Below are 114526 nucleotides of genomic sequence, written 5' to 3'. Positions count from 1 at the left end.
AGGTGCGCAGCCTGATCGAAGGCAGCGTATTGCTGCTGGGCTGGTGGCTGGGCGGCAATGTCGGCCTCGGCACCCTCGCCTTCGCCCTGCTGATCGGCCCGCTGTGCGGCGTCACGCTGGGCTGGTTCGGGATCGGCCGCCCCCCGGTCGTACCCGCCGCTGCCCGGCAGCCGCAATCACCCTGAGCTGCCCCGAATGCCGGCCAGCGGCCGGCACTACCGCCCCCGGAGTTCGGGGGCAGCGCCGCAGGCGCGGGGGGGTGGAGGCCGGTAAGTGGGGCCCGCGATTCGCGCAGCGAAACGCGGGAGCGACAGCACGCATGTGCCGAGCGTACCCGGCCAGCGGCCGGCACTACCGCCCCCGGAGTTCGGGGGCAGCGCCGCAGGCGCGGGGGGTGGAGGCCGGTAAGTGGGGCCCGCGATTCGCGCAGCGAAACGCGGGAGCGACAGCACGCATGTGCCGAGCGTACCCGGCCAGCGGCCCTTGCCCCGGCCGCCGTTTCGCGGCACGCTTCGCGCTTCCGTACGCAAGCGTATCGACCATGTCGCCAGCCAACGAAAGCGCCTATCCCCATCTGTTCGCCCCGCTGGACCTGGGCTTCACCCAACTGCGCAACCGCGTATTGATGGGCTCGATGCACACCGGCCTGGAGGATCGCGCCCGCGACTTCCCGCGGCTGGCGGCCTACTTCGCCGAGCGCGCCGAGGGCGGCGTCGGCCTGATCGTCACCGGCGGCTTCGCACCGAATGTGGTCGGCTGGCTGAAGCCGTTCGGCGGCAAGCTGTCCTGGCCCTGGGAAGTGCGGCCGCACCGCCAGCTCACCGCCGCCGCGCACCAGCACGGCGCGAAGATCTGCCTGCAGCTGCTGCATGCAGGCCGTTACGCCTATCACCCGTTGTCGGTGGCACCGTCGAAGCTGAAGGCACCGATCAACCCGTTCACCCCGCGCGCGTTGTCGGCCAGCGGCGTCGACCGGCATATCGCCGATTACGCACGCAGCGCCAAGCTGGCCCGCGAGGCCGGCTACGACGGCGTGGAAGTGATGGGTTCGGAGGGCTACCTCATCAACGAATTCATCGCCCCGCGCACCAACAAGCGCACCGATGCCTGGGGCGGCGACGCGCGCCAACGCATGCGCTTCGCGGTCGAGATCGTACGCCGCATCCGCGAGGCCTGCGGCCCGGACTTCATCATCATCTATCGCCTGTCGCTGGTGGATCTGGTCGACGACGGCAGCAGCTGGGAAGAAATCGTGCAGCAGGCGCAGGCCATCGAGGCGGCCGGCGCAACGATCATCAATTCCGGCATCGGCTGGCACGAAGCGCGCATTCCGACCATCGCCACCTCGGTGCCGCGTGCTGCTTTCGCCGGGGTCACCGCCAAGCTCAAGCCGCATGTGAAGGTGCCGCTGGTGGCGACCAACCGCATCAACATGCCCGACGTCGCCGAGCGCATCCTCGCCGCTGGCGGCGCCGACATGGTGTCGCTGGCACGCCCGCTGCTGGCCGACCCGCAGTGGCCGAACAAGGCCCGTGCCGGCCGCGCGGAGGCGATCAACACCTGCATCGCCTGCAACCAGGCCTGCCTGGACCACGTGTTCGAGAACAAGCTGGCCAGCTGCCTGGTCAATCCGCGCGCCGCGCACGAGACCGAGCTGGTCTATCGCCCCACCGCTGCGCCGAAGAAGGTTGCGGTGGTCGGTGCCGGCCCCGCCGGCCTGGCCTGTGCCACCGTCGCTGCCCAGCGTGGCCACCAGGTCACCCTGTTCGACGCCAATGATGAGATCGGCGGCCAGTTCAACGTGGCCAAGCGCATCCCCGGCAAGGAAGAGTTCCACGAGACCCTGCGCTACTTCCGCCACAAACTGGCCGAAACCGGTGTGCAGCTGCGCCTCGGCACCCGCGCCGATGCCGCCCAGCTGACCGGCTTCGACGAGGTGGTGCTGGCCACCGGCATCACCCCGCGCAAGGTCGATTTCCCCGGTGCCGACCACGCCAGGGTGGTCAGCTACCTGGACGTGCTGCTGGGCCGGGTCGAAGTGGGCGCCAGTGCGGCGATCATCGGCGCCGGCGGCATCGGCTTCGATGTCGGCGAATTCCTCAGCCACGCCGGCGAGTCCCCCTCCCTCGACCCGCAGCGCTGGATGGCCGAATGGGGCGTGGACAGCACCTTCGAGGCCCGCGGCTCACTGGCCAGGCCGGAGGTTGAAACCTCGCCGCGACGGCTGTGGCTGCTGCAGCGCAGCCCGGGCAAGCCCGGCGCGCGCCTGGGCAAGACCACCGGCTGGATCCATCGCGCCACGCTGAAGGCCAAGGGCGTGCGCATGCTCGGTGGCGTCGAGTACCTCGGCGTGGACGACGCGGGCCTGCGCATCCGCGTGGACGGCAGCGAACAGCTGCTGCCGGTCGACCATGTGGTGATCTGCGCCGGGCAGGAACCCAACCGCGCGCTGCAGGCCGAACTGCAGGCGGCCGGCATCAACGCGCAGCTGATCGGCGGTGCCGACGTGGCCGCAGAACTCGACGCCAAGCGCGCCATCGACCAGGGCAGCCGGGTTGCCGCCGGGCTCTGATGAGCGCCTGAATGGGGGGCGGAATGTGATTTCCGTCACCCTCATTGAACCTGAATGTCAAGCCGAGCGGTTCACGATGCGTTCGGCTACGCCCCCCTACCTTGCGCCATCTTTCCGCTCACCAGCCAGTTTCCGGTGAGCCGGCGCAGCCCCACGATCGGTACTGGTCGTTTCTTTTGGGGCTGCCCAACGGGGCGGCCCCGATGGCCGCCTCCCCATGACGCCAAGTCGTACCCCGCCTCCTGTCGCCCTGCGGCCGGAACCGGAGGGTGCGGCCCATACGGAGCAAGGAGTTATATGAAACTGGCCTGGATTCTCTGGCTGTCGCAGTTGTTGCCGCAGCCGGCCGCTGATTCACTGTGTTTGAGCACCACCGTTTACCTGGAAGCCCGCGACCAGACCCTGCGCGGCCAGCAGGCCGTCGCCGAGGTCGCACTGCGCCGTCTCGACAGTGGCCTGTGGGGCGACTCGATGTGCCAGGTGGTCACCGCGCGCAAGCAGTTCGCACCGACCATCGTCTCCCCCGGCACCCAGTTGGGCAACGACGCGGCCTGGAGCGAGGCAATGAACGTGGCCTTCGACGCCGAGCGCAACTGGGCGCTGCCGGCCGGCGAGCGCCGCGAGATCGTGCCCGGTGCCAGCCACTTCGCCGCGCTGTCCATCGCCAGCCCGAACTGGCGCAATGCCTACCAGGTGGCCACCATCGGCGATCACACCTTCTATAAGGTGCAGAACCTCAAGCCGCGGCAGTCGTAACGATCCGTGCCGGCGGCAGCGTTGCCGCCTGCCGGCAGGCTCTGGGATAGTGGGCGTTTCCCGCCCGCATCACCTGGAGTTCCCATGAAGCTGTACAGCAAGCCCGGTGCCTGTTCCACCGCCGACCACATCGCCCTGCAGTGGACCGGCCAGCCGTTCGAGGTTGAACTGCTGAACAAGGACACCCTGAAGGGTCCGGAATTCCTCAAGATCAATCCGGCCGGTGCGGTGCCCGCGCTGGTCGACGGCGACTTCGTGCTGCTGCAGAACGCCGCGATCATGGGCTACATCGCCGACAGCTTCCCGCAGGCCGGCCTCGGCGGTGACGGCAGCCCGCGCCAGCGCGCCGAAGCCACCCGCTGGCTGGCGTTCGTCAATTCCGACGTGCACCCGGCCTTCTCGCCGCTGTTCGCGCCGGGCAAGTTCATTGCCGACGAAGGCCAGTACGACGCGATCCGCGCCGCCGCGCACAAGCGCCTGCGTGGCCTGTTCGAGACCGCCGACAGGCAGCTGGCCGACAAGCCCTGGCTGGCCGGCTTCCGCAGCTTCGCCGACCCGTACTTCTACATCACCCTGCGCTGGGCCGCCGGCACCAAGGTCGACCTGTCGGGCCTGGACAATCTGGCCGCCTACAAGGCACGCATGGATGCCGATGCCGGCGTGCAGGCCGCGCTGAAGGCCGAAGGCCTGGCCTGACCTTGGTCAGGGGTCAGAGCCGTTCGCGTGGCGGACGGATCTGACCCCACCGGCCACCAGACGGGGTCGGATCCGCCTGCGCAGCAGGCGGCTCCGACCCCTCGATATCATTCGCGCGATCAGCCGATCTGGCGGATCACTTCCCCCTTGGCATCGCGCAGGTAGGTCGGCACCACTTCGATGCGCAGCGCCCCCGCCACCGGGTAAACCCCGCGCTCGGCGCGCACCCCTGCCAGGGCCTGCAGGCCCGCCTCGTCCAGTGACCAGCGCGCGCTGTCGGCGGATACGTCCGCCGCTTCACCGCCCCCGTGCGCGATGAACTCCCACTGCCGCTCGCGGCTGGCCAGTTCCAGCGATTTGCCGTGGCGCAGGCGCAGCGGCAACAGTTCGCACACGCTGGCGACCTGACCGGCGCCGAGCACCAGCGTGGTGACGCCCGCCTCCTGCCGCCAGTCCAGGGTCTCGATGAACAGCATGCCGGTGCTGGAACCCTCGCGTTCGCTGCCGGCCTGCACCCGCTGTGCCAGCGCCGGGTCCTCCAGCAGGTTGCCGCGATGCAGATCGCTGATCCACAGCGGCATCGCCGGCAGCAGCGCCTGCAGCACGCCACGCGTCGACCAGCGCTTGACCGCCTCCATCTCCTCATCGGTCAATCCGACCAGCTGCAGGAACTGCAGATGGCCGTTGGCCGTGTCCCGCGCCGGCAACTGCGGGTCCGCAATGAAGGCCAGATGGCACAGCCGCGTGCCGGTCTCCAGCGCGATCGGACCGTTGGCGTTGAGGTGATGGCCATCCTCGAACACGTTGCCACTGCCGAACACGTAGCGCGCCAGGTTCTGCAGCAGGTTCATCGGCCACACCGGCGGGGTGCTGCCGGCGTTCTCACCGGCCTCGGCAGCCAGACGGAAGGTCAGCTCGAAGCCATAACCGCTGGCATCTGCATCACTGCTCTCCTTGGCGTACAGCTCGGAGAAGCCGTAGGTGATGTAATGCCAGTGCGGTACCGGCGCATCCGCCCAGTACACGCTGATGCCATCCAGTGGATCCTGGCCACCGAGCGTGTACGGAAGCGCGGTGCCGAAGTGACGCGGCTCCTGGCCGGCATACAGCGGCGCCAGCGCCGCATTGATCGCGTCCCAGCCTGGGGTGTCGGTGTCGTCGTGGTCGTCCTGCACGCGGGACTCCTTGTAGGGAAGTGAACCGATCACTTTACGCGGTGGCTCAGGCCTGCACGACCTCACTGCCAGCGTTCAGCACCGCCGCCTGGGTTTCCTGCCACCAGCGCTGCGCCAATGCCGGGCTGCGCGCCTTGCCCACCGCCGCCAGCAACTCCGGGCACAAGCGCTCCAGCGCCAGCGCATCGGTGCAGCGTTCGATCTTCAACTGCATGAAGTAGCCCTTCAGGCCCAGGTGGCGGCGCACCGCCTCGCTCATCGCGTCGTACAACTGCTGGTACAGCGCCGGGTCCTGTTCGCGCCCGGTGCTGATGCCGCGCGCCGGCGCCACCTCTGCGCTTCCGCCGATCACTTCGATCAGGCCCTGTGCTGACAATTGCTCCAGCGCGTCCGGTGGTGCCCGCAGGCCTTCGAACAGGCCACGCAGTTCGGTGTCGTTGCGATGGCCATCGACCATCAGCAGGATCGAACGCAGTGCCGCCGGCAGGCGCCGGCTACGGTCTTCGATTTCCTGACGGCCAGCAGCCGTCTTGGCGTGCAGCAATGCCATTGCCTCCCCCTCGCTCGATGCGCAATGCCGGCGCGCCCTCGCGGGCACGCCCCCCTGTGTTGCCATCTCCGGACGGCACGCGCGTTCCCCGGCGCGAGCCGCGTATTGCAGGTCGATGACAGGCCGAGCTTAGCGCAAGTACTGCGGGTAGTGCCGGCCGCTGGCCGGCAACCTCGGGGTGGATGGGGGGGGCCGGCCAGTAGCCGGCACGACCGGATCAACGGCCCAGCGCCCGGCGGATCTCCTCCAGCGCGCCGGGATCGTCCAGCGTCGACAGGTCACCCGGGTCGCGCTGCTCGGCCAGCGCCTGCAACGAGCGCCGCAGCAGCTTGCCCGAACGGGTCTTGGGCAGCGCGTTGACCACGTGCACGTGCGCCGGGCGGGCCACTGCGCCGAGCGAGGTGGTCACCGTGGCCATCATCTCGGCCACCACTTGCGCCGGATCCTCGCCATCCAGGCCCTGCTTGAGGGTGACGAACACCAGCGGCACCTGCCCCTTCAATTCGTCCTTGACCCCGATCACGGCAGCCTCGGCCACGCGCGGGTGGCTCGAAATGGCCTCTTCGATCTCGCGCGTGCCCAGCCGGTGCCCGGCCACGTTGATCACATCATCGGTACGGCCGAGGATGAAGGTGTAGCCATCGTCGTCGCGGATTGCCCAGTCCAGCGAGCTGTACAGCAGTTCCTTGAAGTGGCTGAAGTAGCTCTGCAGGAAACGGTTGTCGTCGTTCCACACCGTGCTCATGCAGCCCGGCGGCAACGGTGGCGACACCACCAGCACCCCCTTCTGCCCCGGTGCGACTTCCTCGCCGGTGTTCTCGTCGATCACCTTCATCCGGTAGCCGAGGTTGGGCAAGCCCGGCGAACCGAAGCGCACCGGCTTCATCTCCAGGCCCGGCAGCAGGGTCAGCGCCGGCCAGCCGGTCTCGGTCTGCCAGTAGTTGTCGATGATCGGCTTGCCGAGCGCTTCGCTGATCCAGTGCGCGGTCGGTTCGTCCAGCGGCTCGCCGGCCAGGAACAGGTATTTCAGCGCGCGCAGGTCGTGGCGATGGATGAAGTCCGCATCGTGCTTCTTCAGCACGCGGATGGCAGTGGGGGACGAGAACATCGTGCGCACGTTGTACTGCTCGCACAGCGCCCACCAGATGCCCGGGTCCGGGTTGGTCGGCAGCCCTTCGTACAGCAGCGAGGTGCAGCCGCCGATCAGCGGGCCGTACACATTGTAGGAATGGCCTACCGCCCAGCCGACATCGGAAGTGGAGAACATCACCTGCCCCGGCCTGCAGTCGAACACGGTTTCCATCGACTGTGCCATCGCCACCGCGTAGCCGCCGACATCGCGCTGCACGCCCTTCGGCTTGCCGGTGGTGCCCGAGGTATACAACAGGTAGCTCGGCTCGCTCGATTCCAGCCACTGCACCGGCACGTCGACCTCACCGATCTGCGCACGCAGCGCGGCGTACTCCACATCGCGGCCCGGCACGCGTGGTTCGGCGGCATCCAGTCCGCGCGACACGATCAGCACGTGCGGCGGTGGCGACGTGGCTTCGGCGCAGGCTGCATCGACCATCGGCTTGTACGGAATCAGCTTGCCACCGCGCATGCCGGCATCGGCGGCGATCAGCAGCTTCGGCTTGGCATCGTCGATGCGCAGCGCCAGGTTGTGCGCGGCGAAGCCACCGAACACCACCGAATGCACCGCACCGATGCGCGCGCAGGCCAGCATCGCGAACACGGCTTCGGCCATGTTCGGCATGTAGATCACCACACGGTCACCGTGACCGACGCCGAGGTGCTTGAGCACGGCAGCGAAGTCGTTCACTTCCCGATACAGCTGGCGATAGGTGATCTCGCGGGTGCTGCTGGTCTCGGTGGAAATGGCAACCAGCGCGAGCTGGTCGGCGCGCTCGGCCAGATGGCGGTCGACGGCGTTGTAGCAGAGATTGGTTTCACCGCCGACAAACCAGCGCCGGAACGGCGGGTTGCTGTAGTCGAGTACCTGCTGCGGCGGTTTGTGCCAATGGATGCGCTTGGCTTCCTCGCCCCAGAAGGCCTCCGGCTCGTCGATCGAGCGACGGTAGGTTTCCTCGTAGTTCATGACGCAGCCCTCCCAGACAAAGTCATGGGTTCGAGGATAGTCCGGCGCTGCCGCGCGGGCCGCCCTACCTTGGTAGGGGGTGGGGTTTTCATGCAGGGCTGCGCCCTGCACCCGCGGTAGTGCCGGCCGCTGGCCGGCAACCTCAGAAGCAACAGCCGAAGCAACAGCGGGTTTCCCGTGGGATGGCGAGGTGGGTCCGGTTGCGGGGGACACCGTGAATCCGTCCATGGAGGCTCGGTCGCCGCATCCATGCGGCTCACGCCCCCGCAACCGGACCCACCCCGCCTTCGACAGACTTCCGCGATCTGTCGGAGCACGGGGTCGGATCCCCAGATTCAATATTCAATTCGATATCTGACAGAAAAATCGTGTCGACCAAGGTCGACACCTACCAACACCAACAGCGACAGCCGTTACCAACCGCCGCAGGAATCTGTCGGGGGTAGGGCGGTGTGGGTTGGCAGGACCGTTGGCGCCATGGATGGCGCCATCGAGCCCCCTTGGGTGAGGGCGCTTTGCTTGCGAAGCACTGCTTTGCAAGCGCCCGAACGCACAGCCGCGAGCGGCTGGGCCGGACCCCGGAGGGGGGTTTACGGCGTGTCCTGCCAACCCCCACCGCCCCGCCCAGCAAGCAGAAGACCAGAGCCGCCTTGGCCTTTGACGTTGCTCCGGTTCGTAGCAGGTGCAGGGCTGCAAGCCCTGCCGAACCCCTAGAACGGAGTGGCGGACTCGAACGCGAGCGCCTCGCCCGTCACCGGGTGGGTGAACCGCAGGCTGCGCGCATGCAGATGCACGCGCTGCGCAGGCGCGGCGTCATACAGCACATCGCCAACGATGGGATGGCCGAGACTGGCCATGTGCAGGCGCAGTTGATGGCTGCGGCCAGTAACCGGCTCCAGCGCCACGCGCGTGCGCTGCGCTTCGGCATCACGCGCCATTACGCGCCAGCGCGTCAGCGCCGGCTTGCCGCGTTCGTGATCGATCATCTGCTTCGGCCGGTTTGGCCAGTCCACGATCAGTGGCAGGTCCACGTCGCCGGCATCGCCTTCAAGCAGCCCCTCCACGATCGCTTCATAACGCTTGCCGACCTGGCGCTGCTCGAACTGCATCGACAACGCCACCTGCATGTCCTTGCCGCGCGCATGCAGCAGCAGGCCGGAGGTCACCTGGTCCAGGCGGTGCACGGTCAACGCATCCGGGTACAGCGCCTGCAGGCGCGCGACCACGCAATCCTGGTTCTCGGCGCCGCGGCCGGGCACGGACAGCAGGCCGGCCGGCTTCTCGGCCACCAGCAGCGCGTCGTCGATGTAATGCAGGTGGATCATGCGGCTCCGTATCCGTCCAAACAGAAACGGGGAAGCCGAAGCTTCCCCGTTCTGCGTACCGACCAACGGTCGGTACCTACCTTGATGGAAATGTACCGACCAACGGTCGGTACCTACCTCGATGGGAATGTACCGACCAGCGGTCGACACCTACCTTGATGAAAGAGGTACCGGCTCGAGCCGGTACCGCCTGCATCAGCCCAGCAGGTGGGCAACGCCGGCGCGCTCTTCTTCCAGCTCGGCCAGGGTCTTGTCGATGTACTTCTGGCTGAAGTCGTCGATCGGCAGATCCTTCACCAGGGTGTACTTGCCGTTCTCGGTGGTCACTGCGAAGCCGAAGATCACGCCTTCCGGAATGCCGTAGGAACCGTCGGACGGCACGCCCATGGTGACCCACTTGCCGTTGCTGCCCAGCACCCAGTCACGCACGTGGTCGATGGCAGCGTTGGCGGCCGAAGCGGCCGAGGACGAGCCACGGGCTTCGATGATCGCCGCGCCGCGCTTGCCCACGGTCGGGATGAAGGTGTTGGCGTTCCATTCCTGGTCGTTGATCGCATCGGCGATCGACGCGCCATCGGCGGTGGCGAAACGGTAGTCCGGGTACATGGTCGGGCTGTGGTTGCCCCACACGACCAGCTTCTCCATGCCACCGACCGGCTTGCCGAGCTTGGTCGACAGCTGGCTCAGCGCGCGGTTGTGGTCCAGGCGCAGCATGGCGGTGAAGTTTTCCGGCTTCAGGTCCGGGGCCGACTTCATGGCGATGTAGGCATTGGTGTTGGCCGGGTTGCCGACCACCAGCACCTTCACGTCACGGCTGGCGACCTTGTTCAGCGCCGCGCCCTGGGCGGTGAAGATCTTGGCGTTTTCCAGCAGCAGGTCCTTGCGCTCCATGCCCGGGCCACGCGGACGTGCGCCAACCAGCAGGGCGATGTCGGCGTCCTTGAACGCGACTTCGGCATCATCGGTGCCGACCATGCCGGCCAGCAGCGGGAAGGCGCAGTCTTCCAGCTCCATCATCACGCCCTTCAGGGCGGCCTGGGCCTTGTCGACCGGCAGTTCCAGCAGCTGCAGGATGACCGGCTGGTCCTTGCCCAGCATTTCGCCGGAGGCGATGCGGAACAGCAGGGCATAACCGATCTGGCCGGCGGCGCCGGTCACGGCAACACGAACGGGTGCTTTCATGGGGGTTTCCTCTTGCTTGCAAGCGTTTGATGGGACGCCGCGGGCAGAGCCACGCAGGCCTGGCGGGCGGCGGGGAACAGGGAAACGGCCACCCGTGGGTGGCCGTTTCGAAGGGGGATCAGGCGGCGAGGTGCTTGTTCCACTCCGCGACGCGGTCGGCCTGGGCGGCCAGCACGGCGTCGACGTCGCCTTCCAGGGTAATCGAATGGATCACGTCGCCCTGCTTGACCGAATCGACGATCGCCTGGCCTTCCAGGACCTTGCCGAAGACGGTGTGGCGGCCGTCCAGCCAATCGGTCTTGATGTGGGTGATGAAGAACTGGCTGCCGTTGGTGTTCGGGCCGGCGTTGGCCATCGACAGCGAGCCGACCTCGTGCTTCACGCCATTCTTCTCGTCTTCGAACTTGTAGCCCGGGCCGCCGGTGCCACGACCCTGCGGGCAGCCGCCCTGGATCATGAAGTCGGCGATAACGCGGTGGAAGATCAGGCCGTCATAGAAGCCGTGCTTGACCAGGTTCACGAAGTTGGCCACGGTCAGCGGTGCCTTGTCGGCGAACAGCTCGACCTTGATCGGGCCCTGGGTGGTGTCGAAAGTGGCGATGAGGGACATGAAGATCCTTGATGCAAAGGGGAATGCGTCTAGCCACCTAGTTTACACCCGCCTCGTGTCGGCGGCGGCTTCGACCATTGGTGAAGCGCCCCGCTTCAGCCCCCGGACGGGGAGCCGCGCAGCCGGGTCCTGGCGGCCCCGCCCGGGGCGGCGGATGCCCAGCTGAATGGGTCCCGTGACAGGCGTGAAATCCACCTTTTCGCGAATCGTCAAGTTCGACGTATAATGTTGGACTTCTTTTTCCAAATCCGGCGCCGACTGGCCCCCTTTCGTATGTCCATCGAAAATCTTCGCAACATCGCCATCGTCGCCCACGTCGACCATGGCAAGACCACCCTGGTCGACCAGCTGCTGAAGCAGTCCGGCACCCTGTCCGAGCGTACCGTCCTCGCCGAGCGCGTGATGGACAGCAACGACCAGGAAAAGGAACGCGGCATTACCATCCTGGCCAAGAACACCGCCATCACCTGGGAAGACAAGAAGACCGGCATCAAGAACCGGATCAACATCGTCGACACCCCCGGCCACGCCGACTTCGGTGGTGAGGTCGAGCGCGTGCTGTCGATGGTCGACACCGTGCTGATCCTGGTCGATGCGATGGACGGCCCGATGCCGCAGACCCGCTTCGTCACCCAGAAGGCCTTCGCGATGGGCTTCAAGCCGATCGTCGTGGTCAACAAGATCGACCGTCCGGGCGCGCGTCCGGAATGGGTGATCGACCAGGTCTTCGACCTGTTCGACAAGCTCGGCGCCACCAATGAGCAGCTGGACTTCCCGATCGTCTACGCCTCGGCCCTGAACGGCTATGCCGGCCTGGAAGACACCGTGCGCGACGGCGACATGACCCCGCTGTACGAAGCAATCATGCAGCACGCCCCGCGTCCGGAAGTGGACCCGGAAGGCCCGTTCCAGATGCGCATCAGCCAGCTGGACTACAACAACTTCGTGGGCGTGATCGGCATCGGTCGTATCCAGCGCGGCACCCTGAAGAAGAACATGCAGGTCGCCGTCATCGACCGTGAAGGCAAGAAGCGCAACGGCAAGGTCGCCCAGGTGCTGGGCTTCCTGGGCCTGGAGCGCATCGAGCAGGAGACGGCCGAGGCCGGTGACATCGTGGCCATCTCCGGCATTCCGGAGCTGACCATCTCCGACACCCTGTGCCACCCGGATACCCCCGAAGCCCTGCCGGCGCTGACCGTCGACGAGCCGACCATCTCGATGACCTTCCAGGTCAACAACTCGCCGTTCGCCGGCAACAAGGACCTGTCCGGTGGCAAGTTCCTGACCAGCCGCCAGATCAAGGACCGCCTGGACCGCGAGCAGGTCCACAACGTGGCACTGAAGGTCGAACAGCTGGAAGACGCCGACAAGTTCCTGGTCTCCGGCCGCGGCGAACTGCACCTGTCGGTGCTGATCGAGAACATGCGCCGTGAAGGCTACGAGCTGGCGGTGTCGCGCCCGGAAGTGATCATCAAGGAAATCGACGGCCAGATGATGGAGCCGATCGAGCAGCTGGTGGTGGACATCGAAGAAATCCACCAGGGCGGCGTGATGGAAAAGCTGGGTACCCGCAAGGGCCAGCTGAAGAACATGGAACCGGACGGCAAGGGCCGTGTGCGCCTGGAATACCAGATCCCGGCCCGTGGCCTGATCGGTTTCCAGAACGAGTTCAAGACCCTGACCCAGGGTTCGGGCCTGCTGTTCCACGTGTTCGACCATTACGGTCCGAAGGAACAGGGCGCGATCGCCAAGCGCATCAACGGCGTGATGATCGCCAATGCGCCGGGCGTCACTCCCGCCTACTCGCTGGGTCCGCTGCAGGAGCGCGGCAAGCTCTTCGCTGCCGAAGGCGACAACGTGTATGAAGGCCAGCTGGTCGGCATCCACTCCAAGGACAACGACCTGACCGTCAACGCGATCAAGACCAAGCCGCTGACCAACATGCGCGCTTCGGGCAAGGACGACGCGATCCAGCTGACCCCGGCGATCAAGTACTCGCTGGAACAGGCCCTGGACTTCATCGAAGACGACGAGCTGGTCGAGATCACCCCCAAGGAGATCCGTCTGCGCAAGAAGTTCCTGACCGAAAGCGACCGCAAGAAGGCTTCGCGCGGCGGCTGAGCCAGCACCCCGTGGACCAGAGCGGCTACAACCCGGATCCGCACCGGCATCCGGGCCTCCACGTCATCGCCCTGCTCGAAGCGAGCAAGGCGATGCTGGCGCTGTTGGCCGCCACCGGGCTGGAAGTGCTCGGACCGCAGCCGCTGCGGCACGGCATCATGGTCCTGATCCGGCGTTTCAGCCTGGATCCGGACCATGGCACCCTGCCCTCGCTGCTGCACATGATCAGCCCCGACGCGGTGCACCTGGCCGCGGCGGGGATGATCGGCTACGGCCTGCTGCACCTGGTCGAAGCCTGGGGCCTGTGGCGGGCCAAGGCCTGGGCCTCCTGGCTGGGCTGCCTGACCGCCTCCCTGTACCTGCCTTTCGACATCTTCGCGATCATCCGCCATCCCGGCTGGCCATCGTGGACGATCCTGGCGATCAACCTGATCGTGGTCTACGTCCTCGCCCGCGACCTGCGCAAGCGCCACCGCTGAGCACCGGCTACACTGGGGATTGGAGCCGACCAAGCCGCCCCATGCGCCCGTCCTTGCCGCCTCTGCTGACCTGCCTGCTTGCCGCGCTGCCTGCGCTGCTTTCGGCTGGCTGCAGCCCGGCCGCGTCCAGCGCGCATGCGGCCGAACCCGCGAGCCGCAACGTGCCGTTCCCGTACGCCGAAACCGATGTCACCGACCTGCAGGCGCGGATGAGCGCCGGTGAGCTGGACAGCACCACCCTGACCCAGGCCTACCTGCAGCGCATCGCCACCCTGGACCGCACCGGGCCGCGCCTGCGCGCGGTGATCGAGCTCAACCCGGATGCACTGAAGGAAGCCGCTGCGCGCGACCGCGAGCGCCGTGATGGACGCCTGCGCGGCCCGCTGCACGGCATTCCGGTACTGCTGAAGGACAACATCAACGCCGCCCCGATGGCCACCAGCGCCGGCTCGCTGGCCCTGCAGGGGTTCCGCCCGGACGACGCCTACCTGGTGCGCCGGCTGCGCGACGCCGGCGCGGTGGTGCTGGGCAAGACCAATCTCAGCGAGTGGGCCAATTTCCGCGGCAACGATTCGGTGTCCGGCTGGAGCGCACGCGGCGGCCAGACCCGCAATCCCTATCGCCTCAGCCACTCGCCCTGCGGCTCCAGCAGCGGCAGCGCGGTGGCGGTCGCCGCCAACCTGGCCAGCGTGGCGATCGGCACCGAAACCGACGGCAGCATCGTCTGCCCTGCGGCGGTCAATGGCATCGTCGGCCTCAAGCCGACCGTCGGCCTGGTCAGCCGCGAGGGCATCATCCCGATTTCCTTCAGCCAGGACACCGCAGGGCCGATGACCCGCAGCGTCGCCGACGCTGCAGCCGTGCTGACCGCTATCGCCGGCCGCGACGATGCCGACCCGGCCACGGCGACCATGCCTGGCCGCGCGGTGTACGACTACACCGCGCGCCTGGACCCGCAGGGCCTGCGTGGCAAGCGCATCGGCCTGCTGCAGACACCGCTGCTGAAATACCGCGGCATGCCGCCGCTGATCGAACAGGCGGCCACCGAGCTGCGTCGGGCGGGTGCCTTCGTGGTGCCGGTGGAGCTGCCCAACCAGGGCGCCTGGGCCGAGGCGGAACGCACGGTGCTGCTGTACGAATTCAAGGCCGGGCTGGAGCGCTACTTCAGCACCCATCGCGCGCCACTACGCAGCCTGGCCGACCTGATCGCCTTCAACCAGGCGCACAGCAAGCAGGAGCTGGGCCTGTTCGGCCAGGAACTGCTGGTGGCGGCCGACGCTACCGCCGGCCTGGCCGACCCCGCCTATATCCGTGCACGCAGCGATGCGCGCCGGCTGGCCGGCGCGGAAGGCATCGACGCCGCCCTCGCCGCCCACCAGCTCGATGCCCTGGTGGCGCCGACCACCGGTGTGGCGTGGCCGATCCGCAGCGAAGGCGACGACTTCCCTGGCGAGAGCTACAGCGCCGCCGCCGTCGCCGGCTATCCCAGCCTCAGCGTGCCGATGGGCCAGATCAATGGCCTGCCGGTCGGCCTGCTGTTCATGGGCACCGCCTGGAGCGAACCGAAGCTGATCGAAATGGCCTACGCCTACGAACAGCGCACCCGCGCGCGACGCCCGCCGCACTTCGACACCGACACCCTGATCGACGCCGGCGAGCCGTGAGCTCCGGTAACGCCGCGAAATCCTGCTTGCGGTAGTGCCGGCCGCTGGCCGGCAGAACCGAGCTCGCCGGCCAGCGGCCGGCGCTACCGCTCGGGCTCCAGCTCTACCGGCACGATCGCCGCTTCACCGTCTTCAGCCCCCGGCGAACGCACATCCGCAGTGCGCGCACGTGGACCGCGCGGCATGTCCAGTTCGTCTGCATGCTGCAGCCGCGCACGCACCTGCGGCAGCGACTGCGGATGCTCGCGCGCGAGGAAATCGAGCATGCGTTCGCGCACCAGGCAGCGCAGATCGAAGGCATCACCGGAGCTGCGCGCACTGACCAGCAGGCGCACTTGGATCGCGCGCTCGCTGGTCTCGGTCACCTGGGTCACGCAGACCCTGCCATCCCACAGCGCTTCACCGCGGCAGATGCGTTCCAGCTCGGCACGGATCGCTGCCACCGGGGCACGATAGTCCAGCCACAGGAACGCGGTGCCGAGCAGGTCGGCGCTGCGCCGCGTCCAGTTCTGGAAGGGGTTCTCGATGAACCAGGTCAGCGGCACCACCATTCGCCGCTCATCCCAGATGCGCACCACCACATAGCTGCTGCCGATCTCCTCGATGCGCCCCCACTCGCCTTCGACGATCACCACATCATCCAGCCGGATCGGCTGCGTCACTGCGATCTGCAGGCCGGCGATCAGATTGCCGAACACGGGCTTTGCGGCGATACCGGCCACCAGGCCGATCAGGCCCGCCGAGGCCAGCAGCGCGGTGCCGATCTTCTGCACCATCGGGAAGGTCAGCAGCACCAGCGATGCGCCCAGCACGATGATGCCGCCCATCAGCACACGGCTGAGCACCCGCGTCTGGGTCTGGATGCGGCGCGCTTCCAGGTTGTCGGAGACATCGATGGGATGGCTGCGCAGGATGGCACGTTCGCCCGCCGCCACCGCCCGCACCAGCAGCCAGATGAAGCACGCGGTCAGCGCGATATGCAGCACCCGTTGCAGGTTGCCCAGAACGGGATCCTGCAGCGGCGTGGCCTGCAATGCAGGGATCAACAGCAGCAGCGGCCATGCGGTGGCCATCGGCAGCCCGAGCACACGCCCGATACGCGCGCGCCGACGATCGCGCCCCTTCAGCCGATGGTAGATCCACAGGATCAGCCACGCGCCGATGCCGCCCACCAGTACGGCCAATCCCAACGGCCATGCGTATGCCTGTGCGCTTTGCCAGTGCACCGTTGCCACCTCCACTCGAACAGCCAAGTGGACAGACTCGCGCATGGCGCATGAGCGCCACGTCAGTCGTTCGTAAGCGGGGCGTGGGTCGGCAGGGCTTGCAGCCCTGCACCTGCGGTAGTGCCGGCCGCTGGCCGGCAACCTCAACAGCAACAGCAACAGCGTGCATTCCGAGGGATGGCGGGGTCGGTCCGGTTGCGGGAGACGCCGTGAATCCCGCTCCGCGGTCCGGCCCAGCCGCTGGCTGCTGTGCGTTCGGGCGCTTGCGAAGCAGTGCTTCGCGAGCAAAGCGCCCTCGCCCATGGAGGCTCGGTCGCCGCTTGCTCGTGTGCGCTTTCCTGCGCACACGGCAAGACCGGGGTTGGGCGTCCTGCCCAACCCGCCCGAGGCATGCCTCGGGCCCATGCGGCTCACGCCCCGTAACCGGATCTGTCGGAACCTGCTGCTGATGGTGGGTGCCGACCGTTGGTCGGCACGGAGTCGGAGCCCATTTTGAATACTGCTATCTGACAGAAAAATCGTGTCGACCAACGGTCGACACCTACCACCAGCCGCGCATGCCAATCGCCGCAGTTGCCAGTAGATCCACGCCATGCGTGGATGACTCATTCGACATCTGACAGATGTGCCGACCAAGGTCGACACCTACCAACAGCTGCCGGAATCTGTCAAAGGTGGGGCGATGTGGGCAGGCAGGACCGTTGGCGCCATGGATGGCGCCATCGAGCCCCCATGGGTGAGGGCGCTTTGCTTGCGAAGCACTGCTTCGCATGCGCCCGAACGCCCAGCCGCCAGCGGCTGGGCCGGACCCCGGAGGGGGGTTCACGGCGTGTCCTGCCTGCCCACATCGCCCCGCCATCCCACGGAATGCCCGCTTCTGCCGTTGCTGTTGCTTCGGCTTCTGGCAGGTGCAGGGCTGCAAGCCCTGCCGAAAAAACCCTTACCGCACCTGCTCCTGCTTGCGCACGATCGCCATCGCGATCTCCAGCGACTGCTCGTAGTTCAACCGCGGGTCCACCGTCGAACGATACGCGCGTTCCAGGTCGCGCTCGGTCAGTTCGCGCGCGCCACCGGTGCATTCGGTCACGTCTTCGCCGGTCAGTTCCAGGTGCACACCGCCCAGTCGCGTGCCTGCGGCCGCATGCAGATCGAACGACATCTCCACTTCGCCACGCACGTTGTCGAAGCGGCGCGTCTTGAAGCCATTGGCGGTGCTTTCGGTGTTGCCATGCATCGCATCGCACACCCACAGCACGCGACGGCCATCGCGCTTGACCGCGTCCAGCAGCGGCGGCAGCTTATCGGCAATCTGCGCTGCCCCCATGCGGTGGATGAAGCTCAGTCGCCCTGGCTCGTCATGCGGGTTGAGCACATCGATCAGGCGCAGCAGCTGGTCCGGCGTCACCGACGGGCCGACCTTGATCGCAATCGGATTGCGCACGCCACGCAGGTATTCCACGTGCGCGCCGTCAAGCGCGGCGGTGCGCATGCCGATCCACGGGTAATGCGTGCTCAGGTTCAACCAGCCCTGCTGGCGCGGCACCTGCCGGGTCAGCGCCTGCTCGTAGGGCAGCAGCAGCGCTTCATGCGAGGTGTAGAAGTCGATGCGGTTGAGGTTGTGCACGCGGGCCCCGGCCAGGGTTTCCATGAAGTGCACCGCATCACCGATCGACGCCACCATCTTCTGGTACTCGGCGGCCAGCGGCGAATGCCGCACCCACTCCAGGTTCCAGTACTCCGGATGATGCAGGTCGGCGAAGCCGCCATCGATGAGCGCACGCACGAAGTTCATGGTCATCGCCGAATGCGCATGCGCCTGCAGCATCCGCTTCGGATCCGGCAGGCGCGCCGCCTCGGTGAACGCCGGCGCATTGATCACATCGCCGCGGTAGCTGGGCAAGGTCACGCCGTCGCGGGTCTCGGTATCGGCCGAACGCGGCTTGGCGTACTGGCCGGCAAAGCGCCCGACGCGGATCACCGGCTGGCGAAGGCCATGCACCAGCACCAGGCTCATCTGCAGCAGCACTTTCAACCGGTTGGAAATCGTGCCCGATTCGCAGTCGCTGAAGTTCTCGGCGCAGTCGCCGCCCTGCAGCAGGAAACGCTTGCCTTCCTGGGCCTCGGCCAACTGCTGCTTCAGCGCCAGGATCTCCCACGAGGTGACCAGCGGCGGTAGCCGCTTCAGTTCGTGCAGGGCGGCGTCCAGCGCCACCGGGTCAGGGTAGGTCGGCATCTGCAGCGCGGTCTTGCCGCGCCAGCTCTCCGGCGACCAGGCAGCGCCAGCGGCGGTCGCGGCAGGATCGAGGACGGGCGGAACGGCGGACAGGCTCATTGCAGACTTCCGGGGAGGGGGGCGGTCATGGTCGCAGAGCCAGCCGCTGGCGCAAAGGGTTGGGCACGCCCTGCACATGACTGAACGCCGGGGAAAGGGCATCGCGATCGGCCAGAAACCGCATGGCCACGGCCGCCCGGACAGGCGCATGATTCGCCACGCACTGTTACGAAGTAACACTTCGTCCCCGTCGGCCCCTTCCACAGCCTATCTGCCATGAAGCCCTCCCTGCTCGCTACCGGCATTACCTTCGCCCTGACCCTGGCCAGTCTGCCCACCCTCGCTATGGCCGCCGATGCCGCCGCTCCCGTGAAGGACCTCGACACGGTCACTGTCAGCGCCCAGCTCGACCAGGCCCGCAATGCGCTGTCGCCGGACATCGGCAGCAGCCAGTACCAGATCACCGCCGAGGACATCCAGAAGCAACCGCTGGGTGCCTCCGCGCCGCTCAGCCAGGTGCTGCTGCAGGCTCCGGGCGTGGTCCAGGATTCGTACGGTGGCGTGCACGTGCGCGGCGACCACGCGAACCTGCAGTACCGCATCAACGGCGTACTGCTGCCCGAATCGATCTCCGGCTTCGGCCAGACCCTGGATGCCCGCACCATCAAGAGCATCCGCCTGATGGACGGGGCGCTGCCGGCGCAGTTCGGCGAGCGCACCGCTGCGGTGGTCGACATCACCACCCGCAGCGGCGCCGAGCTCGGCAATGGCGGCAGCGCCGGTCTGACCGCAGGCTCGTTCGGCAAGATCAATCCGAATGCCTCCTGGTGGGGCAATCAAGGACGCTGGAGCTGGTTCCTGACCGGCAACTACGACCAGAACGAGGTCGGCCTGGAGAACCCGACCCGCTCGCGCAAGCCGCTGCACGACGACACGCACCAGGGCAAAGCCTTCGCCGACCTGACCTACCTGGTCAACGAGAACACCCGTCTGAGCGTGTTCGCCGGTTTCGCCAACAATCGCTTCCAGATCCCGGTCAATCCCGGGCAGACCCCGCAGTTCGGTTACCTGGACACGAGCACCTTCGACTCCAGCCAGCTGGATGAAACCCAGCGCGAGACCACCCGCTTCGGCATGCTGGTGCTGCAGGGCACGCTGGGCGGCACCGCCTACCAGCTGTCCGCCGGGCAGCGCTACAGCGACGTGGCGTTCAACCCGGATGTCATCGGCGATCTGGTATTCAGTGGCGTCGCCTCGCAGGTCCAGCGCAGCAACCGCGCCAACACGCTGCAGGCCGACTTCTCCACCCCGCTGGGCAACGACCACACGCTGCGCTACGGCCTGTACGGCAACTACGAGAATGCGCGCGCCAGCAACAACAGCTGGGTGTTCCCGGTCGATGGCGCCGGCCAGCAATCCAGCACCACGCCACTGCTGATTCCAGACCGCAGCGCCTTCCACGCCAGCACGCTGGCGGTGTACGTGCAGGATGAGTGGAAGATCGGCGACGACTGGACAGTGAACTACGGCCTGCGCGGTGATCGCTACAAGGCCTTCGGCCGTACCGAGGGCCAGCTCAGCCCCCGCGTGGGCGCGGTCTGGAATGCCAGCGACAGCACCACCGTGCATGCCGGCTATTCGCGTTACTTCACGCCACCGGCCAGTGAGCTGATCGCCAGCAGCGATATCGCCCTGTACGACGGCACCACCAACCAGCAGCCGGGCGGCGGCAACAACATTCCGCTGGCCGAACGCAGCGACTACTACGACATCGGCGTCTCGCAGCAGCTGGGTGAACACCTGACCCTGGGCCTGGACGCGTACGACCGCCGCGTCGCGCGCCTGCAGGATGAAGGCCAGTTCGGCGCCGCCTACATCTACTCGACGTTCAACTACCGCCGCGGCCATATCCGTGGGCTGGAGTTCAGTGCCGACTACAGCAACGGTCCGTTCAGCGCCTACTTCAACGCGGCGTACAACAAGGCCATCGGCACCCAGGTCATCACCAGCCAGTACAACCTCGATCCGGACGCGCTGGCCTATGTGGCCGACCACTGGATCCACCTGGACCACGACCAGAAGCTGACGTCGTCGGGGGGCTTCAGCTACGCCTTCGCCGGGCACAACCGGGTCGGTGCCAACTACGTGTTCGGCAGCGGCCTGCGTTCGGATATCGAGGGCGTGCCCAACGGCGGCGAGCTGCCGTCCTACCTGCAGGTGAACCTCAGCGCCGGGCATGATTTCAATGCCGACAGCGGCCATCCGCTGCACGTGCAGCTGGCCGTGATCAACGCATTGGATCGCAGCTACCAGCTGCGCGATGGCGGCGGTGTCGGCGTGTTCGCCCCGCAATGGGGACCGCGCCGCGGCGCCTACCTGAGCCTGCAGCAGGACTTCTGAGGAGACAGGGGTCGGATCCCTTTCCGCAGGAAAGGGCTCTGACCCCGCACCGGGAATGGGGTCAGAGCCCTTTGCGATGCAAAGGGCTCCGACCCCATCCTGCTTCAGCGCTTGACCTTGCGCAGCGACACCACCAGTGCCCACAGCGCCAGCAGCACGAACCACACGCCCGACCACATCGGCATGGTCAGGCCCAGGAACGTCCAGTCGATGTTGCCGCAGTTGCCGGTACCGGTCAGCACCGTGCGGAACACTTCCAGCGGCCCCATGGTCTCGCGCAGGAAGCTCAGCGGCGGGCCACAGGTCGCGCCCATCTCCGGCGGCAGCATCTGCACGTAGACGTGGCGCGCAGCGATGCCCACGCCGACGGCCGCCGCGATGAAGGCGAGCACGCCGTAGGTGGCGCGGCCGGGACGGTTGGACGGCCCGTGCAGCGCACCGATCAGGAACAACAGACCCAGCGCGGCAAAAGCCAGGCGCTGGAAGATGCACAGCGGGCACGGCTCCAGGCCCATCTTCAGCTGCAGGAAGATCGCGTAGCCGAGCAGGCCCGCGCAGATCAGGAAGCCCAGGAAGAACTGGGCGCGGAAGGGCCAGCGCAGTGGATTCATCGTCAACGCTCGAATGGATCAAGGCGCCAAGCGTAACCGAGAGCGCGCCCCATTCGAACCGCCACAGGTGACGCCTGTCGGAACGGTGCGGGTCGGATCCCTTTGCGAATGCAAAGGGATCTGACCTGCGGTGCTGCCTGCTTGGGGTCAGAGCCCTTTCCTGCGGAAAGGAATCCGCCCCCTGGAAACGCAAAAGCCCGGCAGGCGCCGGGCTTTCGCTGTGTCGCGTTGGAGCGGTCCGATTACTCGGCCACTTCCTCGGCCACGACCGGACGGTCAACCAGCTCGACGTAGGCCATCGGTGCGTTGTCGCCGGCGCGGAAACCGCACTTCAGCAGGCGCAGGTAGCCGCCCGGACGGTTCGCGTAGCGCGGGCCCAGGATGGTGAACAGGTTGCCCACGGCTTCGTTGTCGCGCAGGCGGGCGAAGGCCAGACGGCGGTTGGCGACCGAGTCGACCTTGGCCAGGGTGATCAGCGGCTCGGCAACGCGGCGCAGTTCCTTGGCCTTCGGCAGGGTGGTCTTGATCAGCTCGTGCTTGAACAGCGAGGCGGCCATGTTCTTGAACATCGCTTCGCGGTGCGCGCTGGTGCGGCTGAACTTACGGCCAGACTTCTGGTGACGCATGGTGATATTCCTTGGTTAATGATGCGGCTGTGTGGATCGTTGTCGCCATCCTGGCGTTACTGCGCGGACTGCGGTTGGTCCTGGCCGCCCGTCCTGGACGACCTGCCCGCGAACCTGTGGTTCGTCGTGGCATGGTGTGTTGCGTTGAAGGCTCCACCGCAAGCGGTGGAGCCTCCAGGCATTACCGATATCAGCCCAGCATGCCGTGGCTGGCGACGCCGGCCGGCGGCCAGTTCTCCAGCTTCATGCCGAGGGACAGGCCGCGCTGAGCCAGCACTTCCTTGATCTCGGTGAGCGACTTCTTGCCCAGGTTCGGGGTCTTCAGCAGCTCCACTTCGGTCTTCTGGATCAGATCGCCGATGTAGTAGATGCTTTCAGCCTTCAGGCAGTTGGCCGAACGCACGGTCAGCTCCAGATCGTCGATCGGGCGCAGCAGCACCGGATCCACGCCGTTGTTGGCCGGCTTGGCCGCACCGCGGTCGCGGTGGGTGAAGTCACCGAACACCGACAGCTGGTCGCTGAGGATGTCGGCGGCGGTGCGCACGGCTTCCTCGGCATCGATGGTGCCGTTGGTCTCGATATCGATGACCAGCTTGTCCAGGTCGGTACGCTGTTCGACACGCGCCGCTTCCACGGCGTAGGCGACACGGCGGACCGGCGAGAACGAGGCATCCAGGACCAGGCGGCCGATGGCACGGGTTTCTTCGTCCGGACGACGACGCGCGGCAGCCGGCTGGTAGCCGAAACCACGTTCGATCTTCAGACGCATGTTGATCGCCGTATCCTTGGTCAGGTGGCAGATCACATGGTCGCCGTTCAGGATCTCCACATTGTGGTCGACCTTGATGTCGGCAGCGGTGACAACGCCCGGGCCCTGCTTGGACAGGGACAGGGTGGCGCTGTCGCCGGAGTGCATACGGATGGCCACGTCCTTCAGGTTCAGCAGGACTTCGAGCACGTCCTCCTGCAGACCTTCGACCGTGGTGTACTCATGCAACACGCCGTCGATTTCGACTTCCGTGATGGCGAAGCCCGGGATGGACGACAGCAGCACGCGACGCAGGGCATTACCCAGCGTATGCCCGTAACCCCGCTCCAAAGGTTCGATAACGACCTTTGCACGGGTGTCGGTAAGGCGTTCGATCTGCGGACCGCGAGGACGCAGAACCTGGTTGGCGGTAACCGTCATGTTGCGGGTTCTCCTAGTGAACCCCCGGCCGTCGCCGGGGGCTCTCCAATGTGAATTACTTCGAATACAGCTCGACGATCAGCGCTTCGTTGATGTCCGCAGGCAGATCCGAACGATCCGGAACAGCCTTGAAGATGCCGGTGAACTTCCCGGAATCCACTTCAACCCACGACGGGCTCAGGTCATGCTGGGCGGCGACGGTCAGGGCTTCCTGGACGCGCAGCTGCTTGGCAGCCTTTTCAGACAGGGCGATGGCGTCGCCAGCCTTGACCTGGTACGAAGCCAGGTTGACCGACTTGCCATTCACGGTGACGCCGCGGTGCGACACCAGCTGACGGGCAGCCGGACGGGTCACGGCGAAGCCCATGCGGTAGACGACGTTGTCCAGGCGGGTTTCCAGCAGCTGCAGCAGGTTCTCGCCGGTGTTGCCCTTCTTGGTCGAGGCCTTCTTGTAGTAGTTGCGGAACTGACGCTCCAGCAGGCCGTAGATACGCTTGACCTTCTGCTTTTCACGCAGCTGGGTGGCGTAGTCGGACAGCTTGCCCTTGCGGGCAGTGGCGCCGTGCTGGCCGGGCTTCTGCTCCAGCTTGCACTTCGAGTCCAGCGCACGCGCCGGGCTCTTCAGGGACAGGTCGGCGCCTTCGCGGCGGGCGAGCTTACAGGTAGGACCGATATAACGAGCCATTTCTTATCGCTCCCTTTAGACGCGACGCTTCTTCGGCGGACGGCACCCGTTGTGCGGGATAGGCGTCACGTCGATGATGTTGGTGATCTTGTAGCCGACGTTGTTCAACGAACGCACGGCCGACTCACGGCCCGGACCCGGGCCCTTGATGCGGACTTCCAGCGACTTCACGCCGTAGTCCAGCGCAGCACGACCGGCCTTTTCAGCAGCCACCTGGGCAGCGAACGGGGTCGACTTGCGCGAACCGCGGAAGCCAGCGCCACCGGAGGTCGCCCACGACAGAGCATTGCCCTGGCGGTCGGTGATGGTGACGATGGTGTTGTTGAACGAAGCGTGGACGTGGGCAACGCCGTCGGTGACGACGCGCTTGATCTTCTTCTTGGTCTTAGCAGCGGGCTTAGCCATTTCTCAGTCCCTTACTTCTTGATCGCCTTGCGCGGACCCTTGCGGGTGCGGGCGTTGGTACGGGTGCGCTGGCCACGCAGCGGGAGGCCACGACGGTGACGCAGGCCGCGGTAGCAGCCCAGGTCCATCAGGCGCTTGATCGCGATACCGATTTCACGGCGCAGATCGCCTTCCACGATGTACTTGCCGACTTCGGCGCGCAGGCGCTCGATTTCCGGCTCCGACAGATCGCGGATCTTGGTGGTCGAAGCAACGCCTGCGACTTCGCAGACCTTCTTCGAACGGGTACGGCCGATGCCGTAAATGCTTTGCAACCCGACCCAGACATGCTTCTGGGCTGGCAGGTTGACGCCTGCAATACGCGCCATGACGCGGTTCTCCAGCTGAGTGATGGCCGACAGCGCGCCTCGGGCACGCCAATCCGGCAGGATGGATCAAAAAAGTAAACTAGCGATACTAACAAGGTTCCGGTTTACATGGAAGCCCGTGAAACCATTGGTTTCATGAACCCGGCCTGGGGAGTGTGCCCAGGCTCCGGCGCCGGATGGGGTTGGACCTGGGGTTTCCCCCGGGGCCGCCCGCGCTACTCCAGCGCGGGACCACCTCATCACACCCCCACCCGGAACCGCTGCGGGGGCCGCCCTTCGTTTGTGTGGCCGGAGTCCGCGAAGCGGAGGGACCATCACGTCAGGAAGACGAAAGTATAACAGGCCTATCAGCCGCGGGCAAAACCGCCGCGGTTGCCACCCTTCAGGTTGGCCTTCTTCAGCAGGCTCTCGTACTGGTGGGACATCAGGTGCGCCTGCACCTGGGCGATGAAGTCCATCACCACCACCACCACGATCAGCAGCGAAGTACCACCGAAGTAGAACGAGGCGTTCAGCTGCGTGCGCATCAGTTCCGGCAGCAGGCAGACGATCACCAGGTACGCCGAGCCGGCCGCGGTCAGGCGGGTCAGCACGCCGTCGATGTAGTCGGCGGTCGCCTTGCCCGGACGGATGCCCGGAATCAGCGCACCGGACTTCTTCAGGTTGTCGGCGGTTTCCTGCGAGTTGAACACCAGCGCGGTATAGAAGAACGCGAAACCGGTGATCAGCGCAGCGAACACGATCATGTGCAGCGGCTCGCCCGGGCCCAGGGCGTTGGCGACCTTCTGCAGGACCTGGCCGAAGCTGCTCTGGTTGGCGGCCTGGCCGGACCACATGGCCAGGGTGGCCGGGAAGGCCAGCAGGCTCGAGGCGAAGATCGCCGGGATGACGCCGGCCATGTTGAGCTTCAGCGGCAGGAACGAGGTCTGGTTCATGTACGCGTTGCGACCACCCTGGCGGCGCGCGTAATTGACCGTGATCCGGCGCTGGCCACGCTCGACGAACACCACGAAGAAGGTGAAGGCGAGCACGACGATGGCGATCAGCAGCAGCTGGATGAACTGGATGTTGCCGTCGCGGTAGGCGTCGAAGGTGTGGATGACCGCACCCGGCAGGCCCGCCACGATACCGGCGAAGATGATAAGCGACACGCCGTTGCCGATGCCGCGCTCGGTGACCTGCTCACCGACCCACATCAGGAACATGGTGCCGGCGGTCAGTGCGACCACGGCAGTGAGCACGAAGCCCATGCCCGGCGCATACACGACCGGAGCGCCCGACGGCGAGACCTGGCCCTGCAGGGCCAGCGCGATCGAGCCGCCCTGCACCACTGCCAGCAGCACGGCGCCGATGCGCGAATACTGGGTGATCTTGCGGCGGCCGGACTCACCTTCCTTCTGCATCGCCTTCAGGGCGGGGAAGATGTGCACGGCCAGCTGCATCACGATCGATGCCGAGATGTACGGCATCACGTTCAGCGCGAAGATGCTGAAACGGTGCAGGGCGCCGCCCGAGAACATGTTGAACATGTCCACGATGCCGCCGCCCTGCTGTTGCATCATGGCAAGCATGGCATCGGGATTGACGCCCGGCACCGGCACGTAGCAGCCGATGCGATAGACGATCAAAGCCCCGACGACGAACAGCAAACGTTGGCGAAGTTCAGTGAACTTGCCCATTCCGCCCGCGAGGTTACCGATGCCAGCTTGCGCCATGATTTTCTTACTCCGTTACGCTGCCGCCGGCAGCTTCGATTGCAGCCTTGGCACCCGCCGTGGCAGCAATACCCTTCAGGGTGAACGCCTTGGTCACTTCGCCCTTGACGACGACCTTGGCCTTCTTTGCGGTGCTCGGGACCAGCTTGGCAGCACGCAGGGCGGCGAAATCGATCTCACCGGCCGGCAGCTTGTCCAGCGCGTACAGCAGCACTTCAGCGGTGTCCTTGGCGATCGGCGAACGGAAGCCGATCTTCGGCAGACGGCGCTGCATGGGGGTCTGGCCGCCTTCGAAGCCAGCCTTGATCTTGCCGCCACCCTTACGGGCGAACGAACCCTTGTGGCCGCGGCCGGCAGTCTTGCCCAGGCCCGAGCCGATACCGCGGCCGACGCGGGTGCGCTCGGTGCGGGCGCCCGGTGCCGGGCTCAGTTCATTGAGACGCAGAGTCATGGTCGATTACTCCTCAACCTGGACGAGGTACTGAACCTTGTTGATCAGGCCGCGTACCTGCGGGCTGTCCTTCAGTTCACGCACATCGTTGAGCTTGTTCAGGCCCAGGGCACGCACCGACAGGCGGTGACGCGACTGGGTACCACGCAGGCCACGCACCAGGCGGACCTTCACAGTCTTGTTGGACTCATTAGCCATGGTTGAGTTCCTCCACCTTCTTGCCGCGCTTGGCCGCGATGCGAGCCGGCGACTGCGCAGCAGACAGGCCCTTCACGGTGGCACGCACCAGGTTGATCGGGTTGCGCGAACCGGTGGCCTTGGCCAGCACGTTCTTCACGCCAACGGCTTCCAGCACGGCGCGCATGGCACCGCCGGCGATCACGCCGGTACCTTCCGAAGCCGGCTGCATGAACACGCGGGCTGCGCCGTGACCATCCTTGATGGTGTGCCACAGGGTGCCGTTGTTCAGGTCAACGCTGACCAGGTTCTTGCGGGCCTGTTCCATCGACTTCTGGATGGCGACCGGCACTTCGCGGGCCTTGCCATAACCGAAACCGACCTTGCCTTCGCCGTCGCCGACAACGGTCAGGGCGGTGAAGGTGAACTGGCGGCCACCCTTGACGGTCTTGCTGACGCGGTTGACCGCGACCAGCTTTTCGATCATGCCGTCGTCGATCTTCTCTTCGCGGTTACGGTCGCGATCGCGACCCCGCTGCTGACGCTCTTCTGCCATGTTGATTCCTTGGTTGTTTGGGTATGTACGGCTCGAGGCCGCTTATGGTTGTGGAGTGACGCGTTGTTCCGGTGGGCCACTGCAGAAGAGCGGCGCCGTCCAGCCTCGCTCAGGCTGGCGAGCAGGCAGGCAGGAGGCCATCGGCCCCCTGCCCTTGTCCCTTAGAACTGCAGGCCGGCTTCGCGGGCCGCTTCTGCCAGGGCCTTGATGCGGCCGTGGTAGCGGTAGCCCGAACGATCGAAGGCAACCTTCTCGACGCCGGCGGCCTTGGCGCGCTCGGCGACGATGCGGCCAACCTTGGCAGCGGCATCGGCGTTCTTGCCGTTCTTCAGGCCTTCCTTGACGTCGGTCTGGGTGGTGTTGGCGGCAGCCAGCACCTTCGAACCGTCAGCGGTGAAGACCTGGGCGTACAGGTGCTGGCCGGTGCGCAGCACCGACAGGCGGGCGACGCCGAGCTCACGGATGTGGGCGCGGGTCGACTTGGCGCGACGCAGGCGGGCGATGTTCTTGTTCATTTTGATTATTCCTTGAAAGCTGAAGGATGGGCTTCTCCCTGAGGAGTCCGCACATGGATGTGCGGGCTCTTGCGAGGGACTCGCACTTACGCCTTCTTGGCTTCCTTACGGATGATGACTTCGTCGGAGTACTTCACGCCCTTGCCCTTGTACGGCTCCGGCTTGCGGAACGCACGGATCTTGGCGGCGACTTCACCGACGACCTGCTTGTCAGCGCCCTGGACCAGGATCTCGGTCTGGGTCGGGGTGGTGATGGTGATGCCTTCCGGCGCCACGAACACGACCGGGTGCGAGAAGCCCAGCGACAGGCTCAGGTCCTTGCCCTGCATGGCAGCGCGGTAACCCACGCCAACCAGCTCCAGCTTGCGCTCGAAGCCTTCGGACACGCCCTTGACCATGTTGGACAGGATCGCACGCACGGTGCCGGTCAGTGCGACCAGCTCGGCGTTCTCGGTGCTCAGGGTGGCAACGCCATTGTCGACGTTGATGGCAATGCCGGCCGGCTTGGCCAGCGACAGGGTGCCCTTCGGGCCCTTGGCGGTGACGCTGTCCGACTGGACGTTCAGTTCAACCTTACCCAGGGTGATCGGCTTCTTGGCTACGCGGGACATAGTTCTACTCCTTTCGCCTTAGGCCACGAAGCACAGGACTTCGCCGCCGACGCCCAGCTGGCGCGCCTGCGCATCAGTCATGATGCCCTTGGAGGTGGAAATGATGGAGATACCCAGGCCGTTCATGACCTTCGGCAGCTCGCTCTTGCCGCGGTACTGGCGCAGGCCCGAACGCGAGAAGCGCTTCAGGGTCGCGATGACCGGCTTGCCTTCGAAATACTTCAGCACGATTTCCAGCTCGGACTTGTTGTTTTCCAGCTGGGTCACGCGCAGGTCGGTGATGTAACCCTCGTCCTTCAGGACCTGGGCGATCGCAACCTTGATCTTGGACGACGGGGCTTTCACCGTCTGCTTGCCAACTGCGGCCGCATTCTTGATGCGGACCAGCAGGTCGGCGATGGGATCAGTCATGCTCATATGAGTACCTTTGAGTGCACCGATATCCGCTTTCGCGAAAATCTGTTGTCTCCTGGAAACGGGCCAGGTCCCTTGATGCAGCGGGCCAGGCCCACTCCTACAACCCCGTCTGCACAGGGCAAGACGCGGGAGTATACGCCAAAAGAGCCCGACTTGCGTCGGGCTCTTCGGGTTTTTTCGCAGAAAGGAAGCTGAACGCCTCCCCTCCCCGGTTCAGCGGCCCCTGCAGGGGCTGCTGATCGCAGGGCCGGCTGGGATTACCAGCTGGCCTTGCGCAGGCCCGGGACGTCGCCACGCATGGTGGCTTCGCGCAGCTTGTTGCGGCCGAGGCCGAACTTGCTGTACACGCCACGCGGACGACCCGACAGCTCGCAACGGTTGCGCTGACGGCTCGGCGACGAATCGCGCGGCAGCTTGGCCAGCTTGGTTGCGGCGTCGATCTTCTCTTCGTAGGTCGCGTCCACGGAGGACACGATCTTCTTCAGAGCCGCACGCTTCTCAGCGTACTTCTTGGCCAGCTTTTCCCGCTTGATGTCGCGGTTGACCATGGAGGTCTTTGCCATTTCGGTTTCCTCGACAGATCAGTTACGGAACGGGAACTTGAACGCTGCCAGCAGCGCCTTCGCTTCCGCGTCGGTCTTCGCAGTGGTGGTGATGGCGATATCCATACCGCGGATCGCGTCGACGGCGTCGAAGTCGATTTCCGGGAAGATGATCTGTTCCTTCACACCCATGTTGAAGTTGCCGCGGCCGTCGAAGGAACGACCGGAAACACCACGGAAGTCGCGCACGCGCGGCAGCGAGATGTTGATCAGGCGGTCCAGGAACTCGTACATCTTGTGGCGACGCAGCGTGGTCTTGCAGCCGATCGGCCAACCATCACGGATCTTGAACGACGCAACCGAGATACGCGACTTGGTGACAACCGGCTTCTGGCCGGAAATCTTGGTCATGTCCGCGACGGCGTTTTCCAGGATCTTCTTGTTGGTGGCAGCCTCGCCGACACCCATGTTCAGGGTGACCTTGACGAGCTTCGGTACTTCCATCGGATTGGTGTAGCCGAACTGCTTCATCAGCGCCGGCACCACTTCTTCCTTGTAGATCTTTTCGAGACGGGAAGTCATCTTCACATTCCTCAGGCGTCGAGCGCCTCACCGCTGGAGCGGAACACACGCAGTTTGCGTCCATCCTCCAGCACCTTGAAGCCAACGCGTTCGCCCTTGCCCGAAGCCGGGTTCAGCACGTTCACGTTGGAGATATGGATCGAAGCTTCGCGCTCGACCACGCCGCCGGCAACACCTGCCTGCGGGTTCGGCTTGGTGTGGCGCTTGACGATGTTCACGTTGGCGACGACCACACGGTCGCCGTCGACGCGGACGACTTCGCCCTGCTTGCCCTTGTCCTTGCCAGCGTTGACGACAACCTGGTCGCCCTTCTTGATACGGTTAGCCATGATTATCTCCTGTCGCTCACAGCACTTCGGGAGCGAGCGAGACGATCTTCATGAACTTCTCCGAACGAAGTTCACGGGTCACCGGCCCGAAGATACGGGTACCGATCGGCTCCTGCTTGTTGTTCAGCAGGACGGCAGCGTTGCCGTCGAAGCGGATCAGCGAACCGTCGGCGCGACGCACACCCTTGCGGGTACGCACCACGACGGCGTCATACACTTCACCCTTCTTGACCTTGCCGCGCGGAATCGCATCCTTCACGGTGACCTTGATGATGTCGCCGATGCCGGCGTAACGGCGCTTGGAACCACCCAGCACCTTGAAGCACATCACCTGCTTGGCACCCGAATTGTCCGCGACGTCAAGGTAGCTCTGCATCTGGATCATGATTCAGACTCCTTATTCAGCCGCACGCGTGATGACTTCCACCACGCGCCAGTTCTTGGTCTTGGACATCGGAGCAATCTCGGTCACGCGGACGACATCGCCTTCCTTGCAGGCGTTGTCGGCATCGTGGGCGTGCAGCTTGGTCGAGCGCTTGATGTACTTGCCGTACAGCGCGTGCTTGACCTGACGCTCAACCAGGACGGTAACCGTCTTGTCCATCTTGTTGCTGACGACACGGCCTTCGACCGTGCGCAGCGTCTTCTTTTCAGTATTGTCGCTCATAGCGGCCATCCTTACTTCGTGCTGCCGAGCAGGGTCTTGACGCGAGCAATCTCGCGACGGACCCGGCGAATGTCGTGGGTCTTCGGCAGCTGGCCGGTGACCTGCTGCATACGGACAGAGAACTGTTCCTTACGCAGGTCGATCAGGTGGGCCTTGAGTTCGTCAGCCGACTTTTCACGGAGAGTTTTGATATCCATCAGCGCACCGTACGGGTCACGAAAGTGGTGGTGACCGAGAGCTTGGCGGCGGCCAGGCGGAACGCCTCGCGAGCCACTTCCTCGGAAACACCCTCGATTTCATAGATCATGCGGCCGGGCTGGATCTGGGCCACCCAGTATTCCACGTTACCCTTACCCGAACCCATTCGAACTTCGATGGGCTTCTTGGTGATGGGCTTGTCGGGGAACACGCGGATCCACATCTTGCCGCCGCGCTTGACGTAGCGGCTGATCGAGCGGCGGGCCGCTTCGATCTGACGCGCGGTCAGCTGACCGTGTGCGGTTGCCTTCAGGCCGTATTCGCCGAAGCTGACAGCGTTGGCGCTCCAGCTCAGGCCATCGTTACGGCCCTTGTGTACCTTGCGGTACTTGGTTCGCTTGGGTTGCAACATTGTCGTTACCTCGCTTCACGGGCCGGGCGCTGACGGTCACCACGGTCGCCGCGATCGTGACGATCGTTGCGCGACGGGGTGTCGTCCTGCTTTTCCTGGCCAACCTGGGAGAAATCGAAGACCTCGCCCTTGTAGATCCAGACCTTGATGCCGATGATGCCGTAGGTCGTCTTGGCTTCAGCGAAGCCATAGTCGATGTCGGCACGCAGGGTGTGCAGCGGCACGCGGCCTTCGCGGTACCACTCCGAACGGGCGATTTCAGCACCGTTGAGGCGGCCACCAACGTTGACCTTGATGCCCAGGGCACCCAGGCGCATCGCGTTGCCGACCGAGCGCTTCATTGCACGGCGGAACATGATGCGACGCTCCAGCTGCTGGGCGATCGACTCGGCAACGAGCTGCGCGTCCAGTTCCGGCTTGCGCACTTCGGTGACGTTGATGTGCGCCGGGACGCCCATCATCTCGCTCACTTCCTTGCGCAGCTTCTCGATGTCCTCACCGCGCTTGCCGATCACCACGCCCGGACGGGCGGTGTGGATCGTCACGCGAGCGGTCTTGGCCGGACGCTCGATCAGGATCTTGCTGATGCCGGCCTGGGCCAGCTTCTTGCGCAGCATTTCGCGCACTTTCAGGTCGGCTGCCAGGTAACCGGCGAACTCGGCCTTGTTGGCGTACCACTTGGAGTTCCAGTCCTTGGAAATGCCGAGGCGGATACCAATCGGATGAACTTTATGACCCATGGTCTTTTCCTTATCCGCTTACTTGGCGGCGCCCACAACCACAGTGATGTGGCTGGTGCGCTTGAGGATGCGGGTACCGCGGCCTTTCGCCCGCGCCATGAAACGCTTCAGGGTCGGACCTTCATCAACCATGATGGTCTGAACCTTCAGCTCGTCGACGTCGGCGCCCTGGTTGTTCTCGGCGTTGGCAATTGCCGACTCCACCACCTTCTTGATCAGGTGGGCAGCCTTCTTGTCCGAGAACTTCAGCAGGTTGACCGCACGTTCGGCCGGCAGACCGCGCACCTGGTCAGCGACCAGACGAGCCTTCTGCGGGGAGATGCGCGCAGTGCGCAGGATGGCTTTCGCTTCCATTGTCATCTCTCCTTACTTGCCCGACTTCTTGTCACCACCGTGACCCTTGAAGGTCCGGGTGATGGCAAATTCGCCGAGCTTGTGGCCGACCATGTTCTCGTTGACGAGAACCGGGATGTGGTTCTTGCCGTTATGCACGGCAATGGTGATGCCTACCATGTCAGGCAGGATCATCGAACGGCGCGACCAGGTCTTGATCGGCTTCTTGCTGCCCGCAGCGGCCTCCACCTTCTTGACGAGGTGGTGATCGACGAACGGGCCCTTCTTGAGTGAACGTGCCATGGTCGATTAGCCCCTACGATCGCGGACGATGAACTGCTGAGTGCGCTTGTTATGGCGCGTCTTGTAACCCTTGGTCGGAACACCCCACGGGGTGACCGGATGCGGGTTACCCTGGCCGGCCTTGGCCTCACCACCACCGTGCGGGTGGTCAACCGGGTTCATGGCAGCACCACGAACGGTCGGGCGGACGCCGCGCCAACGCTTGGCACCGGCCTTGCCCAGCTTTTCCAGGCTGTGCTCGTCGTTGCCGACTTCGCCGATGGTGGCGCAGCACTCGACCGGAACCTTGCGCATTTCACCCGAGCGCAGGCGCAGGGTGGCGTAGATGCCTTCGCGAGCCACCAGCTGCACGGCCGCACCAGCGGCGCGAGCGATCTGAGCGCCCTTGCCCGGCTTCAGCTCGATGCAGTGGATGGTGGTGCCGACCGGGATGTTGCGCAGCGGCAGGGTGTTGCCGGCCTTGATCGGGGCATCCGAACCAGCGATCACCTGATCACCGGCCTTCAGGCCCTTCGGGGCGATGATGTAGCGACGCTCACCATCGACGTAGCACAGCAGGGCGATGTGGGCGGTGCGGTTCGGATCGTATTCGATGCGTTCCACGCGCGCCGGGATGCCCAGCTTGTTGCGCTTGAAGTCGATGATGCGGTAGTGCTGCTTGGCACCACCACCGACGTGACGCACGGTGATGCGGCCGTGGTGGTTGCGGCCACCCGAGCGGCTCTGCGACTCGACCAGCGCGGCGTGCGGAGCACCCTTGTGCAGGTCGGGCGTAACCACGCGCACGGCCGAACGGCGGCCGGGGGAAGTGGGCTTGAATTTCATCAATGGCATGGGATGTACCTCAGGCCTTGGCCGTTACATCGATCGACTGGCCGTCGGCCAGGCGAACGTACGCCTTGCGCCAATCGCCGCGGCGGCCAGCACGGTTACGGAAGGACTTGTTCTTGCCCTTGACGTTGACCACGTTGACGGCTTCGACCTTGACGTCGAACAGCTGCTCAACCGCGGCCTTTACATCGGCCTTGGTGGCTTCGTTCGAAACTTCGAAGACATACTGGTTGGAGAGTTCCTGCAGGCGCGCGGTCTTTTCGGAGACACGCGGGGCACGCAGCACGCTGAAGATTTTTTCGTTGCTGTTCATGCCAGCCACTCCTCGACCTTCTTGACCGCGTCAGCGGTGATGACGACCGTGTCGGCACCCACCAGCGAGACCGGATCCAGACCCTGGACGTCACGCACCTGCACGTACGGCAGATTGCGGGCGGACAGGTACAGGTGCTCGGACGCTTCTTCGGTGACGATCAGCGGGCGCTTGCCCACTTCCAGGCCGGCCAGCTTGGCGATCAGACCCTTCGTGTTGGTCACTTCGACATCGAAGGACTCCACGATGGTCAGACGGCCCTGACGGTTCAGCTCGGACAGGATCGCGCACATGGCGGCACGGTACTGCTTACGATTGACCTTCTGCTCGAAGCTGCGCGGCTTGGCCGCGAAGGTGACACCGCCGCCGACGAAGATCGGAGCCGTCAGTGCGCCATGACGCGCGCCGCCGCCCTTCTGCTTCTTCGACTTCTTGGTGGTACCAGCCACTTCGGAGCGAGTCTTCTGTGCCTTGGTGCCGGCGCGACCGGCGTTGCGGTAGGCAACGACGACCTGGTGGACCAGATCTTCGCTGAAATCGCGACCGAACACGGCGTCGGAGACCGAGACCTTGTTGTTGCTACCCGTGATAACGAGTTCCATCGTCATCTCTCCTTATGCCTTGCTCGCCGGACGGACGATCACATCGCCACCCGCCGCGCCCGGAACGGCGCCGCGAACGGCGATCAGACCGCGCTCGACGTCGACCTTGACCACTTCCAGGTTCTGGGTGCTCTGCTGCACCGCGCCCATGTGGCCCGACATCTTCTTGCCCGGGAAAACGCGACCCGGGGTCTGGCGCTGACCCAGCGAACCCGGCGCGCGATGCGACAGCGAGTTACCGTGGGTTGCATCGCCCATACGGAAGTTGTGGCGCTTGATGGTGCCCTGGAAGCCCTTACCCTTGGTGACACCCTGGACGTCGACGATCTGGCCGACTTCGAAGATGTCCGCCTTGACTTCGCCGCCCACGGCGAAATCGCCGAGCTGCGCGTCTTCAACGCGGAATTCCCACAGGCCACGACCCGCTTCCACCTTCGCCTTGGCGAAGTGGCCGGCTTCCGGCTTGTTGACCAGGGCAGCGCGACGCGCGCCGACGGTCACCTGCACGGCGCTGTAGCCGTCGGTTTCGACGGTCTTGATCTGCGCGATGCGGTTCGGGGTTGCTTCGATCAGGGTCACCGGGATGGAACGGCCATCTTCGGTGAACACGCGGCTCATGCCGGCCTTGCGGCCCACGAAGCCCAACGAATACTTCTTCGTCATGGTCGTAGTCCTCAGGTCAGCTTGATCTGAACGTCGACGCCGGCAGCCAGTTCGAGCTTCATCAGCGCGTCCACGGTCTTGTCATTCGGGTCAACGATATCGAGCACGCGCTTGTGCGTGCGGGTCTCGTACTGGTCACGCGCGTCCTTGTCGACGTGCGGGGAGACGAGAACGGTGTAACGCTCGATCTTGGTCGGCAGCGGGATCGGGCCACGCACTTGCGCGCCGGTCCGCTTTGCCGTTTCAACGATCTCGCTGGCCGAACGGTCGATCAGACGATGATCGAACGCTTTCAGCCGGATCCGGATCTTTTGGTCCGCCATGGCGGTAGGTTCCTTCGTTAAAAGAGCGACAGACAAAGCCTCTGGGTTGCTTTGCCCCATGAAATTCCTGAATACGGACGGCCCGCAGTCCTGCAGGCCGACAAGGTCACTCCATGGACCTCAAAAACGTAGGCAGACCAGTTTCCCGGCCTGCCCAGACGTAGAAGCATAATGGCACGCAAGGCAGCTGTCAACAGTCGCCTGTTGACGCCGCCTGAATGGCATTGACCCTTCCTGGTCCGGGGAACACAAGGCACATCCTGTGCCTGCTTTCCCATTTGATACGCCCCGATGCCCTACCCAGGCAACATCGGGGCGCAGATACTACCAGATTACTCGATGATCTTCGAGACCACGCCGGCGCCGACGGTACGGCCGCCTTCGCGGATGGCGAAGCGCAGGCCTTCGTCCATTGCCACCGGGTTGATCAGGGTGACGACCATCTTGACGTTGTCACCCGGCATCACCATTTCGACGCCTTCCGGCAGCGCAGCTGCGCCGGTGATGTCGGTGGTGCGGAAGTAGAACTGCGGACGGTAGCCGTTGAAGAACGGGGTGTGGCGGCCGCCTTCGTCCTTCGACAGGACGTACACTTCGCCTTCGAACTTGGTGTGCGGCTTGATCGTGCCCGGCTTGGCCAGCACCTGGCCACGCTCGACGTCGTCACGCTTGGTGCCGCGCAGCAGCAGGCCAGCGTTGTCGCCTGCCTGACCCTGGTCCAGCAGCTTGCGGAACATTTCAACGCCGGTCACGGTGGTCTTCTGCACCGGACGGATGCCGACGATTTCGATTTCGTCGCCAACCTTGATCACGCCGCGCTCGATACGACCGGTCACCACGGTGCCGCGGCCCGAGATCGAGAACACGTCTTCCACCGGCATCAGGAACGGCTTGTCGATCGCACGCTCCGGCTCCGGAATCCAGCTGTCCAGCGCGTCGACCAGCTTCAGGATGGCCGGCACACCGATGTCGCTCTGGTCGCCTTCCAGCGCCAGGCGGGCCGAACCGGCGATGATCGGGGTGTCGTCGCCCGGGAACTCGTACTTGCTCAGCAGTTCGCGCACTTCCATCTCGACCAGCTCGAGCAGCTCGGCGTCGTCGACCATGTCGGCCTTGTTCAGGAACACGACGATGTACGGCACGCCGACCTGGCGCGACAGCAGGATGTGCTCACGGGTCTGCGGCATCGGGCCGTCAGCGGCCGAGCACACCAGGATCGCGCCGTCCATCTGGGCGGCACCGGTGATCATGTTCTTGACGTAGTCAGCGTGGCCCGGGCAGTCAACGTGGGCGTAGTGACGGATCGGGGATTCGTATTCGACGTGCGCGGTCGAGATCGTGATACCACGAGCCTTTTCTTCCGGCGCGGCGTCGATCGAGGAGTAGTCCTTGAACTCGCCACCGAAGCGCTCGGCACCGATCTTGGTCAGTGCGGCGGTCAGCGTGGTCTTGCCGTGATCGACGTGACCGATGGTGCCGACGTTGACGTGCGGCTTGGTGCGCTCGAACTTACCCTTTGCCATTGTTCTATACCTTGATTGTTCGTAAGTGGTTTCAAGAGAGGCTGAGCGAGGCTCAGCCCTTCTTCATGACGGCTTCGGCGATGTTGGTCGGAGCCGGCTCGTAGTGATCGAATTCCATGGTGAAGGTGGCGCGGCCCTGGGTCTGCGAACGCAGCGCAGTGGCGTAGCCGAACATTTCACCCAGCGGGATCATCGCGTTGATGATGCTGGCCGAACCGTCACCGGTGGTGTCGGAACCCTGCAGCACGCCGCGACGACGGCTGACGTCGCCCATCACGTCACCCTGGTAATCCTCCGGGGTCACGATCTCGACCTTCATGATCGGCTCCAGCAGCACCGGCTTGGCCTTGGCGAAGCCCTGCTTGAAGGCCATCGACGAAGCCAGCTTGAACGCCATTTCCGAGGAGTCGACGTCGTGGTACGAACCGAACACCAGCTTCACCTTGACGTCCACGACCGGGAAGCCAGCCAGCGGACCGCTGGTGATGGTTTCGCGCAGGCCCTTTTCAACCGACGGAATGAATTCCTTCGGGATCACGCCGCCGGTGATGTCGTTGATGAACAGGAAGTCGTCCTTGATGGCCGGAGCCAGCTTCGGATCGGCACGGTCTTCAGCGGTGATCGGCGACAGCTCGATCACGACGTGACCGTACTGACCCTTACCACCGGACTGCTTGGCGTGCTTGTAGTCCGACTTGACGTCGGCCAGGGTGATGGTTTCGCGGTAGGCCACCTGCGGCGCGCCGACGTTAGCTTCAACGTTGAACTCGCGCTTCAGGCGGTCGACGATGATGTCCAGGTGCAGCTCGCCCATGCCCGAGATGATGGTCTGGCCGGATTCTTCGTCGGTCTTGACGCGGAACGACGGATCTTCCTGCGCCAGACGGCCCAGGGCCAGACCCATCTTTTCCTGGTCCGACTTGGTCTTCGGCTCGACGGCCATCGAGATCACCGGCTCCGGGAACGTCATGCGCTCCAGGATGATCGGCGCGTCCACGGCGCACAGGGTGTCACCGGTGGTGGTGTCCTTCAGGCCCACGGCAGCAGCGATGTCACCAGCCAGAACTTCCTTGATTTCCTCGCGGTTGTTCGAGTGCATCTGCAGGATGCGACCGATGCGCTCCTTCTTGCCCTTCACCGAGTTCAGCACGGTGTCGCCACCGTTCAGGGTGCCCGAGTAGACGCGGAAGAAGGTCAGCGCGCCGACGAACGGGTCGGTGATGATCTTGAAGGCCAGCGACGAGAACGGCGCCTTGTCGTCCGACTTGCGGGTCATCTCGACGGTGTCGTCGTCAACGTCCACGCCCTTCACGTCCGGCACGTCGACCGGCGACGGCAGCAGCTGGATCACGCCGTCCAGCATGGCCTGCACGCCCTTGTTCTTGAAGGCCGAGCCGCAGTACATCGGCACGATCTCGGTGGCCAGGGTGCGGGTACGCAGCGCGTTGATGATTTCAGCCTCGGCCAGCTCTTCGCCGCCCAGGTACTTTTCCATCAGCTCTTCGCTGGCTTCGGCAGCGGTCTCGACCATGAACTGGCGAGCCTCTTCGGCAGCCGCCTGCAGATCGGCCGGGATGTCGCTGTATTCGAACTTCATGCCCTGCGAAGCCTCATCCCAATGGATGGCCTTCATCTTCAGCAGGTCGACAACGCCCTTGAAGTTGTCTTCAGCGCCGATCGGCAGCTGCATCGGCACGGCGACCGCGCCCAGCTTGGCCTTCAGCTGGCCGACGACCTTCTGGAAGTTGGCACCGGTGCGGTCCATCTTGTTGACGAACGCGATGCGCGGCACGTGGTACTTGTTGGCCTGGCGCCACACGGTTTCCGACTGCGGCTGCACGCCACCGACGGCACACAGGACGAAGACGGCACCGTCGAGCACGCGCAGCGAGCGCTCCACTTCGATGGTGAAGTCGACGTGCCCGGGGGTGTCGATGATGTTGAAGCGGTGCTCCGGCAGGGACTTGTCCATGCCCTTCCAGAACGCGGTGGTGGCAGCGGACTGGATCGTGATGCCACGCTCCTGCTCCTGCTCCATCCAGTCCATGGTGGCGGCGCCGTCGTGCACTTCACCGATCTTGTGGCTCTTGCCGGTGTAGAACAGGATGCGCTCGGACGTGGTGGTCTTGCCGGCATCGATGTGAGCCATGATGCCGAAGTTACGGTAACGCTCGATGGGAGTGGAACGGGCCACGGGAGCCTCTCAGATTTCTTGGATTTCGGATGGCCGAACGCCGCCTTTCGGCGGCCTTCGGATTGGCGCAGCCCTTCTGGGACCGCGAGGCAGCACGCACCGAAGTGGTGCTGCCCTGCCTGTTTTACAAGGCCGTCAAACTCACCAGCGGTAGTGGGCGAATGCCTTGTTGGCTTCGGCCATGCGGTGGGTTTCTTCGCGCTTCTTGATGGCGCCGCCACGGTTTTCCGAGGCGTCGATCAGTTCAGCAGCCAGCTTCTTCGGCATGGTGTTCTCACCACGCTTGCGCGCGGAGTCGATCAGCCAGCGCATGGCCAGGGCCATCTTGCGCGACGAACGCACTTCGACCGGCACCTGGTAGGTGGCACCACCGACGCGACGCGACTTGACTTCGACCGCCGGAGCGACGTTGTCCAGAGCCTTCTGCACCAGTTCAATGGCGTTGGCGCTGCTGTTCTTCTCGGTGATCACGTCCATGGCGCCGTACACGATCTTTTCGGCGACGGACTTCTTGCCGCTCTGCATGACCATGTTGATGAAGCGGGCGATGGTTTCGCTTCCGTGCTTCGGATCGGGCAGGACGGAACGCTGCGGAGTATTACCCTTACGCGACATAGTGCTCTCTCCTTATGCCTTCGGACGCTTGGCGCCGTACTTGGAACGGGCCTGGCGACGCTTGGCAACGCCGGCGGCGTCGAGCGAGCCACGAACGGTGTGGTAACGCACACCCGGCAGGTCCTTGACGCGACCGCCGCGGATCAGGACCACGGAGTGCTCCTGCAGGTTGTGGCCTTCACCACCGATGTAGGAAATCACTTCTTCCTGGTTGGTCAGGCGGACCTTGGCAACCTTGCGCAGAGCCGAGTTCGGCTTCTTCGGAGTGGTGGTGTAGACACGGGTGCAGACGCCACGGCGCTGCGGGCACTTGTCGAGCGCCGGCGAGGCACTCTTGTAGGTGGTCGCTTGCCGCGGCTTGCGGACCAGCTGGTTGATCGTCGCCATCAGTAGGTTCTTCTGATTGGTGGCCGGAAAATCCGACCAGAGATGCGGAAATGTTAAAGCAGGCCGAAATTCTGGCCTGCTGAGACAGACGATTGTAGCAACCTGCCAGGAAAGCAGTCAAACGCCTCCTGTCAAGCCCGTCCCTGATCCCGGGACGTTACTGGGGGGCCTCCATGTACCCCGTTCAGGTTGACAGGGTCGATCGCGGACGATCTCCCCTGCCCTTTCCCAATCCCATCGATGGACCGATGGGGTGGTCCGGCCTTGCGGCCGGACCGGCTACCTCATTCTTCGCCCGACGCCTGTTCAGCTTCGGCTTCAACCACCGGCGCCTCGACCGCGGCCGGGGTACCGGCCAGGGTCTGCATTTCCGACTCGGTGAGACCGGAAGCGCCGCGACGGCGGTTGCTGTGGTACGCCAGGCCGGTACCGGCCGGAATCAGGCGACCCACGATGACGTTTTCCTTCAGGCCACGCAGGTTGTCCGAGGTGCCGCGGACGGCCGCTTCGGTCAGCACGCGGGTGGTTTCCTGGAACGAAGCGGCCGAGATGAACGATTCGGTCGCCAGCGACGCCTTGGTGATACCCAGCAGGACCGGATCGAAGTGCGCCGGCAGCTCGTTGCGGGCCGACAGGCGCGCATTTTCCTCGATAACGCGCTGACGCTCCACCTGTTCGCCGTTCAGGAACTTGCTGCTGCCCTGATCGGTGATCTCGACCTTGCGCAGCATCTGGCGGGTGATCACCTCGATGTGCTTGTCGTTGATCTTCACGCCCTGCAGGCGGTACACGTCCTGGATTTCCTTCACCAGGTAGGCCGCCAGCGGCTCGACGCCCAGCAGGCGCAGGATGTCCTGCGGGCTCGGCTCGCCGTCCACGATGGTTTCACCCTTGGTGACATGCTCGCCTTCGAACACGATGACCTGGCGGTACTTCGGGATCAGCTCTTCGTGCTCCGAACCATCGGTGTCCTTGATGATCAGGCGCTGCTTGCCCTTGGTGTCCTTGCCGAAGCTGATGATGCCCGAACGCTCGGCCAGCACCGCCGGATCCTTCGGCTTGCGCGCTTCGAACAGGTCGGCCACGCGCGGCAGACCACCGGTGATGTCGCGGGTCTTCGACGCTTCCTGCGGGATCTTGGCGACGACGTCGCCCACGCCCACCGGGGCGCCGTCCTGCAGGTTGACGATCGAACGCGGCGGCAGCAGGTACTGCGCCGGCAGGTCGGTGCCCGGAATCGACAGGTCGTTGCCCTTGGCGTCGACGATGCGCACGATCGGGCGCAGGTCCTTGGCCTGGGTACCACGACGCTTCGGATCGGTGATTTCGCGCGAAGCCAGGCCGGTCAGCTCGTCGGTCTTCTCGATGACGGTGATGCCATCAACGAAGTCGATGAAGCGGATGAAGCCGGCCACTTCCGACACGATCGGGTGGTTATGCGGATCCCAGTTGGCCACGGTCTGGCCAGCCTTGATCGCATCACCGTCCTTGGACGTGATGGTCGCACCGTACGGCAGCTTGTAACGCTCACGCTCACGGCCGTGGGCATCGAGCACCGAGATTTCGCCCGAGCGCGACACTGCGACCAGCGAGCCGTTGGCATGCTCGACCGACTTGAGGTTGCTGAACTTGACCGAGCCGGTGGTCTTGACGGTGATGTTGTCGACCGCTGCAGCTCGCGACGCCGCACCACCGATGTGGAACGTACGCATGGTCAGCTGGGTACCCGGCTCACCGATGGACTGCGCGGCGATGACGCCGACCGCTTCACCGATGTTGACCAGGTGGCCACGGGCCAGGTCGCGGCCGTAGCAGCGCGAGCAGACACCGAACGCCGATTCGCAGGAGATGGTCGAGCGGACCTTGATGGTCTGCACGCCGGCATCTTCCAGCTTGGCGACCCAGGCTTCGTCGAGCAGGGTGTTGCGGGTGACGATCGGATCCTCGTCGTTGCCCGGCAGGAACACGTCCTCGGCAACCACGCGACCCAGCACGCGGTCCTTCAGCGGCTCGACCACGTCGCCGCCTTCCACGATCGGGGTCATGATCAGGCCTTCGGTGGTACCGCAATCCACCTCGGTGATCACCACGTCCTGCGCGACGTCGACCAGACGACGGGTCAGGTAACCCGAGTTCGCGGTCTTCAGCGCGGTATCGGCCAGACCCTTACGGGCACCGTGGGTGGAGTTGAAGTACTCCTGCACGTTCAGGCCTTCGCGGAAGTTCGCCTTGATGGGCGTCTCGATGATCGAGCCGTCCGGGCGGGCCATCAGGCCGCGCATGCCGGCCAGCTGACGGATCTGCGCCTGCGAACCACGCGCACCGGAGTCGGCCATGATGTACAGCGAGTTCATCGACTTCTGGTCGATGGTCTCGCCCTTGGCATTGACCACCTTCTCGGTACCGATGGTGTCCATCATCGCCTTGGCGATGCGCTCGTTGGTGCGCGACCAGATGTCGACCACCTTGTTGTAGCGCTCGCCGGCGGTGACCAGGCCCGACTGGTACTGCTCCTGGATTTCCAGCACTTCGGCTTCGGCCTCGGTGAGGATGCCCTTCTTCTCGTCCGGGATCAGCATGTCGTCGATGCCGATCGAGACGCCGGCGCGGGTCGCGTAGGCGAAGCCGGTGTACATCAGCTTGTCGGCGAACACGACCGTGTCCTTCAGGCCCAGCTGGCGGTAGCTGGAGTTGATCAGGCGGCTGATGTTCTTCTTGGTCAGCTCGGTGTTGGCCAGCGCGAACGGCAGGCCTTCCGGCAGGATTTCAGCCAGCAGGGCGCGACCGATCGTGGTGTCCACGATCGAGGTCTTGTTCTGCTTGTTGCCGTCTTCGTCGGTCACCACCTCGGTGATGCGGACCTTGACCTTGGCGTGCAGTTCCACCACGCGGTTGTCGTAGGCACGCTTCACTTCGGCGATGTTGGCGAAGGCCATGCCCTCGCCCTTCTTGTTTTCCAGCGAGCGGGTCATGTAGTACAGACCCAGCACGACGTCCTGCGACGGCACGATGATCGGCTCGCCGTTGGCCGGCGACAGGATGTTGTTGGTCGACATCATCAGCGCACGCGCTTCCAGCTGGGCTTCCAGCGAGAGCGGCACGTGGACGGCCATCTGGTCACCGTCGAAGTCGGCGTTGAACGCGGTGCAGACCAGCGGGTGCAGCTGGATGGCCTTGCCTTCGATCAGCACCGGCTCGAACGCCTGGATGCCCAGACGGTGCAGGGTCGGCGCACGGTTCAGCATCACCGGATGCTCGCGGATGACCTCTTCCAGGATGTCCCAGACTTCGGCTTCTTCGCGCTCGACCAGCTTCTTGGCGGCCTTGATGGTGGTGGCCAGGCCACGACGCTGCAGCTTGGCGAAGACGAACGGCTTGAACAGCTCCAGCGCCATCTTCTTCGGCAGGCCGCACTGATGCAGGCGCAGGTACGGACCGACCACGATGACCGAACGGCCCGAGTAGTCGACGCGCTTGCCGAGCAGGTTCTGGCGGAAGCGACCCTGCTTGCCCTTGATCATGTCGGCCAGCGACTTCAGCGGGCGCTTGTTGGTGCCGGTGATGGCACGGCCGCGACGGCCGTTGTCCAGCAGCGCATCGACCGATTCCTGCAGCATGCGCTTTTCATTGCGCACGATGATGTCCGGCGCGCTCAGCTCGAGCAGGCGGCGCAGGCGGTTGTTGCGGTTGATGACGCGGCGGTACAGGTCGTTCAGGTCGGAGGTCGCGAAGCGGCCGCCATCCAGCGGGACCAGCGGGCGCAGGTCCGGCGGCAGCACCGGCAGCACGGTCATGACCATCCATTCCGGACGGTTGCCCGATTCCAGGAAGGCCTCGATCAGCTTGATGCGCTTGGTGAGACGCTTGAGCTTGGTTTCCGAGCCGGTAGCGGCGATTTCCTCGCGCAGGCGGGTCATTTCCGACTGCAGGTCGATCGTGCGCAGCAGTTCGTACACGGCCTCGGCGCCCATGGCGGCGTCGAAGTCGTCACCGTGCTCCTGGCGGGCCTGCAGGTACTGTTCTTCGGTCAGCAGCTGGCGGCGCTCCAGGGCGGTCAGGCCCGGCTCGGTCACCACGTACGCTTCGAAGTACAGCACGCGCTCGATATCGCGCAGGGTCATGTCCAGCATCAGGCCGATGCGCGACGGCAGCGACTTCAGGAACCAGATGTGCGCGACCGGCGACGCCAGGTCGATGTGGCCCATGCGCTCACGGCGCACCTTGGCCAGGGTCACTTCGGTGCCGCACTTTTCGCAGACCACGCCGCGGTGCTTCATGCGCTTGTACTTGCCGCACAGGCACTCGTAGTCCTTCACCGGGCCGAAGATGGCGGCGCAGAACAGGCCGTCGCGTTCCGGCTTGAAGGTACGGTAGTTGATGGTTTCCGGCTTCTTCACTTCGCCGAAGGACCACGAACGGATCAGGTCCGGCGAGGCCAGCGCGATCTTGATCGCGTCGAAGTCCAGCGTCTGGCGCTGCTGGTTGAAGAGGTTGAGCAGGTCTTTCATGGTGTTCTCCAGAAGGAGGAATGCTGTGTCGATGGGCTTTCAGTTGACTGCCAGCGGCGCGGCGGCGGAGGCCGCCGCGCCGGCATGGATCAGTTGTCTTCCAGTTCCATGTTGATGGCCAGCGAGCGGATTTCCTTCACGAGCACGTTGAAGGATTCCGGCATGCCCGCGACCATCTCGTGCTCACCGTCGACAATGTTCTTGTACATCTGGTTGCGGCCCTGCACGTCATCGGACTTCACCGTCAGCATTTCCTGCAGGGTGTAGGCCGCGCCGTAGGCTTCCAGCGCCCAGACTTCCATTTCACCGAAGCGCTGGCCGCCGAACTGCGCCTTGCCGCCCAGCGGCTGCTGGGTGACGAGCGAGTACGGACCGGTCGAACGGGCGTGCATCTTGTCGTCGACCAGGTGGTTCAGCTTCAGGTAGTGCATGTAGCCAACGGTGGTGTGGCGATCGAAGGCTTCACCGGTGCGGCCGTCGTACAGCTGGGTCTGGCCGCTGCTCGGCAGGTCGGCCAGTTCCAGCATGCGCTTGATTTCCGCTTCGGTGGCGCCGTCGAACACCGGGGTAGCCATCGGCACGCCGTCGGTCAGGTTGCGGGCCAGGCGCAGCAGTTCCTCGTCGCTGAACTGCGACAGGTCGACACGGTTGGCCACGTTGGTGTCGTCGTGGTTGTAGATGTCGTCCAGGAACTTGCGCAGGTCGGCGACCGCCGCCTGGGCTTCCATCATCGCCTGGATCTTGCGACCCAGACCCTTGGCGGCCCAGCCCAGGTGCACTTCCAGGATCTGGCCGATGTTCATGCGCGACGGCACGCCCAGCGGGTTCAGCACGATGTCCACGGTTTCGCCCGAGGCCATGTACGGCATGTCCTCGACCGGCACCACGTTGGAGACCACACCCTTGTTGCCGTGGCGGCCAGCCATCTTGTCGCCCGGCTGGATGCGGCGCTTCACGGCCAGGAACACCTTGACCATCTTCAGAACGCCCGGAGCGAGGTCGTCACCGGCGGTGATCTTGCCGCGCTTGTCGGCGAAGCGACGCTCGAACTCCTTCTCGTGCGCCTGGATCTGCTTCTGCGCGCGCTCGATGGCTTCCGAAGCGTCCTCGTCCTTCATGCGCAGGGCGAACCAGTCAGCCTTCTTCAGGCCGTCCAGGAAGGCGTCGGTGATCACGTCACCCTTCTTCAGGCCAGCGCCACCGTTGACCACCTTGCCCACGATCTGCGAACGCAGACGCATGTAGATGGCGGCTTCCAGGATGCGGAACTGGTCGTCGAAGTCCTTCTTGACGCGCTTGATTTCAGACTCTTCGATCTGGCGGGCGCGCTTGTCCTTCTCGATGCCGTCGCGGGTGAAGACCTGCACGTCGATGACGGTGCCGTCCATGCCCGGCGGAACGCGCAGCGAGCTGTCCTTCACGTCCGAAGCCTTCTCGCCGAAGATCGCGCGCAGCAGCTTCTCTTCCGGGGTCAGCTGGCTTTCGCCCTTCGGGGTGACCTTGCCGACCAGGATGTCGCCGGCACGGACTTCCGCGCCGATGTACACCACGCCGCTCTCGTCCAGGCGGTTCAGCGCCTGCTCGGAGACGTTCGGGATGTCGGCGGAGATTTCCTCCGGCCCCAGCTTGGTGTCACGCGCGACGCAGGTCAGCTCTTCGATGTGGATCGTGGTGTAACGATCCTCTTCCACCACGCGCTCGGAGAGCAGGATGGAGTCTTCGAAGTTGTAGCCGTTCCACGGCATGAACGCGATCAGCATGTTCTGGCCCAGGGCCAGTTCGCCGATGTCGGTGGACGGACCGTCGGCCAGCACGTCGCCGCGGGCGATGACGTCACCGACCTGGACCAGCGGGCGCTGGTTGATGCAGGTGTTCTGGTTCGAACGGGTGTACTTGACCAGGTTGTAGATGTCCACGCCTGCGTCGGTGGCGCCAACGATCTCTTCCTCGTTGACCTTGACCACGATGCGGGCCGCGTCGATCTGCACGATCTCGCCACCACGACGGGCGTTCACGGTCACACCGGAGTCACGCGCCACGGCGCGCTCGATGCCGGTACCGACCAGCGGCTTCTGCGCACGCAGGGTCGGCACGGCCTGACGCTGCATGTTGGCGCCCATCAGTGCGCGGTTGGCGTCATCGTGCTCCAGGAACGGAACCAGCGCGGCCGCGATCGACACGGTCTGCATCGGCGAGACGTCCATGAAGTGGACTTCCGCCGGCGGCTTCAGCAGCGATTCGCCCTGGAAGCGGCACGGAACGAACTGCTCGGTCAGCACGCTGTCGGCATTGGTCAGGGCGTTGGCCTGCGCAATGACGTACTCGTTTTCTTCGATCGCCGACAGGAACTCGACTTCGTCATAGACCTTGCCGTCCACGACCTTGCGGTACGGGGTCTCGAGGAAACCGTACTGGTTGGTGCGGGCATACACGGCGAGCGAGTTGATCAGGCCGATGTTCGGGCCTTCCGGGGTTTCGATGGTGCAGACGCGGCCGTAATGGGTCGGGTGCACGTCGCGCACTTCGAAGCCGGCGCGCTCACGGGTCAGACCGCCCGGGCCCAGGGCCGAGACGCGACGCTTGTGAGTCACTTCCGACAGCGGGTTGTTCTGGTCCATGAACTGCGACAGCTGCGAGGAGCCGAAGAACTCCTTGATGGCAGCGGCGACCGGCTTGGCGTTGATCAGTTCCTGCGGGGTCAGGCCTTCCGACTCGGCCATCGACAGGCGCTCCTTGACCGCGCGCTCGACGCGGACCAGGCCGACGCGGAACACGTTCTCGGCCATTTCACCGACCGAACGCACGCGACGGTTGCCCAGGTGATCGATGTCATCGACCACGCCGCGACCGTTGCGGATCTCGGTCAGGACCTTGATCACGTCCAGGATGTCGGAGCTGTCGCCGTGGGCAGCGACCAGGCGCTTGGACTCTTCGTCGTTGCGCTCACCGAAGTACTTGCTGTCGTACAGCACGGCTTCGCCGGTGGTTTCCTTGCGGCCCACGCGACGGTTGAACTTCATGCGGCCGACCGCGGACAGGTCGTAGCGCTCGAAGGTGAAGAACAGGTTGTGGAACAGGTTCTGCGCGGCATCCTTGGTCGGCGGCTCGCCCGGACGCATCATGCGGTAGATCTCGACCAGGGCTTCCAGCTGGGTCTTGGTCGGATCGATGCGCAGGGTGTTGGACAGGTACGGGCCACGATCCAGGTCGTTCACCCACAGGGTGCCGACCGCATCGACGCCGGCCTTGCGGAAGGCCTGCAGCTGCTCGTCGGTGATCTCGTCGTTGGCCTGGGCCAGCAGTTCGCCGGTCGAGGCATCGACCACGTCGTGCGACAGGATGCGGCCGACGATGTAGTCGTCCGGCACGGCCAGGGCGGCGATGCCCGAGGCTTCCAGCTGCTTGATGTGGCGCGCGGTGATGCGCTTGCCGGCTTCCACGATGACCTTGTCGCCGTCGGCGAGGTCGAAGCCCAGGGTTTCGCCACGCAGGCGCTCCGGCACCAGCTCCAGCTGGACGCCTTCATCCGGGTTGATGTGGAAGGTGTTGATCTCGAAGAACTCGGCCAGCATCTCTTCGTTGCTGTAGCCGAGCGCGCGCAGCAGGATCGACACCGGCAGCTTGCGGCGACGGTCGATACGGGTGAACAGCGCGTCCTTCGGGTCGAACTCGAAGTCCAGCCAGGAGCCGCGGTAAGGAATGATGCGGGCGCTGTACAGCAGCTTGCCCGAGCTGTGGGTCTTGCCACGGTCGTGGTCGAAGAACACGCCCGGCGAGCGGTGCAGCTGCGAGACGATGACGCGCTCGGTGCCGTTGACGATGAAGGTGCCGTTCTCGGTCATCAGCGGGATTTCGCCCAGATAGACCTCCTGCTCCTTCACGTACTTGATGGCCTTGGTCGACGACTCACGGTCGTAGATCACCAGGCGCACGGTCACGCGCAGCGGGGCGCCGTAGCTCATGCCGCGCTGGCGGCACTCACGCTCGTCGAAGACCGGTTCGCCCAGCTTGTAGCCGACGTATTCCAGGGCAGCATTGCCGCTGTAGCTGGCGATCGGGAAGACCGACTTCAGCGCAGCGTGCAGGCCGTGGTCCGTGCGCTTGGCCGGATCGACGTTTTCCTGCAGGAATTCACGATAGGAATCCACCTGGATGGCGAGCAGGAACGGCACTTCGAGAATCGAGCGCTGCTTGCCGAAATCCTTGCGGATACGCTTTTTTTCGGTGAACGAATAGGACGTCATGAGGTCTTCCACCTTGTTGTGCGGATCGTGCGCCCACGATCCGAAGGGAACTTGAAATTGTCAGTTGGAAGTCGCTGGTATTGCCGGCACCAGCACGCCTTCTCCCGCTACTTCCAACTGCCAACTCGTCTGCTACCACTCCCCCGCTGCCGCGCCGTGCGCTGGCCTGCCGGGGTTTGACTGCAGCCCGTGTTGGGCTTTTTCCTGCTTTTGAAACAGTCGACTAACAGTCGACCCTACCGGTACCGCAACAACGACCAAAGGCCGGGGGCTTACGCCCCCAGCCTTGGCTGCATCGCCGTGAATCGGTGACGATGCAAGGTAACTGCTTACTTGACTTCGACAGTCGCGCCAGCAGCTTCCAGGTCCTTCTTCATCTTCTCGGCGTCTTCCTTCGAAGCGCCTTCCTTCAGGACGCCACCGGCTTCGGCCAGGTCCTTCGCTTCCTTCAGGCCCAGGCCGGTGATGGCGCGGACGGCCTTGATGACCTCGACCTTCTTCTCGCCGGCGGTCTTCAGGGTGACGGTGAACTCGGTCTGCTCTTCAACAGCAGCGGCCGGGCCAGCGGCAGCAGCCACGGCAACCGGAGCAGCGGCGGAGACGCCGAACTTCTCTTCGATGGCCTTGACCAGCTCCATCACTTCCATCAGGGACTTCTCGGCGATGGCGTCGACGATCTGTTCGTTGGTAAGGGACATGATTAATACCTTTGGATGATTTTCTGGGTTGAGGTTCCGTCAGGAACCACGGTAAGTCGAAACTCAGGCGGTCTCGGCGGCCGGCTCGGCAGCGTCGGCGGCGACATCGCCACCCCCCTGCTTCTCGCCAACGGCCTTGATGGCGCGGGCAAACATCGTGACCGGCTCGGTCAGGACGCGGGCCAGCATGGCCAGGGCCTGGTCGCGGGTCGGCAGCGAGGCCAGCACTTCGACGTGGCTTGCCGGGAACACTTCGCCACCGATGGCGACGACCTTAGCCTTCAGCTTGTCGTTGCCCTTGGCGGCTTCCTTGATCAGGCGACCGGCAGCGCCGGGCTCCTCGAGCGAGAACGCGTACAGCAGCGGACCAACCATCTGGTCCTGGGCGACTGCGAACTCGGTGCCTTCAACGGCGCGCGAAGCCAGGGTGTTCTTGACAACCTTCAAGAAAACACCGGTTTCACGAGCCTGCTTGCGCATCGCGGTCATCTGGGCGACCGTGGTGCCAGCGTATTCGGCTGCGATCAAGGAGTGGGCCTTGGCGGCGACGTCTGCCAGCTCGGCGACTACTTCTTGCTTCTGGGACAGATTGAGAGCCATTGCACTCCTCCTATTGAACTCCGCTTACGGCTCCTGCCGTGTGCGGTCCTGTGCGGCATCCGTCCTGGACGCCGGGAACATCGGGATGATGTTCCGGGGGTGGGCCGTTCTAGACCTGGAGTGGGCCAACCTGGGAAACCCAGACGTGCGTGAACCAGAAAAACTCCAGAAGGGCACCATCTACGCAGGGTGATTCCGGGGAATCGATTAAGCGCTCATGACTGCTCCGGCGGCGACTCCTTGCCAGATCGAGCTTCCGTGCCCGTCGCCGGTATTGCCACGACCGCGCCTGCGGTCTTTGACGGCTACCGCAGGCGATGCACTGCCAGCGATGCCTTCAAATGTCACGGTCACGGCACCGAAGGTACCGTGACCGCTTGAAACAATTACTTCAGGGTCAGCGACGACTGGTCGACGGTGACGCCCGGGCCCATCGTCGAGCTGACCGAAACCTTCTGCAGGTAGGTGCCCTTCGAGGTGGCCGGCTTGGCCTTGATCAGGTCCAGCAGCAGCGCGGTCAGGTTCGACTTCAGCGCGTCTTCGGCGAAGTCGGCCTTGCCGATGGTGCAGTGGATGATGCCGGCCTTGTCGGTGCGGTAACGGACCTGACCCGACTTGGCGTTCTTCACGGCTTCACCCGGGTTCGGGGAAACAGTGCCGACCTTCGGGTTCGGCATCAGGCCGCGCGGGCCCAGCACGGTGCCCAGCTTACCGACGACGCGCATGGCGTCCGGGGTCGCGATGACGACGTCATAGTTCAGATCACCGGCCTGCATCTTCTCGGCCAGATCGTCCATACCGACGGCTTCGGCGCCAGCGGCCAGGGCTTCATCAGCCTTGGCACCGGCCGGAGCGAACACGGCGACGCGGACCGACTTGCCGGTACCGGCCGGCAGCACGGTGGAGCCACGGACCTGCTGGTCGGACTTCTTCGCATCGACGCCCAGGCGCACGGCAACGTCGATCGACTCGACGAACTTGGCCTTGGTGGCGGTCTTCAGGATGTTGATCGCGTCCTCGAAGGCGTACGCCTTGCCCGGAACGACGGCGGCCTTGATGGCCTTCTCACGCTTGGTCTGTGCCATCTTATTAACCCTCCACCACGAGGCCCATGGAACGGGCAGAGCCAGCGATGGTACGCACGGCGGCGTCCAGGTCGGCGGCAGTCAGATCCGGTTCCTTCGCCTTGGCGATCTCTTCCAGCTGCTTACGGGTGACCTTGCCGACCTTCTCGGTGTTCGGGCGCTTGGAGCCCGACGAGATGCCAGCGGCCTTCTTCAGCAGGGTGGTAGCCGGGGTGCTCTTGGTGATGAAGGTGAACGTACGGTCCGAGTAGGCCGTAATGATCACCGGAACCGGCAGACCCGGCTCGAGCTTCTGCGTGGCAGCGTTGAACGCCTTGCAGAATTCCATGATGTTCAGACCACGCTGACCCAGCGCAGGACCGACCGGCGGCGAGGGGTTGGCCTGACCGGCCTTCACCTGCAGCTTGATGTAACCGACAACTTTCTTTGCCATGTGAGTGCTCTCCGGGTGCTAGCGCCTTTCGACAACAGGCTCCCCATCGGACCGGGAATCACGCGTCCCGGCATCGCGTTTTGAAATCATGCTGAAGGCCACCTAGCGGCGGCCTCGTTCTGCTGGCTTTCCCAGCAGGGAGCCGCGCACTATAACAGGTTTTTTCTTCACATGCCTGAAGCGGCAGGTAAACGAACGAAACCGGGCCAGGCCCGGTTTCTGGTCCGACGCCGAGCCATGCTCGACGCTACAGACAGGTCAGACGGCCTTTTCGACCTGGCCGAACTCGAGCTCGACCGGGGTCGCACGACCGAAGATCAGCACCGAGACGCGCAGACGGCTCTTCTCGTAGTTGACTTCTTCGACGACGCCATTGAAATCATTGAACGGACCGTCGGTGACGCGGACCATCTGGCCCGGCTCGAACAGCACCTTCGGACGCGGCTTCTCGACACCTTCCTGAACGCGGTTCAGGATGGCCTCGGCCTCGGAATCGGCGATCGGCAATGGACGATCGGCAGTACCGCCAATGAAGCCCATCACACGCGGGGTTTCCTTGACCAGGTGCCAGCTTTCGTTGTCGATGCGCGGAATACCGGCTTCTTCGTGGGTCTCGATCTGGACCAGCACGTAACCCGGGAAGAACTTGCGCTCGGAGCGGCGCTTCTGGCCAGCGCGCATCTCGACCACTTCTTCGGTCGGGACCAGGACGTCGCCGAAGCGCTCTTCCATGCCGTCACGGACGATGCGATCGCGCAGGGCCTGCGCCACCGACTTCTCGAAGCCCGAATAGGCGTGAACGACGTACCAACGCTTCATGCAATTCTCCTTAGCGGCTCAGGAACCACTGAGTCAGTTTCTGGATCAGGAAGTCGAAGCCACCCAGCAGCAGGCTGAGGATGAGCACCACGACGATCACGACCCAGGTCATGCGGATGGCTTCCTGGCGCGTCGGCCAGACCACCTTGCGCAGTTCGAAGCGCGACTCGGAGAGGAATTCGCGGGTGTCGCGCCCCTTGCCGGTCAGCATGAACACGCCGATACCGCCAACCAGACCGACCACGACCGCCAACGCACGCACCTGACCCGCCCACGCACCCAGCTGGGCGGCGCGACCGGAGTCGGCGGAGAACCAGAACCAGACGAACAGACCGGCCAGCACCAGCAACGATGCGGCGACATACTTGACGATATCTCCACCATTGGCGGAGTTGTCCTTGGAGTGTTCGATCTTGCTATTCATCCGGCTGTGTCTGCTTTAGCGGCGCAGGCCGCTGGGTAAGGTGGGCAGATGGCACGCCAGGAGGGACTCGAACCCCCAACCTGCGGTTTTGGAGACCGCTGCTCTGCCAATTGAGCTACTGGCGTACGTCGAAAACTTGCCTTCCCTTAGACGGCGAAGGCGGACCGAGGTTCCCGGCCCGCCATTCGCGTAACCGGCGGCGCTATGCAACCACCGGTACTGCAGGCTTACTCGATGATCTTCGAGACCACGCCGGCGCCGACGGTACGGCCGCCTTCGCGGATGGCGAAGCGCAGGCCTTCGTCCATTGCCACCGGGTTGATCAGGGTGACGACCATCTTGACGTTGTCACCCGGCATCACCATTTCGACGCCTTCCGGCAGAGCAGCTGCGCCGGTGATGTCGGTGGTGCGGAAGTAGAACTGCGGACGGTAGCCGTTGAAGAACGGGGTGTGGCGGCCGCCTTCGTCCTTCGACAGGACGTACACTTCGCCTTCGAACTTGGTGTGCGGCTTGATCGTGCCCGGCTTGGCCAGCACCTGGCCACGCTCGACGTCGTCACGCTTGGTGCCGCGCAGCAGCAGGCCAGCGTTGTCGCCTGCCTGACCCTGGTCCAGCAGCTTGCGGAACATTTCAACGCCGGTCACGGTGGTCTTCTGCACCGGACGGATGCCGACGATTTCGATTTCGTCGCCAACCTTGATCACGCCGCGCTCGATACGACCGGTCACCACGGTGCCGCGGCCCGAGATCGAGAACACGTCTTCCACCGGCATCAGGAACGGCTTGTCGATCGCACGCTCCGGCTCCGGAATCCAGCTGTCCAGCGCGTCGACCAGCTTCAGGATGGCCGGCACACCGATGTCGCTCTGGTCGCCTTCCAGCGCCAGGCGGGCCGAACCGGCGATGATCGGGGTGTCGTCGCCCGGGAACTCGTACTTGCTCAGCAGTTCGCGCACTTCCATCTCGACCAACTCGAGCAGCTCGGCGTCGTCGACCATGTCGGCCTTGTTCAGGAACACGACGATGTACGGCACGCCGACCTGGCGCGACAGCAGGATGTGCTCACGGGTCTGCGGCATCGGGCCGTCAGCGGCCGAGCACACCAGGATCGCGCCGTCCATCTGGGCGGCACCGGTGATCATGTTCTTGACGTAGTCAGCGTGGCCCGGGCAGTCAACGTGGGCGTAGTGACGGATCGGGGATTCGTATTCGACGTGCGCGGTCGAGATCGTGATACCACGAGCCTTTTCTTCCGGCGCGGCGTCGATCGAGGAGTAGTCCTTGAACTCGCCACCGAAGCGCTCGGCACCGATCTTGGTCAGTGCGGCGGTCAGCGTGGTCTTGCCGTGGTCGACGTGACCGATGGTGCCGACATTGACGTGCGGCTTGGTGCGCTCGAACTTACCCTTGGCCATGGCTGCTTATCTCGAATTCGTCTGAGAGGTGATGCTTAAGATGGTGCTCACGAAAGGAATCGAACCTTCGACCTCTTCCTTACCAAGGAAGTGCTCTACCGACTGAGCTACGTGAGCCGAGTTTTGCATTATGACATGAACTCGATAAGATTCAAAGTTCATTCAATGGAGCGGGAGACGGGAATCGAACCCGCACCATCAGCTTGGAAGGCTGAGGTTCTACCATTGAACTACTCCCGCGCTGGGAATGTCACAACGTGAAACTGGTGGAGGGAGGTGGATTCGAACCACCGAAGGCGTAAGCCAGCAGATTTACAGTCTGCCCCCGTTGGCCGCTTGGGTATCCCTCCTTACCACCCCATTCCGTTGCCGCCGAAGCGTTGCGGTGTGTGGTGGTGAGCCGCTTATTCTGCTGATGGGACGGGGGGCTGTCAACGCTTTTTTCCATCTTTTTCACACGTTGTCGCAAACCCATTGATACGCAAGGTTATTGACCGGGGACCGGCAGGGTCTCGCTGGCGAAAATTGCGACATGGGGGACTCCGTCGGCGCCGATCCAGCCCCGATACATGCCCTGGGTGTTGAACGGCGTGGCCATTCTGCCGTCCGCGGCAAGCACGATCGCTCCACCGTCGCCGCCCATCTGCGGAATCGTCTCGTTGATCACGCCCTTGCCGGCCTGCTCCGGGCTCTGCCCCTGGTAGCGCATGCGCGCACAGATCTCGTGCGCGGCCGCGGTGCGGATGTAGTACTCGCCCCAGCCGGTGCCCGACACCGCACAGCGCGCATCGGCCCAGGTGCCGGCGCCGATGATCGGCGAGTCACCCACCCGGCCATAGCGCTTGTTGGTCATGCCGCCCGTGGAGGTGCCGGCGGCCAGCTGCCCCTGCGCATCCAGCGCGACCGCACCGACGGTACCGAAGTGCTTTGCGGTCTCCAGGTCGGCATGGGCCTGGCCATTGACCTCTTCCTTAAGCGCGCGCTGCAGCTGCTGCCAACGCTTCTCCGTGCGGAAGTAGGAGGGATCAACCAGAGCAATGCCCTGCTCCACCGCGAAGGCTTCGGCACCCTGCCCTACCATCATCACGTGCCTGGACTTCTGCATCACGGTCTGCGCCAGCAGGATCGGGTTACGCACCCGCTGCACGCCGGCCACCGCACCTGCTGCCTGGGTGGCACCGTCCATCACCGCCGCATCCAGCTCGTTGTGGCCGTCATGGGTGAACACTGCGCCCTTGCCAGCGTTGAAGGTCGGATCGTCCTCCAGCACGGTGATTGCCGCAGTGACCGCTGCAAGCGCCGGACGACCGGCCGCCAGTTCGGCATGGCCTTTCAGCAGTGCGGCGCGCAACGCATCGCGCGCAGCCTTCTCTTCGGCCGGCGACAGGTCCTTGCGTTCGACGCCGGCGCCGCCATGGATGACCAGCAATGGCGACGCAGCCGGGGCGGCCTGGGCGATCAATGGAAAGGACAGCAGCGCGGACAGCGCCAAGCGCAGTTTCATCAGGTACGTCTCCAGCAGGACAAGGGAATGGATTGCAGGGTAGCGCCGGCCGCTGGCCGCAAGGGGCGCATCAGCTCAGGGAAAGTGAGTTGCCGGCCAGCGGCCGGCGCTACCGAAGCGTGAACTCGATCTCGCCGTCGCTGATGTCGGCCACGGCCTGGTAGTCGGCCTCGGCCTGGAAATCGTCCAGGCGCATGCGGCTGCCACTGGCGACCACGGTCACCGGAACGGCATGGAAGCGCAATGGTTCGCCCTCGACCAGGCGATCGGCATCACGACCGGGGCTGACCACCCAGACCTTGCCCTCGCCATCAGCGCTGTAGACCTGGGCCTGGCCATCGGGCTCCACGCACAGGGCGGTGTCCTCATCAACGCCGATGCCGACGATGTCAGGGTCGCCGCTGTCCTGCGCGGCGCGTGCCACGAACACGATGAGGCGGCCAAGGCGGTCACGCTTGTCGAAATGGGTGTCGGTGACCACGCGCTGCAGGTAGGGCATCTGCAGGAAGCCACTGTCCATGGTGACTGCGCTGCCCATCGGATCGGCCAGCGCACCGGCCGAGCTGATGCTGCCGCCATCCATGGCGCCATAGGCATAGCCGCCGAGGATGGCCAGGCCAGCGCTGGTACCGGCAATCGGCTTGCCGGCGCGTACATGGGCGTTGAGCGCGCGGTTGAGTGCGGTGCCCTTCCAGAAGCGGATGTAGCGCGACTGGTCGCCGCCGGCAATGAAGATGGCATCGGCCGCAGCGACCACGCGCAGCACGGCTGGATCATCGGCACCGCGGCGGCTGTCGAAGACCAGCGTCTGTACCGCGGTGGTGCCGCCGATCTGGCGGTACAGGCGGTCCTGCAGTTCATTGCCACCGGAGGCACGCAGGATCAGTACACGGCCATTGCCTGCCTGCTTCAACCACCACTGGAAGGCATCCGGCACCCACTCGCCACCGCCCATCAGCATCATCGCGGATGCACGCGGCCCGGGACGTGGGGCCTCAAGGTCGCCGACCTCGTAATAGGAAAAGCCCGGGCCCTGCAGATCCTGCGCGGGCGCGGCCGACGGCCAGGCCAGCATGAGCAGCGCCAGCCAGGCAACAGGGGTACGCAGGGTCCGGTGAACGCGTCGCATCTTGATCTCCCTGAACAAAATCGACTTGCAAGCGTTTTCACTCTTTGCCAGATAGGGACCCAGTAGTCAAGGACATAAAAAAGGCGTTAAATGCGCGCGCCCATTCCGGAAATCTGAATGGGGGACAGGCCCCTCCTCTGCGGGCCGGCTTCATTTCCGAGAATTCCTCATGCGTAGAAAGGCGATGGCGTGGTCGATCCAGCTAGCGTTGATGGGTGTGGCTGCTTCCGCGGCCGCCCAGGCTCCGACGTCCTCTCCGGTACAACAACTGGACGCGGTGCAGGTCACCGGTTCGCGCATTCCGCGCGCCCAGGTGGAAGGCCCCGCCCCGATCACGGTGATCAACGCCGAACAGATCCGCTCCAGTGGCTTCACCAGCGTGCCGGACGTGCTGCGTGCGATGACCCAGAACGGCGGTGAGACGCAGAGCCAGCAGTCTTCCAGCGGCGCCGACTTCTCGCCGGGTGCCCAGCAGGTGGACCTGCGCGGCCTGGGCCCTAACCACACGCTGGTGCTGGTCAATGGCCGCCGTATCGCCGACTTCCCGATGCCGTTCAAGGGCCGCAGCAACTTCACCGATGTCTCCAACATTCCGCTGGGGATGATCGAGCGCATTGAAGTACTGACCGGCAGCGCCTCGGCCATCTATGGATCGGACGCGATCGCCGGCGTGGTCAACTTCATCCTGAAGAAGAAGGCCGACGGCACCACGATCGACATGCGCATGGGCACCACCACTGAAGGCGGTGGCGAGTCGTTCGACATGAGCATCGCCAGCGGTTTCAGCCGTGGCAACTTCAACGCGGTGTACAGCGTGGAACTGCAGGCGCAGACGCCGCTGTGGGCCTATGAGCGCGACATCCAGGACTCGACCCAGGACGGCCCCACCGAGGGTTCGCGCATCGCGCGCCGTGCGTACCTGCGCACCGACTACAACGATGACTATCTGGACCCCGGCGCCGCCACCTGCGAAGCGCTGTCCGGCCAGAACCAGGGCAGCACCTACCGCGCCTACCGCCCGAAGTACGGCTACTACTGTGGCAGCGACAGCTCGATCGGCTACGGCACCATCCTCAGCAAGCGCCGCGGTGCCAACGGCTACGCGTCGTTGAGCCATGACTTCGACAATGGCCAGCAGTGGTTCGCCGACGTGCAGCTGGGCTACCACACGATGTCGCTGATGCGCGACGTCACCAAGTGGGGCCGCATGGACGCCAACGGCGATGAGTCGGGCTACTTCAACAACGAAGCCACCGGCGAGATCGAGTTCTGGCAGCGCCAGTTCTCGCCCGAGGAAATGGGTGGCCTGCGCAATGCCATGGTGCGCAGCACGCAGAAGACCTTCAGCGTGACCACCGGCTTCAAGGGCAACCTGGCCGGCAACTGGGACTACGAAGCGGCATTGAGCCATTCGCAGTACCAGTCGCGGATCAGCTGGGCGCAGATCATCGCCGCCAAGGCCAATGACCTGTTCCTCGGCCCGCAGCTGGGCGTGGATGACGACGGTTTCCCGATCTACAACGCCGACCCGTCACGCCTGTACCGGCCGCTGACCCGCGCCGAGTACGATTCGATCGCCGCGCGTACCACCTACACGCCGAAGTCGCGCACGGAGACGGCGGCATTCACTCTGACCAATTCCGCGCTGTTCGGCCTGCCCGGCGGTGACGCCGGTTTCGCCGCGACCGTGGAAGTGGGCCAGCAGGCGTACTCGCTCAATCCTGATCCGCTGGCGACCCAGTACTACTATTACAGCTGGAAGGATTCGGACGGCCAAGGTTCGCGCAACCGCTGGGCTACGGCGGCCGAGCTGCGCATGCCGCTGCACGAAACGGTCAACCTGAGCGTGGCCGGCCGCTACGACCAGTACCGCTATTCCGGCCACACCATCGGCAAGGCGACCTGGAGCGGTGGCCTGGAATGGCGCCCGATCGACACGCTGCTGGTGCGCGGTTCGTATGGCACCGCGTTCCGTGCGCCGGACCTGCACTATGTATTCGCCGGCCCGGGCAACGATGAGACCACCGCCGAAGACCTGTACAGCTGCCGCGCCGACGGCGCCACCGACTGCGCCGACTACGAGCGCAACCTGATCCGCAGCCGCACCGGCAACCGCCAGCTCGACCCGGAAACCAGCACCTCGTGGAGTGCCGGCTTCGTCTGGTCGCCGGCCGTCGGCCTGGACCTGTCGGTGGACTGGTTCGACATCGACATGCGCGACCAGGTGCAGGACATGGACGTGCGCACGATCCTGGCCAACGAAGCGAACTGCCGCCTGGGCAGCGCCGACATCACCGCGCCGACCTGCGTGGATGCACTCGCCCGCATCACCCGCAGCAACGACGGGCGCCTGTATGGCGTGCGCGTGGCGCCGATCAACGTCGCCCGCGAATCCACCTCCGGCATCGACGTCGGCCTGCGCTACCGCCTGCAGACGGGCATCGGCGACTTCATCTTCAACGGCACCCACACCTGGGTGAAGAAGCATGACTTCCAGCGCTACCCGGGCGACCGCACCGAAGACCAGTTCGCAGTGAACAGCGGCTTCGACATCCCACGCACCAAGACCAGCCTGAGCGTGACCTGGGAAAAGGATGCGTGGTCGGCAACGGTGTACGGTTCGCGCCTGGGCAAGCTGCCGACCTCGGACAGCTACGACCAGGTGTTCGACTGGGACAGCGGCGACAGCCCGTACGTGAAGGCGACCTATCGCTACAACGCCTCGCTGCAGTACCGCTTCGACGACCACTCGCGCCTGTCGCTGTCGGTGGTCAATGTGTTCAACAAGATGCCGCCGAAGGACCGTACCTACACTGCATACCCGTACTACGACGTGTCCTGGTTCGACAGCGTGGGGCGCACGATCAACCTGCAGTACACCCACAAGTTCGGTGGCAGCGCGCTGTAAGCGCCCGGCCAGCGCAGATACAGGAGACCCCCGCTTCGGCGGGGGTTCTTTTTTTCCGCCGCCTGAACGGTACCCGCGCGCAGGCTCCGGCCCGACCGGCCAGCCGGGGATTTTAGGAAACAGCTGATTCCGCGCCGCGCGCGCCGCTCCCTAGCATCGTTGCATGTTCCGCTTCCCCCGCCCTTCGCTGCAGCAGGCCGTGCCATCGACCACCGCGTCGGTGCTGCTGCGCTGCCTGACCGTGTGCGTCTTCGTCTGCCTGGCCGCCGCGGCCGGCTTCTACCTGCTCACGGCATTCACCGAGAACATCTCGACCCATCGCCGCGAGATGAATGCAGCGGCCTACAGGGCCCAGATCTATTTCGACCAGCGCGAAGCCCTGCTGCGCTATCTGGGCGATTCGGTAGTGAGGGGCAACCCGGATGCACCTGCGGCGGACAGCGAAGGCATGCGCCAGGTGCCGCTGGATGGTGCTGGCGGCCAACCGGGCCAGCGGCTGCTGTTGTCAGCGCGCGCCGAACACACGCTGCAGGCACTGCAGACGCATCTGCTGCTGGTCGATGCGCACGGCACGCACTGGCTGGCCGGCGGCGAGGTCGACGTGGACCTGGCGCACCTGCCATCGCTGCGTGCGCTGCAGGCACGCAGCGGCAGCCTGGAGGCGGCCGACCCGGTGCACTGGCTGCGCCCGGGTGACAGTGGCGTTGCATTGGCGCAGCCGGTACAGGCCGGCCCGCATCCGACGCAGTGGCTGGTGCTGCTGCTCGATGGCGCGGCGGCGGCGAGCATGATCGACGGCCAGGGCATCGGCGGCTATGCGCTGCTCGACCGTGCGGGGCAGCCGGCATTGTCCAGCCAGACCCCGCGTCTGGATGGTGCGGGCTGGAAGACCCTGCGGGAACGCCAGGACGACAGCTTCGGCACGCTGTGGAGTGGCGGGCTTCCGCGCGGTGTAGCGCTGGTGAAAAGTGTCGGCAACGACGGCTGGCGGTTGGTCTACCACCTGCCGTCGCAACTCCTGCTGGGTGACCTGGCGGTGCCGCTGCTGGTCTGCGCGCTGTTGCTGCTGCTGGCCGGCGTCGCGCTGCGCCTGCTGCGGCATCGCGTGGACCTCCAGCTGATCCAGCCGGCCCTGCAGCAACAGCGCAGGCTGCTGGAGAACCTGGATTTCAGTTCGACGGTGATCGACATGGCGCCGGTCGGCATCTGCGTCCTGCGCCGCAGCGACCGCGCGCTGCTGCTCTCCAACCAGCTGCTACGCGACTGGCTTGGCGAAGAAGGCGAACACAGCGACTGGCAGGCGCCATGGCGCGGACATGCCGGCGAGCGCGGGCGTGGACTGGAATTCACCACCCGCGACGGTCGTCAGCTGCAGGTGCTGCACGCGGCCTGCCGCTACCAGGGCGACGACGTGCTGCTGTGCGTGTTCCATGACATTTCCCGGCACCGCCAGGCACAGGCCGCGCTGTCGTCGGCACGCCAGGCCGCCGATGCGGCCAACCAGGCCAAGAGCGCGTTCCTGGCCACCATGAGCCATGAAATCCGTACTCCGCTCTACGGCGTGCTGGGCACGCTGGAGCTGCTCGGGCACACCTCGCTGGACGCCCGGCAGTCGCAGTACCTGCGCACCATCGAGAGTTCCTCATCGGTCCTGCTGCAGTTGATCAGCGATGTGCTGGATGTTTCCAAGATCGAATCCGGGCAGCTCAGCCTGGAGCCGGCGCCGTTCTCGCCGCGCGAGCTGACCGAGAGCGTGCTGCGCAGCTTCGCCGCATCGGCCACCTGCAAGGGCCTGCAGATCCTGGTCTGCACCGACCCGCGCCTGCCCACGCGCGTGCTGGGTGATGCCGACCGCATCCGCCAGGTGCTGGGCAACCTGCTCAGCAACGCGATCAAGTTCACCGAGCATGGCCGGGTGGTACTGCGCGTGCGCCAGGTACAGCGCGAAGGTGAATCGAGCGTGCTGGCCTGGCAGGTCACCGATACCGGCGTGGGCATCGCCGCGGAGGAACAGGCGCGGTTGTTCGAACCGTTCCGCCAGGTCCGCGGCGCGGCCAGTGCACAGGGCACCGGGCTGGGCCTGTCCATCAGCGACCGCCTGGTGCGCCTGATGAGCGGCGAGCTGCAGGTGGTGAGCGAGCCCGGCCTGGGCAGCAGCTTCAGCGTGCGCCTGCCCTTGCCGGTGCTGGCCGCCGCCGAGGATGGCCCGACCCTGCTGCCGGAGCCGCCGATCCTGGTGCGCGGCCGTGATCGCGAACTGGTCGACAGTGCCTGCGGCTGGCTGCGTCGCTGGGGTGCCAACGCACAGCCCCTGCAGGGCGACCCTGCACTGCTGGACCATGACGGCGCGATCCTGATGGACGGCGAGGCCGGGATGCCGCTGGCCTGGGCAGGCCCTCGCGTGGTGGCATCGATCGACGGCGGCGACCAGCCCACCGTTGCCGCCGATGGCAGCCTGGTGGTGACCCTGCATGGGATGACCGCGATCGGCAATGCACTGGCCAACGTGCAGCAGCAACGTGCGGCGCTGCCGGAAACATCGCGCGCGGCAACGCCGATGCCGCTGGGCCTGCACGTGCTGGCCGTCGAAGACAACCCGATCAACCGGGTGATCCTGGCCGAGCAGCTGCGCACCCTCGGCTGCGACGTGGAGCTGGCACAGGACGGCGTGGAAGCCCTGCAGCGATGCCGAGAGCAGTCTTTCGATCTGGTGGTGACCGACATCAACATGCCGCGCATGGACGGCCACGCGTTGGCCCGGCAGCTGCGCGAGGACGGCAACCCGGTGCCGGTGATCGGCGCCACCGCCAATGCCACTGCCGAGGAGCGCGAGCGCTGCCTGGCCAGTGGCATGCAGGGCTACCTGAGCAAACCCATCGACATCGCACGCCTGCGCAAGGCGCTCACCTCACTGCGCCAAGGAGACCCCGCATGACCCAGCGTGTCCTGATCCTGGAAGACCAGCCCTTCCAGCGTGGTTTCCTGGCCAACCTGTTCGGCAGCCACGCAGGCGTGCAGGTCGACGCCTGCGAAGACGTGGATGCGGCCATCGCGCTGTGTGCGTGCCAGCCCTACGACCTGGTGGTCAGCGACCTGCTGATGCCCGGGCAGGACGGCATCCAGTTCATCCAGGCGCTGGCGGCACAGCCGCGCCCGCCACGCCTCGCGGTGGTCAGCGCGGCCCCGCGGCGGATGATGACCTCGGCACGGCTGATGGCCGAATCGCTGGGGCTGGATGTGGTCGGCCTGCTGCCCAAGCCGGTGGCGGCCGCCGATGTGGACGCCCTGTTCGAGGCCTTGGCGCAGGCGCGTCCGGCCGCCGGCGAGGCCCCTACGCGCGCGGCGGCTGCGCCCGAACCGGATGCATCGCAGCTGCGCCAGGCCATGGCCGATGGCAGCCTGACGGCCTGGTTCCAACCGAAGAAGTCACTGCAGTCAGGACGCGTGGTGGCGGCCGAAGCACTGGTGCGCTGGCGACATCCGCAGCTGGGCACGCTGGCCGCTGGCAGCTTCCTGCCGGCAATCTGCCGCTACGGGCTGGAGGGCGATCTGCTGCGGATGATGCTCAAGGCCAGCATCAGCGCGCAGGCACGCTGGCGCAAGCAAGGGTTCCGGGTACCGGTATCGATCAACCTGCCCCCTCACCTGCTGGAGCAGTCGGACCTGCCCGACGAACTGCTGGCACTGACCCTGGCCAACGGCGGTACGCCCGGTGAATTGTGCTTCGAACTGATGGAAAACAGCACCACGCGGCACGTCAGCGACTTCTATGCCGGCGCCTGCCGCCTGCGCATGAAGGGCTTCGGCCTGGCCCAGGACGATTTCGGGCAGGGCCTGAGCTCGGTCCACAACCTGGTCAATACCCCTTTCACCGAGGTCAAGATCGACCGCGCGCTGGTCAGCGGATGCGCGCGCGACCCGGCCTTGCACCTGACCCTGTCGACGGTGATCGCGCTGGCCAACCAGCTGGGCCTGACCATCGTGGCAGAGGGCGTGGAAAGCGATGCCGACCTGGCTGCCCTGCGCCAGCTGGGGTGCAGCCAAGTGCAGGGCTTCCTGATCTCGCAGGCGCTGCCGTCGGACGAGTTCACCCGCCTGCTGGACGAAGAAGCGCCGCAGTTGGACGAGTCGCCGCGAGCCGCCCTGCGCTGACACGGATTCCACGTCCGCTTCACGAAATCATCAAGTGGCATTGACGATCCTGTCTGTGCAGCGGTGGCGGATGTCCCTCCGTTGCTGCCCATGGTGCCGCTGACCGCTCCCTGCCCTGAGACCTGCCATGCCGGCCGAGGCCGCTCCTGTACGCCGACTCGCTCGCCGCTCACTGCGCGTCCACGCCCTGCTGATCGGCGTTGTGGTGCTGGCCACGCTGCAGGCCGGACTGCTGCTGTCGGCCGGCTCGCAGCTGTTCAACGAAGAGCGCAGCAAGATCGAGTACCACTTCCGCCGCCTGGACGGCACGCTGCGCGAGCAGGAGCGCTTCCTGCGCCAGTGGCGGCTGCATGATGTCGGCACGCATGGGCAGCCGGTGGCCGATGCCAGCGTGGAGCTGCAACGCGGGCCCTTGTTCGCCAACTTTGCGGTGATCGGAAGCGAGGGGGCCAGTCTTTCGCCACCGACTGAACTGGGCGACCGTTTCCTGCGCTTCTACGGCACGTTCTGGTCGGCCTCGCGCTATCCACCGCCGCAATGCCTGCTGGTCGATGGCCAAGGCACGCGCGGGCTGCTGGCACCGGTACAGATCGCCGGTACCGACGCGAGCCAGAACAGCCCGCATCACCTGCGCCCGGCGATCGCCGACATCCACCGGGTGCTGGGTACGCGACCGGCGGTGCAACGTGGTGGCATCGTCTGGGTGGGCGTGCCATGGCGCGACCGGCAGACCTGGCTGCTGGCCATCGCCCACGCCCCGCAGGATGCGCGCCTGTGGGGTGAGGACGACAAGGACTCGCAGGCCGCACTGGCCTGCCTGCTCGATCCTGGCCGTGTCGATGACTATCGCCAGGTGCTGGGTGTCCCGGTGTTCCAGCGGCTGTCGCTGTTCGATGCCAACGGCCAGCGCCTGCTGGGCGATGCAGCCGATGCCAGCGAGGCTGGCACCTCCTGGCAGGCCGGCCTCGCTGGCCTGCAGTTCCGCATGCGCAGCGAGCGCGGCTGGCTGGCGGTCTACCACGTCGGCTGGCGGCAGGTGTTCCAGCACCCGCAGGGGCCATTGCTGGGCGCGACCGTGGTCGCCCTGCTGCTGGCACTGGGCGGCACGCTGGTGCTGCGCGCGTACCGGCGTTCGGTCATCGAGCCGCTGCGCAGCAACCACGCGCGCCTGCTGGAAAGCGAAGCCTTCAGTCGCACGATCCTGGACAACGCGCCGATCGGGCTGTGCCTGCTGCGTCGTACCGATGGCAATGTGCTGCTGGACAACGCCCTCGCCCGCCGCTGGCTGGGCGAGGACTATCATGCCGGCGGCTGGCATGGCCCGTGGCGGCGCAGCGTACTGGCTGCCGGCGGCACCACGCTGGGCGATGGCCTGGCCTACGCCACGCCCGAAGGCCGCCACCTGCTGGTAACGGCGACACCGGCGCGCTATCGCGGTGAGCCGGCGGTGCTGTGCCTGTTCATTGACCTGAGCAGCCAGCATGAAGCCGAACAGGTGCTGCAGCAGGCGCGCCGCGCCGCCGACCAGGCCAACCGCGCGAAGAGCCAGTTCCTGGCCACGATGAGCCATGAGATCCGCACGCCGCTGTACGGTGTGCTCGGCACGCTTGAACTGCTGGGGCTGACGCCACTGGATGCACGGCAACAGGACTACCTTGCAACGATCCAGCGTTCGTCCTCGACCCTGATGCAGCTGATCAGCGACATCCTGGATGTCAGCAAGGCCGAGGCCGGGCAACTGAGCCTGGAGCCAAGCCCATTCGATCCAGTGCGGCTGACCGAGGACGCGCTCGACTCGTATGCTGCCGCGGCCGCCAACAAGGGGCTGCAGTTCTACGCCTGCATCGATGCCGACGTACCGCCCGGGGTGTGCGGTGATGCCGCGCGGATCCGACAGGTGCTCAACAACCTGATCAGCAACGCACTGAAGTTCACCGACAGCGGGCGCGTGGTGGTCCGTGTTTCGGCACGCTGGCAGGAGCAACGCTGCTGGCTGCAATGGCAGGTGGCCGATACCGGTATCGGCATTGCCAGCGAACACCAGGCGCATCTGTTCGAGCCATTTTTCCAGGCCAACCCGGGCACCGATGCGATGCGCGGCACCGGCCTGGGGCTGGCCATCTGCGCGCATCTTGTGGCGTTGATGGAAGGCCAGCTGCGCGTGGTCAGCGAGAGCGGCCTGGGCAGCAGCTTCAGCGTCGAACTGCCGCTGCCCTCGGCTCCACCGGATCCACAGCAGGCCCCGCCGCCGCAACTACCCGCCGGCCTGCAGGTACAGGTGCGGGGCAGCGTGCGCGAACTGGTGCAATCGCTGTGCGAGCGCCTGCAGCAGCGCGGTGCACAGGCCAGCGTGTACCGGGAGGACAGCGCAGCAGGCCTGCCATCGTCCGCCGTGCTGCTCGAGCTGGTCCTGGACGACCCTCTGCCCGCATGGGCGGGTGGACCGCGCGTGATCGCCTGCCGCGAAGGCGGGGTGCGGCCACGGCAGGTCGATGGCGCCTGGCAGGTCGGCCTGCATCGATTCGACGCGATCGTGCTGGCCCTGGCCGCGGCCAGCGGCCAACCGCTGGCGGCCAGCGCCGGAGGGCGCCTGCCGGCGACGCGCCATTTCGGCCTGCAGGTGCTGGTCGCCGAGGACAACCCGATCAACCAGGCGATCCTGCGCGACCAGCTGGAACAGCTCGGCTGCCGCGCCGTGGTCGCCAGCGATGGCAATGAAGCGCTGGGCTACTGGCAACAAGGGGCGTTCGCGCTGGTGCTGACCGACCTGAACATGCCCGGGCTGGATGGCTACGGCCTGGCCCGTGCCTTGCGGGCACGGGGTGTCAGCGTGCCCATCCACGGCGCCACGGCCAATGCCGACCCGGCCGAACGCCAACGCTGCCAGGAATCGGGCATGCAGGGCGTGCTGGTCAAGCCGATCACGCTGGAAGCCCTGCAGCGCCTGCTGACCCGGATCACCGACGGTGATGCACCGGCCGTCGCGATGCAGGAGCGCCCTGCGTCCACTGCGTCGCACGACAAGGATCCCCCGCTGCAGGTTCCCGCGAAGATGCAGTCGCTGTTCGTACAGACCATGCAGGCCGACCTGGACAGCCTGCGCCAGGCGATCGCCGCTGCCGATCCCGCCAGGGTGGCGCAGGTTCTGCACCGCATCCGCGGCGCGCTGGTGATCGTCGGTGCACCTGCGCTGGTCGACAGCGGCCTGCAGATCGAACAGTGCCTTGCCGGCGGCGATGACCTGGCCACCCAGGCGGCCGCTCTTGCCGGGTTCCAGCGACGCCTCGAGCAGCTGCTGCATCCGTTGCGCGACGCTGCATCCCCCTCCCTTCCCGACGACCCGACCCTGCCATGACCACACGGATCCTCATCGCCGACGACCACCCGATCGTGCTTGCCGGCATCCGCGACGTACTGGCCGGGGAACTGGACCTGGACATCGTGGGCGAAGCGGCCGATCCGGCGACGCTGATCGAGCTGATGACCCGGACCCGGCCACAGGCGGTGATCACCGACTACAGCATGCCGGGAGGCGATCGCTTCGGGGACGGCATCAAGCTGATCTCGTTCCTGCGCCGCAGCTTCCCGGAGACGCGCCTGCTGGTGCTGACGATGGTGTCCAATCCGTCGTTGGTCGCGGCGATGTATGCCGCCGGCGCCGGTGGCGTGGTGCTCAAGAGCCATGGATTGGGCAGCCTGGTACAGGCCCTGCGCGTGGTGCTGGCCGATCGCGTCTACCGCCCCCCGGGACTGCTGCCGGTAGCCGCGAGCGAACCGGCCGATGCGGATGCGGTCCGTGCGCGGCTGTCGCCGCGCGAGCTGGAGGTGATCCGCCTGTTCACCAGTGGCATGAGCGTGGGCGACATCGCACGCCAGCTGCAGCGCAGCGCCAAGACGGTCAGCACGCAGAAGATCAGCGCGATGCGCAAGCTCGGTGTGGACAGCGACCAGGCGCTGATCGAGTACTGCTTGCAGGCCTCGCTGTTCGGCTGAGGCCACTCCCGGCTGAATCCCGCCGGCCCTGCGACGGGGCCTGCAACCGCTTTAGGAAACGCCTGATTCCATCGGACAGTGCCGATTTCTAGGCTGGAGACATCCCGCCAAGGTGCGCCTGCCGGCTGTTGCCGCATCGCCGTGGGGGACGGAAGTCCGATGGCGCCTGCAATTGCCGTGGCGTGGGACTTCCGCAGCGACGCGGCCCTGCCGCGTCAGTCCGCGCAGCCTCGCTGCGCCCTGCCACAGGAAGTCCATCAGCATGAACGCCTCCCCCACACGGCACGGCCGTGCGTACGGGCGCGCGCACGGAAAGCGCGTACCCCTCATTCCCAGCCTGTTGGCCACTGCGCTGTGGGCAGCCCTGCCGGCGCATGCCGCAGACCTCACCGGCCCGCTGCTGGTCAACGACGGTGACACCCTGCAGCTGGGTGCCGACGACGTCCTCACCCACAGTGCGGGCAGCTTCGCACTTGCGGTCACCGGTACCGGCAGCAATGCGCTGATCGACGGCAGCCGCATCCACGTGACCGGCAATGGCAGCGGCGTGTCCGCTGCCAATGGTGGCCAGGTGCAGCTGCGCGACGCAACGCTGTCGATCGCACCGGCGACCGGCACGGGCTTCTATGCGCTGTATGCCAATGGTGCCGGCAGCGTGATCGATGCGCGCGATGTCGACATCGATGCCACGCGCAACGGCAGCGGATTCGGCAGCGTGCAGGCCTACAACGGTGGCGTGATCCACTATGCCGGGGGCAGTCTTTCAATGACCGGGACCGGTGGCACGCTGGCCGGTGCATCCGGCAAGGGCAGCGAGCTGCACCTGGCCGATCTGCGGATGAGCGCCGACGGCGGTGCCCGCCTGCGCGCCGACAGTGCCGGCCTGCTGACGATCCGCAACAGCCGCATCACCCTCGCCCCCGGTGGCATCCTTGCCGGCGTGGCGGCCAACGGCGTGGGCAGCCGCGCCGAGCTGTACGACACCTACCTGCAGGGCGGTTGGTTCGATATCGACAGCGGCGGCAGCCTGCTGCTGGAGAACGTGGAAGCCCATTCGGTGGGCGGCAGCATGCGCCTGCTCGGCAGCCGCATCAGCAAGACCTATTCCAGTGCAGTGATCAACGGCGGCAGCTTCTACACCGTCGGTGGCTATGGCGTGAACATCAACAGCTGGGGACAGTTGACCGCAAGCGATGCCGCGTTCGATGTTCGTGATGGCTACTCCGGATTCTGGCTGGCCAGCGATGAGTCGCGCCTGCAGCTGACCGACAGCAGCATCGACACCTGGACCGACACCTACGGTTATGGCGTTGAGATCGCCGGCGGAGTTGCCACCGTGCAGGGCGGCCGGATCACCACGCACGGTGATGCGACCTACGGCGTGCGCGTGACCGGCTCCACCGGCAGCACCGCCAGCCGCGTCGAAGCCAACGGCAGCGTGATCGACGTGCGCGGCAACGGCGGCGGTGGCGTGTTCATCGGCGGCTCCACCGCCACCGCGCTGCTCGATACCGTTGCGATCCGCAGCGATGGCGAGAACGTGTTCGGCATCGTGCACATGAACACCGCGCGGTTGACCCAGGCCGATCGCCTGGATATCCGCATGACCGGCAGCAACAGCGGCGGCTACCGCTCCTACCTGACCGCGTTCGGCCCGTACTGGAACCGTGCCACCTTCAATGACAGCCACATAGAGACCGCCAGCGGCGCAGCGTTCTGGCTGCAGGGCAGCAACCATGCCTTGAACGTCAATGGCAGCGATGTGACTGCGGGCGACGGCAGCGGCCGCCTGCTGCGGGTCAGCGACACGGTATTCACCGATGGCAGCAGCGTGGCGACCAGTCGCATCGACTTCAGCGCCGACGCCAGCATGCTGCGCGGTGACGTGGTGGTCGACAGCGCAACGGCTGAGGTGCACATGGTGCTGGGCAACGGCACCACGTTCAGCGGCGCCCTGCGCAACGACTCCGGCTACCAGGTCGCACAACTGGCGCTGGATGGCAGCAGCCAGTGGAACGTACGCGCCAGTTCCAGCGTCGGCACGCTCGAACACGCCGGCACCATCGCTTTCGATGCGCCGGCGGCCGGCGATTTCAAGACCGTTACCGTCAGCGGCGACTACGTGGGCAACGGTGGCCAGTGGATCTTCAACCGCGCGCTGGGCGACGACACTTCGCTGGGCGACCAGCTGGTGATCAACGGCAACAGCAGCGGCACCGCCAGCGTGAGTGTGCGCAATGCCGGCGGCGCCGGTGCGCTGACCCAGGAGGGCATCCGCCTGATCACCGTGGCCGGCCAGTCGGATGCACAATTCAGCCTGCAGGGGCGCGCGGTTGCCGGTGCCTACGACTACTTCCTGTTCAAGGGCGGTGTGTCGACCCCGGACGATGGCAACTGGTACCTGCGCTCGGAATACGTGCCGCCGGTCGATCCGCCGCAGCCGCCGGATCCCCCGATCGACCCGCCGCAGCCGCCGGATCCGCCGGTCGACCCGCCGCAGCCGCCGGAACCGCCGGTCGACCCACCGTCACCGCCGGAGCCGCCGATCGATCCGCCGTTGCCGCCGGAGCCGCCGATCGATCCACCATTGCCGCCGGAGCCGCCGATCGATCCGCCGCGCCCGCAGGTGGAACGCCCGGAACCGGCGGCCTACCTGGCCAACCGCAGCGCCGCGCTGGGCATGTTCCGGCACAGCCTGCACGACCGCGCCGGTGATCCCGCCGCCGTGGCCAGTGCCAGCGGCGATGCCGTGGCCTGGATGCACCTTCGCAGCGCGCAGCCCGACAGCCACGACCGCAACCGCCAGGTCCAGGTCGATGGGCAGATCAGCAGCGTGCTGGTCGGCGTCGGCCGCCGCTTCGAAGTGGGTGGCACGGGCGAGCTGCAGGCCGGTGCGATGCTCGGCCACGGCCGCGCGCGCAATGACAGCCGCTCGCAGGTGACCGGCTACACCGCGCGTGGCGTGGTCACCGGCACCAGCGTGGGTGCCTATGCTACCTGGCTGCAGGATGCGCACATGCAAGGCGGCACCTATGTGGATGGTTGGCTGCAATACGGCCGCTTCCGCAACAGCGTGCAGGGCGAAGGCCTGCAGAAGGAGCGCTATGACGCCCGCAACTGGAGTGCGTCGGCCGAGGCCGGCTATGTGCTGCCCCTGCGGCGCACCGCGCAGCGCGGCATTTACCTGGAACCGCAGGTGCAGGTGGTGCACAGCCGCTATGACAGCGACCGCGTGGTCGAGGCCAACGGCACGGTAGTCGAGGACCGCGGTGGTGGCGAGACCAGCACCCGCCTCGGCCTGCGCCTGTACAGCCGTGGGTTGAGCCCGGCGCAGGGCCAGGTGCACCCGTACGTGGCGGTGAACTGGTGGTCCGGCGGCAATGGTGCGGGCCTGACAATGGACGGCGAGCGCCTGCAGCGGCAGTTGCCGCGTGACATCTACGAAGCCAAGGCCGGCGTGCAGGTGGATCTGTCCGGCGGCTGGCGCGGCTGGGGTGAACTGAGCCGGCAGAGCGGTGGCATGGGCTTCCACGACGTCGGTGCCCAGCTGGGCGTGTCGTACACCTGGTGACGCGGGACGTGCCCGGCAAGGGAATGCCGGGCACTTTTTCCACATGCGGCGTGGAAAGCGATGGGGGTTTGGTGTGGACAAGTGGGTTCGAGCGTTGCGGGGCAGGCGCTTCCGGGCGTGGTGAGTTTTTGTCCACGTCTGCAGTTCTTTTCCACAACGCGCGTGGAAAGCGATGGGAACTAGGTGTGGACAAGTAGTTGTGAGCATTGCAGCGCAGGCGTTTCGAAGCGTGGTGAAAATTTGTCCACACCGCACCGCCAAGCCTCGTAGAGCCGAGCCCATGCTTGGCTGATGCCAACCTGAGCCGAGCGCAGGCTCGGCTCTACAGAGGCGCGCGGGGTTTTCCACACCCGACGTGGAAAGCGATGGGAGTTTTCTGTGGACAAGTACCGGCGAACGTCACACCGCAAGCGTTTCGCAGCCTGGTGTTTTTTTGTCCATCACCGGAAACGCGAACGCCCCGCACAGGGCGGGGCGTCCGGGGTCGATCCGATGCCGCAGGATCAGACGTTGAAGCGGAAGTGCAGGATGTCGCCTTCCTGCACGCGGTACTCCTTGCCTTCCAGGCGCAGGCGGCCGGCTTCCTTCGCGCCGGCTTCGCCCTTGTACTTGATGAAGTCGTCATACGCGATGGTTTCAGCGCGGATGAAGCCCTTCTCGAAGTCGGTGTGGATGACCGCCGCGGCCTGCGGGGCGGTGGCGCCCTTGCGCACGGTCCACGCACGGACTTCCTTCACGCCGGCGGTGAAGTAGGTCTGCAGGCCGAGCAGGCTGTAGGCCGCGTTGATCACGCGGTTCAGGCCCGGCTCGCTCAGGCCCAGGTCTGCCAGGAAGGTATCGCGGTCTTCGTCGTCGAGCTGGGACAGCTCTTCTTCGATCGCGGCCGACACCGGCACCACCTGCGCGCCTTCGGCGGCAGCATGCGCACGCACGGCTTCCAGGTGCGGGTTGTTGTCGAAACCGTCTTCCAGCACGTTGGCGATGTACATCACCGGCTTCAGGGTCAGCAGGAACAGGTCGCGCACCAGCGCCTTCTCTTCCTCGTCCAGCCCGGCCGAGCGCCCAGCCTTGCCCTCCGACAGTGCAGCCTGCAACTTGGCCAGCACCGGCTTGCGCGCCGCCGCATCCTTGTCGCCGCCCTTGGCCGCACGCTCGGCACGGTTCAGCGCCTTCTCGACACTGTCCAGGTCGGCCAGCGCCAGTTCGGTGTCGATGGTTTCGATGTCCGAGATCGGGTCGACCTTGCCGGCCACGTGCACGATGTCACCGTGCTCGAAGCAGCGCACCACGTGGGTGATCGCATCGACTTCGCGGATGTGCGCCAGGAACTTGTTGCCCAGGCCCTCACCGCTGGCGGCACCGGCGACCAGGCCGGCGATGTCGACGAACTCGACCGCGGTCGGGATGACCTTCTGCGGGTTGATGATGCCCGCCAGCTCGTTCAGGCGCGGATCCGGCACCGGCACGATGCCGACGTTCGGTTCGATGGTGCAGAACGGGAAGTTCGCCGCGGCGATGCCCGCCTTGGTCAGCGCATTGAACAGGGTCGACTTGCCGACGTTGGGCAGGCCGACGATGCCGCATTTGATACCCATGGGTGACAGCTCTCTGGGGTGAAAGTGATTGGGGAAACAGCGGCCTGGGCGCTGCTTTTCCAATCATTCTCCATATCGACCAGCGGTCGATACCTACCGCTCTGGTTGGCTCCGTATCGACCAACGGTCGATACCTACCGCTCTGGTTGGCTCCGTATCGACCAGCGGTCGATACCTACCGGTCTGGTTGGTTCCGTATCGACCAGCGGTCGATACCTACCGCTCTGGTTGGTTCCGTACCGACCAACGGTCGGTACCTACCGGCTATTTCGGGGTGTGCAGCCGCTTCATCGCTTCGTTGAAATCGCCCTGCACCGCCAGCGGCAGCACGTCGATCGCATCGTCGATGGCGCGTGCGATCAGCACGTCATCCTCCTTGGACGGGCGCCCCAGCACCCAACCCACCACGCGGTCCTTGTGGCCGGGGTGGCCGATGCCCACACGCAGGCGATGGAACTTGCCGTGGCCGAGCAGGCGGATGGTATCGCGCAGGCCGTTCTGGCCGCCGTGGCCACCGTCGAACTTCAGTCGCGCCGCACCGGGCGGCAGGTCCAGCTCGTCGTGCGCCAGCAGGGTTTCCTCCGGCTCGATCTTCCAGAACCGCTGCGCGGCGGTGACCGACTTGCCGCTGAGGTTCATGAAGGTGGCGGGCTTGAGCAGCCACACCGTCTGCCCGGCGATCTCGACCTTGGCGGTCTCGCCGAACAGCTTGCTGTCCACATTCCATCGCGCACCGGCTTTTTCCGCCAGGGCCTCAACGAAATGAAACCCGGCATTGTGCCGGGTCCGGGCGTGTTCCGATCCGGGATTGCCCAGACCGACGATCAGTCGCAGTCCTGCCATGGTTCCTTCCAGTACGGTGCCTGCCCGGAGGCAGGCACCGTAACGGTATTACTCGGCGGCAGCCGCTTCTTCGTCAGCCTCGTCGGCCTTGCCGGCCTTGGCGGTGACGATGGCGTCGTCGTGGTCCTTGCCCAGCGCCAGCGCCGGGATTTCCACGCCCTTCGGCAGCTTGATGTTGGACAGGTACACGACGTCACCGGCCTTCAGCTCGCCCAGGTCGACTTCGATCGACTCCGGCAGGTCCTTCGGCAGGCAGGTGATGGTCACTTCCTTCAGTTCGTGGGTGACCACGACGTCGGCAGCCTTGCCGGCCGGCGAGGTGTCTTCGTTGACGAAGTGCAGCGGGACCGAAGCGGTCAGGGCTTCGTTCTCGTTCACGCGCTGGAAGTCCAGGTGCATGATCAGCTGCTTGTACGGGTGGCGCTGCATGTCACGCAGCAGGACCTTCTGCACCTGGCCATCCAGGTTCAGGTCCAGGATCGAGGCATAGAACCACTCGTTCTGCTGGGCCAGCCAGATTTCGTTGTGGTCCAGGCTGATGGCGACCGGCTCGGCGTTGCCGCCGTACACGATGGCCGGGATCACACCAGCGTGACGCAGGCGGCGGCTCGCACCCTTACGCTGCAGTTCACGCTTGGTGACCTTGATTTCATGGGTCTTCGACATTTTCGACTACTCAGGTTGTTGCCGCGCCCTGCGGCGTGGCGGTTGAAGATGCTTCCGCGACCAGAAGCATCCGGGTATGTCCCCGCCGTTGCCGGCAGGGACGAAAACTCAGTCGACGTACAGCGAGCTGACCGACTCGCCGAAGGCGATGCGGCGCATCGTTTCGGCCAGCATTTCCGCCACGCTCAGCTGGCGGATCTTGCTGCACACCCGCGCTGCGTCCTTCAGCGGGATGGTGTCGGTCACCACCAGCTCGTCGAGCTGGGAATTGGTGATGTTGTCCACCGCCGGGCCCGACAGCACCGCGTGGGTGCAGTAGGCGGCGACCTTGAGCGCACCGCGCGCCTTCAGGGCAGCGGCAGCGGCGCACAGGGTGCCGGCGGTATCGACGATGTCATCGACCATCACGCAGGTCTTGCCTTCGACGTCACCGATGATGTTCATCACGGTGGAGACGTTGGCGCGCGGGCGGCGCTTGTCGATGATCGCCAGGTCGGCGTCATCCAGGCGCTTGGCCACCGCACGGGCGCGGACCACGCCGCCCACGTCCGGCGAGACAACAATCAGGTTCTCGGTGCCGTAGGCGCGCCAGATGTCGGCCAGCAGCAGCGGGGACGCATACACGTTGTCCACCGGAATATCGAAGAAGCCCTGGATCTGGTCGGCGTGCAGGTCGACGGTCAGCACGCGATCAGCGCCAGCGGTGCTGAACATCTTGGCCGCCAGCTTGGCGGTGATCGGCACGCGCGAGGAACGCATGCGGCGGTCCTGGCGCGAGTAGCCGAAGTACGGCACCACGGCGGTCACGCTGGCCACCGATGCGCGCTTGAGCGCGTCGATCAGCACCAGCAGTTCCATCAGGTTTTCCGCGCTCGGCGCGCAGGTCGGCTGGATCACGAACACGTCCTGCTTGCGGACGTTCTCTTCGATTTCCACCTGCACTTCACCATCGGAGAAGTGCGACACCAACGCCTTGCCCGGGCGGACCCCCAGTTCCTTGCAGATGTTCTGCGCCAGACGTTTGTTGGCGTTGCCGGAAAAGACCAGCAGGTTCGGGGACTCTTGCATCATGATTGTCTCGGGCGGGGACGAGTGGCGGGGATCCGGAGTCGGCAAGGACCCCGATGGACCCTTGCTGCTGACAACACCGCGGTTGTTTCCACGTCCCGCGCGGGCGATGCGCTGGAAGGCGCGGACACAGCCGCTATTGGCAGGGGCGGTAGGATTCGAACCTACGAATGCCAGGATCAAAACCTGGTGCCTTGGGCCTCTTGGCGACGCCCCTGCATTGATAAATCAGTGTTGCTCGAGTGCATCCAGCAGTGGCGAACGCGCAACGCCCGCTGCCACCCTTGCCCGCAACTCCTTCGGCAACTTCGACCGCCCCTGCTCTGCAGCAGCCTGCGATGCGAACTCGACGAAACAACCACTTCCCGAACCGGTCAGCCGCGCCGCGCCGATGTCGCTCAACGCGGCAAGCGCTGCATCGACGGCAGGCTCACGGCGGCGCAGCACCGGTTCGAACGCGTTCCCGACCAGGGTCCCGGAAGCGAAGTCCTCTATTTTCGCCACTGGGCTGTCGCGCGTCAAATCCGGGTCTGCAAACAGGACCGGCGTAGGAACATGAACACCCGGTTCAACCACCACATACCAGGCCGGCGCCAGCGTGATCGGCTGCAGGCGCTCGCCCACCCCTTCGGCCCAGGCGTTGTGGCCACGCACGAACACCGGCACGTCGGCGCCCAGGCGCAGGGCCAGCGCGGCCAGGGCATCCTCGTCCAGGCCGGCGCGCCAGAGCCGATTCAGCACCACCAGCACGGTGGCCGCGTCGGACGAACCGCCGCCGAAGCCACCACCGGCAGGAACGTGCTTTTCGACGATGATGTCAGCACCTTGCGCGCCCTTCGCCTCATTCTGGAGCAGGCGCGCGGCCCGCACCGCCAGGTCATCGGCCTCGGCCACGCCGGCCAGGCCCTCGCCCTGCCGACGCACCTGACCGTCTTCACGCAGGCGCAGGCCGATGCGGTCCCCCCAGTCCAGCAGGCGGAATACGGTCTGCAGCTCGTGGTAGCCGTCGGCCCGGCGGCCAGTGATGTGCAGGAACAGGTTCAGCTTGGCCGGGGCCGGCCACCAGGACCAGCCCGCGTCGTCGCGCCCGGCGCTCATGGCGTGCCCTGCCCCCACTGGTCCACCAGCAGGCGCACCTTGGCGTCGCCATTGCTGGCCTCGATCCGTCGCGGCAGCGCCGGTCGTCCGGCGTCGGCCGGGTACCAGTCCAGGTACTGCACCTGCCAGCCCATCTGCTGCATGCGGCGCGGCCGGCCTTCACCGTCGCGCTCGACCTTTTCCGGACCGGCAGCATCCCCGGCCACCAGGCCGCGGATCCACTCCGGCAGCTGATTGACCGGGATGTCCCAGCCAGTCGCTTCCAGCAGCAGCTGCTGGGCGTCCTCGCCATCGCGCGGACCGCCGGACAGCCCTTCCAGGCGACCGGCTTCGGAATGGGTGTCGCCGGTCAGCTTCCAGCTCTGCCGGGTCACCGGCGCGCTCAGTTCGACCACGTAGCGGCGGCCGTCCTGCTTCCAGTCGATGCGACCGCTGCCGCCGTCCTTGCCCTTGCTGACCGCCACCCGCCCCTGGAAGGCCCAGTCCGGCTGTGCCTGCAGCGCGGCCACGCGCGCTGCCTCGGCCTGCGCCGCTTCAGCCGAAACAATCTCGACCACCGCTGGCGCCGGGGTCTTCTGCGTGCCGACACTGGTACAGGCGCTCACCGCCAGGGTCACGACCGCCAACAACAGCGGCCGGATCAGGGAACCACTCATGGATTGAATTTCTCACGGGCGCGCAGCAGCGCGCGGTTTTCAGGGTCGAGCTTGGCCGCTTCGTCGAAGAAGTGGCGGGCCTCGTCATGCTTGCCCAGCACCCACAGCACTTCGCCGACGTGGGAAGCGATCTCCGGGTCCTTGGCCAGGGTCCAGGCCCGGCGCAGCTGTACCAGTGCCTCTTCCTTGCGGCCCAGGCGATACAGCACCCAGCCATAGCTGTCGACGATGGCGGCGTTGTCCGGCTCGGCCACGCGGGCGCGGTCGATCAGCTCCAGCGCTTCCTGCAGGCGGCCGGTGCGATCGGCCAGGGTGTAGCCCAGCGCGTTCAGCGCCGGCACGTTTTCCGGGTCGGTCACCAGGATCTTGCGCAGGTCGGCCTCGGCGCGCGGGATGTCGTCGCGGCGCTCCCAGGTGAGCGCACGTGCGTACAGCAGGCCGTTGTCGTCCGGGTAGGCGGCCAGGCCGCGGGCCAGCGCATCCAGTTCACCGGCGCTGTCGTCACCACGCTGGCGCAGTTCGGCTTCCAGCAGGTAGGCGTCACGGCGCACATCGTCGTCGACCACCGCGTCGGACTGGATCGCGTGCACTTCCTCCAGCGCCAGCGGCAGGCGCCCGGCCAGGGCCTGGGCATTGGCCGCGCGCAGGCGCGCTTCGCTCAGCTCATCGCCACCGGGCACGCTGTGGTACCACTGCACCGCCTCGGGGTAACGCTTAAGGTATTCGGCGATCTTGCCCAGCAACAGGCGCTGCGCCGGATCCGGCTTGGCCGCCTGCCGCGACAGCTCGTTGTAGAGGTTGGACAGCGCTGCCTTGTCGCCCTGCTTGGCCAGCAGCGAGGCGCGCATGCCCCAGGTCTGTACGTCCTGCGGGCCGAACGCCAACACGCGCTCGGCCGCAGCCGGCTGGCCCAGGCTGTCGTAGGCGATGGCCACCGCATTGCGCAGCTCGGGGTCCTGGCGGGTCTTCGGCTCGACGTCGTGCAGCAGCGACAATGCCTTGTCGGTCTCGCCCGCCTGCTGCAGCTGGCTGGCACGCAGCAACGCTACGCGCGGTTCTTCCGGGAAGCGCTTGACCACTTCATCGATCATGCGCCGCGCCAGCTCGGGCTTGTCCATGCGCAGGGCCAGGCGACCGAACTCCTGCCAGGCCTCGATCTTCGGCGGAATCGCATTGGCATCGACCAGCTCGCCGAGCACCTGCGCCGGCACCGCCGGGTCGCGGCCACCGCCGATCAGCGCGGCCAGGGCGAACTTCCAGCCGCGCTCGTCGGGGTCGGCCAGCAGCGCCTGCAGCTCGGTGCGGGCAGCCTTCACATCGCCCTGGCGCATGGCCAGCGCACCGGCGGCGCTGCGCATGGTCAACGAGCGCGGGGCGCGCTGCTGCCACAGGGCCAGGCCCTTGGCGGCGCTGGCATCATCGTTGGCCAGCATGGAGATACGGGTCGCGCGCTCGGCCAGGCCGGCGTCGCCGTCGGTCTGCTGCGCGGCCTGCAGGTACCAGCGCGCGGCCTCGGCCAGCTTGCCGGCCTGCAGGGCGAACTCACCGGCCATCACCGGTTCCAGCGCCAGTTCCTCAGTGGCCGCGGCCCGCACGGGGGCCTTGGCCGGCACCGCCGCCAGGGCCTGGGCGCAGGCCAGGGACAGCAGCAGAACACTGGGGATGCGAATCAATGCGGGCATCGTCGGCATCGGGGCCTTAAAATGTCGTCCAATGGCCAGCAGCTTATCGCAAGCAACTGAACAATGACCCTGTGGGTGCTCGGACTGAATCACCAGACCGCACCGGTGGAGCTGCGCGAGCGCGCGGCCTTCGCCGGTGAGGCGTTGCCGCGTGCGCTGGGCTCGCTGCGCGATACCCCGCAGATCGCCGAGGCAGTGCTGCTGTCCACCTGCAACCGCACCGAACTGTATGCCGTGGCCGAGTCGGCACAGGCGCTGGACCAGTGGCTGCACAGCCAGGCAGGCGACCTGCAGGGCTACCTGTACCAGCATGCCGATGCCGAGGCCGTGCGCCACCTGTTCCGGGTCGCCACCGGGCTGGACTCGATGGTGCTGGGCGAACCGCAGATCCTCGGCCAGGTAAAGGATGCCTGGTCGACCGCGCGTGACCACGGCCTGCTCGGCCAGCGCCTGGACCGCCTGTTCCAGCAGACCTTCTCGGTAGCCAAGCGTGCGCGCACCGATACCCAGGTCGGCGCCAACCCGGTGTCGGTGGCCTCGGCGGCGGTGCGCCTGGCGCAGAACGCCTTCGCGCGCCTGGATGACTCCACCGTGCTGCTGGTCGGTGCCGGCGAGACCATCGAGCTGGCTGCACGCCACCTGAGTGAGGGCAAGGTGCGGCGGCTGCTGATCGCCAACCGCACCCTCGCCCACGCGCAGGAACTGGCCAGCCGCCATGGCGGCGTGGCCCTGCCGCTGACCGAACTGGACCGCCATCTCGGCGAGGCCGACATCGTGTTCTCGGCCACCGCCGCGCGCGAACCTGTGATCCATCGCGAGATGGTGGCCAAGGCACTGCGCGCGCGCCGGCACAAGCCGATGCTGCTGTTCGACCTGGCCGTGCCGCGCGACATCGAAGCCGAGGTCGGCACGCTCAACGACGCCTTCCTCTACACCGTCGATGACCTGGAACGCGCGGTGGAAGACAACCGTCGTGGCCGCCGCGAGGCCGCCGCCGAGGCCGAGGCGATCATCGACCTGCAGGTGTCGCGTTTCATCGAGACCCAGCAGGCCAGCGCCCACCAGGCACCGCTGCGGCAGCTGCGTGCGTTCGGCGAAGCGACCCGCGCCGAACTGCTGGAGCGCGCACGGCAGCAGCTGGCCAACGGCAAGCCCGCCGACGAAGTGCTGGAACTGCTGGCCCATGGCCTGACCAACCGCCTGCTGCATCCGCCGACCGCCGCTCTGCGCGCGGCCGCGCTGAGTGGCGATGCCGACCTGACCCGCGCCGCCGAGCGCCTGTTCCCGGCCACGCCGGGTTACCGCCACCCACCCGTGAGACCCGATGACGCCGACCCTGCGCCGTAAGCTGGAAGCGCTGGCCGAGCGCCGCGAAGAACTGGAACGCCTGCTCGCCGAACCCGATGTGGTCGCCGACAACACCCGTTTCCGCGACCTTTCGCGCGAATTCGCCCAACTTGAACCGGTCGCTGCCGCGCTCGCCGAGGAAGCCCGTGCCAAGGCCGACCTGGCCGCCGCCGAAGGCATGCGCGCCGACCCCGACCTGCGTGAACTGGCAGACGAGGAAATCGCCGCGGCGCAGGCGCGCCTGCAGGAACTGGAACAAGAACTGGCCCTGCTGCTGGTACCACGCGATCCGCGCGACGAAGGCAACCTGTTCCTGGAAGTACGCGCCGGCACTGGCGGCGATGAAGCCGCGATCTTCGCCGGCGATCTGTTCCGCATGTACGCCCGCTATGCCGAGCGCCAGGGCTGGAAGGTCGAGATCGAATCGGACAACCCCGGTGAGCATGGCGGCTACAAGGAAGTAGTAGCGCGCGTGGTCGGCCGTGGTGCGTTCTCGCGCCTGAAGTTCGAATCGGGCACGCATCGCGTGCAGCGCGTGCCGGCCACCGAATCGCAGGGCCGCATCCACACTTCGGCGGCCACCGTGGCGATCATTCCCGAGGCCGACGAGGTCGATGACATCGTCATCAACCCGGCCGACCTGAAGGTGGATACGTTCCGCTCGTCCGGTGCCGGCGGCCAGCACGTCAACAAGACCGAATCGGCCATCCGCATCACCCACGTGCCGACCGGCGTGGTGGTGGAGTGCCAGACCGAGCGCAGCCAGCACGCCAACCGCGACAAGGCGATGAAGCGCCTGAAGGCGCAGCTGCTCGATGCCGAGCGCCAGCGCCAGGACGCCGCGCAGGCCGAATCGCGGCGCCTGCAGGTCGGCAGCGGCGACCGCAGCCAGCGCATCCGCACCTACAACTTCCCGCAGGGCCGGATCACCGACCACCGCGTGGAAGGCCTGACCCTGTACGACCTGCCCAACATCCTCGCCGGCGACCTCGACCCGCTGCTGCAGCGGCTCAGCCACGAACACCAGGTCGACGCCCTGGCCCAGCTTTCGGCGGGCTGAGCACGATGTCGGCCTGGCAGCAGCGACAGCAACTGCAGCAAGCGATCGCTCGCCAGCCCGACGACTTCGTCGCCTGGGTGATGCTGGCCGACGTGGAACTGGAAGCCGGCGACATCGCTGCCGGCGAACAGGCCGCGCGACGTGCGCTGCAGCTGCGCCCGAATCACCCCGAAGCGCTGGCACGGCTGGGCCGCGTGGCGTGGATGGCCGGTGCACATGGCGATGCGGCCAAGCTGCTTGGCCAGGCCTCGGCATTGGCCCCGCAGCACCCGGGCATCGCGCTGTGGCTGGGCCATGCGCTGGAAGACGCCGACGATGCCGAAGGCGCAGCAGCAGCCTATCGCCGCGCGCATGCGCTGATGCCGGATGAACCCTACATCGCCGCGCAGCGCCTGGCGTGGCAGCGCCGCCTGTGCGACTGGCAGGACGTGGACACGCTGGCTGCGCAGGTACGCGCCGCGCTCGCCGCCGGCCACGGTGCGGTGGAACCCTTCGCCTTCCTCAGCGAAGACGCCAGCGCGGGCGAGCAGTTGGCCTGTGCACGTGCGCGCGCCGCACTGATCGCCGCCTCGGTCCGGCCCTTGCCGGCAGTGACGGTACGCGCGCGCGGCCCGTTGCGCGTCGGCTTCCTTTCCAATGGCTTCGGCGCCCATCCCACCGGGCTGCTGACCGTGGCCCTGCTCGAACACCTGCGTCATGACCCGGCGTTGCAGCTGCACCTGTTCGCGCTGAACCGCGCCGATGGCAGCGGCATCCGCGAACGCCTGCAGTCCGCGACCCGGCTGCATGAGGTGGCCGCACTGCGGCATGCCGACATCGCGGCCCGCATCCGCGCACAGGGCATCGACCTGCTGTTCGACCTGCGCGGCTGGGGCGGCGGCGGCGCGCCCGAAGTGCTGGCGATGCGCCCAGCCCCGCTGCAGCTGAACTGGCTGGCCTACCCCGGCACCTCGGGCGCGCGATGGCTGGACGCCGTGGTCGCCGACGAATTCGTACTGCCGGCAGCGCTGGAACCGCACTTCAGCGAACGCGTCCTGCGCCTTCCGCGGGCCTTCCAGCCCTCGGACAACACCCGCACGCTGGAGCCGTCGCCGTCCCGCGCCGAGTGCGGGCTGCCCGAGCACGGCGTGGTGTTCTGCTGCTTCAACAACAGCTACAAGCTCAACCCGCGCAGCATGGGCCGCGCCTTCGCAGTGTTGCAGGCCGTGCCCGGCAGCGTGCTGTGGCTGCTGTCCGGCCCCGGCCAGGCCGACGCCCGCCTGCGCACCGCCGCGCAGGCTGCCGGCCTGGACCCGGCGCGGCTGGTGTTCATGGCCAAGCTGCCGCATCCGCAGTACCTGGCCCGCTACCCACTGGCCGACCTGTTCCTCGACACGCATCCGTACAACGCGCACACCACCGCCTCCGATGCACTGTGGGCCGGCTGCCCGGTGCTGACCTGCCCGGGCGACACCTTCGCCGCGCGCGTGGCCGGCAGCCTCAACCACCACCTGGGGTTGGCCCGGATGAATGTCGCCGATGATGCGGCGTTCATCGCCACCGCCAGCGCACTGGGCAATGACCCCGCAGCACTGGCCTCGCTTCGCGCCGAGCTGGTGCAGGCGCGCGAATGCAGTGGCCTGTTCGACATGGCCGGGTTTGCCCGCGACCTGTCGGCCCTGCTGCAGCGGCTTGCCGGTGAACACGGCTGGCAAGGTGTCGACAACACCTGAGCGACCCCTGCGTTACGCTCGGGCTTCCTCCCCGCGTGGTGTGACGATGGCCAAGCTCAAGCGCAAGGACTACGACGAACTGCTGCTGCCGCTGCAGCTGGAACTGACCGCGATGGCGCGCTGGGTGCAGCTCAGCGGGCAACGCCTGCTGGTGCTGTTCGAGGGACGGGATACGGCAGGCAAGGGCGGCGCGATCCAGGCCATCAGCCAGCATCTCAATCCACGCCAATGCCGGGTGGTAGCACTGCCCAAGCCTACCGACCGCGAAGCCACGCAGTGGTATTTCCAGCGCTATGCCTCGCATCTTCCCGCCGCCGGCGAGATCGTGCTGATGGACCGCAGCTGGTACAACCGCGCAGGCGTCGAGCGGGTGATGGGCTATTGCAGCGAAACCGAGTACCAGCAGTTCCTGCGCCAGGCACCGGTGTTCGAGCAGCTGCTGGTGGATGACGGCATCCTGCTGTTCAAGTACTGGCTGTGCGTGGACCAGGAGCAGCAGGAGAAGCGCTTCGCCGAACGCCACCTCGATCCGCTGAAGGGCTGGAAGCTGTCCCCGGTCGACCTGAAATCGCGCAGCAAGTACAGCGCCTATACCGAAGCCCGCGAGGCGATGCTGCGCGCGACGCATCGCGAGGCTGCGCCGTGGACGCTGGTGGATTTCAACGACCAGCGGCTGGGGCGACTGACCCTGGTGCGCAACCTGCTGGACCGGTTGCCGGACACACGGGTGGATGCGCCGTTGCCGGAGCTGCCGAAGCTGAAGGGCAAGCTGCATCGCGAGCACTACGATGTGCTGAAGCCGATCGAGGACTTCCCGGTCGAAGAATAGGGTGGGTCGGCAGGGTTGCACCCTGCACCTGCTCAACGCAACGGCAACGGCAACAGCAACAGCGGGCATCCGCGGGATGGCGGCGCGGTGGGTGGGCACGACCGTTGGTGCCATGGATGGCGACATCGAGCCCCCATGGACGGGTCTACGGCGTGTCCTACCCACCCAACCGCCCCGCCTCTGACAGATCCCTGCGGCTGTTGGTAGGTGTCGACCTTGGTCGACACATCTGTCAGATATCGAAATGGAACCGGGGTCAGATCCGTTTTCCTGCGGAAAGCGGATCTGACCCCATCGGCAATCCCATTGGCCTGGCGGGCGTCGGATCGTGTCTGGGGCAGAGCCCCCTGAGTCAGGGGGCGGCCGCGAAGCGGCGGGGGTTTGGGTGTTGGTAAGTGGGGCCCGCGGTTCGCGCAGCGAAGCGTGGGAGCGGCAGCGCGCATGCGATGGCGCGTACCGAGGTGCAGGGCCGCAGGCCCTGCCGACCACCCCACTATTTGCCAGCAGCGATCTGCTTTTCGATGTCGGCGGCGGTCACCGGGCCAAGGAAGGTGTGGGCCAGCTTGCCCTGCGGATCCAGCAGATGCGTCAACGGCAGGCCTCGCGGCGTGGCGAAGTCGGCCGGCGGATCGAACGGGTCCACGATCACGATCGGATAGGTCACCGGATGCTTGGTCAGGAACGACTGCATTTCCGGCACTTCGATGTCCTCATAGGCCAGGCCGACCACCTCGATGTTGCTGCGCATCGCATGCAGCGCCGACAGCTCGGGCATCTCCTTGCGGCACGGGGCGCACCAGGTCGCCCAGAAGTTCACCACCACCCACTTGCCACGATGCGCGGCCAGATCGTAGTCGCTGCCATCCACCGCCTTCATCTTCAAGGTCGGGAATTCGGCAGTGGTGCGCTCGGCCGGGGTTTCATCGACCGGTGCCGGAGTGGTCGGCGTCGGCGCCTGTGCCGGCGGCTGGCTGCTGGCCGGTGTCGGCTCCTGGGCCGGCTTGCAGGCCGCCAGGGCCAGCAGCAGGGTCAACGGGAGCAGCAGCGGCAACGGCGTCTTGCGGGTCATGGCATGTCTCCAGAGTCGGTATAGATATCACTGACCTTGCGCTTCAGGCGTTCGCGCAGGGGCAGCCGCAGATCGTCCAGCGCCGCCAGTGCGGCACGGCCCAGGCTGTCATCACGGTACGGCAGGTGCTGCTCGGCCACCGGGATGCGCAGCTGGGTGCATTCGTACAGATCGGCCAGGCTGACCTGGTCCAGGTCACGCGACAGCAGCCACTCGCCCCGCTCGTCGCGGCGCAGCAGGTCGATCTCCTGCAGGTTGCAGATCAGGTCCTGCAGCAGTGAATCGGTCAGCATCGGCTCCAGCCGCAGGATCTCGTCATCGGCCAGGCCCTTGCCCTTGGCCCGTGCATGCTGGAAGCGGCCAAGCAGGCGCAGCAGTCCATAGAACTCATACCCCTGCGGCAGGCGCAGTTCCACCGGCTGGTAGCGGAAGGCGGCCATCGAAGAAGCCAGCGACGCCCCCAGCAGCACCGCCACCCAGCACAGGTAGATCCACAGCAGCAGGATCGGCACGAACGCCACCGTGCCATACAGTTTCTGGTAGGACTGGAAGCTGCCCAGATAGGCACCGATGCCCCACTTCACCAGTTCCAGGATGACCGCCGCCAGGATCGCGCCGGGCACGGCATGCCGCCATTTCACCGTGTGGTGCGGCACCACCCGGAACATCAGCGTGATGCAGACGAACTCGATCAGGATCGGCGCCAGCCGCAGCGCCAGCTCGGCCAACCAACGGCCCTCCTGGGTACCGAACAACGGCATCGCGAACACCCGCGCCGATACCGCAAGCGATGCGGCGGCGAGCATCGCGCCCAAGGTCAGCACGGTCCAGTAGACCAGGAAGCGGGTCAGCTTGGGCCGGGTCGAGCCGACCCGCCAGATCTGGTTGAAGGTCTCTTCCACACTGTTGAGCGTGATCAGCAGTGAGGCCACCAGTGCGATGAAGCCGGCCGCCGTCAGCTGGCCGGCACTGGCCGAGAACTGCCGCAGGTAGCCCTCGGCCGCACGCGCCGCGGAGGGCACGAAGTTGGAGAATACGTAGTCGCTGAGCTGATCGCTCCAGCGGTCGAAGACGGGGAAGGCCGACAGCACACCGAATACCACGATCGCCAGCGGTACCAGCGCGAACACCGTGGTGTAGGCCAGCGCCGCCGCTGCCTGGAACAGGCGGTCGTCGAGGAAGCGATGCCACAGGAAGCGGCCGAAACTGATGGCCCGTGCGCGATCCCGCGCGCGCTCCATCCACAGGTTGAGCGTATCCAAAGGTTCCATCGGTGGAAGGGTACCCGATGCGGAATGCTGGCAGGATAGCCATACTGGTAGCCACACGACGAGGAGAAGCGGGCACGATGGGCGAGATTCTGGTGCTGTACTACAGCCGGGGCGGTTCGGTGGCACGGCTGGCGCGCCAGATCGCGCGGGGCATCGGCGAAGTGCCGGGCATGACCGCGCGCCTGCGCACGGTGCCGCCGGTGGCCGCCGTGACCCAGACCGCGCAGCCACCGGTACCCGACGATGGCGCCCCCTACGTGAGCGTGCAGGACCTGGTCGACTGCCAGGGCCTGCTGCTCGGCAGCCCCACCCGCTTCGGCAACATGGCCGCGCCGGTCAAGCACTTCCTGGATGGGCTGGGCGCCGAATGGGTCAATGGCACCCTGTCCGGCAAGCCGGCCGGCGTGTTCACGTCCACCGCCTCGATGCACGGCGGCCAGGAATCGACCCTGCTGTCGATGCAGGTGCCACTGCTGCACCACGGCTGCGTGATCGTCGGCATCCCGTTCACCGAACCGGCGCTGAGCCACACCACCAGTGGCGGCACGCCCTATGGCGCCAGCCACGTGGCCGGTGCCGCCGACGATCCGCAGCCGACCGACGACGAAGCGGTGCTGGCGCGCGCGCTGGGGCGCCGGGTGGCCGACATCGCGCAGCGGTTGGCCCGATGAACCGCGCGCCGCGCACGGTCCTGCTGTTGGCCCTGATGGGGCTGGCCGCGCTGTTCGCAGGCTGGTTCATCAATGACAGGCACTGGCTGGCCACCCAGCTGGTGTTCACCGCGCCACCGCTGGCGCTGGCCATCGCCGTGCGCCTGGGCTGGCGCAAGGCCGGCTTCTGGGCCTCGGTGCTGGCGCTGGGGTGGTTCAGCCACGGCGTGATGAGCGCCTGGAGCCACCCGGAGACGCGCTGGCTGGCGCTGATCGAGATCGCGCTGGCGCTGCTGGTGATCTTCAGCGCCAGCCTGCCCGGCCTGCGCGCCCGCTTCGGCAAGCGGCGCTGACGCTGCGCGCCCAGGGCCTTATCATCTGCATTCCTGGCCCCGCGCCGCAGTCCCTGTCCTGGTTTCGCGCATGCACATGATGGAAGAGCTCCTGGTCGTCACCACCGGTGGCACGATCGACAAGATCTACTTCGACGACAAGTCGGACTACCAGATCGGCGATCCGCAGATCGGCATGATCCTGCGCGAGCTGGGCGTGACGTTCCGCTTCAACGTGATTCCGATCCTGCGCAAGGATTCGCTGCACATCAACGACGAGGACCGCGAGCTGATCCGCGCCACCATCGCCGCGCAGCCCACCCGGCACGTGCTGGTGACCCACGGCACCGATTCGATGGTGCAGACCGGCAAGGTGCTGGCGACGATCCCGGACAAGACCATCGTGATGACCGGTGCGCTGAGCCCGGCACGCTTCCGCGGCTCGGATGCGGAGTTCAACATCGGTTGTGCGATCGGTGCGGTGCAGTCGCTGCCGAGCGGCGTGTACATCGCGATGAACGGGCGGATCTTCGACCCGCAGCACGTGCGCAAGAACGTGGCGGCGAACCGTTTCGAGTCGGTCTGAGGAACAGCGTGCCGGCCGAGGTCGGCACCCACCCGGACAAAAACGCCCCGGCCGAAGCCAGGGCGTGCCCTTGGAGAGGGACTTGGGCTCAGTACTGGGCGTTGAGGGTCAGGCCCGAGAAGGTGCTGTACGCCTTCACCCGCACATACCAGGTGCCGGCGGCAGGGCTGTTGATGGTGCAGGTCTCGCTGTTGCCGCTCAGGTACGGACGGCAGGTGTAGGTGGTATCGGTCGGGGCACTGCCCTGGCGAACGTACAGGTCGGCATCACCGCTGCCGCCACTGATTGCCACGCGCAGCTGGGTGCTGCCGGCCGGAACGGCGACGGTGTAGTTCAGCTCGGCACCGGTCGCGGCGCCCAGGCCGGTCACCGGCACGTTGTTCTGCAGCACGTTGCCGCCCGGGTTCGGGCCACCGCCATTGATCGCCGCATCCACGGCCGCGTTGGCGTCGACGATGCCGGCGCCGCAGCCCCCCGAGCAGGCGCCCGGCAGCGGGCGTGCGGTGCTCTTGATGATGCTCTCGACCTGTGCCGGGCTCAGCGGGCTCGGCGCCACCGACTGCATCAGGGCCACCACACCGGCCACATGCGGCGCCGCCATCGAGGTGCCGTTGTAGGACGCATAGGTGGCGCTGCCCGGCGTGGTGGTGCCGGTGTTGAGGGTGGACAGGATGCTCTGGCCCGGGCCGGAAATGTCGATGCCGGCACCATAGTTGGAGAAGCTGGCACGCGCACCGGCCGAGGTCGTGGCCGCCACCGCGATCACGTTCGCGCAGTTGGCCGGCACCGACGAGGACACGTTGGTGTTGCTGTTGCCGGCGGCGACCACCACGGTGGTGCCGCGGCTGACCGCGCCGTTGATCGCGTTCTGGTAGGTGGCCGAGCAGGTGCCGCCGCCGCCCAGCGACATGTTGATGACTTCCGCCGGATTGGCATTGGCCGGCACGCCACTGACGGTGCCGCCGGAGGCCCACACGATCGCATCGGCGATGTCGGAGGTATAGCCGCCGCACTTGCCGAGCACGCGCACCGGGACGACCTTGGCGTTGAACGCCGTGCCGGCCACGCCGGTGCTGTTGTTGGTCACCGCCGCCACGGTGCCGGCGACGTGGGTGCCGTGCCAGCTGGAGTTGGACGCCGGGATGCCCGAGCCGCACTCGTTGGCGCCATACCAGTCGCCCTCGTCGTTCGGGTTGCTGTCGCGGCCACCGCCATCGCGCGCCATCGCGGCATCGCTGATGAAGTCATAGCCGGGCAGGATGTTGGCGTTGAGATCGGGATGGTTGGTGATGCCGGTATCGATCACGGCCACCACCACGCCGGTGCCGGTGGCCTTGTCCCAGGCCGGCCGCACGTTGATCGACGCGTTGGAGGTACCAAAGCCCCACTGTTCGCTGAAGCGGGTGTCATTCGGGGTCAGCGTCGCACGCATGATCTGGTCGACTTCGACGTATTCCACGTTCGGGTCGGCGGCCAGCTTGCGCATCAGCAGCTCGGATTCAGCCTGGTCAAGCGGGCGGTCGGTCCTGACCAGGGTCGGGCCGACGGCCAGCTTGCGGACCTGCTGCAGGCCCAGCGCACGGCCCTGGCTGCTGGCCAGGCCGGCGGCGGCACTCTTCAGCGAAGAGGCCAGTGCGGTGGTGTTGGCCACCGGCGCACTGCCGTCGCGGTACTTCACGATGAAGCGCTGGTGCGTCGGCGCGGACTGCAGGCCGCTGAGCTGGACGTCACCGGCCAGCGCAGGCGTGGCCAGCAGCAGCGATGACAGAACGGACGCACCAAGGACCACCCACACTCGACGCACACGCGGTTGCGTTACCTGGGACATCGTATTTCCCTTTCTAGTGGTGTGAATGCCGGAATCGGCAGAAGCACCGGCCCGAACCATGGGCTGGCTTGCGTTGGCGAGGTTCGAAGTCCGGCGAGTCAGCGGATCCCCCTATCGATCCGCCGTGCAGATGACGCTAATGACCAAAACCGGACACCACAAGATTTTCAGCGTCTTTTCAGCAAGATGAAATGTTCGTTCTGAGACTTCCCGGGTCGAGGGTTTGTGAAGGTGAAGGAACTTTCTCATCTCCTGCACACACCTGACTGGGTCATCACCTGTCCTGCGATGACTTTGCCGACATCGGCATCCGCCGATTCGGGGTCGGAGTGGGTGGGGTCAGATCCCTTTTCCCACGGAAAAGGGATCTGACCCCACCCACCTGTCCAAAACGCAGAAAGCCCGTCACAGGGACGGGCTTTCCAGAAACGCAGTCGGGCGTGGGCTCGGCTCTACAGTTCAGCGTGAGCGATCAGCCCAGCTTGACCAGCCAGTTGTGCCGGTCCGGCAGGCGGCCGTACTGGATGTCGGTCAGTTCCTTGCGCAGCGACATGGTCACTTCGCCGGCCGGCGCGTTGATGTCGCCCACCGAGAAACCCTCGCCCTTCAGCTGGCCGATCGGGGTGACCACCGCCGCAGTGCCACAGGCAAACACTTCGCTGATCGCACCGGAGGCCACGCCGTCCTTCCACTCGTCGATGCTGACCTTGCGCTCTTCGACCTTCATGCCACGGTCGCGCGCCAGCTGCAGGATGCTCTCGCGGGTGATGCCCTCGAGGATGCTGCCGGACAGTTCCGGGGTGACCAGCGTGCCGTCCTTGTAGACCAGGAACACGTTCATGCCGCCCAGTTCTTCCAGGTACCTGCCTTCGACCGGGTCCAGGAACAGCACCTGCGAGCAGCCCTGCGCCTGCGCCTTCTGCTGCGGCAGCAGCGAGGCGGCGTAGTTGCCACCGCACTTGGCGGCGCCGGTGCCGCCCTTGGCCGCGCGCGCGTATTCGGTGGACAGCCAGATCGACACCGGGGCCACGCCCTTGGCAAAGTACGGGCCGGCCGGGCTGGCGATGACGTAGTAGCCGGCCTTGTGCGCGCCGCGCACGCCGAGGAAGGCTTCGTCGCCGATCATGAACGGGCGGAAGTACAGGCTCGACTCGTCGGCCGACGGCACCCACTCGCTGTCGACGGCGATCAGCTGCTTCAGCGATTCGACGAAGATCTCCACCGGCAGTTCCGGCAGCGCCAGGCGCTGCGCCGAACGCTGCAGGCGACGGCCGTTGGCATCCGGGCGGAAGGTCCAGATCGAGCCGTCAGCATGGCGGTAGGCCTTGATGCCTTCGAAGATCTCCTGGCCGTAGTGCAGCACGGCCGCGGCCGGGTCCAGCTGCAGCGGGCCGTAGGCACGCACACTGGCGTTGTGCCAGCCGGCATCCTTGTCCCAGCGCACTTCCACCATGTGATCGGTGAAGTGCAGGCCGAAGCCCGGCTTCTCCAGGATCTTGGCGCGCTCTTCAGCGCTGCGCGGGTGGTCCGAACGGGTGACGGCGAAGCTGGGAATGGACTGGGACACCGGAGGATTCCTGTTCTGGTTGCGGGTAGTGCCGGGCCCGCGTCACTGCGGGCCCTGGGTCAAAGCATGCCGGTCTCGAGCCGCGCCGCCTCGGACATCATGTGCTGGTTCCACGGCGGGTCGAACACCAGGTCGACGTCGGCCTCGGCCACCGTCGGGATCATTTCAAGCTTGCTGCGCACGTCGTCGACCAGGATCTCGCCCATGCCACAGCCCGGTGCGGTCAGGGTCATCTTCACGTCGATCTCGCGCTTGCCTTCGTCCAGATGCTTGATCTCGACTTCATAGACCAGGCCCAGTTCAACGATGTTGACCGGAATCTCCGGGTCGAAGCAGGTGCGCAGCTGCTGCCACACCAGTTGTTCCACCTGCTCATCGGTGGCGTCGGCCGGCAGCTCGAGCGGTGCCGGCGCCTCCTTGCCGATGGCGTCGCCGTCCTTGCCGGCGATGCGGAACAGGTTGCCCTCGACGAACACCGAATAGCTGCCGCCCAGCGCCTGGGTGATGTACCCATAGCTGCCGGCGGGCAGGGTCACGGTATCGCCCTGCGGGACCATCACGGCCTCGCAGTCGCGTTCGAAGTGGACAGGTTCGCTGCTACGGGAATACATGGGGACCGATATGGGGCCGTGGCCGGGGCCACGCAAGACGGCATTCTAGCCCAGCCGCCCCGGCACCGCCGGTGCACTGCGGCAAACCACAGTATCCTGTGGGTGATCTTCAGGGAGCTTCGATGTCCTCCATTGCCGCGCGTGCCAGGACCGTCACCTGGCTCTGGTCCCTCATGCTGTTGCTGGGTCTGCTTGTTGCTCCCCTCGCCTGGATGGTCCTGGCGCTGATGACCGGCCGACAGGTCGGCTGGATGGCGGTAGTGTCCGCCCTGGAACTGGTGTTCATGCTGCGCCTGGGCACACTGGGCCCGGGCCGGTTGCGCATCGCCCTGGTCGTGCTCGGCACCCTGCTGGTGGCCGCGGTGGCCAACTGGGCCATCGCCAGCGCCTGGATGGGCGGCTCGATCGGTCTGGACCTGTGGGACGCCACCACGCGGATGGGCCCGCACCTGGCCTGGACCCTGATCACCCTGGCCAATGGCGCGATGGAATGGCTGTGGCTGGCCGTGGCCGTGGTCGTCGGCGCCTGGCTGGCGCGCTGAGCGCGTAGATCCACGCCACGCGCGGATGGGGTTAATGCCGGACGCTGGCCGGCAAAAGCGTGCGGACCAGGGTCCGCACCTACCAGAGGCAGCCGCCACGCGCGGATCCGGTAGTGCCGGCCGCTGGCCGGCAAAAGCGCGCGGACCAAGGTCCGCACCTACCAGAGGCAACCATCACGCGCGGATGGGGGGTAGTGCCGGCCGCTGGCCGGCAAAAGCGTGCGGACCAAGGTCCGCACCTACCAGATGCAACCACCACGCGCGGATCCGGCAGTGCCGGCCGCTGGCCGGCAAAAGCGTGCGGACCAAGGTCCGCACCTACCAGAGGCAGCCGCCACGCGCGGATCCGGTAGTGCCGGCCGCTGGCCGGCAAAAGCGCGCGGACCAAGGTCCGCACCTACCAGGTGCAACCACCACGCGCGGATCCGGTAGTGCCGGCCGCTGGCCGGCAAAAGCGCGCGGACCAAGGTCCGCACCTACCAGATGCAGCCGCCACGCGCCGATGGAGGGTAGTGCCGGCCGCTGGCCGGCAAAAGCGTGCGGACCAAGGTCCGCACCTACCAGATGCAACCACCACGCGCGGATCCGGTAGTGCCGGCCGCTGGCCGGCAAAAGCGTGGGGCCCCAGGTCCGCACCTACCAGATGCAGCCGCCACGCGCGGATCCGGTAGTGCCGGCCGCTGGCCGGCAAAGGGGTCAGAGCCCTGTCCTGCGGAAAGGGATCCGACCCCGGTCTTCAATGCCCGCCGTCTAGCGCCTTCAGCTCGCTCACCAGCGAGGCGGCCGCTTCGGCGCCGTCGCCATAGAGCATGCGGGTATTGTCAGCGTAGAACAGCGCATTCTCGATACCGGCGAAGCCGGTGCCCTTGCCGCGCTTGATCACCACCACGTTGCGCGCGTTGACCACGTCCAGCACCGGCATGCCGTAGATCGGGCTGGCCGGATCAGTGCGCGCGACCGGATTGACCACGTCGTTGGCACCGATCACCAGCACCACGTCCGTGTTGGTGAACTCCGGGTTGATGTCGTCCATGTCGGCGATCAGGTCGTAGGGCACGCCGGCTTCGGCCAGCAGTACGTTCATGTGCCCGGGCATGCGCCCGGCGACCGGGTGGATGGCGAACTTCACCTTCACCCCGCGCTGGCCCAGCCGCTGCGCCAGTTCCCAGATCTTGTGCTGGGCCTGGGCCACGGCCATGCCGTATCCAGGCACGATCACCACGCGTTCGGCGTAGGCCATCATCGCCGCGACATCCGGGGCTTCGATCGGCTTCTGCGCGCCGCTGATCGCCTGCGCTTCGCCACCAGCACCGCCGCCGAAGTTGGAGAACAGCACGTTGCGGATCGGCCGGTTCATCGCCTTGGCCATCAGCCGGGTCAGCAGGATGCCGGCCGCGCCGACCATCATGCCGGCGATGATCAGCGCCTCGTTGCCCAGCACATAACCTTCGAACGACACTGCCAGGCCGGTGAACGCGTTGTACAGCGAGATCACCACCGGCATGTCGGCACCGCCGATCGGCAGCGTCATCAGCACGCCCAGCGCCAGTGCCAGCACGAAGAAGGCGACGATCGCCCAGGCACTGAGCGTACTGGCCGCGATGATCGCCAGCACCACCACCGCCAGCGCCACCAGCAGGTTCATCACCTGCTGGCCGGGCCAGGTCACGCGCTTGTCCAGGCGTCCATCCAGCTTGGCCCACGCGATCACCGAGCCGGACAGCGACACCGCGCCGATCGCCGCGCCGACCACCGCCAGCAGCAGCATCGTGCCGGACGGCTGGCGCGCGGCCAGGTCGGCCAGCGCCTGCGCGCTCCAGTGGCTGGTATCGCGGTGGGCCAGGAAGGCATAGCGCAGCAGTTCCACCGCACCGATCGCCGCCGCCGAGCCACCACCCATGCCGTTGTACAGCGCCACCATCTGCGGCATGTCGGTGATGGCAACCTTGCCGGCCGACCACCAGGCCAGGCCCGCACCCAGCAGCAGTGCCACCAGGATCAACGGCACGTTGTGCAGTTCGGGCAGGAAGAAGGTGGCCGCGGTGGCCAGCAGCATGCCCAGCCCGGCCCAGCGGATGCCGCTGCGCGCGGTCAGCGGCGAGGCCATGCGCTGCAGGCCGAGCAGGAACAGCGTGGCGGCGACCAGGTAGCTGGCCTTGACCAGCCAGTCGAGCAGTTCGACGGTGCTGATGTTCAAGCCTGCGGCTCCTTCGGTGCGTCCTTGCCGCCCCTGGGCGCGCTCGGCTTGAACATTTCCAGCATGCGCGCGGTGACCACGTAGCCACCGGCGGCATTGCCGGCACCGAGCACCACGGCCAGGAAGCCCAGTGCCTTCTCCAGCGGCGTCTGCGCATGCCCCAGTACCACCATCGCGCCGATCAGCACGATGCCGTGGATGAAGTTGGAACCCGACATCAGCGGGGTATGCAGGATCACCGGCACCCGCGAAATGATCACGTGGCCGGCGATGGCTGCCAGCATGAAGATGTACAGCGCTACGAACCCGTCACTCACCGGCAACGCTCCTGCTCTGTCTTCGTCGGCCCATCATAACCATGGGCTGAACCCGGCGCGCACCCGGCGTCAACCGGAGCGCCGCTCACGCGTTGTCGATGGTGACCCCGAGCGAGGAACCGTACCCTGTGCTGGTGAGCAGCCCCGCCCCCCCGAGCGCCGAGACCGATGCCCTGCCGGCATCGCTGGAGGCATTCCTGGCCAGCGTCGGCCCGCGTGCGTTCCGCTTCGCCGAGGCCGGCCTGCGCCAGCGCGAAGACGCCATGGATGCGGTGCAGGACGCGCTGCTGCGCATGCTGGATTACACCGACAAGCCGGCCGCCGAATGGGCGCCGCTGTTCTGGAGCATCCTGCGCCGCCGGGTGATCGACCTGCAGCGCCGGCGCCGCTTCCGCCTGCCGTTCTGGCGCGACAACCAGGACGCGGAAGGCGGCGAGATCGACTGGGCCGATCCCGGCCCGGACCCGGCACAGGCACATGAGCAGCGCCAGCAGTACCAGCAGCTGGTGGACGCATTGCGCACCCTGCCCGCCCGCCAGCGCGAGGCCTTCACCCTGCGCGTGCTGCAGGACCTGGACGGGGCCACCACCGCCCGCGCCATGGGCTGCAGCGAAGGCGCGGTAAAAACCCATCTGGCACGCGCCCGGCAGGCGCTGCAGGACTACCTGGAGACCCACCCGTGAACCGCTCCCTGCCTTCCGATGACACCCTGCGCCGCCTGCACGCGCAGTCGCTGCAGGCGCTGTCGCCGGCAACGCTGGCCCGGCTGCGCCAAGCTCGCCACGGCGCCACGGCCACCACCCATCGCGGGCGCAGGCGCTGGTGGCTGGCCAGCGCCTGCTCACTGGTGGTTGCACTGGGCATCGGCCTGCAGTTCACCGGCCATGGCACGCTTGCGGGTCCGCCGCCGGACCCCGTGCTTGCGTCAGTGGAAGACAACGGCGCGCTCTACGACGAAAATCCCGATCTGTACCTGTGGCTGGGCGATACCGACCTGGCGATGGAGTAAATCATGTCCCGACTGCTTGCCCTGCCACTGCTGTTGACCCTGGCGCTGCTGCCGGCCGTTCCGGTGCTGGCGCAGAACGCCACGCCCGCCCCTGCCGCACCGGTCGCGCCATTGCCTGCGTGGGAGCAATTGAGCGAATCCCAGCGAGAGTCCCTGCTGGCGCCGCTGCGCGACCGTTGGAACAGCGCTGATGCCGGCCAGCGCCAGCGCATGCTCTCGCACGGCCAGCGCTGGCAATCGATGAGCCAGGAGGAGCGCGACAAGGCCCGCCGCGGCCTGCGCCGCTTCGAGCACATGAGCCCGGAACAGCGTGAACAGGCACGCGCCCTGTTCGGGCAGATGCGCAACATGCCGCCGGCACAGCGCGACGCGCTGCGCGAGCGCTGGTCGCAGATGACGCCGGAGCAGCGCCGGGACTGGGTGCGCGACAACCCGCCGCCGGCGAAGCCGCGGTAAGGCCCCGGGGAACGGGGTCAGAGCCCTTTGCTGACGCAAAGGGATCCGACCCCTGGCAGATTGCGGGAGATCGGGGTCAGATCCCTTTGCCAGAGGCAAAGGGATCTGACCCCGCGTCATTCATGCCTGCCAGCGCGTCTTTGCCAGCAGCTCGTCGTCCCAGTCGAAACCGAGCCGCCCCTCGCGCACGAACAGCGCAACGAAGTTGAGCAGGTTGCGCGCATACATCTCACTGGCCTGGGTCGCGCCGCGACTGGCCAGGCCCAGCGGACCATCGATGGTCACGCCCTGGTGTTCGATGCAGTGCCCCGGCTGGGTCAGTGCACAGTTGCCGCCGCTCTCGGCCGCCAGATCGACAATGACGCTGCCGGTGGCCATGCCCTCCACCATCGCGGCGGTCACGATGGTCGGCGCCGGCCGACCGGGTACGGCAGCCGTGCAGATCACCACGTCCACGCTGCGCAGGTGGTCGGCCAGCCGACGCTGCTGCTCGGCGCGCTCCTCGTCGGTCAACGCACGCGCGTAGCCGCCTTCACCGGTCGCGCTCACGCCAAGATCGAGGAAGCGCGCACCCAGTGACTGGATCTGCTCGCGGGTTTCCGGGCGCACATCGAAACCTTCCACCTGTGCACCGAGGCGCCGCGCGGTGGCGATGGCCTGCAGGCCCGCCACGCCGGCACCGATCACCAGCACCTTGGCCGGCCGCACGGTGCCAGCGGCGGTGGTCAGCATCGGGAAGAAGCGCGGCGCGCGTTCGGCGGCAATCAGCGCTGCCTTGTAGCCGGCCATGCCGGCCTGCGAACTGAGTACATCCATCGCCTGCGCGCGGGTGGTGCGCGGCAGCTGCTGCAGCGAGAACAGCTGCAGGCGATCATCGGCCGCCAGCGCGGCCAGCGTCGGATCGTTGGCCGGGGCCAGCAGGCCAACCACGCTGGCACCGGGCCTGAGCTGCTCCAGCACCGTCGCAGGAGGTGCCTGCACGCACAGCAGGATATCGATCTCGGCCCAGCGGCCCGCGTCGAAGACACGTGCGCCGGCGTCGTCATAGGCGGCATCGGTGAAGCCGGCGGCCAGCCCGGCGCCGGCCTCGTACCAGACCGTAATGCCGAGGGCACCGAGCTTGCGCGCGGTTTCCGGTGTCAACGCCACGCGCCGTTCACCCGGCGCGGTCTCCTTGATCCCCAGCAACGCCACGGCCATGCAGGTCCCCGCTGATCGGTGAGTTTTCCCGATCCTAGCAGGCAGCCAGCACTCAGTGCAGGGTGGTGCTGCCCGGGTCGAGGCGGTCGATCACGCCCTGCATGGCGCTGTCGAAGGCGCCATCGTCAACGTGGGCACGCAGGCGGCCGAGCCGCACCATCACCGCCAGCTCTTCTGGCGAGGCCACGCAGAAGCGCACGCCGCGACGGTTGACGAACAGCAGGCGCGAGGAAATCGGGCTGACCCAGGACAGCTTGCCCGCCTGGACCTTGCCGTCCTTGTCGACGAAGTCCAACCAGTTGCCGATTTCCATGCGTCGGAAGCGGTCGGCATCGGCGTTGTCGAAATCGTCGGCATCGATCTGCCCGCTGAGTTCCACCGCTGGCGATTCGGCCACCGGCGGTGCCGGCAGCGCGACCTGCGGCAGCTCGGGCAGCGCGCGCTGCAGTTCCGGCCGCGACTCGGCGATGCCCTGCAACGTGTCGTGCAGGGCGTCGATCGCGCCGGTAGCCGCATCGCCGTGCACACCGACGCTGGCAAACACCTTGGCCAGCACCGGCTGCCAGGCCTGCAGCCATGGCTTGCCGACAATCTGCCGGCGTGCCTCGGCCACTTCCTCCAGCAGGCCGTCGCCGAGGCTCAGTGCCTCGGCCACCGACGCGCCTTCTTCGCCCTCGCGCAGCAGCGCCAGGGTCAGGTGGTGCTGCCAGGGCTGGCGCAGGAACTCGGCAATGGCCGGCGGAAGGGTGGCATCACCGATGCGACGATCCAGTTCCGCACCGGCCCGGGTGCGGGCCATTTCCAGCTTTTCCTGGCCGCGCTGCGTTTCTGCGGCGCGACGCTCGGCGATTTCCACGCGGCGGCGATGCTGCACCAGGAACTCGCGGAATTCTTCTTCCAGGGTCAGGAAGATCGCCAGGTTCTCGTTGAACTCGGCCACCAGGCGCTCGATGATCTCCTCGACCTTGGCCATCAGCATGCGCTCGGCCTGGCTTTCGCCGGTGTTGCCCTCGCAGGCCTCGGCCAGCGAATTGAGCAGCTTGCGCGCCGGATGGGTCTTCTGCACGAACATGCGGCGGTCGAGCATGGCGACCTTGACGAAAGGCACGACCAGGCGGCCGATCAGTTCGCGCGAGCGGCCTTCCAGTTCACGTTCGTCCAGCATCACATCGAACAGCATGCCGACCAGATCGATGGCGTCCTCGTCCTGCGGGTCCAGCCGGGTCTGGCCCGGATCGACGCCGAGCTGGGTGGCGCTGGACAGCACTTCGCTCTTCAGCCGCTGCGCCAGCGATTCGCCGTCCTCGCCGATGGCCGCGCGCAGGGTCGCGCTCGGCGTGGCCTGCAGCAGCGACAGCACCGACATCATTTCGCGCTGGCTGAGCGGGCGCTGCTGGCCGACCGCCACCTGTGCCGCAGACGTGGCGTCCTCACGCACATGGCGGGTCTGCTGCAACAGTTCGTGCAACGCTTCCAGCAGCATGCCCTGCTGGCCGGCGTAGGCCTCGCCGGCGGCGCCATCATCGCCGCCCAGGTGCTGCTGCATATGCCCGCGGCGCTCGGACCCGCGGGCGGCAAAGCGCTGCGCCCAGGCCGGTGCGGCCTGCTCGTCATCGCTGAACCCCGGATCGACGCCCGCGCCGTGGCGATGCTCGACCAGGTCATCCAGCATCCCGGTCATGCGCGGATCCGGTGCCGGCGGTTGTGGGCGCTGCGGAGCCCCCATCTGCGACATCACGCCGGCTGCGGCCAGCTGCTCGTCCAGCTTCTCGTAGATGCGGCCGACCGGTGCACGCAGGTCGCGCTCGCACAGCTTGATCAGCACCAGATGCACTTCCGGGGCCAGTTCGCAGCCGGCAAAGGCCTCGTGGATGGCCACGCCCAGATGTTCGGGGCTGATGGGATTGTGGTCGGCGTCCAGTTCCACGCCGCCGATCAACCGGCCCAGGCGGCGGTCCAGCCGCGCCAGCACCGGCTTGAAGTCACGCAGCAATACAGTGGCGAAATTGCGCACCGCCAACCGCGATTCCAGTACGTGTTCGGCCAGCAGGCTCAGGCCATCCTCGGCCGGCCCCGACAGGGTCGCCTCGGCCGACAGCGGCTCACCGGCCGCCAATGCGGCCCACGCCTGCTGCAGGTGGCCGGCGAAGGCGGCAGCGATCTCTTCACGGCGGCGGCGCAGTTCGCGCATCGCGTCCAGGAACAGCAACTGCGACGAGCCGGCATTGCCGGCGCGGTCGAACAGGGCATCGTCGAATCGCGCCAGTGCGGCCCCGAAGGCCTGGCACAGCGCGGGCAGGACCATGTCCCGGGCAAGCTGGAGCTGGGCCGGGTCACGGCCCGGCGATCCCATCGGTGTGGGCACGCTCATCATTCGGGAAGGCTCCCCACCTTCTCTGGTACGACAGACAGCATGGACATCGCGACGACCGGCACACCCCATGTACCGGAACGTCGATGGTAGGCCGGCCAGCCCGTCACGGACAGTGAAACAGTCCTCACTTCAAACCTCATGACCGGCGGCCCGGCAAGAGGGGTATCGTAAGCCGTGCAAGGCCCACGAGGCGAGGGGAAGCGGCTGTCCGTTTCCCGCCAGTGGCATGATGTTCATCACAGTTTGGTATTCAGGGGCCGGACGCGACACAGACGGCGTCATTGACCACCCCGACTATAATCAAACACCCGTGATGACCGGTTCAGACTCCATGCCCGACCCCGCTGCCCTGCTCGCCCTGGATGCCCGCCGCTCAGTGCCTTCGCGGCAACTGGGCGAGCCCGGCCCGGACCCGGCCACCCTGCAGCGGATGCTGGCGTCGGCCGTGCGCGTGCCCGACCACGGCAAGCGCGTGCCGTTCCGCTTCCTGAAGATCGCCGGCGATGCACGTCACACTCTGGGCGACTTCCTGGCCAAGCGCAGCCGCCAGCGCGACCCGCATGCCGGCGAGGCCGTGTTCGAGAAGGACCGCCAGCGTTTCAGCCACGCCCCTCTGGTGATCGTGGTGGTCGCCAGCCCGCGCCCGGACCCGAAGGTGCCGGAACAGGAACAGCTGATGACCGCCGGCTGCGTCTGCTTCGCCCTGCTGCAGGCCGCGCAGGCGCTTGGCTTCGGCGCACAGTGGCTGACGGCCTGGATGGCCTTCGATCCGGTCGTGCAGGCCCACCTGGGCCTGGTCGAGGGTGAACGCATCGCCGGCTTCATCCACATCGGCACCGCCAAGGCCGACGTGCCCGAGCGCGAGCGCCCCGACCCAGCGACCCTGCTGCAGGACTGGACGCCGCCGGCATGACCCTGCCGGCACCGCCGCCGTCGCTGTACCTGGTCGATGCCAGCATCTACGTGTTCCGCGCCTGGCACTCGCTGCCGGACCAGTTCCAGGACGCGCAGGGCTGGCCGACCAATGCCGTGCACGGCTTCGCCCGCTTCCTGCTGGACCTGCTGGAGCGCGAGCGCCCGCGGCACATCGCCATTGCCTTCGACGAAGCGCTCGACAGCGGCTTCCGCCACCGCCTGTATCCGGCCTACAAGGCCAACCGTGATCCGGCACCGGAAGCGCTCAAGCGCCAGTTCGTGCACTGCAAGGCGCTGTGCGCGGCGTTGGGCCTTGCCGTCCTCGCCCACCACGACTACGAAGCCGACGACCTGATCGGCAGCGCACTGCACGTGCACCGCGGCAGCCATCGCGGGGTGATCATCTCCGCCGACAAGGACCTGTCGCAGCTGCTGCTGGATCACGACGAACAGTGGGACTACGCCCGCAACCAGCGCTGGGACGTGGCCGGCGTGAAGGCACGGCACGGCGTGCACGCGCACCAGATTGCCGATTACCTGGCGCTGTGCGGCGATGCGGTGGACAACATTCCCGGTGTCAGTGGTGTCGGCAGCAAGTCCGCCGCCGTGCTGCTGGCCCATTTCGGCAGCTTGGATGCGCTGTACGAACGCCTGGACGAAGTGCCGTTCCTGCGCCTGCGCGGTGCCGCCCAGATGGCGGTGCGCCTGCGCGAGCAGCGCGAGCACGCCCTGCTCTGGCGCCAGCTGACCACCATCGCGCTGGACGCGCCGCTGGAAGGCAGCCAACCCGGCCTGCTGCGCCAGACCGCCGACCCCGAGCTGCTCGGCGGCCTGTGCCAGACCCTGCGCTTCGGCCCGATGACCCGCCGCCGGCTGTTCGATGCCGCCGGCGTGCCCGATATTCTTCCCACCCACAGCGAGCCCGCATGAGCCAGCGCAACACCGAAGCCCCGCGTGTCGTCTATGAAGGCAAGTACCAGCGCATGCTGGTACGCGGCACCTGGGAATACAGCGAACGTACCCATGCCGGTGGCCTGGCCGCGATCATCATCGCGGTGACCCCGGAGGACAAGGTGCTGTTCGTCGAACAGTTCCGCGTGCCGCTGCAGGCCCCCACCATCGAGATGCCGGCCGGCCTGGTCGGCGACATCCACGCCGGCGAATCGATCGAAGTCTCGGCCGTGCGCGAGCTGGAAGAAGAAACCGGCTGGACCGCCGATCACGCCGAAGTGCTGATGATCGGCCCGACGTCCTCCGGCGCCAGCAGCGAGAAGATCGCCTTCGTACGCGCCACCGGCCTGCGCCGGATCGGCGACGGTGGCGGCGATGACAGCGAAGACATCACCGTGCACGAGATTCCGCGCGCGCAGGCGGCGGCCTGGCTGGTGCAGAAGATGGGCGAAGGCTATGAGCTGGATGCCAAGCTGTGGGCGGGCCTGTGGATGATCGAGCACCACCTGGACGGGCGCCCGCGTGGCTGACGCCGATCTGCACGTACTGCCGGCGCTGCTGGGCGCCGACGACCCGGCGATCTATACCCTCCACCGGCCGCAGGGCGCCTCGCCGTACCTGCTGCTGGCCGATCACGCCGGCCAGCAGGTGCCACGCGCGCTGACCGGGCTCGGCCTGGCCCAGGCCGAGCTGGACCGCCATATCGGCTGGGACATCGGCATTGCCGGCACCACCCGCGCGCTGGCAGATCGATTGGATGCCTGGGCGATCGAACAGACCTATTCGCGGCTGCTGATCGACTGCAACCGCCCACTGGCCTCGCCGACGCTGATTCCGGAAGTGAGCGACCACACCGTGGTCCCGGGCAATGCCGGGCTGTCGGCTGCACAGCGGCAGCAGCGCATCGATGCGATCCACGCGCCCTACCATGCGCGCATCGACGCTGAGCTGGATGCACGCCGCGATGCCGGCCGCCCCACCCTGCTGGTGATGATGCACAGCTTCACGCCAGTGATGAACGGCACGCAGCGGCCGTGGCACGCCGGCGTGCTGTACCACCAGGACACGCGCTTTGCGCATGCACTGCTGCAGGCACTGCGCGATGAAGGCGACCTGGTGGTGGGTGACAACGAACCGTATTCGGTCAGCAGCACCAGCGACTACGCGGTACCGGTGCACGGCGAAGGGCGCGGCCTGGTGCACGTGGAACTGGAGATCCGCCAGGACCTGATCGCCGATGCCGCCGGGCAGCAGGCGTGGGCGGAGCGGCTGGCGCGGATCTTCAGCGCGCTGCAACCGGAGCTGCTGGCGCTGGGTTGAACGCGCGTGGTTCCATCCCGTATCGGTAGTGCCGGCCGCTGGCCGGCACCACCGCAGGCGTGGCACATCCACCCACGGCAGCGCCTTCAATCAAGCCTCGTTGACCGGGCAGACGGCAGCAGCCGATTCGACCGGCGCCGGGCGCAGGCCCAGCGCGATCACCACGCCGAGCGCGGCGAACAGCGCGGCGCCGTACTGCGCATTGACCATGCCCTGCAGCGCATCAGGACTGGTTGCCTCCTGCGTGCCACGTGCGGCGTTGGCCACCATCACCAGTACCGCCAGTCCCAACGCGCCGCCGATCTGCTGTGCGGTGGCGGCCATGCCGGACGCCACACCCTGCTGCGGCCCCGGCACGCCCTGCCCGGCCACGATCCACATCGCCGTCCAGCTCATGCCCTGGCCCACGCTGAGCACCACGACGCCCGGCAGCAGCGGCCAGTAGCTGGCGCCATGCGGCATCGCCAGCGCCACCGCAGTGATGCCGATGGCACCGGCCGCGAAGCCCCAGGCCAGCACCTGCCGTGGCGAACGGCGCCGCAGCATGCGTTCGGCAATGCGGATGCCGAAGGTGCACACCACGGTCGGCAGCAGGAAGGCCATGCCGGCCTGCAGCGGGCTCCAGCCGTAACCATCCTGGAAGTAGAGCGCCAGGAAGTAGTACTGCACGCCATAGCTGCTCATGAAGGCGAAGGTCAGGCCGAGTGCCGCGCGAAGGCCGGGCAGGCGCAGCAGCGCAAACTGCATCAGCGGGTCACGGCTGCGCTTTTCGATCTGTACGAACACCGTCAACAGTAGGGCTGAAAGCAGCAGGCAGATGAGCGTGGCGCGGGCCGTCCAGCCCCACTCCGGCCCTTGCACCAGGGTGGTGACCAGCAGGCTGCCGCCGGCGGTGACGGTGAGGCAACCGGCCAGATCGAAGGAACGGCCCTGCACACGCGGGCCATCGGCCGGCAACCACGCGCCGGCCGCGACTGCACAGGCGGTGGCCAGCGGAACGATCACCGCCAGCACCGCCGGCCAGCCGAACGCCTGGGTCAGCACGCCACCGAGCAGCGTGCCCAGCGCCAGGCCGACCGCACTGGCCATGCTCCAGATCGCCAGTGCGCGGTTGCGCACCGGGCCTTCCGCATACAACGTGTTGATCAGCGCCAGCGTGGCCGGGAACAGCAACGCGGCACCGATGCCCTGCGCCGCGCGCGCGATGATCAACAGGGTGGCATTCGGCGCCAGCGCGCCGAACAGCGACGCCAGCGCGAACAGCAGCATGCCCAGCCGGTAGAAGCGGCGGCGGCCGATCAGGTCGGCGGCGCGCCCGCCCAGCAGCAGGCTGCCGCCGAACGCCACGGTGTAGGCACTGACTACCCATTGCAGCTGCTGCGCGTTGATCTGCAGCGCGCGACCATGTCGTGCAGGGCGACGAAGATGATGGTGGCATCCAGGGCGATGATCAGCTGGGCAGTGGCCAGCAGGGTCAGCGCCCAGCGCGGGTACTTGAGGGGAGGCATCGGCGGTCTGGTGCGGTGGGGGAGCGCAGTCTCATTGATGCAACCGAATCAATAAACCCCCTGCCAGCCATATCTGTCATGATTTTCATCATGAATGGAACCTCGATGGACCTCAATGCAGTGCGCATGCTGGTGCAGGTGGCCGAAGCCCGCAGTTTCACCGTCGCCGCCGGGCAGCTGGGCCTGAGCCAGTCCGGCCTGTCGCGCGCGATCGGCCGGCTGGAGGCCACGCTGGGGGTGAAGCTGCTACAGCGGAACACCCGCAACGTGGCGCTGACCCCGGATGGCCGCCAGTTCGTCGATCAGGTGGCACCGCTGCTGTGTGGCCTGGAGGATGCCGAACGCCAGTTGGCCGACCGTCCCTGCACGCCCGCGGGCACCCTGAAGATCAGCGCGCCCTCGATGTTCGGGCGCAAGGTGCTGGTGCCGCTGCTGGGGCCGTTGCTGCAACGGCATCCACAACTGCAGGTGGAGGCGGTGCTCAGCGACCGCCTGGTCGATCTGGTCGAGGAAGGTTTCGACGCCGCGCTGCGCACCGGCGTCATCGCCGACCAGCGCATCGTCGCGCGCCCGCTGCGTCCGCTGCGCTGGGTGACGGTGGCCAGCCCCGCGTATCTGGCCCGCTGTGGCGCACCGGACGATGTGGCCGCGCTGCGGGACCACGCGTGCCTGGCGGTGCGCAACCTGCGCAGTGGCCGGCTGGTGGACTGGCAGTTCCTGCAGGAGGGCCAACTGCGCGAGTTCACCCCACCGACGCGGATGGTGTTCGACAGTGGCGATCCGCTGGTGGAAGCGGCCATCGCCGGCATCGGCATCGTGCAGGTGATGGATTTCGCGGTGGCCGACGCGCTGGCTGACGGCCGCCTGCAACGCGTGCTGCAGCCGCTTGAAGGCCGCAGCCGCGCGCTGTCGCTGATCTACCCACCGTCGCGCCAGCACTCGCCGAAGCTGCAGGTGCTGGCCGACGCGTTGCTGGCCGGGGATTGGTAAATCCACGCCATGCGTGGATGAAGGTTTCGGCGGGGTCAGAACCCTTGGGTATCCGGTAGCGCCGGCCGCTGGCCGGCGAGCCACATCGGCCGGCGGCGAAACGGACCGGCAAGGCATTGCCGGCCAGCGGCCGGCACTACCGATCAGTCGAAGCCATCGGTGGCGCGCACCAGCGCGTCCACGTTGTCGGCCTCGAACGCCGAATGGCCCGAGGCCTTGGCTATCCGGTAGCGCCGGCCGCTGGCCGGCGAGCCACATCGGGCGGCGGCGAAACGACCCGGCAAGGCGTTGCCGGCCAGCGGCCGGCACTACCGATCAGGCGAAGCCATCGGTGGCGCGCACCAGCGCGTCCACGTTCTCGGCCTCGAACGCCGAATGGCCCGAGGCCTTGGCTATCCGATAGTGCCGGCCGCTGGCCGGCGAGCCACATCGGGCGGCGGCGAAACGACCCGGCAAGGCATTGCCGGCCAGCGGCCGGCACTACCGATCAGGCGAAGCTATCGGTCGCGCGCACCAGCGCGTCCACGTTCTCGGCCTCGAACGCCGAATGGCCCGAGGCCGGGGTGATTTCCAGCTTTGCCTTCGGCCATACCTTGGTCAGGTCCCAGGCGTTGGCCAGCGGGCAGACCACGTCGTAGCGGCCGTGCACGATCACGCCCGGGATGTCGGCGATGCGGTGCGCGTCGCGCAGCAGCTGGTCTTCCACCTCGAAGAAGCCACCGTTGACGAAGTAGTGGTTCTCGATGCGGGCGAAGGCCAGGGCGAAGTGCGGGTCTTCGTGGCTGTTGATGAAGTCGTCATCGACATGCAGGAAGCTGGTCGCGCCTTCCCACACCGCCCACGCCTTGGCGGCTTCCAGGCGGGTGGTTTCGTCGTCGCTGGTCAGGCGGCGGTGGAAGGCCGAGATCAGGTCATGCCGCTCCACCGACGGGATCGGCTTCAGGTAATGCTCCCACGCATCCGGGAACAGGCGGTTGGCGCCTTCCTGGTAGAACCATTCCAGCTCCCAGCGGCGCAGCATGAAGATGCCGCGCAGGACCAGTTCGGTCACTCGCTGCGGATGGGTCTCGGCATAGGCCAGGGCCAGGGTCGAGCCCCAGCTGCCACCGAACATCTGCCAGCGATCGACCTTCAGGTGCTCGCGCAGCTTCTCGATATCGGCGACCAGGTCCCAGGTGGTGTTGTCCACCAGGTCCGCGTGCGGGGTGGATCGACCCGCACCACGCTGGTCGAACAGGATGATGCGGTACTTGGACGGGTCGTGGAACTGGCGCATCTTGTCGCTGCAACCACCGCCCGGGCCACCGTGCAGCATCACCACCGGCTTGCCGTCCGGGTTGCCGCACTGTTCGAAATACAGCGTGTGGCGGTCGTCGACCTTCAGGGTGCCGACGTCGTAGGGGGTGATGGCGGGGTACAGCGTACGCATGCTTGCAGCTCCAAGGTGATGCCCTGCCGGGGCAGGAGAACCCCCATTCTAGGCCGGTCGCCGGCCCAGGGTGATCCGGTCGCGCTGCTCCAGGTCCTGCACGGTCTGCACCTCGGCAAAACCGGCGGCGTCGAACAGCGCGCGGATCGCCGCGCCCTGGTCCCATCCGTGCTCGATCAGCAACCAGCCACCGGGCAGCAGATGCGCCTGGCCGCCGTCGATGATGCGGCGGATGTCATCCAGGCCGTCCACACCGGACGCCAGCGCGGAGGCCGGTTCGAAGCGCAGGTCGCCCTGTCGCAGGTGCGGGTCGTCGCTGGCGATGTACGGCGGATTGCTCGCAATCAGGTCGAAGCGCATGCCCTGCAACGGCGCGTACCAATCGTGCCCGCCCTCGGCGAAGCGGACGTTGCGCAGTTCATGGCGCGCAGCATTGCGCGCGGCCACGGCCAGCGCACCCGGGCTGGCATCGGTGGCCAGCACCTGTGCCTGTGGCCGCTCGCTGGCCAGCGCCAAGGCGATCGCGCCGCTGCCGGTGCCCAGGTCAGCCAGCCGCAGCGCACGGTCCTGCGGCAGGCGCTCCAGTGCCAGCTCGACCAGCAGCTCGGTTTCCGGGCGCGGAATCAGCGTGGCCGGGTCGACCTCCAGGTCCAGCGTCCAGAAACCGCGGCGGCCGGTCAGGTAGGCCACCGGCTCGCCGGCCATGCGGCGGGCCAACAACGCCTCGAAGGCGGCCTGATCGGCGGACGGCAGCGGATCGGTGGCGTGCGCGAACAGCCAGCTGCGCGGGCGGTCCAGCACATGCAGCAGCAGCAGCTCCGCCTCGTGGCGGGCTTCGACGCCGCCCAAGCGGGCACTGGCCTCGGCCACGATCTGGCGCAGGGTGGGTTCGGTTTGGAAAGGCATTCCGCAATTGTAGAGCCGAGCCCACGCTCGGCTGCTTCTGGAGCAGCCGAGCGCGGGCTCGGCTCTACAAAATCGGAATCCGTTCAGGTTCCGCCGGACGGGATAAGGAGGGGCTATCGGCCCCAGGCAGCGGTCCGGCGAGATTTTCCTTGTCACACAGTCAGTTGCAGGATGAAAGCGGCCGGGTTCAGTGCCTGCTCAGTGCATTTTGATAGACTCCATCTATCAAATAGATGCAATCAATGCATTGTTCTTATCGCCAGCGAATGGGTAACCTAGCTCCTGTCGATTCACCCACTCCCCTTCACCAAGAGGAAAAATGATGTCCCTCATCAACACCCAGATCCAACCGTTCGAAGCCAACGCTTACCACAACGGCGAGTTCATCAAGGTTTCCGACGCCAGCCTGAAGGGCCAGTGGTCCGTCCTGATCTTCATGCCGGCCGCCTTCACCTTCAACTGCCCGACCGAGATCGAGGACGCAGCTGACCACTACGCCGAGTTCAAGAAGGCCGGCGCCGAGGTCTACATCGTCACCACCGATACCCACTTCTCGCACAAGGTGTGGCACGAGACCTCGCCGGCCGTCGGCAAGGCCCAGTTCCCGCTGGTCGGCGACCCGACCCACCAGCTGACCAACGCTTTCGGCGTGCACATTCCGGAAGAAGGCCTGGCCCTGCGCGGCACCTTCATCATCAACCCGGAAGGCGTGATCAAGACCCTGGAGATCCACTCCAACGAGATCGCCCGTGACGTGTCCGAGACCCTGCGCAAGCTGAAGGCTGCCCAGTTCACCGCCGCCAACCCGAACCAGGTCTGCCCGGCCAAGTGGAAGGAAGGCGAGAAGACCCTGACCCCGTCGCTGGACCTGGTCGGCAAGATCTAAGGCAGTACCGGCCTGCCGTGGCCCCGCGCCGCGGCGCGCCCTTCATCCCCGTGCCGGTCCCCCCGCCGGCGTGGGGGTGAACCCAAGACAGCCAACGCTCGCCCGCCTTGGCCAGCCAGCCCCTTCCACGGTCGCTGTCTTGGGTTCACCCCTACCCCCAGCTGGTCCGCTACCTTGTACAGCGGTGCCACGCCCTCTGTTTGCCTGAAGCCAGGAGAAGACCGATGTTGGACGCCAACCTGCAGTCGCAGCTGAAGACCTATCTGGAGCGCGTGACCCGCCCGATCCAGATCACCGCGCACGCCGACGACGGCGCCAAGTCGCAGGAAATGCTGGAACTGCTGCAGACCCTGGACAGCCTGTCGGACAAGATCTCGCTGCAGGTGCTGCGCGATGGCCAGGGCCGCGTGCCGTCCTTCGACCTGGGCACCCCGGGCCAGGACATCCACCTGACCTTCGCCGGCCTGCCGATGGGCCACGAGTTCACCTCGCTGGTGCTGGCGCTGCTGCAGGTCGGCGGGCACCCGTCCAAGGCCACCGCCGAGCTGATCGAGCAGGTGCAGAACCTGGAAGGCGACTACCGGTTCGAGACCTACTTCTCGCTGTCCTGCCAGAACTGCCCGGACGTGGTGCAGGCGCTGAACCTGGCCGCGGTGCTCAACCCGCGCATCCAGCACGTGGCCATCGATGGCGCCCTGTTCCAGGACGAAGTCGAGAAGCGCGAGATCATGTCGGTGCCGACCGTGTACCTCAACGGTGAAATCTTCGACCAGGGCCGCATGACCCTCGAGCAGATCGTGGCCAAGCTGGACACCAACGCCGGCAAGCGCGATGCCGAGAAGATCGCCGCCAAGGACGCCTTCGACGTTCTGGTGGTGGGCGGTGGCCCGGCCGGCGCTGCAGCGGCGATCTACGCCGCACGCAAGGGCATCCGTACCGGCATCGCCGCCGAGCGTTTCGGTGGCCAGGTGCTGGACACCATGGCGATCGAGAACTTCATTTCGGTGAAGGAGACCGAGGGCCCCAAGCTGGCCACGGCGCTGGAGCAGCACGTGCGCGAGTACGAGGTGGACATCATGAACCTGCAGCGCGCCAGTGCGCTGGTGCCGGCCGGCGAGGACGGCCTGGTGCAGGTGCAGCTGGAAAACGGCGCGGTACTGAAGTCGCGTTCGGTGATCCTGTCCACCGGCGCGCGCTGGCGGCAGATGAACGTGCCGGGCGAAGACCAGTACCGCAACAAGGGCGTGGCGTACTGCCCGCACTGCGATGGCCCGCTGTTCAAGGGCAAGCGCGTGGCGGTGATCGGCGGCGGCAACTCCGGCGTGGAAGCAGCCATCGACCTGGCCGGCATCGTGTCGCATGTAACCCTGCTGGAGTTCGATTCCAGCCTGCGCGCCGATGAAGTGCTGCAGAAGAAGCTGCGCACACTGGGCAACGTGACCGTGCTGACCAGCGCGCAGACCACCGAAGTGCTGGGCGACGGCAGCCGCGTCACCGGCCTGGTCTACAAGGACCGCGTCGGCGGCGATGCCCACCGCGTCGAGCTGGAAGGCATCTTCGTGCAGATCGGCCTGCTGCCCAACACCGAGTGGCTGAAGGATGTGGTGGCGCTGTCGCCGCGCGGCGAGATCGTCATCGACGACCGCGGCCAGACCAACCTGCCGGGCGTGTTCGCCGCTGGCGATTGCACGACGGTGCCCTACAAGCAGATCATCATCGCCATGGGCGCCGGCTCGACCGCCGCACTGAGTGCGTTCGACCACCTGATCCGCTCGTCGGTGAGCAACAGCAGCGGTGCCGTTGCTGAAGCAGCCTGATCCACCGTTCCCAGATCACCGGGAACATTGTCTGCCTGTCGGGTAACCACGCCGTCAGCCGGTCCGTTACCCCTGGGGTGTAAGGATGAACCTACGTGATCTGAAGTACCTGGTAGCCCTGGCCGACCACAAGCATTTCGGCCGGGCTGCCGCCTCCTGCTTCGTCAGCCAGCCCACGCTGTCGACGCAGATCCGCAAGCTGGAAGAAGAGCTGGGCCTGCCGCTGGTGGAACGCGCACCGCGCAAGGTGATGCTGACCCCGGCCGGCCAGGAAGCGGCGGCACGGGCGCGGGTGATCGTGTCCGAAGTGGAACAGCTGAAGGAGGCGGCGCGACGCAGCCGCGATCCGGAAGCCGGCACGGTGCGCCTGGGCATCTTCCCGACCCTCGGCCCGTACCTGCTGCCGCATGTGATCCCGCGCATCCGCGAGCGCTTCCCGGAGCTGGAACTGCTGCTGGTCGAGGAAAAGAGCGACGTGCTGCTGGACCGCCTGCGCGAAGGCAAGCTCGACGCCGCACTGCTGGCCCTGCCGGTGATCGACGACCAGCTGCATGCCGAATTCCTGTTCGAGGAACCGTTCCTGCTGGCCGTGTCCGGGCGCCACCCGCTGGCCCGCCGCGAACACCTGGACGTGCAGGAGCTGGCCACGCAGAAGCTGCTGCTGCTGGAAGACGGGCATTGCCTGCGCGACCAGGCGCTGGAAGTCTGCCGCCTGTTCGGCGCCAACGAGAAGTCCGAATTCCGCGCCACCAGCCTGGAAACCCTGCGGCAGATGGTCGCCGCCGACGTCGGCATCACCCTGCTGCCGAGCCTGTCGGTGCAGCCGCCGGTGCCGCGCTCGAACAACATCCGCCTGCTCGATTTCACCGGCGAAGGCCGTCCCAGCCGCCGCATCGCCATGATCTGGCGCCGCAGCTCGGCCATGAACGACTTCCTGATGGAGCTGGCCGACCAGTTCAAGCGCCTGCCGCAGGCACTGTTCACGCTGGAGGCGCTCGATGCCGGCAGCGATGCACCGGCCCTGCCCGGCCCCGCGCTGAACGGCTGAGCCCCCGCAGCACCGGCCCGGAATCGGCAGGAGTCGATTCCGGCCGCATTTGTCCCCACAATACAGACAGGCGGCGCCAGCAGGTGCCGCCTTTTGCATGGCTTTCAACCAAGGAGCTTCACCATGAACACCGCCAGCGGCCTGCCGCCGTCGATCACCGTTTCTACCTTCGACATGGACCGCCTGGACGCCATGCTCGAATCCCCTGCGCTGAGCCAGACGCCTGCCGCGCTCGCGCTTGCTGAAGAACTCAACCGGGCCACCGTGCTGGCACCGGACCAGATTCCCGAAGGCATCGTCATGATGCATTCGCGCGTGGAGTGCGAAGATGAAGTGTCGGGCGAAAAGCACGTCCTGACCCTGGTCTTCCCCCGCGAAGCCAACGTCGACGAAGGCAAGGTTTCCGTGCTGGCCCCGGTCGGCAGTGCCCTGCTCGGCCTGGCCATCGGCCAGAGCATCGACTGGAACGCGCCCGGCGGCCGCAAGCTGCGCCTGCGCGTGACCGCGGTCCACAACGACCGCCCCTGATTACCGCTGCGCACCGCGCGCGATTCGATCCCCCTGCACCAGGAGCCGTAATGAGTACCCCGTCCAAACTGTCCCAGCTGCGCGAACTGTCCGTGGTCGTTGCCGATACCGGTGACTACGAGGCGATCAAGCGCCTGCAGCCGGTGGACTGCACCACCAACCCGACCCTGGTGAAGAAGGCGCTGGACCTGCCGGTCTACGCCGAACTGATCGAACGCGAACTGGCCTGGGGCCGCCAGCAGGCCGGCGACCGCGAAGCCGTGGTGCACGCCGTGGCCGACCGCCTGACCATCGGCGTCGGCGCGCTGCTGAGCACGCTGGTGCCGGGCCGCGTGTCCACCGAAGTGGACGCCGACTTGGCCCACGACACCGCTGCCACCGTGGCCAAGGCCCGCCAGTTCATCCAGATGTACGCCGATGCCGGCGTGCCGCGCGAGAAGATCCTGATCAAGATCGCCGCGACCTGGGAAGGCGTGGAAGCCGCGCGCATCCTGCAGGCCGAAGGCATCGACTGCAACCTGACCCTGATCTTCAACCCGACCCAGGCGCTGGCCTGCAGCGAGGCCGGCGCGTTCCTGATCTCCCCGTTCGTCGGCCGCATCCTGGACTGGTACGTGGCCAACGGCCAGGCCCCGGCCAGCATCGACGAAGACCCGGGCGTGAAGTTCGTGCGCGGCGTCTATGCCGAATTCAAGCGCCGCGGTTCGAAGACGGTGGTGATGGGCGCCTCGTTCCGTTCGACCGCACAGATCGAAGCGCTGGCCGGCTGCGACCGCCTGACGATTTCGCCGGACCTGCTGGAGAAGCTGGACGCCGACCACGGCGCACTGCCGCGCAAGCTGGTGGCCGGCGCCGCCGATGGCGCGGCGGTGACCCCGATCGACGCGGCGACGTTCGCAGCAGACCTGGCGGCCGATCCGATGGCCACCGAGAAGCTGGCGACCGGTATCGATGCGTTTGCCAAGGATCTGGAAGCACTGCGCGAGCGGATCCGCGCGGCACTGTGAGGATTCCGGCCAACGGCTGAGCCCCTCGTGGCAGGTCGGTTGGTCGCAAAGAGCAAAAAGCCGCGCTGGGTCGGGCGGGTTGGGTTCGCGGGAGACGCCGTGAATCCATCCCTGGAGGCTTGGCCGCCGCATCCATGCGGCGGACAACACTCCCGCGAACC

General features: G+C 66.4%; 106 protein-coding genes, 5 tRNA genes and 1 pseudogene (1 of these 112 cut by a window edge). 35 read left to right on the top strand and 77 right to left on the bottom strand.

Annotation, left to right across the window (positions count from 1 at the left end; genetic code table 11):
* The 4 genes from VG566_RS03060 to VG566_RS03045 form a co-directional block, all read left to right on the top strand.
* Nucleotides 1-185, top strand: the 3' end of a protein-coding gene (locus VG566_RS03060) for a YczE/YyaS/YitT family protein (protein ID WP_014646070.1). The gene continues 445 nt to the left of window position 1, outside the view; only the last 185 of its 630 coding nucleotides appear in the window; its start codon lies off the left edge, out of view; its stop codon occupies nt 183-185.
* Between the two features lie 356 nt (nt 186-541).
* Nucleotides 542-2572 carry an FAD-dependent oxidoreductase gene (locus VG566_RS03055; protein ID WP_049440287.1) on the top strand — a complete coding sequence of 677 codons (2031 nt, stop codon included), beginning with the start codon at nt 542-544 and terminating at the stop codon, nt 2570-2572.
* A 297-nt stretch (nt 2573-2869) separates the two neighbouring features.
* Nucleotides 2870-3328 carry a cell wall hydrolase gene (locus VG566_RS03050; RefSeq protein ID WP_004154513.1) on the top strand — a complete coding sequence of 153 codons (459 nt, stop codon included), beginning with the start codon at nt 2870-2872 and terminating at the stop codon, nt 3326-3328.
* Between the two features lie 84 nt (nt 3329-3412).
* Entirely contained in the window at nt 3413-4024 is a 612-nt protein-coding gene (locus tag VG566_RS03045; protein ID WP_014646068.1) for a glutathione S-transferase N-terminal domain-containing protein, read from the top strand.
* Nucleotides 4025-4143: 119 nt separating this feature from the next.
* On the opposite strand, the gene VG566_RS03040 is transcribed toward VG566_RS03045, so the two are convergent.
* From VG566_RS03040 to VG566_RS03015, 6 genes are all read right to left on the bottom strand, one after another.
* On the bottom strand, nt 4144-5199 hold the full coding sequence (locus VG566_RS03040; RefSeq protein WP_241884056.1) for a suppressor of fused domain protein: 1056 nt from the start codon (nt 5197-5199) through the stop codon (nt 4144-4146).
* Nucleotides 5200-5245: 46 nt separating this feature from the next.
* Nucleotides 5246-5749, bottom strand: a complete 504-nt coding sequence (locus VG566_RS03035; protein ID WP_014646066.1) for a hypothetical protein — start codon at nt 5747-5749, stop codon at nt 5246-5248.
* A gap of 217 nt (nt 5750-5966) precedes the next feature.
* Nucleotides 5967-7847 carry a propionate--CoA ligase gene (gene prpE, locus VG566_RS03030; RefSeq protein WP_049406571.1) on the bottom strand — a complete coding sequence of 627 codons (1881 nt, stop codon included), beginning with the start codon at nt 7845-7847 and terminating at the stop codon, nt 5967-5969.
* Between the two features lie 710 nt (nt 7848-8557).
* Complete coding sequence (locus VG566_RS03025; RefSeq protein ID WP_032955877.1) at nt 8558-9172, bottom strand: RluA family pseudouridine synthase; 615 nt, start codon at nt 9170-9172, stop codon at nt 8558-8560.
* A 195-nt stretch (nt 9173-9367) separates the two neighbouring features.
* Nucleotides 9368-10354 carry a malate dehydrogenase gene (locus VG566_RS03020; protein WP_004153634.1) on the bottom strand — a complete coding sequence of 329 codons (987 nt, stop codon included), beginning with the start codon at nt 10352-10354 and terminating at the stop codon, nt 9368-9370.
* A 118-nt stretch (nt 10355-10472) separates the two neighbouring features.
* Nucleotides 10473-10964 (bottom strand): peptidylprolyl isomerase, encoded by a 492-nt coding sequence (locus tag VG566_RS03015; RefSeq protein ID WP_005408225.1) that lies wholly within the window; start codon nt 10962-10964, stop codon nt 10473-10475.
* A 273-nt stretch (nt 10965-11237) separates the two neighbouring features.
* Here VG566_RS03015 and typA point away from each other — a divergent pair, with 273 nt between their 5' ends.
* The 3 genes from typA to VG566_RS03000 are packed head-to-tail and all read left to right on the top strand — an operon-like array spanning nt 11238 to nt 15228.
* Nucleotides 11238-13085, top strand: a complete 1848-nt coding sequence (gene typA, locus VG566_RS03010) for a translational GTPase TypA (protein WP_046429077.1) — start codon at nt 11238-11240, stop codon at nt 13083-13085.
* A gap of 11 nt (nt 13086-13096) precedes the next feature.
* Entirely contained in the window at nt 13097-13564 is a 468-nt protein-coding gene (locus tag VG566_RS03005) for a DUF2127 domain-containing protein (protein WP_032955872.1), read from the top strand.
* 41 nt (nt 13565-13605) lie between these two features.
* The gene (locus VG566_RS03000) at nt 13606-15228 is read left to right on the top strand and encodes an amidase (RefSeq protein ID WP_032955869.1); all 1623 of its coding nucleotides are present in this window, start codon (nt 13606-13608) and stop codon (nt 15226-15228) included.
* Between the two features lie 83 nt (nt 15229-15311).
* On the opposite strand, the gene VG566_RS02995 is transcribed toward VG566_RS03000, so the two are convergent.
* Both VG566_RS02995 and VG566_RS02990 read right to left on the bottom strand, forming a co-directional pair.
* Nucleotides 15312-16499 (bottom strand): mechanosensitive ion channel family protein, encoded by a 1188-nt coding sequence (locus VG566_RS02995; RefSeq protein WP_277877620.1) that lies wholly within the window; start codon nt 16497-16499, stop codon nt 15312-15314.
* Between the two features lie 895 nt (nt 16500-17394).
* Nucleotides 17395-18786, bottom strand: coding sequence for a class II 3-deoxy-7-phosphoheptulonate synthase (locus tag VG566_RS02990; protein WP_014646058.1), 1392 nt, complete (start codon nt 18784-18786; stop codon nt 17395-17397).
* Between the two features lie 216 nt (nt 18787-19002).
* Between VG566_RS02990 and VG566_RS02985 the strand changes: the two genes are divergently transcribed.
* Nucleotides 19003-21126, top strand: coding sequence for a TonB-dependent receptor domain-containing protein (locus VG566_RS02985; protein ID WP_241884054.1), 2124 nt, complete (start codon nt 19003-19005; stop codon nt 21124-21126).
* 104 nt (nt 21127-21230) lie between these two features.
* On the opposite strand, the gene VG566_RS02980 is transcribed toward VG566_RS02985, so the two are convergent.
* The 47 genes from VG566_RS02980 to VG566_RS02750 all read right to left on the bottom strand — a co-directional run bounded on the left by VG566_RS02980 (nt 21231) and on the right by VG566_RS02750 (nt 57871).
* A complete protein-coding gene (locus VG566_RS02980) occupies nt 21231-21737 on the bottom strand; it encodes a disulfide bond formation protein B (protein WP_005415421.1) in 507 nt (168 codons plus the stop codon).
* Between the two features lie 242 nt (nt 21738-21979).
* Nucleotides 21980-22363: a 50S ribosomal protein L17 gene (rplQ, locus tag VG566_RS02975; protein WP_005408217.1), complete on the bottom strand. Its 384-nt coding sequence runs from the start codon at nt 22361-22363 to the stop codon at nt 21980-21982.
* Between the two features lie 190 nt (nt 22364-22553).
* Complete coding sequence (locus VG566_RS02970) at nt 22554-23552, bottom strand: DNA-directed RNA polymerase subunit alpha (RefSeq protein WP_005408216.1); 999 nt, start codon at nt 23550-23552, stop codon at nt 22554-22556.
* 55 nt (nt 23553-23607) lie between these two features.
* A complete protein-coding gene (gene rpsD / locus VG566_RS02965; protein ID WP_004145446.1) occupies nt 23608-24237 on the bottom strand; it encodes a 30S ribosomal protein S4 in 630 nt (209 codons plus the stop codon).
* Between the two features lie 15 nt (nt 24238-24252).
* Complete coding sequence (gene rpsK / locus VG566_RS02960; RefSeq protein ID WP_004145443.1) at nt 24253-24642, bottom strand: 30S ribosomal protein S11; 390 nt, start codon at nt 24640-24642, stop codon at nt 24253-24255.
* A gap of 11 nt (nt 24643-24653) precedes the next feature.
* Entirely contained in the window at nt 24654-25010 is a 357-nt protein-coding gene (gene rpsM, locus VG566_RS02955) for a 30S ribosomal protein S13 (RefSeq protein ID WP_004154500.1), read from the bottom strand.
* Nucleotides 25011-25357: 347 nt separating this feature from the next.
* Nucleotides 25358-26725 (bottom strand): preprotein translocase subunit SecY, encoded by a 1368-nt coding sequence (gene secY, locus VG566_RS02950; protein ID WP_005415420.1) that lies wholly within the window; start codon nt 26723-26725, stop codon nt 25358-25360.
* 7 nt (nt 26726-26732) lie between these two features.
* Nucleotides 26733-27176, bottom strand: a complete 444-nt coding sequence (rplO, locus tag VG566_RS02945) for a 50S ribosomal protein L15 (protein ID WP_004154498.1) — start codon at nt 27174-27176, stop codon at nt 26733-26735.
* A 6-nt stretch (nt 27177-27182) separates the two neighbouring features.
* On the bottom strand, nt 27183-27374 hold the full coding sequence (rpmD, locus tag VG566_RS02940; protein WP_005408214.1) for a 50S ribosomal protein L30: 192 nt from the start codon (nt 27372-27374) through the stop codon (nt 27183-27185).
* Nucleotides 27367-27909, bottom strand: coding sequence for a 30S ribosomal protein S5 (gene rpsE, locus VG566_RS02935; RefSeq protein ID WP_005408213.1), 543 nt, complete (start codon nt 27907-27909; stop codon nt 27367-27369). The genes rpmD and rpsE overlap by 8 nt, the downstream gene beginning before the upstream one ends.
* 161 nt (nt 27910-28070) lie before the next feature.
* Nucleotides 28071-28430, bottom strand: coding sequence for a 50S ribosomal protein L18 (gene rplR / locus VG566_RS02930; protein ID WP_169411773.1), 360 nt, complete (start codon nt 28428-28430; stop codon nt 28071-28073).
* 80 nt (nt 28431-28510) lie between these two features.
* Nucleotides 28511-29035 (bottom strand): 50S ribosomal protein L6, encoded by a 525-nt coding sequence (gene rplF, locus VG566_RS02925; RefSeq protein WP_014646052.1) that lies wholly within the window; start codon nt 29033-29035, stop codon nt 28511-28513.
* Between the two features lie 18 nt (nt 29036-29053).
* Nucleotides 29054-29452 carry a 30S ribosomal protein S8 gene (gene rpsH / locus VG566_RS02920; RefSeq protein WP_005408210.1) on the bottom strand — a complete coding sequence of 133 codons (399 nt, stop codon included), beginning with the start codon at nt 29450-29452 and terminating at the stop codon, nt 29054-29056.
* Between the two features lie 257 nt (nt 29453-29709).
* Nucleotides 29710-30015: a 30S ribosomal protein S14 gene (gene rpsN / locus VG566_RS02915; RefSeq protein ID WP_005408209.1), complete on the bottom strand. Its 306-nt coding sequence runs from the start codon at nt 30013-30015 to the stop codon at nt 29710-29712.
* Nucleotides 30016-30033: 18 nt separating this feature from the next.
* Entirely contained in the window at nt 30034-30576 is a 543-nt protein-coding gene (gene rplE, locus VG566_RS02910) for a 50S ribosomal protein L5 (RefSeq protein WP_005415416.1), read from the bottom strand.
* 11 nt (nt 30577-30587) lie between these two features.
* Entirely contained in the window at nt 30588-30905 is a 318-nt protein-coding gene (rplX, locus tag VG566_RS02905) for a 50S ribosomal protein L24 (RefSeq protein WP_004154490.1), read from the bottom strand.
* A 16-nt stretch (nt 30906-30921) separates the two neighbouring features.
* Nucleotides 30922-31290, bottom strand: coding sequence for a 50S ribosomal protein L14 (gene rplN, locus VG566_RS02900; protein WP_010483978.1), 369 nt, complete (start codon nt 31288-31290; stop codon nt 30922-30924).
* A gap of 12 nt (nt 31291-31302) precedes the next feature.
* Entirely contained in the window at nt 31303-31572 is a 270-nt protein-coding gene (rpsQ, locus tag VG566_RS02895) for a 30S ribosomal protein S17 (protein ID WP_004154489.1), read from the bottom strand.
* Nucleotides 31573-31583: 11 nt separating this feature from the next.
* On the bottom strand, nt 31584-31769 hold the full coding sequence (gene rpmC, locus VG566_RS02890) for a 50S ribosomal protein L29 (protein WP_004154487.1): 186 nt from the start codon (nt 31767-31769) through the stop codon (nt 31584-31586).
* On the bottom strand, nt 31769-32182 hold the full coding sequence (gene rplP / locus VG566_RS02885) for a 50S ribosomal protein L16 (protein WP_004154486.1): 414 nt from the start codon (nt 32180-32182) through the stop codon (nt 31769-31771). Before rplP ends, rpmC begins: the two co-directional genes overlap by 1 nt.
* A 5-nt stretch (nt 32183-32187) precedes the next feature.
* Nucleotides 32188-32922, bottom strand: a complete 735-nt coding sequence (rpsC, locus tag VG566_RS02880; RefSeq protein WP_004145350.1) for a 30S ribosomal protein S3 — start codon at nt 32920-32922, stop codon at nt 32188-32190.
* Between the two features lie 18 nt (nt 32923-32940).
* Nucleotides 32941-33276, bottom strand: coding sequence for a 50S ribosomal protein L22 (gene rplV, locus VG566_RS02875; RefSeq protein WP_004145348.1), 336 nt, complete (start codon nt 33274-33276; stop codon nt 32941-32943).
* Nucleotides 33277-33288: 12 nt separating this feature from the next.
* Entirely contained in the window at nt 33289-33558 is a 270-nt protein-coding gene (gene rpsS / locus VG566_RS02870) for a 30S ribosomal protein S19 (protein WP_005415413.1), read from the bottom strand.
* 6 nt (nt 33559-33564) lie between these two features.
* Complete coding sequence (gene rplB / locus VG566_RS02865) at nt 33565-34392, bottom strand: 50S ribosomal protein L2 (RefSeq protein WP_004145339.1); 828 nt, start codon at nt 34390-34392, stop codon at nt 33565-33567.
* A gap of 10 nt (nt 34393-34402) precedes the next feature.
* Entirely contained in the window at nt 34403-34702 is a 300-nt protein-coding gene (rplW, locus tag VG566_RS02860) for a 50S ribosomal protein L23 (RefSeq protein WP_004145338.1), read from the bottom strand.
* Nucleotides 34699-35304 carry a 50S ribosomal protein L4 gene (gene rplD / locus VG566_RS02855; RefSeq protein ID WP_004145337.1) on the bottom strand — a complete coding sequence of 202 codons (606 nt, stop codon included), beginning with the start codon at nt 35302-35304 and terminating at the stop codon, nt 34699-34701. Before rplD ends, rplW begins: the two co-directional genes overlap by 4 nt.
* A gap of 12 nt (nt 35305-35316) precedes the next feature.
* Entirely contained in the window at nt 35317-35967 is a 651-nt protein-coding gene (gene rplC / locus VG566_RS02850; protein ID WP_004145336.1) for a 50S ribosomal protein L3, read from the bottom strand.
* Nucleotides 35968-35978: 11 nt separating this feature from the next.
* Entirely contained in the window at nt 35979-36290 is a 312-nt protein-coding gene (rpsJ, locus tag VG566_RS02845) for a 30S ribosomal protein S10 (protein ID WP_005408208.1), read from the bottom strand.
* Between the two features lie 332 nt (nt 36291-36622).
* Entirely contained in the window at nt 36623-37813 is a 1191-nt protein-coding gene (gene tuf, locus VG566_RS02840; RefSeq protein ID WP_014036096.1) for an elongation factor Tu, read from the bottom strand.
* Between the two features lie 52 nt (nt 37814-37865).
* On the bottom strand, nt 37866-40007 hold the full coding sequence (fusA, locus tag VG566_RS02835; protein ID WP_014646050.1) for an elongation factor G: 2142 nt from the start codon (nt 40005-40007) through the stop codon (nt 37866-37868).
* Between the two features lie 141 nt (nt 40008-40148).
* Nucleotides 40149-40622 (bottom strand): 30S ribosomal protein S7, encoded by a 474-nt coding sequence (rpsG, locus tag VG566_RS02830; protein ID WP_004145321.1) that lies wholly within the window; start codon nt 40620-40622, stop codon nt 40149-40151.
* A 12-nt stretch (nt 40623-40634) separates the two neighbouring features.
* A complete protein-coding gene (rpsL, locus tag VG566_RS02825) occupies nt 40635-41009 on the bottom strand; it encodes a 30S ribosomal protein S12 (RefSeq protein ID WP_004145320.1) in 375 nt (124 codons plus the stop codon).
* A 284-nt stretch (nt 41010-41293) separates the two neighbouring features.
* Entirely contained in the window at nt 41294-45517 is a 4224-nt protein-coding gene (gene rpoC, locus VG566_RS02820; protein WP_014646049.1) for a DNA-directed RNA polymerase subunit beta', read from the bottom strand.
* 89 nt (nt 45518-45606) lie between these two features.
* Nucleotides 45607-49761, bottom strand: a complete 4155-nt coding sequence (gene rpoB, locus VG566_RS02815) for a DNA-directed RNA polymerase subunit beta (RefSeq protein WP_014036099.1) — start codon at nt 49759-49761, stop codon at nt 45607-45609.
* Nucleotides 49762-50090: 329 nt separating this feature from the next.
* Complete coding sequence (rplL, locus tag VG566_RS02810; protein WP_014646047.1) at nt 50091-50459, bottom strand: 50S ribosomal protein L7/L12; 369 nt, start codon at nt 50457-50459, stop codon at nt 50091-50093.
* A gap of 63 nt (nt 50460-50522) precedes the next feature.
* Nucleotides 50523-51059 carry a 50S ribosomal protein L10 gene (rplJ, locus tag VG566_RS02805; protein ID WP_010480377.1) on the bottom strand — a complete coding sequence of 179 codons (537 nt, stop codon included), beginning with the start codon at nt 51057-51059 and terminating at the stop codon, nt 50523-50525.
* A gap of 386 nt (nt 51060-51445) precedes the next feature.
* Complete coding sequence (gene rplA, locus VG566_RS02800) at nt 51446-52144, bottom strand: 50S ribosomal protein L1 (RefSeq protein WP_014646045.1); 699 nt, start codon at nt 52142-52144, stop codon at nt 51446-51448.
* A gap of 4 nt (nt 52145-52148) precedes the next feature.
* Nucleotides 52149-52577 carry a 50S ribosomal protein L11 gene (rplK, locus tag VG566_RS02795; protein WP_004145248.1) on the bottom strand — a complete coding sequence of 143 codons (429 nt, stop codon included), beginning with the start codon at nt 52575-52577 and terminating at the stop codon, nt 52149-52151.
* Nucleotides 52578-52835: 258 nt separating this feature from the next.
* On the bottom strand, nt 52836-53396 hold the full coding sequence (gene nusG, locus VG566_RS02790; protein WP_004154362.1) for a transcription termination/antitermination protein NusG: 561 nt from the start codon (nt 53394-53396) through the stop codon (nt 52836-52838).
* Nucleotides 53397-53406: 10 nt separating this feature from the next.
* Nucleotides 53407-53820, bottom strand: coding sequence for a preprotein translocase subunit SecE (gene secE, locus VG566_RS02785; protein ID WP_014646044.1), 414 nt, complete (start codon nt 53818-53820; stop codon nt 53407-53409).
* A gap of 49 nt (nt 53821-53869) precedes the next feature.
* A tRNA-Trp gene (locus tag VG566_RS02780) sits at nt 53870-53945 on the bottom strand.
* A gap of 102 nt (nt 53946-54047) precedes the next feature.
* The gene (tuf, locus tag VG566_RS02775) at nt 54048-55238 is read right to left on the bottom strand and encodes an elongation factor Tu (RefSeq protein WP_014036096.1); all 1191 of its coding nucleotides are present in this window, start codon (nt 55236-55238) and stop codon (nt 54048-54050) included.
* Between the two features lie 41 nt (nt 55239-55279).
* Nucleotides 55280-55355 (bottom strand) — tRNA-Thr (locus VG566_RS02770).
* A 49-nt stretch (nt 55356-55404) separates the two neighbouring features.
* Nucleotides 55405-55478: transfer RNA gene (locus tag VG566_RS02765), tRNA-Gly, on the bottom strand.
* A gap of 24 nt (nt 55479-55502) precedes the next feature.
* Nucleotides 55503-55588 (bottom strand) — tRNA-Tyr (locus tag VG566_RS02760).
* A 137-nt stretch (nt 55589-55725) separates the two neighbouring features.
* Nucleotides 55726-56742, bottom strand: a complete 1017-nt coding sequence (locus VG566_RS02755; protein WP_100449372.1) for an isoaspartyl peptidase/L-asparaginase family protein — start codon at nt 56740-56742, stop codon at nt 55726-55728.
* A gap of 109 nt (nt 56743-56851) precedes the next feature.
* The gene (locus tag VG566_RS02750) at nt 56852-57871 is read right to left on the bottom strand and encodes a cyanophycinase (protein WP_241884053.1); all 1020 of its coding nucleotides are present in this window, start codon (nt 57869-57871) and stop codon (nt 56852-56854) included.
* A 169-nt stretch (nt 57872-58040) separates the two neighbouring features.
* Between VG566_RS02750 and VG566_RS02745 the strand changes: the two genes are divergently transcribed.
* The 6 genes from VG566_RS02745 (at nt 58041) to VG566_RS02720 (ending at nt 72495) form a co-directional block, all read left to right on the top strand.
* Nucleotides 58041-60779 (top strand): TonB-dependent receptor domain-containing protein, encoded by a 2739-nt coding sequence (locus VG566_RS02745; protein ID WP_241884052.1) that lies wholly within the window; start codon nt 58041-58043, stop codon nt 60777-60779.
* A gap of 163 nt (nt 60780-60942) precedes the next feature.
* Nucleotides 60943-63714 (top strand): response regulator, encoded by a 2772-nt coding sequence (locus VG566_RS02740; protein WP_241884051.1) that lies wholly within the window; start codon nt 60943-60945, stop codon nt 63712-63714.
* Entirely contained in the window at nt 63711-64931 is a 1221-nt protein-coding gene (locus VG566_RS02735) for an EAL domain-containing response regulator (RefSeq protein ID WP_032956914.1), read from the top strand. The genes VG566_RS02740 and VG566_RS02735 overlap by 4 nt, the downstream gene beginning before the upstream one ends.
* 127 nt (nt 64932-65058) lie before the next feature.
* On the top strand, nt 65059-68286 hold the full coding sequence (locus VG566_RS02730; protein WP_241884050.1) for a hybrid sensor histidine kinase/response regulator: 3228 nt from the start codon (nt 65059-65061) through the stop codon (nt 68284-68286).
* Nucleotides 68283-68924: a response regulator gene (locus VG566_RS02725; RefSeq protein ID WP_014036089.1), complete on the top strand. Its 642-nt coding sequence runs from the start codon at nt 68283-68285 to the stop codon at nt 68922-68924. The genes VG566_RS02730 and VG566_RS02725 overlap by 4 nt, the downstream gene beginning before the upstream one ends.
* A gap of 262 nt (nt 68925-69186) precedes the next feature.
* On the top strand, nt 69187-72495 hold the full coding sequence (locus tag VG566_RS02720; RefSeq protein WP_241884049.1) for an autotransporter outer membrane beta-barrel domain-containing protein: 3309 nt from the start codon (nt 69187-69189) through the stop codon (nt 72493-72495).
* A 503-nt stretch (nt 72496-72998) separates the two neighbouring features.
* Here the strand turns inward: VG566_RS02720 and ychF are convergent.
* The 8 genes from ychF to VG566_RS02680 all read right to left on the bottom strand — a co-directional run bounded on the left by ychF (nt 72999) and on the right by VG566_RS02680 (nt 80103).
* On the bottom strand, nt 72999-74090 hold the full coding sequence (gene ychF / locus VG566_RS02715) for a redox-regulated ATPase YchF (protein WP_014646036.1): 1092 nt from the start codon (nt 74088-74090) through the stop codon (nt 72999-73001).
* A 264-nt stretch (nt 74091-74354) separates the two neighbouring features.
* Nucleotides 74355-74933 (bottom strand): aminoacyl-tRNA hydrolase, encoded by a 579-nt coding sequence (gene pth, locus VG566_RS02710; RefSeq protein ID WP_049416981.1) that lies wholly within the window; start codon nt 74931-74933, stop codon nt 74355-74357.
* 48 nt (nt 74934-74981) lie between these two features.
* A complete protein-coding gene (locus VG566_RS02705) occupies nt 74982-75599 on the bottom strand; it encodes a 50S ribosomal protein L25/general stress protein Ctc (protein WP_010481743.1) in 618 nt (205 codons plus the stop codon).
* A 108-nt stretch (nt 75600-75707) separates the two neighbouring features.
* Nucleotides 75708-76667, bottom strand: a complete 960-nt coding sequence (locus tag VG566_RS02700) for a ribose-phosphate diphosphokinase (RefSeq protein WP_005415400.1) — start codon at nt 76665-76667, stop codon at nt 75708-75710.
* A 140-nt stretch (nt 76668-76807) separates the two neighbouring features.
* Nucleotides 76808-76884, bottom strand: a tRNA-Gln gene (locus tag VG566_RS02695).
* Nucleotides 76885-76895: 11 nt separating this feature from the next.
* Entirely contained in the window at nt 76896-77765 is an 870-nt protein-coding gene (ispE, locus tag VG566_RS02690; RefSeq protein WP_241884048.1) for a 4-(cytidine 5'-diphospho)-2-C-methyl-D-erythritol kinase, read from the bottom strand.
* Entirely contained in the window at nt 77762-78421 is a 660-nt protein-coding gene (gene lolB / locus VG566_RS02685) for a lipoprotein insertase outer membrane protein LolB (RefSeq protein ID WP_053495025.1), read from the bottom strand. Before lolB ends, ispE begins: the two co-directional genes overlap by 4 nt.
* A complete protein-coding gene (locus VG566_RS02680; protein WP_173390336.1) occupies nt 78418-80103 on the bottom strand; it encodes a tetratricopeptide repeat protein in 1686 nt (561 codons plus the stop codon). Before VG566_RS02680 ends, lolB begins: the two co-directional genes overlap by 4 nt.
* Before the next feature lie 63 nt (nt 80104-80166).
* Between VG566_RS02680 and hemA the strand changes: the two genes are divergently transcribed.
* From hemA to ppk2, 4 genes are read left to right on the top strand one after another with little or no spacing between them, the layout of a single operon-like run.
* Nucleotides 80167-81450 (top strand): glutamyl-tRNA reductase, encoded by a 1284-nt coding sequence (hemA, locus tag VG566_RS02675; RefSeq protein ID WP_014646031.1) that lies wholly within the window; start codon nt 80167-80169, stop codon nt 81448-81450.
* A complete protein-coding gene (gene prfA / locus VG566_RS02670; RefSeq protein ID WP_014646030.1) occupies nt 81428-82510 on the top strand; it encodes a peptide chain release factor 1 in 1083 nt (360 codons plus the stop codon). The genes hemA and prfA overlap by 23 nt, the downstream gene beginning before the upstream one ends.
* Nucleotides 82511-82515: 5 nt before the next feature.
* Nucleotides 82516-84222, top strand: coding sequence for a tetratricopeptide repeat protein (locus VG566_RS02665; RefSeq protein ID WP_053495027.1), 1707 nt, complete (start codon nt 82516-82518; stop codon nt 84220-84222).
* Nucleotides 84223-84268: 46 nt separating this feature from the next.
* Nucleotides 84269-85051: a polyphosphate kinase 2 gene (ppk2, locus tag VG566_RS02660; RefSeq protein WP_049406807.1), complete on the top strand. Its 783-nt coding sequence runs from the start codon at nt 84269-84271 to the stop codon at nt 85049-85051.
* 493 nt (nt 85052-85544) lie between these two features.
* On the opposite strand, the gene VG566_RS02655 is transcribed toward ppk2, so the two are convergent.
* Complete coding sequence (locus VG566_RS02655) at nt 85545-86120, bottom strand: TlpA family protein disulfide reductase (protein WP_049408756.1); 576 nt, start codon at nt 86118-86120, stop codon at nt 85545-85547.
* Complete coding sequence (locus VG566_RS02650) at nt 86117-87391, bottom strand: YihY family inner membrane protein (protein WP_032956948.1); 1275 nt, start codon at nt 87389-87391, stop codon at nt 86117-86119. Before VG566_RS02650 ends, VG566_RS02655 begins: the two co-directional genes overlap by 4 nt.
* A gap of 77 nt (nt 87392-87468) precedes the next feature.
* Here VG566_RS02650 and wrbA point away from each other — a divergent pair, with 77 nt between their 5' ends.
* The 3 genes from wrbA (at nt 87469) to VG566_RS02635 (ending at nt 88959) form a co-directional block, all read left to right on the top strand.
* A complete protein-coding gene (gene wrbA, locus VG566_RS02645; RefSeq protein WP_014646025.1) occupies nt 87469-88062 on the top strand; it encodes an NAD(P)H:quinone oxidoreductase in 594 nt (197 codons plus the stop codon).
* The gene (locus tag VG566_RS02640) at nt 88059-88394 is read left to right on the top strand and encodes a DUF2069 domain-containing protein (RefSeq protein ID WP_014646024.1); all 336 of its coding nucleotides are present in this window, start codon (nt 88059-88061) and stop codon (nt 88392-88394) included. Before wrbA ends, VG566_RS02640 begins: the two co-directional genes overlap by 4 nt.
* Before the next feature lie 79 nt (nt 88395-88473).
* The gene (locus VG566_RS02635; protein ID WP_010481766.1) at nt 88474-88959 is read left to right on the top strand and encodes an asparaginase domain-containing protein; all 486 of its coding nucleotides are present in this window, start codon (nt 88474-88476) and stop codon (nt 88957-88959) included.
* Between the two features lie 88 nt (nt 88960-89047).
* Here VG566_RS02635 and VG566_RS02630 read toward each other — a convergent pair whose 3' ends face one another.
* From VG566_RS02630 to sufT, 3 genes are all read right to left on the bottom strand, one after another.
* Complete coding sequence (locus VG566_RS02630; protein WP_046429039.1) at nt 89048-90787, bottom strand: S8 family peptidase; 1740 nt, start codon at nt 90785-90787, stop codon at nt 89048-89050.
* A gap of 472 nt (nt 90788-91259) precedes the next feature.
* Nucleotides 91260-92354 (bottom strand): branched-chain amino acid aminotransferase, encoded by a 1095-nt coding sequence (locus VG566_RS02625; RefSeq protein WP_049440133.1) that lies wholly within the window; start codon nt 92352-92354, stop codon nt 91260-91262.
* Between the two features lie 59 nt (nt 92355-92413).
* Nucleotides 92414-92965 (bottom strand): putative Fe-S cluster assembly protein SufT, encoded by a 552-nt coding sequence (sufT, locus tag VG566_RS02620; protein ID WP_005415385.1) that lies wholly within the window; start codon nt 92963-92965, stop codon nt 92414-92416.
* A gap of 122 nt (nt 92966-93087) precedes the next feature.
* Between sufT and VG566_RS02615 the strand changes: the two genes are divergently transcribed.
* On the top strand, nt 93088-93507 hold the full coding sequence (locus VG566_RS02615; protein WP_241884927.1) for a hypothetical protein: 420 nt from the start codon (nt 93088-93090) through the stop codon (nt 93505-93507).
* Between the two features lie 736 nt (nt 93508-94243).
* Here VG566_RS02615 and VG566_RS02610 read toward each other — a convergent pair.
* Together VG566_RS02610 and VG566_RS02605 are read right to left on the bottom strand one after the other, a co-directional pair.
* The gene (locus VG566_RS02610; protein ID WP_032956961.1) at nt 94244-95704 is read right to left on the bottom strand and encodes an NAD(P)(+) transhydrogenase (Re/Si-specific) subunit beta; all 1461 of its coding nucleotides are present in this window, start codon (nt 95702-95704) and stop codon (nt 94244-94246) included.
* Nucleotides 95701-96021: an NAD(P) transhydrogenase subunit alpha gene (locus VG566_RS02605; protein ID WP_164109963.1), complete on the bottom strand. Its 321-nt coding sequence runs from the start codon at nt 96019-96021 to the stop codon at nt 95701-95703. Before VG566_RS02605 ends, VG566_RS02610 begins: the two co-directional genes overlap by 4 nt.
* 98 nt (nt 96022-96119) lie before the next feature.
* On the opposite strand from VG566_RS02605, the gene VG566_RS02600 reads away from it, so the two are divergent.
* The 3 genes from VG566_RS02600 to VG566_RS02590 are packed head-to-tail and all read left to right on the top strand — an operon-like array spanning nt 96120 to nt 97486.
* Nucleotides 96120-96704, top strand: a complete 585-nt coding sequence (locus tag VG566_RS02600; protein ID WP_080052964.1) for an RNA polymerase sigma factor — start codon at nt 96120-96122, stop codon at nt 96702-96704.
* The gene (locus tag VG566_RS02595; protein WP_164109965.1) at nt 96701-97030 is read left to right on the top strand and encodes a DUF3379 domain-containing protein; all 330 of its coding nucleotides are present in this window, start codon (nt 96701-96703) and stop codon (nt 97028-97030) included. Before VG566_RS02600 ends, VG566_RS02595 begins: the two co-directional genes overlap by 4 nt.
* Before the next feature lie 3 nt (nt 97031-97033).
* Nucleotides 97034-97486, top strand: a complete 453-nt coding sequence (locus VG566_RS02590) for a DUF3106 domain-containing protein (RefSeq protein ID WP_164109967.1) — start codon at nt 97034-97036, stop codon at nt 97484-97486.
* A 120-nt stretch (nt 97487-97606) separates the two neighbouring features.
* Here VG566_RS02590 and VG566_RS02585 read toward each other — a convergent pair whose 3' ends face one another.
* Nucleotides 97607-98686, bottom strand: a complete 1080-nt coding sequence (locus tag VG566_RS02585) for an NAD(P) transhydrogenase subunit alpha (protein ID WP_241884926.1) — start codon at nt 98684-98686, stop codon at nt 97607-97609.
* 52 nt (nt 98687-98738) lie between these two features.
* Nucleotides 98739-101060: a DUF1631 domain-containing protein gene (locus VG566_RS02580; RefSeq protein WP_241884925.1), complete on the bottom strand. Its 2322-nt coding sequence runs from the start codon at nt 101058-101060 to the stop codon at nt 98739-98741.
* 331 nt (nt 101061-101391) lie between these two features.
* Between VG566_RS02580 and VG566_RS02575 the strand changes: the two genes are divergently transcribed.
* Genes VG566_RS02575 through VG566_RS02560 form a run of 4 tightly spaced genes read left to right on the top strand, consistent with a single transcriptional unit; the run spans nt 101392 to nt 104246 of the window.
* On the top strand, nt 101392-101973 hold the full coding sequence (locus VG566_RS02575; protein WP_014646012.1) for a nitroreductase family protein: 582 nt from the start codon (nt 101392-101394) through the stop codon (nt 101971-101973).
* A complete protein-coding gene (locus VG566_RS02570) occupies nt 101970-102905 on the top strand; it encodes a 5'-3' exonuclease (protein WP_014646011.1) in 936 nt (311 codons plus the stop codon). Before VG566_RS02575 ends, VG566_RS02570 begins: the two co-directional genes overlap by 4 nt.
* A complete protein-coding gene (locus VG566_RS02565; protein ID WP_049408489.1) occupies nt 102902-103456 on the top strand; it encodes an NUDIX hydrolase in 555 nt (184 codons plus the stop codon). The genes VG566_RS02570 and VG566_RS02565 overlap by 4 nt, the downstream gene beginning before the upstream one ends.
* Nucleotides 103449-104246 (top strand): N-formylglutamate amidohydrolase, encoded by a 798-nt coding sequence (locus VG566_RS02560; protein WP_164109974.1) that lies wholly within the window; start codon nt 103449-103451, stop codon nt 104244-104246. Before VG566_RS02565 ends, VG566_RS02560 begins: the two co-directional genes overlap by 8 nt.
* A gap of 90 nt (nt 104247-104336) precedes the next feature.
* On the opposite strand, the pseudogene VG566_RS02555 reads toward VG566_RS02560, so the two are convergent.
* Nucleotides 104337-105754, bottom strand: a pseudogene (locus VG566_RS02555) (MFS transporter).
* Between the two features lie 105 nt (nt 105755-105859).
* Here VG566_RS02555 and VG566_RS02550 point away from each other — a divergent pair.
* A complete protein-coding gene (locus VG566_RS02550; protein WP_164109980.1) occupies nt 105860-106744 on the top strand; it encodes a LysR family transcriptional regulator in 885 nt (294 codons plus the stop codon).
* 143 nt (nt 106745-106887) lie between these two features.
* On the opposite strand, the gene VG566_RS02545 is transcribed toward VG566_RS02550, so the two are convergent.
* Genes VG566_RS02545 through prmC form a run of 4 tightly spaced genes read right to left on the bottom strand, consistent with a single transcriptional unit; the run spans nt 106888 to nt 109079 of the window.
* Nucleotides 106888-107028, bottom strand: coding sequence for a hypothetical protein (locus VG566_RS02545; RefSeq protein ID WP_154583308.1), 141 nt, complete (start codon nt 107026-107028; stop codon nt 106888-106890).
* Nucleotides 107029-107059: 31 nt separating this feature from the next.
* Nucleotides 107060-107200, bottom strand: coding sequence for a hypothetical protein (locus tag VG566_RS02540; protein WP_181160701.1), 141 nt, complete (start codon nt 107198-107200; stop codon nt 107060-107062).
* 31 nt (nt 107201-107231) lie between these two features.
* Entirely contained in the window at nt 107232-108173 is a 942-nt protein-coding gene (pip, locus tag VG566_RS02535; protein WP_241884931.1) for a prolyl aminopeptidase, read from the bottom strand.
* Between the two features lie 48 nt (nt 108174-108221).
* Nucleotides 108222-109079 (bottom strand): peptide chain release factor N(5)-glutamine methyltransferase, encoded by an 858-nt coding sequence (gene prmC, locus VG566_RS02530; protein ID WP_241884932.1) that lies wholly within the window; start codon nt 109077-109079, stop codon nt 108222-108224.
* 322 nt (nt 109080-109401) lie between these two features.
* Between prmC and ahpC the strand changes: the two genes are divergently transcribed.
* The 5 genes from ahpC to VG566_RS02505 all read left to right on the top strand — a co-directional run bounded on the left by ahpC (nt 109402) and on the right by VG566_RS02505 (nt 114365).
* Nucleotides 109402-109965 (top strand): alkyl hydroperoxide reductase subunit C, encoded by a 564-nt coding sequence (gene ahpC / locus VG566_RS02525; RefSeq protein ID WP_005408159.1) that lies wholly within the window; start codon nt 109402-109404, stop codon nt 109963-109965.
* A gap of 224 nt (nt 109966-110189) precedes the next feature.
* Nucleotides 110190-111782: an alkyl hydroperoxide reductase subunit F gene (gene ahpF, locus VG566_RS02520; protein ID WP_049408707.1), complete on the top strand. Its 1593-nt coding sequence runs from the start codon at nt 110190-110192 to the stop codon at nt 111780-111782.
* 85 nt (nt 111783-111867) lie between these two features.
* The gene (locus VG566_RS02515) at nt 111868-112830 is read left to right on the top strand and encodes a LysR substrate-binding domain-containing protein (RefSeq protein ID WP_014646003.1); all 963 of its coding nucleotides are present in this window, start codon (nt 111868-111870) and stop codon (nt 112828-112830) included.
* 123 nt (nt 112831-112953) lie between these two features.
* Nucleotides 112954-113358: a nucleoside diphosphate kinase regulator gene (rnk, locus tag VG566_RS02510; protein ID WP_014036052.1), complete on the top strand. Its 405-nt coding sequence runs from the start codon at nt 112954-112956 to the stop codon at nt 113356-113358.
* 50 nt (nt 113359-113408) lie between these two features.
* Nucleotides 113409-114365 (top strand): transaldolase, encoded by a 957-nt coding sequence (locus tag VG566_RS02505; protein WP_241884933.1) that lies wholly within the window; start codon nt 113409-113411, stop codon nt 114363-114365.
* Nucleotides 114366-114526: the final 161 nt, after the last annotated feature.

This window comes from Stenotrophomonas sp. CASM114 (genome assembly GCF_049384325.1).
Lineage (GTDB): Bacteria > Pseudomonadota > Gammaproteobacteria > Xanthomonadales > Xanthomonadaceae > Stenotrophomonas > Stenotrophomonas muris.
Note: the sequence above shows the minus strand (reverse complement) of the source record. Positions and strands in the feature narration are given on the sequence as shown.

Bases quoted from the DNA above. Each gene is read 5' to 3' on its own strand.
- VG566_RS03055 (WP_049440287.1), top strand. From the start codon at position 542: ATGTCGCCAGCCAACGAAAGCGCCTATCCCCATCTGTTCGCCCCGCTG.
- VG566_RS03050 (WP_004154513.1), top strand. From the start codon at position 2,870: ATGAAACTGGCCTGGATTCTCTGGCTGTCGCAGTTGTTGCCGCAGCCG.
- VG566_RS03045 (WP_014646068.1), top strand. From the start codon at position 3,413: ATGAAGCTGTACAGCAAGCCCGGTGCCTGTTCCACCGCCGACCACATC.
- VG566_RS03035 (WP_014646066.1), bottom strand. From the start codon at position 5,749: ATGGCATTGCTGCACGCCAAGACGGCTGCTGGCCGTCAGGAAATCGAA.
- prpE (WP_049406571.1), bottom strand. From the start codon at position 7,847: ATGAACTACGAGGAAACCTACCGTCGCTCGATCGACGAGCCGGAGGCC.
- VG566_RS03025 (WP_032955877.1), bottom strand. From the start codon at position 9,172: ATGATCCACCTGCATTACATCGACGACGCGCTGCTGGTGGCCGAGAAG.
- VG566_RS03020 (WP_004153634.1), bottom strand. From the start codon at position 10,354: ATGAAAGCACCCGTTCGTGTTGCCGTGACCGGCGCCGCCGGCCAGATC.
- VG566_RS03015 (WP_005408225.1), bottom strand. From the start codon at position 10,964: ATGTCCCTCATCGCCACTTTCGACACCACCCAGGGCCCGATCAAGGTC.
- typA (WP_046429077.1), top strand. From the start codon at position 11,238: ATGTCCATCGAAAATCTTCGCAACATCGCCATCGTCGCCCACGTCGAC.
- VG566_RS03000 (WP_032955869.1), top strand. From the start codon at position 13,606: ATGCGCCCGTCCTTGCCGCCTCTGCTGACCTGCCTGCTTGCCGCGCTG.
- VG566_RS02995 (WP_277877620.1), bottom strand. From the start codon at position 16,499: ATGCGCGAGTCTGTCCACTTGGCTGTTCGAGTGGAGGTGGCAACGGTG.
- VG566_RS02990 (WP_014646058.1), bottom strand. From the start codon at position 18,786: ATGAGCCTGTCCGCCGTTCCGCCCGTCCTCGATCCTGCCGCGACCGCC.
- VG566_RS02985 (WP_241884054.1), top strand. From the start codon at position 19,003: ATGAAGCCCTCCCTGCTCGCTACCGGCATTACCTTCGCCCTGACCCTG.
- VG566_RS02980 (WP_005415421.1), bottom strand. From the start codon at position 21,737: ATGAATCCACTGCGCTGGCCCTTCCGCGCCCAGTTCTTCCTGGGCTTC.
- rplQ (WP_005408217.1), bottom strand. From the start codon at position 22,363: ATGCGTCACCAGAAGTCTGGCCGTAAGTTCAGCCGCACCAGCGCGCAC.
- VG566_RS02970 (WP_005408216.1), bottom strand. From the start codon at position 23,552: ATGACGGTTACCGCCAACCAGGTTCTGCGTCCTCGCGGTCCGCAGATC.
- rpsD (WP_004145446.1), bottom strand. From the start codon at position 24,237: ATGGCTCGTTATATCGGTCCTACCTGTAAGCTCGCCCGCCGCGAAGGC.
- rpsK (WP_004145443.1), bottom strand. From the start codon at position 24,642: ATGGCTAAGCCCGCTGCTAAGACCAAGAAGAAGATCAAGCGCGTCGTC.
- rpsM (WP_004154500.1), bottom strand. From the start codon at position 25,010: ATGGCGCGTATTGCAGGCGTCAACCTGCCAGCCCAGAAGCATGTCTGG.
- secY (WP_005415420.1), bottom strand. From the start codon at position 26,725: ATGGCGCAAGCTGGCATCGGTAACCTCGCGGGCGGAATGGGCAAGTTC.
- rplO (WP_004154498.1), bottom strand. From the start codon at position 27,176: ATGACTCTGCGTCTCAATGAACTGAGCCCGGCACCGGGCGCCCGCACC.
- rpmD (WP_005408214.1), bottom strand. From the start codon at position 27,374: ATGGCTAATGAGTCCAACAAGACTGTGAAGGTCCGCCTGGTGCGTGGC.
- rpsE (WP_005408213.1), bottom strand. From the start codon at position 27,909: ATGGCAGAAGAGCGTCAGCAGCGGGGTCGCGATCGCGACCGTAACCGC.
- rplF (WP_014646052.1), bottom strand. From the start codon at position 29,035: ATGTCCCGCGTAGCCAAGAAGCCGATCACCCTGGGTAAGGTTGAACTG.
- rpsH (WP_005408210.1), bottom strand. From the start codon at position 29,452: ATGAGCATGACTGATCCCATCGCCGACCTGCTGGTCCGCATCAAGAAT.
- rpsN (WP_005408209.1), bottom strand. From the start codon at position 30,015: ATGGCAAAGACCTCCATGGTCAACCGCGACATCAAGCGGGAAAAGCTG.
- rplE (WP_005415416.1), bottom strand. From the start codon at position 30,576: ATGACTTCCCGTCTCGAAAAGATCTACAAGGAAGAAGTGGTGCCGGCG.
- rplX (WP_004154490.1), bottom strand. From the start codon at position 30,905: ATGGCTAACCGTATCAAGAAGGGCGACCAGGTTGTCGTCAACGCTGGC.
- rplN (WP_010483978.1), bottom strand. From the start codon at position 31,290: ATGATCCAGATGCAGAGCTACCTTGACGTCGCGGACAATTCGGGTGCC.
- rpsQ (WP_004154489.1), bottom strand. From the start codon at position 31,572: ATGAGCGACAATACTGAAAAGAAGACGCTGCGCACGGTCGAAGGCCGT.
- rpmC (WP_004154487.1), bottom strand. From the start codon at position 31,769: ATGGATATCAAAACTCTCCGTGAAAAGTCGGCTGACGAACTCAAGGCC.
- rplP (WP_004154486.1), bottom strand. From the start codon at position 32,182: ATGTTGCAACCCAAGCGAACCAAGTACCGCAAGGTACACAAGGGCCGT.
- rpsC (WP_004145350.1), bottom strand. From the start codon at position 32,922: ATGGGTCATAAAGTTCATCCGATTGGTATCCGCCTCGGCATTTCCAAG.
- rplV (WP_004145348.1), bottom strand. From the start codon at position 33,276: ATGGAAGCGAAAGCCATCCTGCGCACTGCGCGCATCTCCCCGCAGAAG.
- rpsS (WP_005415413.1), bottom strand. From the start codon at position 33,558: ATGGCACGTTCACTCAAGAAGGGCCCGTTCGTCGATCACCACCTCGTC.
- rplB (WP_004145339.1), bottom strand. From the start codon at position 34,392: ATGCCATTGATGAAATTCAAGCCCACTTCCCCCGGCCGCCGTTCGGCC.
- rplW (WP_004145338.1), bottom strand. From the start codon at position 34,702: ATGAACAGCAACGAAAAAATCTTCAGCGTGCTGCGTGCCCCGCGTGTC.
- rplD (WP_004145337.1), bottom strand. From the start codon at position 35,304: ATGGAACTCGTTATCACGGGTAGCAACAACAAGGTCTCGGTCTCCGAC.
- rplC (WP_004145336.1), bottom strand. From the start codon at position 35,967: ATGACGAAGAAGTATTCGTTGGGCTTCGTGGGCCGCAAGGCCGGCATG.
- rpsJ (WP_005408208.1), bottom strand. From the start codon at position 36,290: ATGGCGGACCAAAAGATCCGGATCCGGCTGAAAGCGTTCGATCATCGT.
- tuf (WP_014036096.1), bottom strand. From the start codon at position 37,813: ATGGCAAAGGGTAAGTTCGAGCGCACCAAGCCGCACGTCAACGTCGGC.
- rpsG (WP_004145321.1), bottom strand. From the start codon at position 40,622: ATGTCGCGTAAGGGTAATACTCCGCAGCGTTCCGTCCTGCCCGATCCG.
- rpsL (WP_004145320.1), bottom strand. From the start codon at position 41,009: ATGGCGACGATCAACCAGCTGGTCCGCAAGCCGCGGCAAGCGACCACC.
- rpoC (WP_014646049.1), bottom strand. From the start codon at position 45,517: ATGAAAGACCTGCTCAACCTCTTCAACCAGCAGCGCCAGACGCTGGAC.
- rpoB (WP_014036099.1), bottom strand. From the start codon at position 49,761: ATGACGTCCTATTCGTTCACCGAAAAAAAGCGTATCCGCAAGGATTTC.
- rplL (WP_014646047.1), bottom strand. From the start codon at position 50,459: ATGTCCCTTACCAACGAACAGATCGTCGACGCCATCGCCGAGAAGTCC.
- rplJ (WP_010480377.1), bottom strand. From the start codon at position 51,059: ATGGCTCTCAATCTGTCCCAGAAGCAAGAAGTAGTCGCCGAGCTGGCA.
- rplA (WP_014646045.1), bottom strand. From the start codon at position 52,144: ATGGCACAGACCAAGCGTGAGAAGGCCATCAAGGCCGCCGTCGTTCCG.
- rplK (WP_004145248.1), bottom strand. From the start codon at position 52,577: ATGGCAAAGAAAGTTGTCGGTTACATCAAGCTGCAGGTGAAGGCCGGT.
- nusG (WP_004154362.1), bottom strand. From the start codon at position 53,396: ATGAAGCGTTGGTACGTCGTTCACGCCTATTCGGGCTTCGAGAAGTCG.
- secE (WP_014646044.1), bottom strand. From the start codon at position 53,820: ATGAATAGCAAGATCGAACACTCCAAGGACAACTCCGCCAATGGTGGA.
- tuf (WP_014036096.1), bottom strand. From the start codon at position 55,238: ATGGCCAAGGGTAAGTTCGAGCGCACCAAGCCGCACGTCAATGTCGGC.
- VG566_RS02755 (WP_100449372.1), bottom strand. From the start codon at position 56,742: ATGAAACTGCGCTTGGCGCTGTCCGCGCTGCTGTCCTTTCCATTGATC.
- VG566_RS02750 (WP_241884053.1), bottom strand. From the start codon at position 57,871: ATGCGACGCGTTCACCGGACCCTGCGTACCCCTGTTGCCTGGCTGGCG.
- VG566_RS02745 (WP_241884052.1), top strand. From the start codon at position 58,041: ATGCGTAGAAAGGCGATGGCGTGGTCGATCCAGCTAGCGTTGATGGGT.
- VG566_RS02740 (WP_241884051.1), top strand. From the start codon at position 60,943: ATGTTCCGCTTCCCCCGCCCTTCGCTGCAGCAGGCCGTGCCATCGACC.
- VG566_RS02735 (WP_032956914.1), top strand. From the start codon at position 63,711: ATGACCCAGCGTGTCCTGATCCTGGAAGACCAGCCCTTCCAGCGTGGT.
- VG566_RS02730 (WP_241884050.1), top strand. From the start codon at position 65,059: ATGCCGGCCGAGGCCGCTCCTGTACGCCGACTCGCTCGCCGCTCACTG.
- VG566_RS02725 (WP_014036089.1), top strand. From the start codon at position 68,283: ATGACCACACGGATCCTCATCGCCGACGACCACCCGATCGTGCTTGCC.
- VG566_RS02720 (WP_241884049.1), top strand. From the start codon at position 69,187: ATGAACGCCTCCCCCACACGGCACGGCCGTGCGTACGGGCGCGCGCAC.
- ychF (WP_014646036.1), bottom strand. From the start codon at position 74,090: ATGGGTATCAAATGCGGCATCGTCGGCCTGCCCAACGTCGGCAAGTCG.
- pth (WP_049416981.1), bottom strand. From the start codon at position 74,933: ATGGCAGGACTGCGACTGATCGTCGGTCTGGGCAATCCCGGATCGGAA.
- VG566_RS02705 (WP_010481743.1), bottom strand. From the start codon at position 75,599: ATGTCGAAGACCCATGAAATCAAGGTCACCAAGCGTGAACTGCAGCGT.
- VG566_RS02700 (WP_005415400.1), bottom strand. From the start codon at position 76,667: ATGCAAGAGTCCCCGAACCTGCTGGTCTTTTCCGGCAACGCCAACAAA.
- ispE (WP_241884048.1), bottom strand. From the start codon at position 77,765: ATGAGCGCCGGGCGCGACGACGCGGGCTGGTCCTGGTGGCCGGCCCCG.
- lolB (WP_053495025.1), bottom strand. From the start codon at position 78,421: ATGAGTGGTTCCCTGATCCGGCCGCTGTTGTTGGCGGTCGTGACCCTG.
- VG566_RS02680 (WP_173390336.1), bottom strand. From the start codon at position 80,103: ATGCCCGCATTGATTCGCATCCCCAGTGTTCTGCTGCTGTCCCTGGCC.
- hemA (WP_014646031.1), top strand. From the start codon at position 80,167: ATGACCCTGTGGGTGCTCGGACTGAATCACCAGACCGCACCGGTGGAG.
- prfA (WP_014646030.1), top strand. From the start codon at position 81,428: ATGACGCCGACCCTGCGCCGTAAGCTGGAAGCGCTGGCCGAGCGCCGC.
- VG566_RS02665 (WP_053495027.1), top strand. From the start codon at position 82,516: ATGTCGGCCTGGCAGCAGCGACAGCAACTGCAGCAAGCGATCGCTCGC.
- ppk2 (WP_049406807.1), top strand. From the start codon at position 84,269: ATGGCCAAGCTCAAGCGCAAGGACTACGACGAACTGCTGCTGCCGCTG.
- VG566_RS02655 (WP_049408756.1), bottom strand. From the start codon at position 86,120: ATGACCCGCAAGACGCCGTTGCCGCTGCTGCTCCCGTTGACCCTGCTG.
- VG566_RS02650 (WP_032956948.1), bottom strand. From the start codon at position 87,391: ATGGAACCTTTGGATACGCTCAACCTGTGGATGGAGCGCGCGCGGGAT.
- wrbA (WP_014646025.1), top strand. From the start codon at position 87,469: ATGGGCGAGATTCTGGTGCTGTACTACAGCCGGGGCGGTTCGGTGGCA.
- VG566_RS02640 (WP_014646024.1), top strand. From the start codon at position 88,059: ATGAACCGCGCGCCGCGCACGGTCCTGCTGTTGGCCCTGATGGGGCTG.
- VG566_RS02635 (WP_010481766.1), top strand. From the start codon at position 88,474: ATGGAAGAGCTCCTGGTCGTCACCACCGGTGGCACGATCGACAAGATC.
- VG566_RS02630 (WP_046429039.1), bottom strand. From the start codon at position 90,787: ATGTCCCAGGTAACGCAACCGCGTGTGCGTCGAGTGTGGGTGGTCCTT.
- sufT (WP_005415385.1), bottom strand. From the start codon at position 92,965: ATGTATTCCCGTAGCAGCGAACCTGTCCACTTCGAACGCGACTGCGAG.
- VG566_RS02615 (WP_241884927.1), top strand. From the start codon at position 93,088: ATGTCCTCCATTGCCGCGCGTGCCAGGACCGTCACCTGGCTCTGGTCC.
- VG566_RS02600 (WP_080052964.1), top strand. From the start codon at position 96,120: ATGGTGACCCCGAGCGAGGAACCGTACCCTGTGCTGGTGAGCAGCCCC.
- VG566_RS02590 (WP_164109967.1), top strand. From the start codon at position 97,034: ATGTCCCGACTGCTTGCCCTGCCACTGCTGTTGACCCTGGCGCTGCTG.
- VG566_RS02585 (WP_241884926.1), bottom strand. From the start codon at position 98,686: ATGGCCGTGGCGTTGCTGGGGATCAAGGAGACCGCGCCGGGTGAACGG.
- VG566_RS02580 (WP_241884925.1), bottom strand. From the start codon at position 101,060: ATGATGAGCGTGCCCACACCGATGGGATCGCCGGGCCGTGACCCGGCC.
- VG566_RS02575 (WP_014646012.1), top strand. From the start codon at position 101,392: ATGCCCGACCCCGCTGCCCTGCTCGCCCTGGATGCCCGCCGCTCAGTG.
- VG566_RS02570 (WP_014646011.1), top strand. From the start codon at position 101,970: ATGACCCTGCCGGCACCGCCGCCGTCGCTGTACCTGGTCGATGCCAGC.
- VG566_RS02565 (WP_049408489.1), top strand. From the start codon at position 102,902: ATGAGCCAGCGCAACACCGAAGCCCCGCGTGTCGTCTATGAAGGCAAG.
- VG566_RS02550 (WP_164109980.1), top strand. From the start codon at position 105,860: ATGGACCTCAATGCAGTGCGCATGCTGGTGCAGGTGGCCGAAGCCCGC.
- pip (WP_241884931.1), bottom strand. From the start codon at position 108,173: ATGCGTACGCTGTACCCCGCCATCACCCCCTACGACGTCGGCACCCTG.
- prmC (WP_241884932.1), bottom strand. From the start codon at position 109,079: ATGCCTTTCCAAACCGAACCCACCCTGCGCCAGATCGTGGCCGAGGCC.
- ahpC (WP_005408159.1), top strand. From the start codon at position 109,402: ATGTCCCTCATCAACACCCAGATCCAACCGTTCGAAGCCAACGCTTAC.
- ahpF (WP_049408707.1), top strand. From the start codon at position 110,190: ATGTTGGACGCCAACCTGCAGTCGCAGCTGAAGACCTATCTGGAGCGC.
- VG566_RS02515 (WP_014646003.1), top strand. From the start codon at position 111,868: ATGAACCTACGTGATCTGAAGTACCTGGTAGCCCTGGCCGACCACAAG.
- rnk (WP_014036052.1), top strand. From the start codon at position 112,954: ATGAACACCGCCAGCGGCCTGCCGCCGTCGATCACCGTTTCTACCTTC.
- VG566_RS02505 (WP_241884933.1), top strand. From the start codon at position 113,409: ATGAGTACCCCGTCCAAACTGTCCCAGCTGCGCGAACTGTCCGTGGTC.